Annotated in this window: 89 protein-coding genes and 1 pseudogene (1 of these 90 only partly in view); 46 read left to right on the top strand and 44 right to left on the bottom strand. The window is 69.3% G+C overall.

From position 1 onward, the window contains the following. Together AB0B91_RS57120 and AB0B91_RS57115 are read right to left on the bottom strand one after the other, a co-directional pair. Positions 1–46 carry the beginning of an alpha/beta hydrolase gene (locus tag AB0B91_RS57120; protein ID WP_358340268.1) on the bottom strand. Its footprint begins 740 nt before the window's first position, so 46 of the gene's 786 nt are visible here — the first part of the coding sequence; its start codon is at positions 44–46; its stop codon lies off the left edge, out of view. A gap of 795 nt (positions 47–841) precedes the next feature. Next, positions 842–2,011 (bottom strand): alpha/beta fold hydrolase, encoded by a 1,170-nt coding sequence (locus tag AB0B91_RS57115; RefSeq protein ID WP_358340266.1) that lies wholly within the window; start codon positions 2,009–2,011, stop codon positions 842–844. A 99-nt stretch (positions 2,012–2,110) separates the two neighbouring features. On the opposite strand from AB0B91_RS57115, the gene AB0B91_RS57110 reads away from it, so the two are divergent. The 6 genes from AB0B91_RS57110 (at position 2,111) to AB0B91_RS57085 (ending at position 7,521) form a co-directional block, all read left to right on the top strand. Beyond that, a complete protein-coding gene (locus tag AB0B91_RS57110) occupies positions 2,111–2,722 on the top strand; it encodes a TetR/AcrR family transcriptional regulator (protein WP_358340265.1) in 612 nt (203 codons plus the stop codon). 246 nt (positions 2,723–2,968) lie between these two features. Then, positions 2,969–3,406: a VOC family protein gene (locus AB0B91_RS57105; protein WP_358340263.1), complete on the top strand. Its 438-nt coding sequence runs from the start codon at positions 2,969–2,971 to the stop codon at positions 3,404–3,406. Positions 3,407–3,439: 33 nt separating this feature from the next. Beyond that, positions 3,440–3,598 (top strand): hypothetical protein, encoded by a 159-nt coding sequence (locus AB0B91_RS57100; protein ID WP_358340261.1) that lies wholly within the window; start codon positions 3,440–3,442, stop codon positions 3,596–3,598. Further along, positions 3,595–4,929, top strand: a complete 1,335-nt coding sequence (locus AB0B91_RS57095; RefSeq protein WP_358340259.1) for an NAD(P)/FAD-dependent oxidoreductase — start codon at positions 3,595–3,597, stop codon at positions 4,927–4,929. Before AB0B91_RS57100 ends, AB0B91_RS57095 begins: the two co-directional genes overlap by 4 nt. An 80-nt stretch (positions 4,930–5,009) precedes the next feature. After that, positions 5,010–6,473 (top strand): hypothetical protein, encoded by a 1,464-nt coding sequence (locus AB0B91_RS57090; protein ID WP_358340257.1) that lies wholly within the window; start codon positions 5,010–5,012, stop codon positions 6,471–6,473. Between the two features lie 151 nt (positions 6,474–6,624). After that, entirely contained in the window at positions 6,625–7,521 is an 897-nt protein-coding gene (locus AB0B91_RS57085) for a M23 family metallopeptidase (protein WP_358340278.1), read from the top strand. A gap of 9 nt (positions 7,522–7,530) precedes the next feature. On the opposite strand, the gene AB0B91_RS57080 is transcribed toward AB0B91_RS57085, so the two are convergent. The 3 genes from AB0B91_RS57080 to AB0B91_RS57070 all read right to left on the bottom strand — a co-directional run bounded on the left by AB0B91_RS57080 (position 7,531) and on the right by AB0B91_RS57070 (position 10,460). Next, complete coding sequence (locus tag AB0B91_RS57080; RefSeq protein ID WP_358340255.1) at positions 7,531–8,178, bottom strand: class I SAM-dependent methyltransferase; 648 nt, start codon at positions 8,176–8,178, stop codon at positions 7,531–7,533. Between the two features lie 592 nt (positions 8,179–8,770). Beyond that, the gene (locus tag AB0B91_RS57075; protein ID WP_358340253.1) at positions 8,771–9,247 is read right to left on the bottom strand and encodes a hypothetical protein; all 477 of its coding nucleotides are present in this window, start codon (positions 9,245–9,247) and stop codon (positions 8,771–8,773) included. Positions 9,248–9,476: 229 nt separating this feature from the next. Next, complete coding sequence (locus tag AB0B91_RS57070; RefSeq protein WP_358340252.1) at positions 9,477–10,460, bottom strand: alpha/beta hydrolase; 984 nt, start codon at positions 10,458–10,460, stop codon at positions 9,477–9,479. A gap of 69 nt (positions 10,461–10,529) precedes the next feature. Between AB0B91_RS57070 and AB0B91_RS57065 the strand changes: the two genes are divergently transcribed. Beyond that, the gene (locus AB0B91_RS57065; RefSeq protein ID WP_358340250.1) at positions 10,530–11,108 is read left to right on the top strand and encodes a TetR/AcrR family transcriptional regulator; all 579 of its coding nucleotides are present in this window, start codon (positions 10,530–10,532) and stop codon (positions 11,106–11,108) included. A gap of 108 nt (positions 11,109–11,216) precedes the next feature. On the opposite strand, the gene AB0B91_RS57060 is transcribed toward AB0B91_RS57065, so the two are convergent. The 8 genes from AB0B91_RS57060 to fxsT all read right to left on the bottom strand — a co-directional run bounded on the left by AB0B91_RS57060 (position 11,217) and on the right by fxsT (position 23,361). Further along, a complete protein-coding gene (locus tag AB0B91_RS57060; RefSeq protein WP_358340248.1) occupies positions 11,217–11,477 on the bottom strand; it encodes a hypothetical protein in 261 nt (86 codons plus the stop codon). Between the two features lie 257 nt (positions 11,478–11,734). Beyond that, positions 11,735–12,313: a DUF4240 domain-containing protein gene (locus AB0B91_RS57055; RefSeq protein ID WP_358340246.1), complete on the bottom strand. Its 579-nt coding sequence runs from the start codon at positions 12,311–12,313 to the stop codon at positions 11,735–11,737. Positions 12,314–12,990: 677 nt separating this feature from the next. After that, positions 12,991–14,007 (bottom strand): hypothetical protein, encoded by a 1,017-nt coding sequence (locus AB0B91_RS57050; protein WP_358340245.1) that lies wholly within the window; start codon positions 14,005–14,007, stop codon positions 12,991–12,993. 143 nt (positions 14,008–14,150) lie between these two features. Further along, on the bottom strand, positions 14,151–15,776 hold the full coding sequence (locus AB0B91_RS57045; RefSeq protein WP_358340243.1) for a serine/threonine-protein kinase: 1,626 nt from the start codon (positions 15,774–15,776) through the stop codon (positions 14,151–14,153). 136 nt (positions 15,777–15,912) lie between these two features. After that, positions 15,913–16,992, bottom strand: a complete 1,080-nt coding sequence (locus AB0B91_RS57040; RefSeq protein ID WP_358340241.1) for an FAD-dependent oxidoreductase — start codon at positions 16,990–16,992, stop codon at positions 15,913–15,915. Positions 16,993–17,084: 92 nt separating this feature from the next. Then, complete coding sequence (locus AB0B91_RS57035; protein ID WP_358340240.1) at positions 17,085–18,578, bottom strand: M28 family metallopeptidase; 1,494 nt, start codon at positions 18,576–18,578, stop codon at positions 17,085–17,087. Positions 18,579–18,766: 188 nt separating this feature from the next. Then, positions 18,767–20,233 carry a S8 family serine peptidase gene (locus tag AB0B91_RS57030; protein WP_358340239.1) on the bottom strand — a complete coding sequence of 489 codons (1,467 nt, stop codon included), beginning with the start codon at positions 20,231–20,233 and terminating at the stop codon, positions 18,767–18,769. Positions 20,234–20,319: 86 nt separating this feature from the next. Next, complete coding sequence (fxsT, locus tag AB0B91_RS57025) at positions 20,320–23,361, bottom strand: FxSxx-COOH system tetratricopeptide repeat protein (RefSeq protein ID WP_358340237.1); 3,042 nt, start codon at positions 23,359–23,361, stop codon at positions 20,320–20,322. A gap of 84 nt (positions 23,362–23,445) precedes the next feature. Between fxsT and AB0B91_RS57020 the strand changes: the two genes are divergently transcribed. Further along, positions 23,446–25,488 carry an alpha-amylase family glycosyl hydrolase gene (locus AB0B91_RS57020; protein WP_358340235.1) on the top strand — a complete coding sequence of 681 codons (2,043 nt, stop codon included), beginning with the start codon at positions 23,446–23,448 and terminating at the stop codon, positions 25,486–25,488. A 27-nt stretch (positions 25,489–25,515) separates the two neighbouring features. Here the strand turns inward: AB0B91_RS57020 and AB0B91_RS57015 are convergent, their stop codons facing one another. Then, the gene (locus tag AB0B91_RS57015; protein ID WP_358340233.1) at positions 25,516–27,321 is read right to left on the bottom strand and encodes a GMC oxidoreductase; all 1,806 of its coding nucleotides are present in this window, start codon (positions 27,319–27,321) and stop codon (positions 25,516–25,518) included. Positions 27,322–27,438: 117 nt separating this feature from the next. Between AB0B91_RS57015 and AB0B91_RS57010 the strand changes: the two genes are divergently transcribed. Together AB0B91_RS57010 and AB0B91_RS57005 are read left to right on the top strand one after the other, a co-directional pair. Then, entirely contained in the window at positions 27,439–30,465 is a 3,027-nt protein-coding gene (locus tag AB0B91_RS57010; RefSeq protein WP_358340231.1) for an AAA family ATPase, read from the top strand. Between the two features lie 698 nt (positions 30,466–31,163). After that, the gene (locus AB0B91_RS57005) at positions 31,164–31,838 is read left to right on the top strand and encodes a hypothetical protein (RefSeq protein ID WP_358340229.1); all 675 of its coding nucleotides are present in this window, start codon (positions 31,164–31,166) and stop codon (positions 31,836–31,838) included. A 19-nt stretch (positions 31,839–31,857) separates the two neighbouring features. Here AB0B91_RS57005 and AB0B91_RS57000 read toward each other — a convergent pair whose 3' ends face one another. Beyond that, positions 31,858–33,027, bottom strand: a complete 1,170-nt coding sequence (locus tag AB0B91_RS57000; protein ID WP_358340227.1) for a helix-turn-helix transcriptional regulator — start codon at positions 33,025–33,027, stop codon at positions 31,858–31,860. A 249-nt stretch (positions 33,028–33,276) separates the two neighbouring features. Here AB0B91_RS57000 and AB0B91_RS56995 point away from each other — a divergent pair, with 249 nt between their 5' ends. From AB0B91_RS56995 to AB0B91_RS56985, 3 genes are all read left to right on the top strand, one after another. After that, positions 33,277–33,813, top strand: a complete 537-nt coding sequence (locus AB0B91_RS56995; RefSeq protein WP_358340225.1) for an ATP-binding protein — start codon at positions 33,277–33,279, stop codon at positions 33,811–33,813. A gap of 179 nt (positions 33,814–33,992) precedes the next feature. Further along, positions 33,993–34,307: a hypothetical protein gene (locus tag AB0B91_RS56990; protein WP_358340223.1), complete on the top strand. Its 315-nt coding sequence runs from the start codon at positions 33,993–33,995 to the stop codon at positions 34,305–34,307. A gap of 14 nt (positions 34,308–34,321) precedes the next feature. Beyond that, positions 34,322–34,723 (top strand): hypothetical protein, encoded by a 402-nt coding sequence (locus tag AB0B91_RS56985; RefSeq protein WP_358340221.1) that lies wholly within the window; start codon positions 34,322–34,324, stop codon positions 34,721–34,723. A gap of 83 nt (positions 34,724–34,806) precedes the next feature. Here AB0B91_RS56985 and AB0B91_RS56980 read toward each other — a convergent pair whose 3' ends face one another. Further along, the gene (locus AB0B91_RS56980; RefSeq protein ID WP_358340219.1) at positions 34,807–35,619 is read right to left on the bottom strand and encodes an SAM-dependent methyltransferase; all 813 of its coding nucleotides are present in this window, start codon (positions 35,617–35,619) and stop codon (positions 34,807–34,809) included. A gap of 516 nt (positions 35,620–36,135) precedes the next feature. Here AB0B91_RS56980 and AB0B91_RS56975 point away from each other — a divergent pair. Beyond that, positions 36,136–36,477: a hypothetical protein gene (locus AB0B91_RS56975; protein WP_358340217.1), complete on the top strand. Its 342-nt coding sequence runs from the start codon at positions 36,136–36,138 to the stop codon at positions 36,475–36,477. Between the two features lie 77 nt (positions 36,478–36,554). Continuing rightward, on the top strand, positions 36,555–36,758 hold the full coding sequence (locus tag AB0B91_RS56970) for a cupin domain-containing protein (protein WP_358340215.1): 204 nt from the start codon (positions 36,555–36,557) through the stop codon (positions 36,756–36,758). Between the two features lie 285 nt (positions 36,759–37,043). Here AB0B91_RS56970 and AB0B91_RS56965 read toward each other — a convergent pair whose 3' ends face one another. After that, positions 37,044–38,174 (bottom strand): helix-turn-helix domain-containing protein, encoded by a 1,131-nt coding sequence (locus AB0B91_RS56965; RefSeq protein WP_358340214.1) that lies wholly within the window; start codon positions 38,172–38,174, stop codon positions 37,044–37,046. Between the two features lie 984 nt (positions 38,175–39,158). Here AB0B91_RS56965 and AB0B91_RS56960 point away from each other — a divergent pair. From AB0B91_RS56960 to AB0B91_RS56915, 10 genes are all read left to right on the top strand, one after another. Then, on the top strand, positions 39,159–39,494 hold the full coding sequence (locus AB0B91_RS56960; RefSeq protein ID WP_358340212.1) for a TraR/DksA C4-type zinc finger protein: 336 nt from the start codon (positions 39,159–39,161) through the stop codon (positions 39,492–39,494). Positions 39,495–39,563: 69 nt separating this feature from the next. Further along, positions 39,564–40,214, top strand: coding sequence for an STAS domain-containing protein (locus tag AB0B91_RS56955; RefSeq protein WP_358340211.1), 651 nt, complete (start codon positions 39,564–39,566; stop codon positions 40,212–40,214). A 208-nt stretch (positions 40,215–40,422) separates the two neighbouring features. Further along, positions 40,423–43,161, top strand: coding sequence for a universal stress protein (locus AB0B91_RS56950; protein WP_358340209.1), 2,739 nt, complete (start codon positions 40,423–40,425; stop codon positions 43,159–43,161). Between the two features lie 565 nt (positions 43,162–43,726). Next, positions 43,727–44,116: a VOC family protein gene (locus tag AB0B91_RS56945; RefSeq protein WP_358340207.1), complete on the top strand. Its 390-nt coding sequence runs from the start codon at positions 43,727–43,729 to the stop codon at positions 44,114–44,116. A gap of 662 nt (positions 44,117–44,778) precedes the next feature. Beyond that, positions 44,779–45,471, top strand: a complete 693-nt coding sequence (locus AB0B91_RS56940) for a GTP cyclohydrolase I (RefSeq protein WP_358340205.1) — start codon at positions 44,779–44,781, stop codon at positions 45,469–45,471. Between the two features lie 5 nt (positions 45,472–45,476). Further along, entirely contained in the window at positions 45,477–46,358 is an 882-nt protein-coding gene (locus AB0B91_RS56935; RefSeq protein WP_358340203.1) for a dihydrofolate reductase family protein, read from the top strand. Positions 46,359–46,484: 126 nt separating this feature from the next. After that, the gene (locus AB0B91_RS56930) at positions 46,485–47,468 is read left to right on the top strand and encodes a magnesium transporter (protein ID WP_358340201.1); all 984 of its coding nucleotides are present in this window, start codon (positions 46,485–46,487) and stop codon (positions 47,466–47,468) included. Positions 47,469–47,649: 181 nt separating this feature from the next. Then, positions 47,650–48,465 (top strand): trehalose-phosphatase, encoded by an 816-nt coding sequence (gene otsB, locus AB0B91_RS56925; protein WP_358340199.1) that lies wholly within the window; start codon positions 47,650–47,652, stop codon positions 48,463–48,465. Between the two features lie 38 nt (positions 48,466–48,503). Then, the gene (locus AB0B91_RS56920) at positions 48,504–50,960 is read left to right on the top strand and encodes a glycosyl hydrolase family 65 protein (RefSeq protein WP_358340198.1); all 2,457 of its coding nucleotides are present in this window, start codon (positions 48,504–48,506) and stop codon (positions 50,958–50,960) included. A 7-nt stretch (positions 50,961–50,967) separates the two neighbouring features. Then, positions 50,968–51,756 (top strand): HAD family phosphatase, encoded by a 789-nt coding sequence (locus AB0B91_RS56915; RefSeq protein ID WP_358340196.1) that lies wholly within the window; start codon positions 50,968–50,970, stop codon positions 51,754–51,756. A 245-nt stretch (positions 51,757–52,001) separates the two neighbouring features. On the opposite strand, the gene AB0B91_RS56910 is transcribed toward AB0B91_RS56915, so the two are convergent. The 10 genes from AB0B91_RS56910 to AB0B91_RS56865 all read right to left on the bottom strand — a co-directional run bounded on the left by AB0B91_RS56910 (position 52,002) and on the right by AB0B91_RS56865 (position 61,040). Beyond that, complete coding sequence (locus AB0B91_RS56910) at positions 52,002–52,529, bottom strand: polysaccharide pyruvyl transferase family protein (RefSeq protein WP_358340194.1); 528 nt, start codon at positions 52,527–52,529, stop codon at positions 52,002–52,004. Further along, positions 52,508–54,520, bottom strand: a complete 2,013-nt coding sequence (locus AB0B91_RS56905) for an aconitate hydratase (protein ID WP_358340192.1) — start codon at positions 54,518–54,520, stop codon at positions 52,508–52,510. Before AB0B91_RS56905 ends, AB0B91_RS56910 begins: the two co-directional genes overlap by 22 nt. 104 nt (positions 54,521–54,624) lie before the next feature. After that, complete coding sequence (locus AB0B91_RS56900) at positions 54,625–54,987, bottom strand: DUF488 family protein (protein WP_358340190.1); 363 nt, start codon at positions 54,985–54,987, stop codon at positions 54,625–54,627. Positions 54,988–55,050: 63 nt separating this feature from the next. Next, a complete protein-coding gene (locus tag AB0B91_RS56895) occupies positions 55,051–56,292 on the bottom strand; it encodes an FAD-dependent oxidoreductase (RefSeq protein WP_358340188.1) in 1,242 nt (413 codons plus the stop codon). Then, a complete protein-coding gene (gene tal, locus AB0B91_RS56890; RefSeq protein ID WP_358340187.1) occupies positions 56,282–57,409 on the bottom strand; it encodes a transaldolase in 1,128 nt (375 codons plus the stop codon). The genes AB0B91_RS56895 and tal overlap by 11 nt, the downstream gene beginning before the upstream one ends. A gap of 188 nt (positions 57,410–57,597) precedes the next feature. After that, positions 57,598–58,149, bottom strand: a complete 552-nt coding sequence (locus tag AB0B91_RS56885; RefSeq protein WP_358340186.1) for a hypothetical protein — start codon at positions 58,147–58,149, stop codon at positions 57,598–57,600. A 158-nt stretch (positions 58,150–58,307) separates the two neighbouring features. Then, positions 58,308–59,966 (bottom strand): SulP family inorganic anion transporter, encoded by a 1,659-nt coding sequence (locus tag AB0B91_RS56880; RefSeq protein WP_358340276.1) that lies wholly within the window; start codon positions 59,964–59,966, stop codon positions 58,308–58,310. Positions 59,967–60,034: 68 nt separating this feature from the next. Beyond that, entirely contained in the window at positions 60,035–60,376 is a 342-nt protein-coding gene (locus tag AB0B91_RS56875; RefSeq protein ID WP_357657552.1) for a metalloregulator ArsR/SmtB family transcription factor, read from the bottom strand. After that, a complete protein-coding gene (locus AB0B91_RS56870) occupies positions 60,376–60,639 on the bottom strand; it encodes a hypothetical protein (protein ID WP_358340185.1) in 264 nt (87 codons plus the stop codon). The genes AB0B91_RS56875 and AB0B91_RS56870 overlap by 1 nt, the downstream gene beginning before the upstream one ends. Before the next feature lie 122 nt (positions 60,640–60,761). After that, positions 60,762–61,040 carry a pyridoxamine 5'-phosphate oxidase family protein gene (locus AB0B91_RS56865; protein ID WP_358340183.1) on the bottom strand — a complete coding sequence of 93 codons (279 nt, stop codon included), beginning with the start codon at positions 61,038–61,040 and terminating at the stop codon, positions 60,762–60,764. Positions 61,041–61,180: 140 nt separating this feature from the next. Here AB0B91_RS56865 and AB0B91_RS56860 point away from each other — a divergent pair, with 140 nt between their 5' ends. The 3 genes from AB0B91_RS56860 (at position 61,181) to AB0B91_RS56850 (ending at position 62,416) form a co-directional block, all read left to right on the top strand. Further along, on the top strand, positions 61,181–61,414 hold the full coding sequence (locus tag AB0B91_RS56860; RefSeq protein ID WP_358340181.1) for a universal stress protein: 234 nt from the start codon (positions 61,181–61,183) through the stop codon (positions 61,412–61,414). A 67-nt stretch (positions 61,415–61,481) separates the two neighbouring features. Beyond that, entirely contained in the window at positions 61,482–61,688 is a 207-nt protein-coding gene (locus tag AB0B91_RS56855) for a hypothetical protein (RefSeq protein WP_358340179.1), read from the top strand. Between the two features lie 149 nt (positions 61,689–61,837). Further along, positions 61,838–62,416: a dihydrofolate reductase family protein gene (locus AB0B91_RS56850; RefSeq protein WP_358340177.1), complete on the top strand. Its 579-nt coding sequence runs from the start codon at positions 61,838–61,840 to the stop codon at positions 62,414–62,416. Here the strand turns inward: AB0B91_RS56850 and AB0B91_RS56845 are convergent. From AB0B91_RS56845 to AB0B91_RS56830, 4 genes are all read right to left on the bottom strand, one after another. Next, a complete protein-coding gene (locus AB0B91_RS56845; RefSeq protein ID WP_358340175.1) occupies positions 62,398–63,108 on the bottom strand; it encodes a helix-turn-helix domain-containing protein in 711 nt (236 codons plus the stop codon). The two genes, AB0B91_RS56850 and AB0B91_RS56845, sit on opposite strands and share 19 nt — an antisense overlap. Positions 63,109–63,295: 187 nt before the next feature. Beyond that, positions 63,296–64,495 (bottom strand): AI-2E family transporter, encoded by a 1,200-nt coding sequence (locus AB0B91_RS56840; RefSeq protein ID WP_358340173.1) that lies wholly within the window; start codon positions 64,493–64,495, stop codon positions 63,296–63,298. Positions 64,496–64,762: 267 nt separating this feature from the next. Then, positions 64,763–64,912, bottom strand: coding sequence for a GPGG-motif small membrane protein (locus AB0B91_RS56835; protein ID WP_358340171.1), 150 nt, complete (start codon positions 64,910–64,912; stop codon positions 64,763–64,765). Between the two features lie 241 nt (positions 64,913–65,153). Further along, positions 65,154–67,754, bottom strand: a complete 2,601-nt coding sequence (locus tag AB0B91_RS56830; RefSeq protein WP_358340169.1) for an AAA family ATPase — start codon at positions 67,752–67,754, stop codon at positions 65,154–65,156. Positions 67,755–67,865: 111 nt separating this feature from the next. Between AB0B91_RS56830 and AB0B91_RS56825 the strand changes: the two are divergent. The 5 genes and pseudogenes from AB0B91_RS56825 to AB0B91_RS56805 all read left to right on the top strand — a co-directional run. Next, positions 67,866–68,405: pseudogene (locus AB0B91_RS56825) on the top strand (recombinase family protein); the annotation flags it as partial. A gap of 832 nt (positions 68,406–69,237) precedes the next feature. Next, positions 69,238–71,145 (top strand): GAF domain-containing SpoIIE family protein phosphatase, encoded by a 1,908-nt coding sequence (locus AB0B91_RS56820; RefSeq protein WP_358340167.1) that lies wholly within the window; start codon positions 69,238–69,240, stop codon positions 71,143–71,145. Between the two features lie 656 nt (positions 71,146–71,801). Continuing rightward, entirely contained in the window at positions 71,802–72,269 is a 468-nt protein-coding gene (locus tag AB0B91_RS56815; RefSeq protein ID WP_358340165.1) for a hypothetical protein, read from the top strand. Positions 72,270–72,432: 163 nt separating this feature from the next. Beyond that, positions 72,433–72,798, top strand: coding sequence for a hypothetical protein (locus tag AB0B91_RS56810; RefSeq protein WP_358340163.1), 366 nt, complete (start codon positions 72,433–72,435; stop codon positions 72,796–72,798). Positions 72,799–73,313: 515 nt separating this feature from the next. Then, positions 73,314–73,889, top strand: a complete 576-nt coding sequence (locus AB0B91_RS56805; protein ID WP_358340161.1) for a dihydrofolate reductase family protein — start codon at positions 73,314–73,316, stop codon at positions 73,887–73,889. A gap of 188 nt (positions 73,890–74,077) precedes the next feature. Here AB0B91_RS56805 and AB0B91_RS56800 read toward each other — a convergent pair whose 3' ends face one another. Further along, positions 74,078–74,968, bottom strand: a complete 891-nt coding sequence (locus AB0B91_RS56800) for an SMP-30/gluconolactonase/LRE family protein (protein WP_358340160.1) — start codon at positions 74,966–74,968, stop codon at positions 74,078–74,080. Between the two features lie 39 nt (positions 74,969–75,007). After that, positions 75,008–75,787 carry an MBL fold metallo-hydrolase gene (locus tag AB0B91_RS56795; protein WP_358340158.1) on the bottom strand — a complete coding sequence of 260 codons (780 nt, stop codon included), beginning with the start codon at positions 75,785–75,787 and terminating at the stop codon, positions 75,008–75,010. Positions 75,788–75,814: 27 nt separating this feature from the next. Between AB0B91_RS56795 and AB0B91_RS56790 the strand changes: the two genes are divergently transcribed. Further along, the gene (locus tag AB0B91_RS56790) at positions 75,815–76,201 is read left to right on the top strand and encodes a MerR family transcriptional regulator (protein ID WP_358340156.1); all 387 of its coding nucleotides are present in this window, start codon (positions 75,815–75,817) and stop codon (positions 76,199–76,201) included. Between the two features lie 64 nt (positions 76,202–76,265). Here AB0B91_RS56790 and AB0B91_RS56785 read toward each other — a convergent pair whose 3' ends face one another. Further along, positions 76,266–76,904 (bottom strand): HNH endonuclease family protein, encoded by a 639-nt coding sequence (locus AB0B91_RS56785; protein ID WP_358340154.1) that lies wholly within the window; start codon positions 76,902–76,904, stop codon positions 76,266–76,268. Positions 76,905–77,018: 114 nt separating this feature from the next. Between AB0B91_RS56785 and AB0B91_RS56780 the strand changes: the two genes are divergently transcribed. From AB0B91_RS56780 to AB0B91_RS56770, 3 genes are read left to right on the top strand one after another with little or no spacing between them, the layout of a single operon-like run. Next, positions 77,019–77,642: a TetR/AcrR family transcriptional regulator gene (locus AB0B91_RS56780; RefSeq protein WP_358340152.1), complete on the top strand. Its 624-nt coding sequence runs from the start codon at positions 77,019–77,021 to the stop codon at positions 77,640–77,642. Then, positions 77,639–78,973, top strand: a complete 1,335-nt coding sequence (locus tag AB0B91_RS56775; protein WP_358340150.1) for an MFS transporter — start codon at positions 77,639–77,641, stop codon at positions 78,971–78,973. Before AB0B91_RS56780 ends, AB0B91_RS56775 begins: the two co-directional genes overlap by 4 nt. After that, a complete protein-coding gene (locus AB0B91_RS56770; protein WP_358340149.1) occupies positions 78,970–80,388 on the top strand; it encodes an aspartate aminotransferase family protein in 1,419 nt (472 codons plus the stop codon). The genes AB0B91_RS56775 and AB0B91_RS56770 overlap by 4 nt, the downstream gene beginning before the upstream one ends. Here AB0B91_RS56770 and AB0B91_RS56765 read toward each other — a convergent pair. Both AB0B91_RS56765 and AB0B91_RS56760 read right to left on the bottom strand, forming a co-directional pair. Continuing rightward, on the bottom strand, positions 80,371–86,010 hold the full coding sequence (locus tag AB0B91_RS56765) for an amino acid adenylation domain-containing protein (RefSeq protein WP_358340147.1): 5,640 nt from the start codon (positions 86,008–86,010) through the stop codon (positions 80,371–80,373). The genes AB0B91_RS56770 and AB0B91_RS56765 overlap by 18 nt on opposite strands. Further along, complete coding sequence (locus AB0B91_RS56760; RefSeq protein ID WP_358340145.1) at positions 86,007–88,493, bottom strand: AMP-binding protein; 2,487 nt, start codon at positions 88,491–88,493, stop codon at positions 86,007–86,009. Before AB0B91_RS56760 ends, AB0B91_RS56765 begins: the two co-directional genes overlap by 4 nt. A 164-nt stretch (positions 88,494–88,657) precedes the next feature. On the opposite strand from AB0B91_RS56760, the gene AB0B91_RS56755 reads away from it, so the two are divergent. Then, positions 88,658–89,797 carry a monooxygenase gene (locus AB0B91_RS56755; protein WP_358340143.1) on the top strand — a complete coding sequence of 380 codons (1,140 nt, stop codon included), beginning with the start codon at positions 88,658–88,660 and terminating at the stop codon, positions 89,795–89,797. A 325-nt stretch (positions 89,798–90,122) separates the two neighbouring features. On the opposite strand, the gene AB0B91_RS56750 is transcribed toward AB0B91_RS56755, so the two are convergent. The 5 genes from AB0B91_RS56750 to AB0B91_RS56730 form a co-directional block, all read right to left on the bottom strand. Further along, entirely contained in the window at positions 90,123–92,216 is a 2,094-nt protein-coding gene (locus tag AB0B91_RS56750; protein ID WP_358340141.1) for a carbohydrate-binding protein, read from the bottom strand. Between the two features lie 217 nt (positions 92,217–92,433). Further along, complete coding sequence (locus AB0B91_RS56745; protein ID WP_358340140.1) at positions 92,434–94,980, bottom strand: carbohydrate-binding protein; 2,547 nt, start codon at positions 94,978–94,980, stop codon at positions 92,434–92,436. Then, a complete protein-coding gene (locus AB0B91_RS56740) occupies positions 94,977–96,143 on the bottom strand; it encodes a CBM35 domain-containing protein (protein WP_358340138.1) in 1,167 nt (388 codons plus the stop codon). Before AB0B91_RS56740 ends, AB0B91_RS56745 begins: the two co-directional genes overlap by 4 nt. A gap of 6 nt (positions 96,144–96,149) precedes the next feature. Further along, the gene (locus tag AB0B91_RS56735; protein WP_358340274.1) at positions 96,150–99,221 is read right to left on the bottom strand and encodes a carbohydrate-binding protein; all 3,072 of its coding nucleotides are present in this window, start codon (positions 99,219–99,221) and stop codon (positions 96,150–96,152) included. A 77-nt stretch (positions 99,222–99,298) separates the two neighbouring features. Further along, positions 99,299–101,722: a PQQ-dependent sugar dehydrogenase gene (locus AB0B91_RS56730; protein ID WP_358340136.1), complete on the bottom strand. Its 2,424-nt coding sequence runs from the start codon at positions 101,720–101,722 to the stop codon at positions 99,299–99,301. A gap of 354 nt (positions 101,723–102,076) precedes the next feature. Here AB0B91_RS56730 and AB0B91_RS56725 point away from each other — a divergent pair, with 354 nt between their 5' ends. Then, positions 102,077–103,654: a glycoside hydrolase family 88 protein gene (locus AB0B91_RS56725; RefSeq protein ID WP_358340134.1), complete on the top strand. Its 1,578-nt coding sequence runs from the start codon at positions 102,077–102,079 to the stop codon at positions 103,652–103,654. A gap of 55 nt (positions 103,655–103,709) precedes the next feature. On the opposite strand, the gene AB0B91_RS56720 is transcribed toward AB0B91_RS56725, so the two are convergent. Beyond that, positions 103,710–104,294 carry a hemerythrin domain-containing protein gene (locus tag AB0B91_RS56720; protein ID WP_358340132.1) on the bottom strand — a complete coding sequence of 195 codons (585 nt, stop codon included), beginning with the start codon at positions 104,292–104,294 and terminating at the stop codon, positions 103,710–103,712. A 171-nt stretch (positions 104,295–104,465) separates the two neighbouring features. Here AB0B91_RS56720 and AB0B91_RS56715 point away from each other — a divergent pair, with 171 nt between their 5' ends. After that, positions 104,466–104,789: a sensory rhodopsin transducer gene (locus AB0B91_RS56715; protein WP_358340130.1), complete on the top strand. Its 324-nt coding sequence runs from the start codon at positions 104,466–104,468 to the stop codon at positions 104,787–104,789. A gap of 7 nt (positions 104,790–104,796) precedes the next feature. Here AB0B91_RS56715 and AB0B91_RS56710 read toward each other — a convergent pair whose 3' ends face one another. Beyond that, entirely contained in the window at positions 104,797–108,870 is a 4,074-nt protein-coding gene (locus AB0B91_RS56710; protein WP_358340128.1) for a hypothetical protein, read from the bottom strand. A gap of 136 nt (positions 108,871–109,006) precedes the next feature. On the opposite strand from AB0B91_RS56710, the gene AB0B91_RS56705 reads away from it, so the two are divergent. The 5 genes from AB0B91_RS56705 (at position 109,007) to AB0B91_RS56685 (ending at position 112,819) form a co-directional block, all read left to right on the top strand. After that, positions 109,007–109,924 carry a lytic transglycosylase domain-containing protein gene (locus AB0B91_RS56705; protein ID WP_358340126.1) on the top strand — a complete coding sequence of 306 codons (918 nt, stop codon included), beginning with the start codon at positions 109,007–109,009 and terminating at the stop codon, positions 109,922–109,924. A 146-nt stretch (positions 109,925–110,070) separates the two neighbouring features. Next, a complete protein-coding gene (locus tag AB0B91_RS56700) occupies positions 110,071–110,424 on the top strand; it encodes a PadR family transcriptional regulator (protein ID WP_358340124.1) in 354 nt (117 codons plus the stop codon). Beyond that, positions 110,421–110,984, top strand: a complete 564-nt coding sequence (locus AB0B91_RS56695; RefSeq protein ID WP_358340122.1) for a hypothetical protein — start codon at positions 110,421–110,423, stop codon at positions 110,982–110,984. The genes AB0B91_RS56700 and AB0B91_RS56695 overlap by 4 nt, the downstream gene beginning before the upstream one ends. A 369-nt stretch (positions 110,985–111,353) precedes the next feature. Beyond that, positions 111,354–112,127 carry a hypothetical protein gene (locus AB0B91_RS56690; RefSeq protein WP_358340120.1) on the top strand — a complete coding sequence of 258 codons (774 nt, stop codon included), beginning with the start codon at positions 111,354–111,356 and terminating at the stop codon, positions 112,125–112,127. A 14-nt stretch (positions 112,128–112,141) separates the two neighbouring features. Next, entirely contained in the window at positions 112,142–112,819 is a 678-nt protein-coding gene (locus AB0B91_RS56685) for a YdcF family protein (RefSeq protein WP_358340119.1), read from the top strand. Positions 112,820–112,828: 9 nt separating this feature from the next. Here the strand turns inward: AB0B91_RS56685 and AB0B91_RS56680 are convergent, their stop codons facing one another. After that, on the bottom strand, positions 112,829–113,614 hold the full coding sequence (locus AB0B91_RS56680) for a class I SAM-dependent methyltransferase (RefSeq protein WP_358340118.1): 786 nt from the start codon (positions 113,612–113,614) through the stop codon (positions 112,829–112,831). A gap of 452 nt (positions 113,615–114,066) precedes the next feature. On the opposite strand from AB0B91_RS56680, the gene AB0B91_RS56675 reads away from it, so the two are divergent. Continuing rightward, on the top strand, positions 114,067–115,343 hold a 1,277-nt coding region (locus AB0B91_RS56675), incomplete at its 3' end, for an FG-GAP-like repeat-containing protein (RefSeq protein ID WP_358340116.1).

Here is a 115,343-nt window from a genome sequence, read left to right as displayed (position 1 = left end):
CGTTACTTCTTCCGGGGTGGGCGTCCGGGGTCGTTGGGCGTGGCATCCGCACCTTCCACCTTCTCCCGCGGAGTCCCATCGCGCAAATGGCTCATATGTTGTTGATCGATAGAATCGTGCCACGTGTGGCGAACAGCCCACCGGGTCGCTGTCCCCGCGCCGCGCGAGATCTGCCCCTTTCGTTCCGGCATCCCCGCGCGCGTGCGGGGCGCGGCCCGCCGTTCGCCGAGTCGGTGTCGCACCTGCTGGGCTCACCTGTGCGGCGCGAGGGCCCAGCCACCCGCTCCGCCAAGCGCGCCATCGGATGTCTCGGCCACACCTGCCACGGGCCACCGAGCCCCTGGCCCTGCTCCGCGTCTATGGTCGGGCCCGCGAACCTCGCCCGACGGGCCGGACCGTGAAACCGGGCGGACCCAAAGCGGGCTGGGGCGGGTACGGAGCCGGGAGGAGTTGTGTCAGCGTGCGGGGACGGGCACGAGGCGGAGAACTCCCGCTCGCTGCGGGAGGTGATGTAGCGGGCGTGGGGCAAGGTGGGGATCCACTGGGCGTCCACCTCCTGAGTGTTTCGACGACCAACGCGAAGGTGTGGCTGTCGATGTGCAGGATGCCTTCGTAGTCGGCGAAGTGGGAGCGCAGCCAGCCCCGGGCAGGAGCCATGGTCCGGTCGCCGGCGGCAGGAGGGTCTCGCCGACGCGATGGACATTGACGTCGCCCACGACCCAGGAAGGAACGGGGGTAGCGGGAGGCGTCTGCCCCACCACGCAAGCGAGGACAAGAACGGTGCGGCAACTCGCATCTGCTCAGCAAGCCCTCGGCACAAGCTGCAGGCCGGCCGACGAGGTCAGCCGGCGAGCAGGGTGTCGAGCCAGTCGAAGGTGCGCTGGTGGAACAGGAACATCGCACCCTCGTGGCAGTGCTCGCCCGCGCCTTCGTCCTCACGGAAGGAGATCAGCTCCTTCTGACAGGTCAGCTCGTCGAACAGACGCTGCGGCTGCCCCTTGAAGAACTGGTCGTTCTCGGCTTCGAGCACGAGCGTCGGGCAGGTGACGCGGTCGGCGATACCCGCCATCGTGTACGCCTCGGTCGCCTTGACCAACTCGTCGAGGTCGGACACACCGAAGGTCCACCGGCCGTTGCGCACCACCCATCGCACCATGGTGTTCTGCGCCATCAACGCCTCCAAACCGCCGGGCATCGAAGCCGCACGGCCGGCGGTTGCGGCGATGACCGCGTGGAAGTCGTAGACGCCGTCGTACAGCACGCACGCGGCGACGCGGTGCTCGAAGGCGGCCGCCCTCGCGGCGAGGTAGCCGCCGAGACTCATGCCGATCAGCACCAGTCGCCCGGCGTCCACCTCGGGCACGGTGAGCGCGAAGTCGACGACCGGGGTGACCACGGCCTCCCAGTCCGGCCGGAAGCGCAGGCCCTGCTCGCGAACGGTGCTGCCCTGGCCGGGGCCGTCGAACGCGATGACGTTGTAGCCGCGCCGCAGCGCGCCTGCGGCCAGCGCCGGATAGTCCTCCTCCAGCGTGGAGTCGTACCCGCCGTGGAAGAGCACGGTCGGACGCGGGGTGCCCGAATCGTCGGCGAGGAACAGGTAGCCAGGAAGCGTGGTGTCCTCGTACGGGATGCGCAGGGCGCGGGCCGGAGGGTCGAGCAGGGCGGCCGCGTCGGCGAACGTCTGCTGGGAGGCCTTGGCCAGCCGCGCCGACTCGGTGTCGGCGGCGGGATTCTCGCGGCGGTAGAAGTCGGCGGTCCGGTAGTAGTTGGACGCGCGCAGCAGCGCCTCCCGGGCGCTGACCCGGTGACCGGAGGCCAGCGCGTCCCGGCCGATGCGCTCGATGCGCGCCGCCGTCGCGGCCCAGTTGGCCGACCAGGCCTCCTCGTCCCCCTCAGGGATCTGCCGGCAGGTGACCAGGACCTCGCCCAGATCGGCGCCGGCATAGGCGGCGTAGCCCGCGGCACGCAGTGCCTCGAAGGAGAAGGACTCGTCGTCGAAGAGGAATTTCATCATCGGCTCCTTTCTGTGAATGGAACGGAACGGCAGCGTTCCGTCATGCTCAAAGGTAACATATGGAACGAGACCGTTCCGTTCGCTATGCTCGGGAGCATGACAATGCAGCAGAAGGGCCGGCCGGCGACCGGCGGGGCGGTCCTGCGACAGCGGGTGACCGAGGCGATCACCGAGGCAGCCTTCGCCGAACTCGCCGAGGCCGGGTATGCGCGGATGTCGATGGAGTCAGTGGCCCGGCGCGCCGGCGTGGGGAAGGCCGCGCTCTACCGGCGTTGGCCCTCGAAGCAGCCGATGGTCACCGAGTTGATCCGTAGCAAGGTCGCCGACACGCTCCCGCCCACTCCGGCCACGGGCGCCCTGCGCACCGACCTTCGCGAGCTACTCGCCACCTTCCGCAGCCAACTGTCCAATCCGCTACTTGCCCGGATCGCGGCCGGGCTGCTCGCCGAGGCCAGTCACGACGGCGCTCTGGCGGAGGGGCTCTACACCGGAGTGACCGCACCGCGGCGGGCGGCGGCGCGCGCGATACTGCAGGGCGCGATCGACCGCGGCGAACTTCCCCCCGGGTTGGATCTGGAACTCGGCACCGACCTGCTGATCGCCCCGCTCGCATTCCGCATATTGGCCATGCAGGGCAGCAGTGACGATGAGTATCTGGAAACGCTGACCAACGCGATCGAGGCGGCGTTGAGAGCGGCCGTCCGCTGACCGACGGGCGAACGGCGGACTTCGACGGCGGGGGCGGTGCCTTTCGTAGGCGAGGTGGCCGCCATGAGCATCCGGCACGATGTCGAGGCATCACCGCCCGCCGCCACAAGACTTTCCCGAGCGATTTGATGCGGTTTGTGTACTTCGGCGATGCGTGAGGCGATGGTGGATGTCAGGACACAAGGGCCTGAGGCCTTGATACACGCCCAAATAGCATCAAAAGGAGATGGAGCCTACGCCGTGGACATGAAGCTCGAGGTTGTGGTGCTGCCCGTCGCCGATGTGGACCGGGCCAAGAACTTCTACAAGGCACTGGGCTGGCGAGAGGATGCCGACGTCACCACTGGGGAGGACTTCCGGGTGGTACAGCTGACACCTCCGGGGTCTGGCTGCTCGGTCATCTTCGGCACCGGTGTCACCTCGGCCGCGCCGGGCTCGGCGCAGGGCCACTATCTGATAGTGACCGACATCGAGGCGGCCCGGGCCGAGCTGGCCGACCGCGGTGCCGAGCTGAGCGAGGTGTTCCACGACTCGGGTGGCGTGTTCCACCACGCCGGGACCCGCGAACGGGTCTCCGGCCCGGATCCGAACCGGGCCAGCTACGGCTCGTTCGCGTCGTTCAGCGACCCGGACGGCAACGGCTGGTTCCTCCAGGAGATCACCACCCGCCTGCCGGGCCGGTGACCTGGCTCGACCCTGGCGAGGAGGAGTACTGGCATGCAGGCGACCTATGGTTCCGCGGCCGAGCTGGCCGCCGCGTTGCGCCGTGCGGAGGCCGCGCACGGCAAGCACGAAGAGGAGATCGGGCAGCCCGACCCGGACTGGCCGGACTGGTACGCGCAGTACATGGTGAATGAGCAGACGGGGCGCCCATGAGCGACTACGACGTCATCGTCGTAGGCGCCGGCTCGCCGGGTGAGCACTGCGCCGGCGAACTGGCCGATGGCGGCCTGCGCGTCGCGCTGGTCGAGCGCGATCTGGTCGGGGGCGAGTGCTCCTACCGGGCGTGCATCCCGTCCAAGACACTGCTGCGCCCAGGAGAGGCGGCGCACGACGCGCGCGAGGCGGCGGCCACCGCGCAGGTCGACGTCGGGGCGGCGCTGGCCTGGCGGGACTTCATGGTCTCGGACTACTCCGACGCCGGGCAGGAGCGCTGGCTGGCGAGCAAGGGCATCGCCTTGCTGCGCGGGACCGGCAAGCTCACCGGGATCGGCGAGGTCGAGGTCGATGGCGTACGCCACTCCGCCCGGCATGTCGTCGTGGCGACCGGCTCGGATCCGGTCATCCCGCCCATTTCCGGCCTGCGCGAACTCGACGGCGTGTGGACCAACCGCGAGGTGACCGGCATGAAGGCCGTCCCGCGCCGCCTGATCGTGCTGGGTGGCGGGCCGGTCGGCGTCGAGATGGCCCAGGCCGTACGGCGCCTGGGCGGAGAGGTGGCCCTCGCCGAGGCCGCCGCGCACCTGCTCGCCCACGAGCCCGCGCCACTGGGCGAGGCGCTCGGCGAGGTGCTGCGCGCCGACGGCATCGAGCTGTGGCTGGGCGTGCACGCGACCGCCGCGCGACGCGACGGTGAGGACTACGTCCTGGTCCTCGACAACGGCGGCGAGCTGCGCGGCGACCGCCTGCTCGTGGCCACCGGCCGGCGTCCGCGCGTGGCGGGGATCGGCCTGGAAACGGTCGGTGTGCAAGCCGATGGGCACGGGATCCCGGTCGACGCGCGGCTGCGGGCCGGCGAGCGGCTGTGGGCGATCGGCGACGTCACCGGCGTACGGCTGCTCACGCACGTAGGCAAATACCAGGGCGAAGTCGTGGCCGCCAACATCCTCGGCGAGCCCCGCGAGGCCAATTACGCGGCCATACCGGACGTTGTCTACACAGACCCGCAGGCAGCCGCGGTCGGTGCCGCCGAGGCCCGGTTCGCCGCCACCGTCCCGGTGTCCGAGGTGGCGAAAACGGCCACCTACACGCGCGCCTACGCCGATTCCAACGGATTCCTGACCCTGCTGTCCGATGGCGAGCGGCTGACCGGCGCCTACGCGCTCGGCCCTGAGGCGGGCGAGTGGCTGCAGCAGGCCACCCTGGCCATTCGCGCCGAGGTCCCGCTCGCCGTGCTGCGCGACACCATCCAGCCCTTCCCCACCTTCTCCGAGATCTACGTCTCCGCCCTCAAGGCGCTCCACAACGCCATCACCGCCGCGCCGTAGCTTCATGGGTGTGCATCCCTTCCGGCAAGTCTCGTCGCCTTGTCCGCCCTCCGGAGGCGAGCGGCGCTAAGAACAGGCAGGTGGGATCAACCAAATCGCTTCGTTCGTGGCTACCGGCCGATCCATGGCGCACGCTGCTGATTCTGGTCGCCGTCTGCTACGGGATCGTCCAGTTGGCCACCGTCACTCCCAAGATGGGAGTGGGATGGGACGAGGTCGTCTACGTCAGCCAGGTCGATCCGCGCGTGCCCGCCGCCGAGTTCATCGCGCCCCGCGCTCGGGGAATCACCCTGATCGTCGCCCCGGTGGTGCTGATCACCTCGTCGACGGACGCGCTGCGGATCTATCTGAGCCTGCTGTCGGCCGTGGCACTGTACGCGTCGTTCGGCACCTGGCTGCGGGTACGCTCCGGACCGACGGTGCCCCTCGCCGCCCTGCTGTTCGCGTCCCTGTGGCTGTCGTTGTTCTACGGCAGCGCGGCCATGCCGAACATGTGGGTGGCGTTCGGCGCGGTGGCCGCCGTCGGCTGCTTCGTGCGCTGCGTGCGGCCGGACAGCGGGCGGGGGCCGCTGATAGGGCTGGCGGTGAGCGTGGCCGCGGTGGCCCTGCTTCGCCCGCCGGACAGTGTCTGGCTCGTCCTCCCGCTCGCGGTGGCGCTCGCCAAGCCGGGATGGCGGCGGATCGGAGCCGGGGCCGCTCTGATCGTGGGCCTGGTGGCCGGCTGGGCCGACTGGATCATCGAGGCATTCGTCCGCTTCGGCGGGCTGGCCGCTCGATGGCAGGCCGCCGGCGCGGCGAACGAGACCGGCCTGCACTTCTCCCTCTATGAGCACGCCCGAGCGCTCAACGGACCACTGCTCTGCCGGCCTCCCGCGCACTGCGGGCCCGTCGTGCTGCCCTGGCTGCTCTGGTGGAGCGCGATCCCCGTCCTGGTCCTGCTCGGTCTGTACGCGGCGCGACGCCGTGGACGCCTGGCCGAGTGCGTGCTGCCGGCCCTCACCGGCCTGTCGCTGGCCGTGCCGTACATCTTCCTGGTCGGCTACGCGGCGCCCCGGTTCCTGCTGCCCACGTACGCGCTGCTGGTGTTCCCGATCGCGCACAGCGCCCTCTGGCCGCTGGAAGGGTCACGCGGGCGGGTGGCTCGCCGTGCCGGTGCGGCTCTCGTGGCCGCCGGCTTCCTCGCCCAGTTCACCCTGCAGGGCCTGACGCTCGACAAGGTCGTCTCGCCTCGCCTGTCCAAGCGGCAGGCCGACGTCGAGGTCGCCGGCGCGTTGGCCACGTTCTCCGTGCACCGGCCTTGCCTGGTGTACGGCGAGCACGCGGTGATGATCGCCTACCGGATGGGCTGCGAGGGGCACACCGTCTTGAGCTGGCCGCAGGACAGCGCGGTGCCGTCCGCCGTGCTCGGCGCCCAGGACGCGGGAAAGACCGTGGTCGCCGTCGACAAGGGCCGGTCGATCCCGGCGCCGTTCCTGCTGGCGTGGGAGAGGCGGCGGCTGCCAGGAGTGCGGCCCGGCACGTGGTACGCCTACGTTCCCCGCTGACCTGAGCGCCGCCTTCAGAGCTCGCCGCAAAATTTCATGTTGCAGAGATTGATGAAGAGAACTTTCAGAGTTATGTTCATGATCGACCCTCCCTCCCGAGGAACTGGGCGCCTAACACATCCCCCCAAACGCACCTGTTCGAGAGGTGAGCATGCCCACAACCGGCAGGCCGACCTGGCCGAAGACCCTCAGATTCGCGATCACCGCCCTGTTAGTCACTCTCGCGGCGGCGCTGGTCCCCCAGTCCGCCTCGGCGCAGGTCCTGGCCGTGTCCCACAAGAGCCCGTTCAACTGCGGGAAGACCTTCTACGCCAACAACTGGACCGGGACCCCCGCCCACAACCCATCGGGCTCCATCGACTGGCAGGACTACGGCAGCGACGACATCAACGGTGAGACCGTGCGGGCCACCGCCGCGGGCACCGCGTACTTCTACGACGCGGGAAGCACCAGCTACGGCAAGTGGGTGCAGATCAATCACAGTGACGGCACCAGTACCCGCTACGCCCACCTCGCCACCCAGGTGAAGTCGGCCGGCAGCTCCATGACCGTCGGCCAGGGCACCGCGATCGGGACCGTCGGCTCGACGGGCGGCGCGACCGCCGCGCACCTGCACTACGAACAGCGCACCTCCAGCGGTGCGATGGACACCAGCCCGACCGTGGACGGCGTGAACGTGCCCTTGGGCACGAAGAAGGCCGTGACGAGCACCAACGCCTGCGGCGGCAACCCCTACACCCCCGAGGAGGTCTGCGGCAGCGATTACTCGGTCATCGACTCGGCCGCCCTCACCGGTGGCCGCACCTATCTGCTCTACAACTCGGGCAACGGCTACAACTGCGTCGTGACGTTGAAGACGACGAGCCTCGGCACGGCGTCGGCGGTGTCGGCGTTCCTGGAGCCGCAAGGGGAGAGCAGGACGACCGACTCGGGCAGCTACGCCTACTATGCGGGGCCGGTCAAGCGGGACGCGGCCGGACAATGCGTCAAGTGGGGCGGCTCGGTCGGCAGCAGCTCATACACCAGCGGCTTCGAACACTGCGACTAGGAGCGTTGTTCATTCGGTGATCGGTCGCTGAAGGAGCCGTGGCAGGGTTCCTTCAGCGACTGGTTTTTTGCGCCAGATGATGCTGTAACGCAACAAGAGGTGACGGCGGTACTGGGAGCCGGGCAGGATCTCTGTCGCCAACGCCCGCATCTGCGGATACGTCACCGGCGGCGGCCACACCGTGGGGGACGGATGCTGCCAGAGGCCCTTCGCGGCGCGGTGGACGGTACCGACGACGATGCCGGCCAGGTCGCGCGGCAGGTCGTTGGGCATGGTGCTTCGGGCCAAGCCGACGATGGCCAGGACGCCACCGGGTCGCAGCAGGTCGCGCATGCGGGCCAACCCGGTGGCGGCGTCCATGTGATGCAGGGTGGCCACCGACGCGATGACGTCGAACGAGGCCGGCTCGAAGGGGTGGGTGAGGAAGTCGCCGAGGATGTAGTCGACGTCGTCCGGGTACTCGCGGGCTTGGCCGATGCCGGCCGCGTCAAGGTCGATGCCGGTGACCTGCGGCACGGCCTGCCGAAGCGCGCGGGCGAGCATGCCCTCGCCGCAGCCGATGTCGAGGGCGCGCTTGGCGCCGTCGGGGACCGCGCGCAGGATGCGGGGGTGGTAGTGGATGTTGTGGTTCCACCGCTTTCCGTCCTTCACTGCCATGTGATCATCCTGTCGAACATGAGCCCCGCTGGTCGGGTGGTCGGTGAAACCGGGCAGTCAGCTGGTGAGGAGGCCCCGGGCGCGCAGGCCGGAGATGACGTCGGACGGCAGCGCACGGCATTTCGGTGTACGCCACGTCGAGACGTTCCAGCCGCCACAACCCGGAGAACGGGGTGAGGCCGTAGATCTGCTCCAGACCTTGGAGGGTCAGCGTACGCAGTGCGGGCATGTGGGCGAGAGCGGAGAAGTCCCGCAGGTCCAGCGCGTAGCACAGGTGGACTTCGGCGATCGATGGATGCCCTTCGAGCCCGTCGAGCGAGGCCGGTCAGGGCGGGCAGTCGAGACAGCGGGCGCAGGTCCGGGATCGACGAGCTCGGCAGACCGAGTTTCGTGAGGTGGGGGTGGTGGCCGAGGCCGTCCAGGCTTGTCAGGTTCGTGCAGCCGCTGAGCCACAGCCTGCGCAGCCCGGGCATGGCGTCGATGCCGTCGTGGCTGGTCAGGCGGGCGCAGTGCATGGTCAGTTCGGTGATGGATTCGAGGCCGTACAGCCCGGCGATGGTGCTGATCTTGGTACCGGCCAGATCCAGCTCGGTCAGCGGCGTAGCCCGGACAGCGCACGTACGTCCTCGATGGATCGGCAGTTGTCGAGACTGAGGTACTCCAGGCCGGGGAAGGCGTCGCCGACTCCTTCGACGCTGCTCACCCCGCTACCGCGCAGGTCGAGTCGGCGGAAGCGACGCAGACCGAGCAGCGCTGAGATGTCGGATATCCCGCGACAGCTCAGGAGGCTGAGAGTCTCCAACGCGGCGAGCCCGGCGAGCGGCGCGAGGTCGGTGACGGCCGCGCAGCCGTCCAGCTCGAGCTCGATCAGCCCGGTCAGTGCGGCGAGCTCGGAAAGGTCTGTCAGGCTCGTGCAGTGGTCCAGGCGCAGTGTCCGCAGTGTCGTCAGGTGCCGCAGGCCGGTGAGGGAGCCACGCCTGCGAAGTGCCAGTTCGGTACGTCCTTCACCGGCGAAGGCAGGGGCGAGAAGGCACGCGGCGAAAGCATCCGGGTCTGGGGACTGCGACAAGCTGCCGGACAGTTTTCCAGGCGCGCGCGGGGGATGCGGACGTCAGCTTGGCGCGCAGGACAGTCAGGTCCGGCGATTCCGGGGAGGGAGTCATGACACGGCACCCTACGGAGCGACACGGACATTCGCCCACCGACTCGCTTTTTGACGACATGTGGCACGGTCTGCCGGGAGTGCGCGGGACAGCATGCCCTTGCCGCAGCCGATAACGGGGGCACGCCGGGACCCTTCACCGAGCGATGGTGCCCCGGAGGAACTCGACGATCTCCGCCCGCGCGGCCTTCGCCTGCGGCACCACGCCCGGCATGCTGAGGAACGCGTGCGTCGCCCCGGGATATTCGGTGAGCCGCGCGGGCGTCCCGGCCGCTCGCAGTCGCTCGGCGTAACAGCGACCGTGATCGGCCACCGGATCAATGGTGGGCACCAGCACGAGCGCTGGAGCCAGCCCGCTCAGGTCGTCGGCGTACAGCGGCGACACCGCACGAGGATCCGTCCCCGGCGGAACGGCGAACCGCTGGAACAGCCGCATCTGCGTCATGGTGAGCATCGGGCTGTGGGCGTACCGGCTCATCGAGGCGTGCTCGAACCCCGTCGGTGTCAGGTCGACAGGGGAATTGGCCAGCACCTGCGCCCGCAGGGGCAGGCCGGAGTCTCTGGCCCGGATCGCGGCCAGGGCGGTGACCATCGCGCCGGTGCTCTCACCGAAGACGGCGGTCCGCGCCGGGTCGACTCCCCACTGCGCCGCGTGCCGCACCACGTGCTGGAGCACGTCCCAGCCGTCGTCGACGGCCGCCGACAGCGAGGTCTCCGCGTCGAGGAGGCGGTGCTCGACCGAGACGACGACCGCGGGCAGCCGCGCGGCGAGGTGACTGTTCACCCAGTCGCTCTGCACCGCCGTGCCCACGAACCCACCTCCGTGCACGTGGAGCACGAGCGGCAGGCCGAGCCGGTCGGCGCCTTCGCGCCCGGGCGAGGGCCGGGACACCCGGACCTTGAGCCGACGGCCGGGCAGCGCCACTTCCTGCCACTCGATGGTGGCGCCGCAGTCCGGGAACCCGAGGATCAGCCGTGCCCGACGGGACGCCCGCTTGCGGTTCACCGTGTCGCGCAAAACGACCAGTTCCTCGGCCGTCATCGCCAACCAGTCCGGCTCCTTTCCCAGGGCACTCATCAATCGGATGCCCAGCGGCGGCCGCTCCGTTGTCTCGCTCACGTGTCCCTCTCAGGTTTCGCTACCTCAAGTATCGATACCGATGGTAGCGCAAGAGGTTATGGTGTGGGCATGACCCGAGCGACCACCTCCGCCAGGCCACCCGGTCGCCCGCGATCCGGCGTCCACGCCGTGGTCTTCGCCGCGACGCTGAGCACGGTCCAGGAGCTCGGCTACGCGCGTGCCACCGTTGACCGCATCGCGGCGGTGGCCGGCGTCGCGAAGACGACGATCTACCGGCGCTGGCCGTCGAAGGGGGCGCTGATCGTGGACTGCCTCCTTGACGCGTTCGGCCCGGTGCCGCTGGAGGGCGCCAGCCGAGCCGAGCTCATGACCTCGGCCATCCGCTGGATCGCGGCGAAGATCGGCGAACCCGGGGTGGGCGACGCGTTCGCAGGCGTGTTCAGCGACGCCGTCAGTGATCCGGCCCTGCGCGAGGTGCTGTCCTCACGGTTGCAGGACCCGTACCGGCTCGCGCTCCAGGAGGCGCTCGGCGAGCCGGAGAACCGGGTCCTGTTCTTCATCGACGTCGTCGTCGGAACCTTGCTCCACCGGATGGGCATGACCGGCGAGCCGATGGTCGACGCCGACATCGCCGCGCTGGTCGAGATGGTCCTGCCGCACTTCGGGGAGAGCGCCGATCCGACCTAGACCTGCTGCCGAACCGGCGATCGGCGTCGGCGACGACTCGGCCAGAGCTCGGGCACCACGGTTCTGGGATTCGCCCGCCGACCCCTTTCCGAGACGGACGGTGGCCGATCAGGCGGGCTCGGCGGCATCGTCCTGGGAGATCGAGGCCACCGGCAGGTCCAGTTGGCGGCCGATCACCTGGGCGATGTCGCGGATCAGCACACCCTGCTCAGCGACCCCGTGCAGGATGGTGCCCGCCGGGGCCTTCTCGAGCGCGAGCCGGAAGAGGCGGGCGGCATCCAGCCGGTGCACCGCCGGCCAGTGATTGACCCGGTCGCCGAGGTAGCCCGACATGCCCCGGCTGCGGGCTATGCCGATCAGGGCCGGCATGAAGCCGTGGTCTCCTTCGCCGTGCACGGTCGGGGACAGACGCACGACTGACGAACGCACTCCGCCGGCGGCCAGAGAGAGCGCCACCGTCTTCGACCAGCCCGACGCCGCCACCGTGCGCAGCCAGCACGCCTGGGTCGTGCAAACGCTGGAGGCCGGACACCCAGCCGCGGCCGAGCGCCTGGGAGTCAACCTCAGTGCCTGCGCCTGGACCACTCTGGACGACCAGTACGCCGTTTCAGTCGCCGAACTCGGCGCTAATCGTCACCGAGATAGCGGTACCCGGCCAGCCGAGGGAACCGCGATCGGGCGATCTGCTCATTCTCCACATCCACCGATTCGCCACTCGGCTCAGCGGTCGACAGCGCCACCCCAGCGTCGGTGCGTTCTTCGTAAACCTCATAGACCTGCGAAGCGTATTCCTCCGCGTGCCCGCCGCTCTCGCAGTTCCACTCGTCCAACAGATCAGCGAAATTATCTGGGTCGTCAACGACCCGCTCGAACGCCAGACGCCCCTGCCCGATGAGCCACGCACGGAAGTCCGCGAACGCATCGTCATTGAACCCCTTGTCGCCATACCGCTCAGGATCGAACCGCATGGCCCACGGGTCGACGTCGAAGTCCTCGGGGTTGCCAAAAACCAGGGCCGCAGCGTCCCAGACCGGCCAGGTGAAGGCGCGGTTATCCACCGTTTCCCAAAGGGCTGTGAAACTCGCCAGCTCATCCACCGTGAGGGCAAGCAGCCGTTCACGCTGCAACCACACCTGCTCCTCGAAGTCCCCGCCACTCGCGGCCCGACACGACTCAACGATCTCCCAGAAATCATCTTCAGTCACGCGGGAATCGTACTCATCCGCATCGCCAGTCCAAGCCCTCAAGCCGGTCGCCATGAGCGGAGGTGTATCCCTAAACCGCCGGCATTCCCTGAGAGCTTCCATCGCCTTGCGGACGGTCACGCGTGCAACGTCGAACTCCTCTTGCAGCCTCACCTCCGAGATGAGGGCGAGGGGCGCGTAAGTGCATACGGCGCTACGACTGGTCCACCTACCCCACCTCCGTCATGGAGGGCGAGCGAATGACCGACCACCGCGCCCAAGAGCTGTGGATGCGGATTTTGAGCGGAGAGGCGAGGTGATCAGCACCCGCAACGGGCCACAGGTCGGTTCCGTGGACTTGAAGGAGATCGCGATGGCCCACGTAGGGAGTGCCGGGGAGGCAGCAGTGGACTACATGCCCGCAACGACCCGACGCCCCAAGATCGCGCGCGAGCTCGCACCTGCCGTCCATTTATTGAAGGCCAAGGTCAACAAGGTCCTCGCAGGCGAAGCCTGCTTGGGGGAACGCCCGAGCGAAGCGAGGCCCTCCAGGAGTCGGGGCTTTGGCCCGACTGGAAGCAACGTCTGAGCCCCCAAAGCGCGAAGCGCCAGAAAGCGAAGCCCGCTGTGCGCCGAAGGCGCCCCAGAAGAACGCCCGGAGCGAAGCGGAGGCCCTTTTTGGCGGGGCGCCCACCGGCTCAGTACACCGAGATGTGTGGGTGGTCGTAGTGGTTGGCCGTGGTGCCGCCGCGGTCCGACATCGTGCGCCAGGTGCCGCGGCTGGCGTGCCAGATTCGCTGCCGGTAGATGATGTACATGATGCCCAGCCGCTTGGAGTTCTTGATCGCCCAGGCGGCGATCTCGTTGCCGCGGGCCACCTCGGCGGCCGTCGGCATCGAGCCGCCGCGGCTCAGCATGAAGTCGCAGGCCCGCCCGAGCGGGTGCTCGCCGCCGTCCTGGATCGCCCGGTAGCAGCCGATCCCGTTCGGTACGTCGAACCGCTCCTTCACCAAGGTCTTGACCAGGCGCATCCGGGGCGTGATGTTGTCGGAGCCCCCAGGTAGCTGCGGGACCCAGGTGCCGTCCGAACGCCGTACCCCCGGCGCCTTGAACAGCTTGTCGATCTTGTCCTTGATCTTCTTGATCAGGCTCTCGGCTTTGTCCTTGCGCTTGCCGAGGTCCGCGACCTGGGTGCCGAGTTCCTCGGCGCGGGCGGCCGCCTCCTCCTCGGCCTGCTTGCGGCCGTCCCTGACCTGGGCGAAGCCGCTCAGCCGGGCGTTCTGCCGGTCGATGAGGTGCTGGGAGAGCGCCAGGTTGCCCATGAGCGCCGACGGGTCCGCGGTCCCCGAGAGCATGGTGGCCGCGCTCGGGGGGCCGCCGTTGGTGTACTGGGCGATGGCCAACTGCCGGAGTTCGGCCGACTCGCGGTCGTAGATCTCCTGGGCCGCGGTCAGTTTCTCCTTGGCTGCCCGCTCCGCCTTCTCGGCCTTCTGGTGGGCGATGCGGCCGTTGTAGTACTCGGTGATCAGTTTGTCGGACTGCTTCTGCAGGGCGGCCAGTTCCTTCTTGAGCTGCTTGACCGTCGGCTTGGGGGCCGCGTGCGCCGGGGTGGCCGGTCCCGCTGTCAGGAGCACCGCTGTGAGCAGCGCGGAGAGCGCTTGGGTGAGGGTTCGGATGGGACGGCGCCGCCGGTCAGCGGGGGATGCAACCGCCACACTTCTCCTTCGCCCGAGCTGTGGGGCTCTGAAGTACGCCCCTGTCCGAGGCTAGATAGTAGGGGATTACACGTATCGGACGGCAAATTAGCAAATTTCGGTGTGACCGTCATGGTGGGTGCTTACCCGGCGCAGGTCACAGGTCAGTCGTCGGCGTCCGGAGGCCAGGACGGGCGATGAGGCCGGGCCCGCCTGGCTCTGCGGGCCGCCCAGTGGCGGCCGAGCAGGGCCGAGCCGGGGACCAGCACGAAGCCGAGCAGACCGCTCCCGAGTCCGAGATCGACGTCCGCGTCCAGCAGGCCGTCCTTGCCTTCGAGCAGCGGCACGCCGACCGACACCTTGACCGACACCGAGACCAGCGGCTGCGCGGCCGCGGTCGGGGCGGGAGCCTGGGTGGTCGCGGGGCGGGTGGTGGCCGGGCGTTCGGACGGCTTGGGCTCGCTGGTGGCGGGCTTCGTCGTGGCCGCCTGCTTGGTGGCCGGCCCGCCGGTCGGCCCGGCGGTCGGCCCGCCGGTCGGCCCGCCGGTCGGCCTGATGGTCGGTTGTGAGGTGGCGGGGTGAGTGGTCCGCGTCGGCTCCGGCTCACGGGTGGGCTCGTGCGAGCGGGCAGGCTCGCGCGATCCGGTGGGGTCGGCGTGCTCCCTGATGACGGCCGGATCCACAGCGTCGGTGGCGCTCGGGCCGGCGGTGGAGATGGACGGCTCCGCCGTACCCGATCGGCTGGGGATGACGGGCGCGGGCGTGCTGACGGGCGGGAGCGCGGCGACGCCGTCCGGCGGTGAATCGTTCCAGATCACGAACGCCGACACCACCGCGGCGGCGGTCGCGACCACCAGGCCGCTCGTCACCGCGAACTTGGTCACCGGCGCGAGCGCGCTCTCGAACAGGCTCCCCCGCTCCGGCAGCGGCTTCGACAGGGGAAGGAGCGCGGTGAGCGGCACGGTCAGCAGGCCGAGGCCGGCCCGGCCGCGTACCTCCCAGCCGGTGCCGTAGGCCACGTCGGCGACCTTCTCCAGCTCCTCCAGGAACGCCTCGGCCGACTCCGGCCGGTCGGCGGGGTCCTTGGCCAGGCCGTGCCCGACCAGCGCCCGCATCGGCTCCTCGATGTCCGCCAGCGGAGGTTCGGCGTGCTGGTGCTGGTAGGCGAGGGCGGCGTAGTTCTCACCGGTGAAGGGGCGGTGCCCGGTGAGGCACTCGAAGAACACCACGGCCGCCGCGTACACGTCCGACGCCGGCCCGGCCGGGGCGTCCGCCCACTGCTCGGGTGCCATGTAGGAGGGGGTCCCGGCGAGCGGGGCGTTCTCGCCGGAGTGCGCGGCGACGCCGAAGTCGACGAGCTTGCTCTGTCCGTCCGGCGAGACGATCACGTTCTCGGGCTTGAAGTCACGGTGTACGACGCCGCGCCGGTGCGCCTCGGCCAGCCCGAGCAGGGCGCCCTTCAGTACGGCCAGCGCCGCCTCGGGGCCGGTGGCGCCCGCGTGCCGCAGCAGGCGGCGCAGGGTGATGCCGTCCACCAGCTCCATCACGATGCAGACGTCGTCCTGGCCTTCGACGTAGTCCAGCAGGCGGGCCGTGTGCGGGCTGTCGAGCTCGCCGATCAGCCCGGCCTCCGCGCGGAACCGTTCGACGAACAGCTCGTCGTCGCGTAATCGCGCGGACAGGTGCTTGATCGCCACGGGCCTGCCGTCGGACGCCCGTAAAGCGAGCATGACCTGGCCGGTGGCGCCATGTCCAAGTTCCCGGACTTCGGTGTAGCCGGGAACGTCCATCGGGGGGACCTCCAAAGACGGATAAAGATCCTTATACATGGACGCTAACCCGTGGTAACGCCCCGTGTCGAGGGTTATTGCCCGCGTCACCGAACCCTTGCGGCAATCGGTATTTTTACTACGCCTTATAGTAGGTTCAGGCGGCTGGGGCCACGGCGAGGAGCCGGCGGATGTTCCCGGCGGCGGTCCGGCCCGCACGGTTGGCGCCGATCGTGCTCGCCGACGGGCCGTATCCGACAAGCTGCAGCAGCGGCTCGGCGATCACGGCGGTGCCGTCCACCCGGATCCCGCCCCCGGGCTCGCGCAGCCTCAGCGGGGCGAGGTGGTCGAGCGCCGAACGGAACCCGGTGGCCCAGATGATCGTGTCGGCTTCCTCGAACCGCCCGTCATCCCAGCTCACCCCGTCGGCGGTGATCCGGCCGAACATCGGCAGCCGCTCCAGCGCCCCCTTGGCCAGCGCCTCCCGGACGATCGGCGTGTACCCGAGCCCCGTCACGGCGACCACGCTCTGCGGCGGCAGCCCGGCGCGTACCCGCTCCTCGACCATGGCGACCGCGTCGCGGCGCGCGCCCTCGCCGAAGTCGTCCAGAGGGCGGAACACGGGCGGCCGGCGCGTGACCCACAAGGTGCTCGCGGCCACGCCGGCGATCTCGGAGAGCACGTGCGCGGCCGAGTTCCCGCCGCCCACGACGACCACCCGCCGCCCCGCGAACTCCTCCGGTCCCCGGTACGTCGCGTAGTGCAGCTGACGACCGCGGAAGGAGCGCGCGCCCGGATAATACGGCCAGTACGGGCGGGTCCAGGTGCCGGTCGCGTTGACGACGGCACGCGCCGCCCACTCCCCCGCGCCGGAGGTGACGACGAGCCGCCCGCCCTCGCCACGCGCCACCGCCGTCACCTTGACCGGCCGCAGCACGGCGAGCCCGAGCTCGCGTTCGTAGTCCGCGAAGTACGCGGGCACCACCACGGCGGCGGGCCGCCACCCATCAGCCTCACGCGGGCCGCCCACCGCCGGATCGGAGCGCCGCACGCCGGGCAGGTCGAAGAGGCCGTGCACCTTGTCCATGGTCAGCGACGGCGACCGGTGCCGCCACGCGCCACCCGGCCCGTCGTCCGCGTCCAGCACCAGCGGCTCGAAACCGAACCGGCGCAGGAAGTAAGCACTCGACAGCCCGGCCTGCCCGGCCCCGATCACCACGACGTCGATCTCGTCCACGTACGGATGCAACCGGCGCGACCCCACGCCTCTTCCCGGCCGGATCACACAAGACGGGCGGGCCGTGAAAGGCCCGCCCGTCGACCAGCAGGTCAGCTGATGGAACTGGTCACCGCGGCCCGCGCACCGGACGCGACCGCCGCCCGGCCGGGGATGGACCGGGTGTTGAACGCGTACCTGGCCATGGAGTCGGCGATCGCGTCGGCGTCCACGTCCAGCGCGGTCGCGTTGATGTTGGCGGTCGTGTCGCACGCCTGGTGGTAGCAGACGTCATACGCGACGCCCGCCGTGCCGCCGAACAGGGCCGCCTCCGCGGCGGTCTTGATCCCCTCGGCACCGGTGAAGATGCCGCCGGACGGGATGCCGACCGCGATGAACGGCCCGTAGTCGGAGCGACCGTCGAAGTCGGTGCCGTTGTGGCCCAGGCCGCGGCTGTCGTAGAAGGCTTCGAGCTGCTTCTCGATCTGCGCGGATCCGGGCGGGCCCGCGGGCGAGCCGACGGCGTCGGAGTTGTCGCCGTCGTAGAGCTTGTAGGCGTAGTTGGGCGAGGCGACCATGTCGAAGTTCAGGTACAGCCTGATGCGGTCCCGCTGTGCCTGGGTCAGCTTCTCGACGTACTGGTCGGAGCCGAGCAGACCGATCTCCTCGCCGGCCCAGAACGCGAACCGCACCTTGTTCTTGACCGGGAAGCCCGCCATCTCCTCGGCGACCTCCAGGATGGAGGCCGTGCCGGAGCCGTTGTCGTTGATGCCGGGCCCGGCGTGGACGGAGTCGAGGTGCGCTCCGGTCATGACGACGTTGCGCGGGTCGCCGCCGCGGCTCTCGGCGATCACGTTGTCGTTGGTGCCCAGGACGAGTGTGGAGTCGACCTTGAGGTGGACGCTCGCGCCCGGCGTGGCGGCCAGCGCGTTGCCGACGGCGAAGTCGGCGAAGACCATCGGGACGCCGGCCCGCCACTCGCCGATGTCCAGCGGGAACGCGTCGGTCCTGCCTGGCTGACCCTCGTTGAAGACGATGATGCCGGAGGCGCCCGCCGCTCCCGCGTTGCGGATCTTCAGCGCGAAGGCGCAGGTACCGCGCTGGATGAGCGCGATGTTGCCCGGCGTGAAGCCGGCGAAGTCCGCCGCCTCGCAGCCGCTGTTGGACGTCGGTGCAGGCGTCGGCGGCAGGGTGAGGTCCACGCCCTGTACCGGCGCGGTCACCTCGCCCGCCGGGGAGGGCTGGAAGGTGAAATAGTCCTCGTTCGGGACGTAGCCGTTGAGTACGGGCGGGCTGTTCTCGGTCCAGCTCTCGACGAAGTTGATCGGCTGGAGCGTGACCTTGTAACCGGCCTTGCGCAGCTTGCCGGCGACGTAGTCGCGGGAGGCGTTGTAGCCGGGCGTGCCCGCCGCCCGGGTGCCGCCGTTGGCGTCGGCTATCGCCTGCAACGCGTCGAGGTGCTTCTTGACGTTCACGCCTTTGACCTGCTTCACCAGCAGCTTGGCGAAGAGGTCGTCGAGCCCGCCGGCCTGCGCCGGGACGGCCATGGCCAGCGGCAAGGAGAGCGCCGTGATGAGGATGAGGACCGTTCTGCGGATAGTGCGCATGCGGATTCCCCCACTAGGGACGAGTCTGGAATCTCCCCCGACACGTACTGCACCGGAACGTAAACCGCTGGAAGCCCCCTGAGAAGGCCCAGCAGGGCCGCGGCGGCCGCCCCCGCGACACCGCCGCGACCCCCGCCGGTCTGACCTGCCCTTCGGGCGGGCCGGCCTACCGGCAGTCAGGTGGCCCGTCAGACGGGCGGTGGGACGGTGTGCAGGTTGCGTGGTGTGACCGAGCGCGCCAGCCGGTACGCCGCCGCCGCGTCGACGAGCCCCGCTCCGGTCGCCCCGTCGAAGCCCTCCCCCGCGAGCTCGCCCGTCCCGCTCTTGCCGTCGACGACGTCCCGCGCCGACGCCCGGAGCAACGCCTTCACCAGATCGGGCGACAGCCCCGGCTGGACCTGCTTGAGCAGCGCGCACACCCCGGCGATCTGCGGCGCCGCCGCGCTGGTGCCGCTGATCACGCTCCAGCCGTCGTCGGGCGCGGTGCCGTCCTTGACCGGGTAACCGGGCCCGGCCAGCGAGGAGTCGATGACGTCGCCGGGCTCGGTCGGCAGCATGATGTAGAGCGCCCTGGGCTGCCGTCCCACCAGCCCGCAGACGTCGGGCACGTGCCGCCCGGGATAGATGAGGCTGTCGAAGCTGCTCGCGTAGTCGGACGCCTCCATCTTGAACTCCCCGTTGACCTGTGTCTCGGCCACGTACACGCCGCCCGCGGCGATGACGTCGGGCATCATCGCCGGGAAGGAGATGTGGCCGTTGCCCGCCGAGAAGCAGACCGTGATGCCGCGCACCCGTACGGCCTCCAGCACGGCCAACTCCAGCGGCCGCAGATGGTTGGGCAGCCCGGTGAGCCCGTTGAGGTCGTAGCCCCAGCTGTTGGTCAGGACCGCCGGCGACAGGTCGGAGGCGGTCTTGAACGCGAGGGTGGCGTTGCCGCCCATCTTCACGCCGACGAAGTCCACGTCGCGCGCGCAGGCGAAGATGTTGGCCGCCTCGGCCGTGCCGTGGCCGTACTCGTCGTGGTCCACGCGGGCGGCGTCCGGCGCGAGGGTGGCGTTGTAGTTGTAGCCGTGATGCGGGTAGAAGGGATGTTTGTAGAAGCCCGTGTCGACCATGGCGACGAACACGCCCCGGCCGGTCACCCCCTGCTCGTGCGCATGGCAGGCGCGCAGGATGAGCCCGATGTCGTCCGGCACCCGCAGGTGGTGATACGCCACCCGGGGCGGCAGCGGCGAGCCGTAGAACTGCGGCGGCGCCTGCGGGTAGGCCCGCTCGACCAGCGGCTCCAGGTCGGCGGGCAAGGTGAACGGGACCCCGGACACGTGCGACAGATAGGAGACCTCGTCCTCCACGGTGGCGACCGGCGCGCCGCGCAGGCTGTGCGGCCTGACTTCCACGCGCGTGTTGAACGTCTCCTCCCAGAGCCGGCGCGGGCCCTCCGCGCTGATGGAGAACGTCCCGATGTGCCGGATGGTGAACCCCCTGCGCTGCAAGGCGAGCGCGGCCTGCGCGGCCCGGTCCGGCGGCGGTCTGAGGTCGTCAAGACGCGCCGCCTGTACGGCCGACGACTCGGCGAACATGGAGGCCCGGCCCGGCGGCCGCACCACCGCCTCGAAGTGGACGGTGGACTCGCGGCGTTCGGTGATCGTGGTCATGCTTCCCCCGGGACGCGTCCGTGAAATCCGGCATGTCCCCAGGGTCACGTTCCCGGGCGGATCCGGCCTCGGGGGCCGGCTGAGGGCTAACCCTGAATGGGGCTCCTGCCACGTGCCAGAATCCGCTCGGCCCTGGAGCGGCAGTCGTCGGCGGACTCCTGCTCCTCCAGCCGCTCGTACGCCTGCGCGAGGTCGAGCAGCGTGTACGCCACGTCGGGGTGACCGCTCCCCAGCACGCGCTCGGTGCCCGCGAGCGCGCTGCGCAGCAGGTCCCGCGCCTCGGCGGGCCGGCCGTCGGCCAGCAGTGCCTGGCCCAGCCGGCGGACGCCCAGGTGGACGTGCGCGTGGTCGTCGCCGTAGGCGTTCCTGAACACCTGGATCGCCCGCTCCTGGTGGTCCCTGGCCAGCTTCGGCTCGCCGGTGTCCAGGTCGACCAGGCCGAGGTTGGTCAGCGGCATGCCGACCTCGCCGTGGCCGGGGCCGTAGCAGAACTCCAGGATCGACAGCGCCCGCTCGTGGCTGATCCTGGCCTCCTCGAAGCGGCCCGTGAGGCGCAGCGCGTACCCGAGCTTGTCGAGCGTGTGGGCGACGTCGGGATGCTCGTCGCCGTACACGGCGGCGAGCATCGACGCCGCCTGCTCCTGCAGCTTGACGGCCCGCTGCGGGCGGCCGGTGTCCTGGACGACGAGGCCCAGCCCGGACAGGGTGTGCGCGACGTCCGGGTGGTCGGGGCCGAGGATCGTACGGGCCGTGGCCAGCGCCCTGGTCAGCCATTCCTGGGCGGCGCGCAGGTCGCCCGCCGTCCACGCGGCGAAGCCCAGGTCCCGGCTGACGCGGGCGATCTCCCTGCGGTCCGGCTCGTGCCAGGCCGTCAGGATGGCCAGGGCGCGTTCGAGGGTACGCCTGGCCTCGGGCAGGCGGCGCTGGCAGACGAGCACGGCGCCGAGTCGCTGCAGGACCCGCGCCACGTCGGGGTGGTCGCCGCCCATGGCCCGTTCGGCCAGCACCAGCGCCTGCTCCTGGGCGGCGCGGGCGCCGTTGATGTCCCCGGTGAGCTCCAGCAGGTTGCCGTGGTCGGACAGGACGGCCGCCAGGTCGCCGTCGGCGCCCGGCTGCCGTCTGACCAGCCGCAGCGCCAGCTCGAACAGCTCCTGCGCCCGCTCGAACGCCGCCCGGATCGTGAGGTAGTGGCCGGAGCCGCAGAGCATGCGGGGCAGGCCCGGCACGACGAGGCCCGCGCTGCCGGCCTCCTGGCCGAGGTGGATGACGTCGGGGATGACGCTGTCCCAGGTCCGCCAGGTGGTGGGGTTCTCGGCGTCGGCGGGCACGACCGAGCTCAGGATGCTGACGGCGCAGGTCACCCAGGCACGCCGCTCCTCGCCGGGCAGCCTGGCCCAGACCGCGGCCTTGACGAGCGGGTGCATGCGCAGCCGTCCCCGGTCCCGCTCGACGAGCGAGTGACGCAGCAGGTGGGCGATGGCGTCCTGCAGGGCCAGCTCGTCCTCGACCGCGTCCCTGAGCGCGGGCGGCAGCACGCCGGGCATGGAGTGCAGCAGGTCGAGCGCGACACCGCCGGGGCCCAGCGTCGCGCAGAGGTGCAGCAGCTCGATGGCGACGGGCGAGGCCTGCGCGACCCGCTCGAAGGCGAGCTGCCAGACCGTGGCGAACGCCTTGTCCCGGGTGAGCAGCTGGTCCGCGCGGCGCCGGAACAGGTCGCCGTACTCGTCGAGCTTCATGCCGGTCTGCTCGCTGTAGGCGGCGGCCTGCTCCAGCGCGAAGGGCAGGTCACCGAGCTGGTCGGCGAGCGCCCAGGCGCCGCTGGTCCTGGCCACGCGCTTGGACAGGAAGTCGACGGACTCCGGCCGCGAGAAGGGGCCCACGCGTATGCCCACGGCCAGCTGGCCCCAGGCGGGGTTGCGCGAGGTCACGATGACGTGCCCGGCCCGCAGCGACGACAGGAACGCCTCGATCAGCGTGCCGTCCTCGACGTCGTCGAGGATCAGCAGCCAGCGCTCCATTCCGGCCAGGCGCTCGCTCAGCGCGGCGAGGATCTCGCCGCGGTCGGCCTGCTGGCGTACGCCCAGGCGCAGCGCCAGCTCCGCCAGTACGCTCCAGAAGGCGACGGGTTCGACGGCCGATGCCTCCCAGACCACGTCGTAGTCGGCGGCGTGCCGGTGCGCGTACTCCACGGCGGCCTGCGTCTTGCCGGTGCCGCCGAGCCCGTGCAGCGCCACCACCCGGGGCGGCGGGCGGGTCGTCGGCTCGGTCAGCGCGGCCTCGATCTCCTCCAGGATCGTCTCGCGGCCGGAGAACACCTGGTTGCGCGAGGGCAGATTGACGATCCGGCGCGGCGGCGCGTCCTGGCGCGCCGGTGGGGCCGGGCTGCCGTCGAGTCCCGGATCGTGTCGCAGGATGGCCTGGTAGGTGGCCTGTAACGCCGGCGCGGGGTCCACGCCCAGCTCCTCGGCGAGTATCCGGCGGACCCGCTCGTACACGTTCAGCGCGTCGCCCTGCCGCCCGGACCGGTAGAGCGAGCGCATGAGCTGGGCGACGGACCGCTCGCGCAGCGGATGCTCGCTGACGCGCTGTTCCAGGCGCGGCAGCGCCTCGGCGTGACGTCCCAGGGCCAGCTCCGCGTCGGTCCGGCCCTCTTCCGCGCTGAAGCGCAGCTCCTCCAACCTGATGGCGTCGCACTGCGCCCACGGTTCGGTGGCGAACTCGGTCAGCGCCGGGCCGCGCCACAGGCCGAGCCCCTGGCTGTACAGCGCCACGGCCTCCGCCCAGTCCCGCTGGGACAGCGCCCGGCCGCCCTGCTCGACCAGCCGCTCGAAGCGGAAGGCGTCGACCGCGTCCGGCTCGACGACGACGCGGTAGCCCGAGCCGTGCGACTGCAGGATGTCGGCGCCGTTGAGCGCCTTGCGCAGCCGGGACACGTGGGCGTGCAGCGCGCTCAGCGCGCTCTTGGGCGGTGACCCGCCCCAGACGTGCTCGATGAGCTGGTCGGAGTTGAGAACCTCGCCTTGATGCAGGAGCAGAACAACCAGGATGGCCATCCGCTGCGGTCCGCCGAGCGCGACGGAGTCGCCATCGATCAGGACGTCGAACGTGCCCAGGATCCGGATGTCCACGCGTCTCCTCTCCTCTTGCCTGCGACTGTAACGCGGTTCAGATTGGGCAGACAGGGACGAATCACGGCCAAGGAGCCTGGCGCCATGGCGAACATCGACGAGATCATCGGCCAAGCCCCACCCCGGAGCATCTGGGAGGCCGTCTGGCCCCAGCGCGAGAGCTATCACCCCTCGCCGTCCGACTGGCGGGACGAGGTCATCTACTTCCTGCTGCCCGACAGGTTCAGCGACGGCCGTGAGGCCGAGCGCGACCCCGTCGACCGGGCCCACCCGGCGAACTCCCGCCCGGCCGGGTGGATGTGGAACCAGTGGGCGGCCTCCGGCCGGGACCGCTTCCAGGGCGGCACCCTGCGGGGGGTCATCTCCAAGCTCGACTACCTGCGCGACCTCGGCGTGAGCGCGCTGTGGATCGCTCCGGTGTGGAAGCAGCGGCCCGTCACGTCCGTGGACGGCGTCCCCGCGCCGGACGACCCCCACGGCTACTCCATCCAGCACTTCCTGGACATCGACCGCAGGTTCGGCACCCGCGAGGACCTGGTGGAGCTGGTACGGGAGGCCCATGAGCGCGGTATCCGCATCATCCTGGACATCCTCATCAACCACACCGGCGAGAACTGGGACTACGACCTCGGCACCCCCGGCCATCCGCAGTACGTGGTGCGCCCGCCGTACGCGGGCCCAGGCGGGCGGCTGCCGTTCGGCGCGTGGCGTGACGGCACGGGACAGCGCCTGCCGCACGGCACCGCGCCGACCGAGCCCGACCACGGCGTGTGGCCGAGCGAGCTGCACGACCCCGAGGCGTACACCAGGGCGGGCGGCGACGGAGGCGGCTGGGGCGCGGGCGGCGACGAGGAGCCGGACGCGCCCTACCGGCGGGCCGACTGGTTCAGCCGGGACCTGGACCAGTCCAGGGAGCTGCAGACGATCATCCGCATCTGGAGCTACTGGGTGGCGCTCACCGACATCGACGGCGTGCGCATCGACACGCTCAAGCACGTGCCGCCCCACGACGCGACGCTGTTCTGCGGGGCGCTCAAGGAGTTCGCGGACGGGCTGGGGAAGGCGAACTTCCTCATCGTGGGCGAGGTCGGCGGCGGCGACACGATCGAGGAGCGGTACCTGAGCCTGATCGGGCGCAATCTGAGCGCCGTCCTGGAGACCGGCGAGACGCGCCGCCTCATGCGCGAGGTGGCGCTCGGGCAGGAGGGTTTCCCCTTCCCCGACGCCGTCGAGGAGTTCTTCGGCAGGTTCGCCACGCATGGGGTGACTCATCGTTCTCTCGGCTCCGCCTATGTCTCGTCGCTGGACGATCACGACGACCTCTGGATCGATCCTCAGCTCCGGTTCGGCGCGCTGACGCCGCCGGGCCGGAGCGAGCCCGATCCCCGCCAGGTCACGGTCGGGGTCGCGCTGCTGCTGTACTCGCTGGGCATCCCGTGCCTCTACTACGGCACCGAACAGGGGCTCACCGGACCCGAGGAGAGCGAGCGCCGGTGGCTCAGGGGCAAGGACGAGGGCTGGGGGGTACGCGACCTGTCGGGTGACCGGTATCTGAGGGAGGCCATGTTCGGGCCGGAGCATCCGCGCAAGGCGGGAGCCGCCGGCCGGCCCACCGACGACGAGTCGCCGACCGCGGCGCACCTGTTCGACACCGAGCTGCCCGGCTTCGGTCCCTTCGGCACCGCGAACCACCACGTCTTCGACCAGGACAACGAGATCTACCAGCGGGTCAGGATGCTGCTGGCCACGCGGGCGGCGCACCGGGCGCTGCGCGCCGGCCGGCAGTACCTGCGCAGACTCGGCCGGGCCGACGGCGGCTACGCGCTCCCCCGGCCCGGCGAGGTGCTGTGCTGGTCGCGCGTGCTGGCCGGGACCGAGGTGGTCTGCGTGGTCAACCCGAGCCTGACCGAGACGCGCGGCGCCCTCGTCGAGATCGACGGCGCACTCAACGCCCGTACGCAGGCGCTCACCGTGGTGGCCAACACGGCCGAGGTCGGCGGGGTGACGAAGCACCCGCTCAAGTCGACCGCGACCGTGCTGCCCGGCCCGGGCGCATCGCGCCACATCGAACTGCAGGATCTGCCTCCCGCGTCCGTACTGGTGTTGACGAACGAGTTCGTCGATTAGACCGAGCCCTCAAGGAGAGTTGGCCCGTCAAAGAGAAAGGTGGTCAGCCAGCCGCATCGCCAGGGCCGTGAGCGTCAGCGAGGGGTTCGCGGCCGGCGATGTCGGGAAGACCGACAGGTCGCAGACGTAGAGGTTGTCATGCCCCCACACCTTCAGGTCGGGGTCGACCACGCCCATGCCGGGGTCCTCGCTCATCCGCAGCGTGCCGACCTCGTGGCCGACCGCGCCGAGATCGGCGTCGAACGGGTCCGAGGCGGCCGGGTCGCCGCCCATGATCCGGATGATCCGGCTGCCGAGCTCCCGCACCGCCGCGAAGTAGCCGGGGATCTCGACCGGCTTCATCGTGATCACCGGCCGGCCGTTGACCGGGTCCAGCTCGACGGTGTTGCCGTCGAGCAGCGGTACCGACGGGAAGAAGACGATCTCGCAGTCCATGCGGGAGACGTCCGCGACCGACGGGACGGCGTCCTCGTCCACCCGGTACTGGTTGAGCCCGATGCCCATCTCCACCACCACGTTGATCGGCATCGAACCGACCATGCCGCGCAGCAGGATCTTGACCGAGTCGTGCGCGGCGTATCCGGGCGCGTCGCTCGGCAGCGTGAACTTCCAGACATAGGTCGGGTGGTCGGTGATCCCCTTGCCGACCCACTCGTTGTCGAGCTGCGCGCGGCGGGCGAGCACGGCGCTGCCCACGGTGCCGGCCGCCATGATCACGCGTCCGCCGTCCGCCAGGCGGAACTCCCGGTCCTTCCCGGCGATCAGGTCGCGCGCCTGTACGGCCGCCACCCTGGGCTCGCCGCCCGACCGGTCCCATCGGAACGCGACGACCTCGTGGTTGAGGTTGACGTGCAGGTACTTGTTCCACCCGTCGCGCAGGCGGTCCTCCATGAGCAGCGCCGCCGTCGAGAAGATCCCCGAGGGGATGCCCAGCCGGTGCGCCACCGAGTTCTCGGCCGCCACCTGCACCTCGTGCTGGCGGAACCGCTTCAGCTGGGTGCGGAGCAGCTCCTTGACCGTCCTGCGGTAGTCGCTGAGCGCCGGGGGCGTGCCGTGCATCAGGTCGGTGGCCTCGTCGTACCACTGGGTACGCAGGTCGTCGCGGACACCGCGCGGCCACGACTCGAACTCCCGCCCGGCCATCGGCGGGATCAGCGCCCCCCAGAAGACCGACTTCCCGCCCAGGCAGAACGCCTCGGCGACCTGCATCCTGGCCGAGTTCGTCCGGTAACGCTCCGAACGGTACTGGTACCACAGGCCCCAGACGGTCCTGTTCGCCTCGGCGCCGGTGCTCTGCATCCTGGGCATGTTGCCGACATGGGTGGAGAACAGGTAGCCACCGGCCTCCAGCACGAGGACCTGCGGCATCCGCCCGCCCTTGGCCGCGGCCATCCTCGTCAGCTCGTGGGCCAGGACGCCGCCGCCCATGCCGCTGCCGACGATGATGTAGTCGTACACCGCTCCCTCGTCCAGCTTGGGGGCGAAGTGCCGGCGGGCGGGCAGCGGGTTGGTGACGATGATGTCGTCCCGGGTCGGGAACAGCTCCGACTGGCTGCCGGTCATCGTCTCGATCCGCTCGCCCGCCGCGATGTCCGCGGGCGAGGCGAGGCGGTTGCCGTTCAGTGCCTCCCAGGCCCCGTCACAGTGGAACTTGAACTCCACGGCCGTCCCCGCCGGTGGCCTGACGAGCTCCACCCGCCACTCGTCCGCACCTTCCACGTAGCGGCAGGGCACGCGGACCCGCCACCCGTCGAGGCTGCTGAACACCCCCAGCCGCGCGTCGGGACGGATCGCCCCGCCGCGCAGCACGATCGTGAACGTCTCCCCAGCCATGCAAGCCCCCTCGCATGTCTCGCTAAATCTCCCGATGCTGGTATATCTCGCTCCGCTTAACCTTCGCTTGCAGCCCGCGACAAGGTGAGTGCGAGGACACCAGAGCACTGTGTGCGCATGCGAGAACGAGAGCTGGAGTCGCTGGCGGGCCACTTCGAGCTGGCCCGTCGGGGTGAGCCCGGCCTGGTCCTGATCCATGGCCCGGCCGGCATCGGCAAGAGCACCCTGCTGCGCCGGTTCCTGGCCACCCTCGACGACCAGGCGCACGTACTCGCCACCGACGCCGTGGAGAGCGAGTCCGTTCTGCCGTACGGCGTGCTCACCAGGATCGCCGGGCTGCAGCCCGCGGACCCGTTCGAAGCGGGGGCGCGGCTCCGCGACCGGCTCGACGAACTCCAGGCGGCGCGGCCGGTGGTGATCGCCATCGACGACGCGCACTGGGCCGACTCCGTCTCGCTCACCGCGCTCGCGTTCGCCTGGCGCCGGCTGCGGCCCGCCCGCGTCCTGACCGTGCTGACCAGCCCCGACCCCTACCAGCCCGCCTCGCTCCAGCCGCTGCTGACTCGCGAGATGTCGGTACGCCTGGCGCTGACCGGCATCGGCGCCCGGCAGGTGCGCGCGCTGACCCACCTGCCCCTGACCGAGCAGGCGGCCGGACGGCTGTGCGAGCACACCGGCGGCAACCCGCGGCACATCCTGCAGGTCCTGGAGGAGACCGACCTCGACGAGCTGGCCGATCCGCAGATCCCGCTGCCGGTGCCGGGGCAGCACGCGCGCGACGCCCTGGCCCGGCTGGCCTGGTGCAGCGACTCCGCCCGGTCTCTGGTGGAGGCGGCGGCTGTCCTGGCCTGCGACATCGCCGTGGTCGGGGTTGTCGGGGTCGAGGGCGGCGGGGTCGGGGGCGGGGCTGCGGTCGGCCGGGTGGTGGGTGAACCGGCACCCGGCTCGGCCGCCGCCCGGCTGGAGGCGCAGCTCGGCGCGACCGCCGCGCCTTTCGACGACGGGCCGCTCAGTGCGCCTGCCAGGCTGTTCGGTGAAGGGTCGCTGAGCTCTCCCGCCAGGCTGTTCGGTGAAGGGTCGCTGAGCTCTCCCGCCAGGCTGTTCGGCGAGGGGCCCCTGAGCGCTTCCGCCAGGCTGTTCGGCGAGGGGCTGCTCAGTGCGCCCACCAAGCTGGCCGGCGAGGTCCCGCTCGGCGCGGCCGCCAAGCTGGCGGGCGTCCGCGCGCCGCTCTCGGCGCTGGAGGAGGCGCTGGGGGCCGGGCTGCTCGTGGAGCGGCCGACGGGTGCCGGGATTCTGATCCGCTTCTCGTACCCGCTGCTCAAGGGGGCGGTGTACCAGCACATGGGCCCCACCAAGCGGCTGCGCCTGCACGCCGCGGCGGCGACGCTCGCCCAGGACGAGACCACCCGGCTGGAGCACCTGCTACGAGCCGCCGAGCGTCCCGACCCACCGCTCGTCCAGGAGCTCGCCGCGGAAGGCCGTCGCAGGGCGGCGGCGGGCGACTGGGGGCCGGCGGCACGACTGCTCGCGCAGGCGGCCAGACTGGACCGGGAACCGGGCGCCGACGCCGTCGAGGCCCTCCTGTTCGACGGCCGCCCAGCCGAGGCCCACGCCCTGGCGGCACGGCTCGGCGCCCACGAGCCGACCCTCCTCAGGACCGTTTCCCCGCAGGCCCCACCCAAGAGTCCAGCCACGGCACCAGACCTCGGCGTGCACAACCCTGCTACGACCTCCCGGACGGCTTCGGACCTCGTCGTGCGCAAGACGGGCCCCGAAACGGCTTCAGAGGTCGGTGCGCACGAGACAGCTTTCGAAGCCGGTGCACACGAGACGGGAGCCGGGGCCGGTGCGCACGAGACGGGAGCCGGGACAGGCGCCGGGGCCGGTGCGCACGGGACAGGCGCCGGGGCCGGTGTGGCGGACGGGCGTTTCGCCCGGGGGGTGCTGGCGCACTACGCGGGCCGGGCCGAGGAGGCGGTGGTGGCGCTCGCCGAGGCGCGGGCTCTGTGCGTGCGGCCCGCCCTGCTGGCCAAGATCGACGCCTGGAACTGCCGCCCCGAGCCCGGCGACTATCTGCGCCTGATGCGTCACTCCGGCGGGCTGGGGGGCTCGCCACCGGCCAGGCTGCTCGCCGCCGCGATGAGCAGCCTGGCCGACTACCGGCAGGGGCGCTGGGACGACGCCGCGGCCCGGGGGCAGGTCGCCGCCGCGATCGCCGACGAACTCGGCCCCTGCTGGATGTCCGCGCACGCCCACGCGGTGGCATCACTCGTGCCCGCGGCCAGGGGCGACTGGCGGCGCGCCGGACAGCACGCCGACGCGGCCCGGCGACTGGCCAGGGACGCGACGGCGCCGGTCGCGGTCATCGGGCCCGCGTTCGCCGCAGCCCACCTGGCCGCGGCCCGGAACCGGCCAGACGAGGTGATCACCCTGCTGACACCGCTCCTCGACCTGTTCACCCGCCCTGAGCCCGCTCCCCCATCACCTGACCCGACCACGCACACCCAGCCGGCTCCCTCCTCGTCCGGCCTGATCGCGCCCGCCCAGCCCGCTCCGGTCGACGCGATGGCGTATGCCGAGCGCGGGTTGCTGCCCTGGGCCGATCTGCTGCTGGACGCGCTCATCACGGAGGGCGACCTGCGCAGGGCCGACGACGTACCGGCCGGCTCTCCCGGCGTCCGGGCTCGGCTGCTGGCGGCGGGGCATGAGACCGAGCTGGCCCGGGTGGCGTTCGAGGCGGCGTGCGCGGAGACCGAGGAGCCGTTCGAGCGGGCGCGGACCCTGCTGGCGTACGGCTCGTTCCTGCGCAGGCTCGGCCGCCGGGCCGCGGCGGCCGAACAGCTCAAGGAGGCGCTGCGGGAGCTGGAACGCCTGGAGGCGGTGCCGTACGCGCAACGCTGCGAGATCGAGCTGGCGGCGTGCGGGCAGCAGCACGCGGTGTCCGCCCTCGGCCTGACCCCGCAACAGGACGCCGTGGCCCAGCTTGTCGCCAACGGGTTGACCAACCGGCAGATCGCCCGCGAGCTGCTGCTGAGCGTCAAGACCGTGGAATATCACATCAGCCAGGTGTACGCCCGGCTGGGCGTGTCGTCCCGCGTCGCCCTGGCCAACGGCGTCCGAGCCCGCGCGGGCACGTCACTTTGAGGCGTCCAGCCGGAACGCGGCATGTCGAGGTTCGTTCGGGACGAAGAGGCCGTGGGTTCAAATCCCGCCACCCCGACAGGGTTTCCGAGGTAAGGGCCTGGCTCTCAAGATCGAGAGCCGGGCCCTTGATCGTTTGACCGTCTGTCTGAACGCCTCCAGAGGTCACTGACGGGTTCAAATGAGTTTTCCTGATCACCCTGATCGATCAGCCGCCGATCACGGATGGCACGCACGTTCAAATGACAAGCACGGCTCAAGCGCTGCTACGGTCACACCTCCAGTAGGCACAACATCAGTTCAGAGGCGAGAATCCCGGACGGACTAGGACCTCACGGTGTTCTCCTCGATGACAATCTGCAGACCCTCGTACGGGACGCACCCGTACCGCACTCCATGGATGCCTTGCCGATAACGGGCGTATGACGGTCGAGCACTTCGCGTCGTCCAGGGCGTCGACGGCCCCGGCGTGTGGCTGTCGGGCGCCGACCGCTCCGGCGCGCTGGAGTTTCGGTTCCTGATGAACGGGCTCGACCGCGACCGGAGACGGATGACTATGTCTTCCCTGGTCGGCGAAACCCCCGCCGATGTGCTACCAGCAGTGCGACTGGTGGCCGGCCTCCCGGCCGCCACCGGTCTGTTGCTGGCGGTGCGCGGCGCGCGGCCTCTCACCTCCCTGTGGCGGCCAGAAAGAACCTGAGGTGCGCGCCTCACCCCTGGTGAACATGGCCCGCTGGATGGTCACCTTTCTGCAGGCACTGCTCGCCGTGCAGGCCCATACCTTTCAGCGCGTGACCATTCCCGACCTGGAAGAGGTCACGCCCGAACAGATCAGCAATCTCATCCGGCTCGAAGGCCTGCTGCGCGGAGAGGAGATCCGAACCGCCTGGACCGGGATCACCCTGACCCGCGGCGCCTCCGCCCGGCCGACCCCCATGAGCTCGCCGCAGCCCAGCCGGGCGACACCGTTCGCCTCGTGCCGGGGTCCTCTGCCGAGGCGACGATCGCTGTGGTGCCCATCGGCGACCACTCGGGATGAATACCTCACCCGGGCGGCAGACAGCTCCGGGCAGGAACACCTCAATGTCGAGGTCGCCGAGTCGGGGATCTACGTCGGCACCCTGTCGATCGCCGCGTTCATCGGCGGCAGCGAGGCGGCAGAGGCGGCCGGCGCGTCAGAGTGGACGGTCGCGTTCCCGGTCGTAGGCCCGGACGACCTCGCCGCGCTCTACGGGGACATGTACACCAAGCGCGACCGCATCGAGGAGGTCCACCCCGACCTCAGGACCGCGACAGCCTGCTTGCCTGAAGGGCACTCCCACAGAGACTCAAACCGTCATGTGCGCGGCGAAGCAGCTCGTGACCACACAGAGTAAAGGTGGCCAGAGCAACGATCTACAACGTGCTGATGATCTGGCTAAGAATCGTCCGGGACTTGGCCGCAGACTGCGCGTGGACACCGAGCTGGTTCAGCAAATGCCGGTACGGGCGAACGTCGGATTCCTTGCTCAGGTATTGCGCGCTAGCGAGTTGTTCCAGATAGACCACATCGTCCAGTTCTTCTTGGACGAACCGAAGGAGGGTGACGGGGCCGACACCCCCGACGCGGCTGCCAGAGCTGAAGGGAAGAACCTGAATAGTGACGTGACGCAACGCGGCCATCTCCCGGAGATGTTCGAGTTGGGCGCGCATCGTCGCGCTGCTGCCGACCTGACGGCGAAGCGCCGCCTCATCCATCACCACCCAGAGCTTGCGCGACGTGGGTGGTATCAGGATCTGCTGGCGGCGCATCCGCACCGCGACCCGGCGCTCGATCTGCTCGGCAGAGGCGTTCTCGTGGCCGTCTGCGATAACCGTGCGGGCGTAGTCCTCGGTCTGCAACAGGCCCGGGATGTACTGGACCTCGTAGGTGCGAATGACGGCCGCGTCCTGCTCCAGCCCAAGGTAGGCGTCGAACCAGTCGGGGAGTACGTCTCGGTAGTCCTGCCACCAGCCGGGCGCGTTGGCTTGCTTGGCCATGATGAGCACAGTCTGGCGTTCGGCCTCGTCCACGTCGTACAGGGTGAGCAGGTCAGACACATCACGCAGCTTGAAACTGGTCCGCCCGCACTCCAAGCGGCTGATCTTGGAATGAGAACCCCGGATGACATATCCCGCGGCCTCGCGAGTGATCTCCCTTGCCTCGCGCAGCCGGCGCAGGTGCGCACCAACCAGCATCCGTAATGCCGTCGGCCCGGACTGCCGCAAATCCCCGACGGGGAGTTGCGGTAAATCGCCTATACCGCGCGCAGTTGGCATATGTGCTCCCAAATCGGCGAATTGCCCCAGTCTGACCGTCGATAATCCTGCCACGGCAGCTGGCTCAGACACCATATTCCACGCGATCTGCCGTTGCCTCTTCTTCTTCGAGCACCAAGCCTGGCGCGGGGCTACGGAAACTTCCCACGTGCGGCCGAGCCGACTCATCTCGAAAGCTGCTGACCAGCTGAAACGCCCAGTAGTGGGAATTCCCGGCCGCATATGACCACGCGACTTCTGACCGTTCTGCCCCAGGTTCCAGTTCACCAAGAAAACCACGCGCGGTGACTAAACCGATACGGCCATACTTTCGACACGATACCCTTCACGCGCTACACCGAGAGGACCTGACCTCAGTGATACCGATTTACCTGTCCGCGGCGCAGTCTCGCTGGCCCCCCAAGACCGAAGCAGATCTCCAGGCCGGCATCACCGAGGGACTCCTGGACGAGTCGCACCACCTCGACCTCAAGGCGATGCCTGCCACCAAGGGGGACAAAGGAGGCAGCGCGGGACATGGCCTCCTTCGCCATCGACTCAGGAACACTGATCTACGGGGTCGCCGAGGACAAGGTGAACAGAACCTTCACCCTCGCACCCCAACCCCTTAACGGGCTCGCGGAGAAGCTGGAGCAGATCGGCCGGTCCACCCTCATCGACCCGCCCTTGAACATCCTCACCGAAGAGATCCCCTCTGACGCGGATCCCACGCACGGGTACCTGGTCGTTCACATTCCGGCCAGCCCGGCCGCACCGCACATGGTGGACGGCCGCTACTACGGCCGCGGCGACAAGACCAAGTACGTTCTGTCCGACCCCGAGGTGGTTCGACTCCACGAAAGCCGCCGGTCCGCCGACCGCGACGCGCTGGCCCTGCTTCAGCATGAGATCGACAACGACCCAATCCCTGCTGATCAACGAACCCTCGCCCACCTCTTCCTCATCGCTCAACCCGTAGCTGGCCGCCGCGACATGCTCCTGGACATGATTGGCGGCGCCCGGTGGAACCATAACCTCGCGGCCTTCGTCGACCAGGCATACACACCTGACTGAACAAGATCCTTGAGGGGACCGACATCGAGCCGACCCTCAAGGCGGCCGGCAACGGCTTCAGGCGTGCCCGCGCGGTCGCACGCGCCACCTCCAACCTGGGAGAGGGCCGCATCTTCAGACCCACGTCAACGTATTCACCGGAAAGCGCTATTGAACTGCAGGTTCATGAGGACGGTGGCTTGCGGCTGTTCTTCAGCCGTCTCTCTGACCGGCTGAACGGCGACTTCGGGCGGCCGGATCAGCACGTGGTCTTCGATGCGGCGGCCGTCAATTGCACACGCCGGTTCCTGGCCCTCGTCGTGGACGCCGCTGAAAAGGGAGGCTACTTCGGCAACTGGGCTGTGGCTTTCGGCGCCACCGGGCTACGCGGCCTTCGCGGATACCAGGGCATGGGCATCACCAGCAGGGCACAGTACAACGAAGACAGCTACACCTACGCGCCCGCGCCGACGCGGGCAGCGGGTCCGCTGCCCGCTCGCTGGCCGGACTGCTGACTGAGCAGCAACGGGTGGAGGAGGCCATCGCCATCTTGCGTGCCCACGCCGATGCTGGAGACCCGAACGCCGCTCTGGCTCGGGCCGATGTGCTGTGCGAGTACGGGCGAGAGGAGGAACTGCGTGCCCTCGCCGAGGCCGGCGACCCGCCCGCCGCCTTGAGCTTGCCTAAGCTCCTACGCATACAGAAGCGAGCGGGGGAACTGCGTGCCCGCGCCGACTCCGGCGATCGGATCTCTGCCAGAGAACTGGCCCACTTGCTAGCCGACCAAGGGCAAGTGGCAGAGCTGCGCACCCGTGTCGAGGCGGGCGACGGCGAGGCCTCCATGTGCCTGGTTGACGCTCTGGAGCAGGCAGGTCATAGGGAGGAGGCGGAGCGTGTGCGCCAGTTCGGGCTGGTGCTGGAGGAGGATTGACGCCCGGGTCGGCCGGCGTCTCTGGCCATCTTGGTTGCCGGCCTCTTCTCCGGCCTCGGGGGCCAGCGGAGCAACCAAGGGCTTCAGGGCTTTCGGCCGACTCCACAAAAGCCTGCTACTTCGGCGGGTTCACCCCACGGGGTGGCCTCGACCCGCCACCGTGACATCGAGACCAGGCCGGGTTCCACCATCTGCAGGCCGTCGAAGAAGCGGCTGATGTCGGCGCGGGTGCGGGGGGTCATCGGGTCGGCCTTCTTATTCCATTCCTGCTGGGCCTCGGCCTGGGCGGTCGTCTCGCCGTCGAAATCGAGGGTGGCATGGGTGAGGGCCAGGCAACTGCCCGAGGGCACGGCGTCCAGCAGACGCATCACGCTCTGGTGCACCTGGGCGAAGTCCGGGACGAGATGCAAGATGCCCAGCAGCATGATCGCGACTGGCTCGTCGAAGTTCAGCGTCTGCGCAGCCCGTTCCAAGATCTTGTCTGGGTTGCGTAGGTCGGCATCGATGTAGTCGCAAACCCCCTCGTCGGAGCTTTTCAGCAACGCCTCGGCGTGCAGCAGGACCAGCGGATCGTTGTCGACGTAGACGATGCGGCACTCTGGGGCGACCCGCTGGGCGACCTCGTGGGTGTTGTCCATCGTTGGCAGGCCGGTTCCGATGTCCAGGAACTGGCGGATGCCTTCGCCGGTTAGGAACCGTACGGCCCGGCCGAGGAAGGCTCGGTCGGTGCGGGCGATGTCGACGATCCCGGGGAAGGTCTTTTTGTACTGGTCGGCGGCCTCGCGGTCGACGGGGTAGAAATCTTTGCCTCCGAGGAGGTAGTTCCACACCCGCGCTGAATGCGGTCTCGTGGTGTCGATCTTGGCTAAGAGCTCCTGGCCCGAAGTGTCAGTCATGGGGACCCCCTACGTCGTCTTGCCCTTATTGTCAGCTCTTAACGTAGTCGCATAAGGCGCTGCTGAACGGCCCCCCACTCCGCCGGGTAGCCCCGGTGCATTGCTGCACCGAGGCCCACCTCGGAACCGCGCGGGCCACTCCTCACGGCACACGGCTCAAGCAAGGACCGAAAGGCCGGTTCAGGTTCGCTGTGCTGGGCTCCTGCGACGCCGAGCGAGATAGCTCCGGTGGCGGGAAGCGTGAACAAGGCGGGTCTGGTCACCGTCCGGTGAGCCGAGTCCTTCATGATGCCCGAGATGGTCGGCTGCTATCGCGCGCCGGGCGACATGCTGCCACCAACGTGTCAATTGGTTGGGGGACTCGGGTGGCTGGTCGGCGGTCAGCAGGTGGTCTCTTCAGAGCGGGCAGTGTGCGTCCTGCCTAGTGAGTAGGCGCAGCGCATGCCGGTCCAGCGGAGATTTGACCCGCGTGCGCCGACGGGCCAGGGCGAACCACTGCTCGAAGCCGAAGGTGGCGTGGCCGTAGATGTCGCGGAGCTGCCGCTGGTGATCCCAGCACGCCTCCTTGTTCCCGTAGCCCTTCAGGTCGGCGGGATCCAGGCCGAGTTGCTCGGCCAGTCGACCACGACAGCCGGGGCGGCGGTCGGGTCGGCCAGGAAGGTGCCGAGGAAACGCACGGTCGCGATCGCTCCCATCAAGCCGCGCGGGTTCCGTACGATGGCCGAGACCATCTACGGACCGCACCCGGCCGAAGACCTGGCCGAGGCGGCGTTGTGGACGCCAGCCCTCGCCTCAGACGTGCTGAGCCGCCACGCCACTCGCTCACAGCTCTGGCCCGCCAACAAGCCGACCGGGTAGCCGCGGCCGGTGGCGGTCATGCTGCCGGCACCGTCTACGGCGGCCACGAGAAGGTGCTCCGGCAGACGGTCATCGGCATGAGCCAAGGCGCGAGCCTCGCCGAGCACGAGAACCCCGGCGAGGCCACGGTGCAGGTGCTCCACGGCCGTGTCCGCATGATCGCCGGTACGCAGTCGTGGGAGGCGCGCGCCGGAGACCTGCTCATCGTGCCCGACACCCGCCACAGTCTCGAGGCGTTGGAGGACTCCGCGGTCCTGTTGACCGTTGCCAAGCTGCTCTGATCCGATGGTGGCGCGGCCACCCAGCAGGCCGGGCGAAACGCCCCCGCACCGGTGCCGCAGCGTCGTGCGGGCTGAGGCGGGCCAGCTCAACCGCGGCCACCGCGCCCAGGTCATGTCCCGGTCATCGTAGGAGGCACCACGGCGTCTGCGTGATCATGGTCGTCGCGCCGATCAACGGCTGCGGCCGGGTGGTCGATGCCCGTCCGTGGCGGGCCTTGATCGACTTGTTGAGCGGCACGGGTCGCGTTCAACTGACTCCAGCCGTATGGGTTGCTCGCTGTGCAGCTAGGCCGACGTGGGCAAGGGTTGTTCCGGCCAGTTGAGAACCTTGGCGCCGAGCACCGCCGCTTGCAGGGTGAAGCGGTGAGCAGGGTCGGCCGGGTTGTAGCCGGTCAGTGTCTTGACCCGGTTCAGTCGGTAGGTGACGGTGCGCACCGACACGTGCAGCCGCTTGGCCGATTCGGTGGCCACTTCTCCGGTGTCGAAGTAGGCCTCCAGGGTGGTCAGTAGCGGCTGGGCACCACCGCGGGCCTGCAGCAGCGGGCTGAGCACGGCGTGTACCAGGTCGACGATGGCGGGTTGGTCGCGTAGCAGAACCCGGTAGATGAGCAGGTCGTGGGCGTTGACGACCGGGGTGTCGACATGCAACCGGCCGGCCATGGTGAGGGCTTCGCGGGCTTCTTCGTAGGAGCGGGCGATGCCGTACAGACCCGGATAGGCACGACCGACAGCGACCCGCCAAGGGCGCCCGCGCGGCAGGCGGCTGAGTTCGCGGTGCATGAGCCGCCCAAGGTCGTCTCCGGGATCGTCGGTGGGCGCCACCCGGCCGGCCAGGGCGGGGTCGGCGGGTGCCAGCACGACGAGGAGACCGTCCTTGGTAGCGACGAGCACGTCCCGGTCACCGAGCCGATCGAACACGACCGCCTCCAGGGCGCTGATCGCCGCGTCGGCATCGGGCAGCCGCCGGCTTGGCGCGGCGAGGGCGACCTGGTGGACGCGGGCGAGGTCGAGCCCGAACGGCTCAGCGCGTTCCACCAAGGCGCCCAGGTCGGAGTCGCCGCGCAGGAGGTCGTCGATCAGTTCGCGGCGCAGCGTCTCTTCCCGGCGGACCAGGTCGCGGCGCGCGTCCGCGTAGCCTTCGGCGAGCCTCGCGACCGCGACATCGACAACGTGCAGCACCGCGGTGGCGGCGGCGCGCACCGCCTCACGGTCGCGGGAGCGCACCGCCATCGGCAGGTCCTGCCACAGCCGCCGCGCCGCCGACAGGTACAGCTGAACCACCCGCCCGGCGGAGATGCCCTGTTCCGCGGCCCGCCGGCCGAGCAGACCCACCGCCTCCAGTTCGCCGCGCTTGGGCCGGCGTCCGTGGACGGCGGCGTCGGCCAGCAGCGGCAGGTACTCACCGAGCAGCTCCACCGGCACACCCCCAGCGTCCCTGCTGGCCCCCTCAGCGACCCCGATAAGCCACGCATCATCCGCCTCAGATTCCAACGGTGAGTCCTCGCTGCGCCCCCGAATGCTGTCGGCCATGCCCACCTCCGTACCCGCCTCGCCTACGGGGCGCCTGCTTCGCCAGCCGGTCCTTGCCGGGCGTCGGCAGTTTAGACCTGGCCGTGCCTATCCGCCTGGCACCTGCCCGGTACCGCGGGACGCAACCACCATGAATGCCGTGTCCGAGAAACCCACCACGGCCCATCTTTGAAAGCCTCACTCGTGCCGGCGGCCGGCGCCGCCGCTGCCCTGGCCGTCGCCCCTGTTCGTCATCCGCGGCGTCGTCGATGTCCATGTCCGGCACCGTCCCCACAGCCGCCGTCTTCCAACCTTGATCGGGCAGGCGGCATCAATCCCATGGTGAGTGGCCTGCCGGGCGAGCCCACGCCGCCACCGACCTGACGAAACGCCTGCGACAGCCCACCACGATAGACGGAGGCGACCAGCGTCGCCGCTGTCGACGTGACCAGACAGGGGCAGGTCGCGGTCGGCGTTGACCATATCGCCTACCGGGGCACGCAGCTGCCGGGCCGACCTGCTGGAACGATCGCTGATCACCGGTGTCTTCATCATGTCGACGGGCGCAGGCACGAGGCGTCCGGCGACGGCGTGCGGTCCTCGTTGGCCAGGTGAGCGCGGTGACGTTGTGATTGCCGACGGTCGGCAACCAGGCGCCTGGCATGTTGGCCGGTGGCAGCCCCTGCCTTCCACCTCATGACGACGTAGGTTGGCAGTAGAAGGTGATGCCGGATCCAGCGAGGAGGCAGGCCATGGCGGCCTGCCGGGATCCCGCCGCCGCGGCTGCCTGATCCCGTTGGCTCGCACCCGGCGCCAGCGCACCCATCGCGACCCGCGGCGTGGACATCTGCCGCGCCTGCCACCGCGAACCTTGAGAAAGGGGCCAGTTACGTGACCAGCACTGTGCACGATCCGACTGTGCACGATCCGATCGAGGAGCTGCGTACCACGTTGGAGGAGCAGTTCCAGCGGCACAGCGATCAGCTCGCACACCTTACCGTGTGCGGCCAACAGCCCGACCGCGGCGGCTTCGACGACGACATCCTCGAAGCGCTGATCGCCTCCTCCCGCCAGGTGGTGGCCGACACTGCGCAGGCGTTGCGGCGCATGGCCGACGGCAGCTACGGGATCTGCGAACGCTGCGCCACCGCCATCCCGCCGCAACGGCTGGAAATCCTGCCGCACGCCCGGTTTTGCGTGCCGTGCCAGCGCAAGCGGACCGGCTGACCGGGCGGCATCTGGCCCGGATGCACCGGCGCGAACTCGGCAACAAGCTGCACTGAACGGAGGCCACCGATGCGTTTCTCATCGACCCGATACTCGGTCGGCGACCGGGTCGTCGTCACGCTGACCCCTGTCGGCGAGATCGATCTGCTCACCGCCGGTGCGCTACGAGCCGCCATCGAGGACACACTAAATGCACCAGGCCCGGTCGACGTCCTCGTCGACCTGGCCAGGGTGACGTTCCTCGATTGTGCGGGAATCGGCGCCCTGGTGGCCGGCCATAACATCGCCATCCGGCGTGGACGCGGCTACACGGTGGTCAATCCGCAGCGGCGCGTGCGCCGGGTCCTGGAGCTTGCCGGTGTTTTGGAGGAGCTCACGCACCTCCCGCAGCCGGCACCGTCGACCAGTCGGCCGGCACGATCACCGCAGCTCGGGCGGCGCCGACTCGACCAGTGGGCAGAGCTGGCATCACCTGCAGCCGCGGAGCTGAGTCATGTTCGAGTAGCCGGCGCTCGCCGATGGCCTGCTGCGGCCGTGCGGCGATCGCCGCACGGCCGCAGCAGGCAAAACATCCACGGTGGACGCGGGCACCGCCTGTCGAACGCTGCACCTGCTGCGCGGTCAGACGAGGCTGGCCGGCGACGGCGCCACCTCATCCGGCTCAGCCGGAAAGCTGCTGATCGTGCTTGGCGCGTGGCACACGCCGCAGGCCGGGAATAACGCGGCCCCGCTCTCGACCGTCGCCAAGCCATCGCCGCTCAGCGATCCGGGCACGTAACTCCTCGCGCAGGTGCAGGCGCCGAGATCACCATCCACAGCCGGACCCGCAACGCTCGTACCTGAATCCGGCATCGACTGATCTGGCCGACGGCCAGATCACCCAGCTGCGGCAGCCGCCGTCGCTCACACTCGGAAGGGGACCGAGAGCATGACCATCAACCCGGCCGCTGTGATCGTCGTGGGAGTCGATGGCTCTCCACAGAGCCTGTCCGCGGTGGACTGGGCAGCCCGAGAAGCGGCCGCCCGGCAGTGTCGGCTGCGGATCGTGCACGCGTTCCTGTGGCCATTGATGGGCGTATCGCTGGAACCGCCGGTGATGGGCCCGCCCGATGCCGGGCTCCAGCAGGCAGCCGAACAACTCCTGCGCACCGCCGCCGACCGAGCCCGCCAGATCGCCTCCTCCCTGGACATCAGCACCGATCTTCCGGTGTGCGCCCCCGCCGCGGCGTTGATCGACGCCTCCCGCGACGCTGCCCTGGTGGTGGTCGGTCACCGCGGCCTGGGTGGGTTCACCGGGCTGCTCGTCGGGTCCGTCGGCGTCCAGACCGCCGCGCACGCCACCTGCCCCGTCGTCGTCGTGCGTGACAGCCCATCCGGCGCCCCCGATGAGGCCGGCCCGGCTACCGGTCAGGTGGTGGTCGGCGTGGACGGCTCGGACCTGTCGAATCTGGCCGTCGACTTCGCCTTCGCGTACGCGGCGCTGCACCGCCTGGGCGTCGTCGCCGTGCACGCCTACCAGTGGCGGATCGGGAGCTACTACACGGATTACCTGTACCAATGGCCTACCCGGCTGCTCGCCGAAGCCGTTGCCGAATGCCGCGAGAAGTACCCCGATGTTCCGGTACAGCAGAAGGCCGTCCAGGGTGAGTCCACCGATGTCCTGGTCGCCGAATCCGCGGGTGCCGCCCTGACCGTCGTAGGATCCCGTGGCCGCGGCGGCTTCACCGGCCTGCTGCTCGGCTCCACCAGCCAGCGCGTGCTGCACCACGCGACCGGCACAGTGGCCATCGTCCGTGCCCAAGCCACCCATGACGGCGACACGACACGACCTCGGCAGGGCGTGTCGGACGCCCCGGAACCTGCGCGCATAGCCGCCAGTCCCACCGCGCTGGCAGCGCCTCAACCAACCGTCGCCACGCAACCCGCAGCACGAGACCGGACCGGCGCCGACGCAGCGGACACGAGCGCACCGCCGGTGTCGTCATTCGCCAAGTCGCTGTTCACGGGCCGGCTGCCGGCCACGATGGTGATGCCCTATCCGCGGCTGACCCGTGACGAGCAGCGCCGCGTCGACAACCTGATCGGCGACGCCCGGGACTTCCTTGACGCGCACTACGACCCGATCAAGGTCGAGCAGGAACGGTGGGTGGGCGACGACATTGTGCGCGGGCTCGGCGAACGCGGCCTGCTCGGCCTGTACGTGGCGCCCGAGTACGGCGGGCAGGGCCTGTCGCAGACCGGCTACTGCCGGGTGATGGAGGAATTCGGCGGCTACGACGGCAGCCTGTCGGTGGTCATGGGGGTGCACCAGTCGATCGGGATGAAACCGATCCACCTGTTCGGATCCGACGAGCAAAAGGCCCGGTTCCTGCCCGATCTGGCCTCTGGCCGCAAGCTTGCCGGGTTCGCGTTGACCGAGCCCGGCGCCGGCTCCGACATGCGCGGCATCACCGCCTACGCCGAGCGGCAGGCAGACGGTTCCTACGTCCTCAACGGCGAGAAACGGTGGATCGGCAACGGCGGCAAAGACGTCGTGTGCGTCTTCGCCCGCGCTGAGACCGGTCACGTGGCTCTCATCGTGGAGAAGGGCATGCCGGGCTTCGACGCCCCGGACCGCTACGACACCCTGGGGCTGCGCGGCAACGACCTGCGCCGGCTCACTTTCCGCGATGTACGGGTGCCCAAGGAGAACGTCCTCGGCGAACCCGGCGACGGCCTGCGGGTCGCCATGCACACCCTCAACAACGGGCGCATGTCGCTGGGTACCGGCGTCGTCGGCGCCACCAAACGCCTCATCGACCTGGCCATCGACCACACCACCCGACGCGAGCAGTTCGGCCGGCCCTTGGCCGAGTTCGAACTGGTCGAAGACAAGATCAGCTGGATGGTGTCCTACCTGTACGGTTTCGAGTCGATGGCCTATTTGACCACCGGTCTCGTCGATGCCGGCGTGCCGGACTACTCTGTCGAGTCGGCCATGGCCAAGATCGCCGGTAGCGAGTTTCACTGGTACGCCGTCAACCGGGTCTTCCAACTCCTCGGCGGTCAGGCGTACATGGCCGACTCGTCGGCGGCCAAGGCGCTGCGCGACAGCCGCGTCTTTTCGATCTTCGAAGGCGCCAACGATGTGCTGCGCTCCTTCGTCGCGCTCGCCGGCCTCAAAACCGTCGCCGACGAGGTCGCCGACCTGCGCCACCTGAACCTCACCGACCCGATCGGCAGCATCGGCATCCTCGCCGACTACGCCGGTCAGCGTCTGCGGCGCCGGGTACGACCTGACCGGCTCGACACCGCCCACCCCACGCTTGGCCGCCACGCCGACCGGGTCGCCGGCCAGGTCGGTCAGCTTCGCGCCACTGCCGAGAAGCTGCTGCGCATCCATGGCCCCGACATCCAATTCCGGCAGCGCCAGCAGAAACGCCTTGCCCACGCCGCGATCGACATCTACGCGCAGATCGCCACCATCTCTCGTACCAGCGCCCTCTTTGATGAGCAGGGCGTCCAAGCGTCCGGGCAGGAACGCTACATCGCCACCACCTTCTGCGATCGCGCGGGCGGCCGGGTCGCCGAGCAGTTCGACCGCGTCGATGACAACGACGACGAACAGACCCACGCCATCGCCCGACTGGCCCACAATCGCGGCGGCTATACGCTCCGACTGCCGTGAAGGCCCACCCGAAGGCGACGTCAGACCCACCGCTCTGGCCGGTTTGCCTCCTGCGCAGTTCGGTCAGCCAGCAGGTCGCCACCCATGCGATCGGAACCGTCATCGTCGTCCGCGGCCTTCGCCGACGCCCTGGGCGCTCCGATCATGGTCGGCGTCGACCGCTGACCATCGGCGCAACGGGCGCTGGAGCTGGCATTCGAGCAGGAGGAGCGCGGCGATGCCCACTCACCGCGGTTCCCAGGTGCACCGAGCCGATCCCAGCGCACGGTGTCGACGTACCGGCGCTGCTGTATGGCCGCAACCCGTGCGCGATGCCGTAGCGGAGGGACTCGATGCGGCGCCGGCGCCGTGGTGACCCGAATGCTGGGCGTTGTAGCGTGGAAGGGATCCGTAGTCCAGAGCAAGCCTTTCGCGATTGCGAGGGAAGATCGGGGGCGGCATGCGACCGGGTTCTGCGTCCGGCTCTGACCGTTGGGAATCCGCCGCGGACAGCAGCCCTGTCCAGCCGGGAGATGCCCAGCGGGCCTCCCTTCCAGAGGCCGTCCCCCGAGTGCAGTTGGCATCGGTGGTGATGTTCGTCCGCGATTTGGACGTCAGCGTGGATTTCTACCGTGAGCTCCTGGGGATGGAGGTCACGGTCCGCAGTACCACTGCGGCCCTGCTGGTCAGCGCGGACAACCTCCAGGTTTACCTTCGCGCAATGGGTAGCGATGCCTCCCGCGCGCTGGGCACCATCGGCATTCAGTACGTGATCTGGACCGCGGCTGACGAGCAGGATCTGCGGCGCTGTGAGCAGTTCCTCAAAGACGCAAAAGCCCATGTCCACACGCGGACCGGTGACGGCTTCACGCTGGTTGAGGGCAGTGATCCGAGCGGTGTGCCGGTGATGGTGGCCTATCCTGGCCCCGACTTGGCGGTGCGGCGTGGGATCATGAACCGGATCTATGCCTGGTGAGGACATGCCTGTCTTTGCGTAGTCGCGCTGAGGGCCGGGCCGTCGTGCGATTCGGCCGCCCGCCCGCCGTGTTCGAACTGACGCTGGCCACGATCGCATCAGCCGCCACGGGACCCGCCGTGAAGCTGTTTCCGGCCAGTAGGCGGCTCAGGCGATCGCGGCGTTGTTCGACGCTCCGGCCGCTGCCCAGCCCCCCGGCGACAGACACCATGCGACAGTTTCCAGCGCGCACTATCGGTTAACAGGCTATCTGCTGGCGGCCCTGGCTGCCGCGATCACCGATGTATTCGTCGAGCGCCGCGCTGACGGACAGTCCGGGTGAAGGATCGGGGCCGTGCTGCCGAGGATGTGAATTGCTGGACGAATCATAGACCAGACAAGGTCGTACGGCCACTGAGCTGGGACATGTCGTACATGTAGCTGTTTACCTCAAGGACCTCATCGCTCGCCAGGCCACCATGTATGTCTGCAAACGGTAGGGCGGCCTAGAACAACCAACGGATTCTCATGATTGAAAAAGCACAGGCAATGCGCTGGCGGCGCCCACGCCACCCTTGCCCTGCACACGATGGGCAAAGCAGCGCCAGTTCAGTACTGATGAGCGCCGCAAGCCCTGCGGATGCGCGACCCGCGCGGATCAATGTTGTGAGGAGGCAGCACAGGTGAGCGACCATACCGAGCACGTGGGGGTGTCGTCGGATGTCACCGAGTTGCCGGTAACGGTCTCTGGGGCGTTTGCCGAGGAGTGGGAGGCCGTCTGCCCTAGGCAGATCGCTCCGGAGCAATGGCGGCGGTTCGAAGGCTACATGAAGGAGATTTTCACCGCGATGGGCCTGCCGGTCGGGTCATCGTCCACGGTAGACACGCCACGCCGTTTCCTGCGCGCGATCTTCGATGCGACCAGCGGGTTCGAGGGCGATGAAAAGCTGGTCACCGCGTTTCCGACCGAATGCCACGGCGGCCCGGACTGTCGTATCAGTCAGGTGGTGGAGGGACCGATTCCGTTTTTCTCCCTGTGTGAGCACCACAGCCTGCCGTTCTTCGGCAGGGCCTACATCGGCTACATCGCGCATGAGCACATCCTGGGTCTTTCCAAGTTGACCAGGCTGGTGCGACTGTTCGCGCGCCGGTTCTCCGTGCAGGAGCGGATCGGCCAGCAACTCGCGAACGCGCTGGAGCGCATCTTGGCCCCGCATGGTGTGGCGGTGCACCTGGAGGCGGTGCACCTATGCACGCAGATGCGCGGCGTGCGGGAGATCGAATCCAGTACTCGCACCACCTACTGGCGCGGTAACTACGACGCCGATGCGCAGTTGCGCGCCGAGTTCATCGGGCTGTGCGGTCCCCGAGGTTGACCGGTATGGCAACGCACAGCGCCGGACATCCCGCCGGCCAGGCATCGGTGGAGTCGCTGAACCTGCTGTATGAGCAGGCCGGGCTGCCGCCTGGAGGCCTGCCCGCGGCCCTCGCCACCGCCTACGGCGGGGACCTGGGATTCCCCGAGCCGTGCGTGTACGCCAACTTCGTCGCCTCACTGGATGGAGTGGTCGCTCTCGGCCCGCAGTACCCTTCTTCCGGTTCGGCGATCAGCGGCGGCGAACCGACGGACCGGTTCGTCATGGGGCTGCTGCGCGCCTTCGCCGACGTTGTGCTCATCGGTGCCGGAACCCTACGGGCCAGCGCGGGCCATCGGTGGACCCCTGAGCACGTCTACCCGGCGGCCGCCGCCGACTTCGCCGAGCTGCGAGGCAGCCGAGGGCGTACCGCCGGTCCTGAGCTGGCCGTGGTCACCGCCACCGGAGACGTGCCGACCGGGCATCCTGGGCTCGAAGCCGGTGCGCTCATCCTCACCACGAAGGTCGGGGCCCGGCTGCTTGACGAGCGTCTCCCGGCAACCTGCACCGTCGTCGTTCTGGGCGTAGGCCCGGTCCTGCGCATGGCGGATGTGCTGCGGTCCATCCGTGATCGCGGGCACACCATGGTGTTGAGTGAGGGCGGCCCGCGCCTTTTCGGGCACCTGGTCCGCGACCGCCTCGCCGATGAACTCTTCCTTACCCTTTCCCCGGTGATCGCCGGCCGCGCGGACACCTCGCGTCCCGGCCTGGTCACAGGGTTGGAGCTGCTCCCCAGCAGACGGGAGAGCGCCGAACTGGTCAGCCTCCGCCGGTGCGCGTCGTACCTGTTCCTCCGCTACCGGCTTCGCCGCGTCGGCCACCTGGGAGCAGACTATGACAGCGGATAACTCCGGCATATCCTGCTGCCGCACTGTTGGCGATGAAAGCTACGACATCGTCCGGCTCGAGCGGATCGACAGGCCGGCGAGGCTCCCCTACGGCGTTCGGCCGCCTAGAGCTCCAGGACACGCACCGTGACGGTCGGCCCGCTCACGGGCGGTGCGGACTTCACGGGCACGGCCGCCGAGCATGTCGTGACGGAGGTGCCAACCTTCAGGCCCGGGGTGAGCGTGGGAGATGCGCGCGCGCGGATGCTGGGTCGCCGCTTCGACTGCGCCTGCGACATCGTGGTGGTCGACGAGCAGGGCAGGCTCGACGGCCTGCTCAGCATCGAGCAGATGCTCGCCGCCGACGACGCTGTCACCGTAGGCGAACTCGCCGATCACAATCCGCCCACCGTGACCCCGGGTGTGGATCAGGAGATCGCCGCCTGGCAGGCCGTCCAACATGCAGAAAGCAGCCTCGCGATGGTCGGCCCCGACGGGCACTTCCACGGGCTGATCCCCCCGCGCCGGCTGCTCCGTGTCCTGCTCGAGGAACACGATGAGGACATGGCCAGACTCGGCGGCTACCTCAAGGGCTCCGCCACCGCCCGCACCGCCGCAGAAGAGCCGGTGCGTCGGCGATTCGCCCATCGGATTCCCTGGCTGCTGCTCGGACTTCTCGGCGCGATGCTGTCAGCCGGCATCGTCGGCTCGTTCGAGGAACAACTGGCCGCCAACGTCACCCTCGCCTTCTTCCTGCCCGGCGTCGTCTACATGGCCGACGCGGTGGGCACGCAAACCGAAGCGGTCGTAGTACGGGGACTCTCCGTCGGAGTCTCCATCCGCCGCCTTGTTCGCGGAGAGGCCATCACCGGCCTCCTCATCGGCGCCGCCATGGCCGTCGCCTTCCTTCCGTTCGCCCTCTTGTACGGCGACGCCCAGGTGGCCCTCACCGCCTCCATCTCCCTCTTCGCCGCCTGCTCAGTAGCTTCAGTGCTCGCCATGGCTCTGCCGTGGCTGCTCAACCGGCTCGGCCAGGATCCGGCGTTCGGCTCGGGACCGCTGGCCACGGTCGTACAGGACCTGGTGTCCATCGCGGTGTATCTGCTCACCTCTCTGATCATCGTCAGCTGACGTCTCCCACCTGGGCAGGGGAAGAATCATCCTGGCCTTGCCCCATCCGGCGGAACAGCCGATGGTGATTCGCCTTGGATTTACCCGGCATTGCGACGGCTTGCATCGGGCTGTGCCTCAGGGGCACCCTGGAGGGTACGGAGACGTTCCAGGCTCGGTGAAGCCACGGGGGTGACGTCGGATGGGTCCAGGGGCCGTTCGTGACCTGCCCAGCGCACTTCACGACGACGGGCGGCTGGCGACGCGGCTGGCAGGTCGTCGCCCTGCGGTGTTCCTCGACTACGACGGGGTGCTGACGCCCATCGTCGACCGGCCTGAAGACGCCGTGATCTCGGACGGCATGCGCGAGACCGTGCGGCATCTCGCCGCCAGGTGCCCGGTGTGCGTCGTCAGCGGCCGGGACCGGACGGTCGTGCAGCGGTTGATGGGCATCGACGACCTGGTGGTGGCGGGCAGCCATGGGTTCGACATCTGGAGCCCAGGCGAGGGTGTGATCGCACACGATCCGGCGCCTGGATCGGCGGATCTGATAGCCGCGGTCGCCGAACGGCTGCGGGCCCAGACGGGGTCGCTGGACGGTGTGATCGTGGAGCCGAAGCGGGCGTCGGTCGCTGTGCACTACCGGCTCGCGGCCGTGGAGGACCGTGACCGGGTCGCCGCCGTGGTGCGGTCGCTGCAGGCCCGACAGCCCGACGAGATCAAGATCATGCCGGGCAAGATGGTGTATGAGATCCAGCCGAAGGTCGACTGGGACAAGGGCAGGGCTGTGCTCTACCTGCTGGAGGTGTTCAACCTCGAGAGCGAGGTGTTCGTGCCGCTGTACCTGGGCGACGACGTCACCGACGAGGACGCCTTCCGCGTGCTGCGTGGTCGCGGGATCGGCATCATCGTCGGCCATCCTGATGACGCCGAGGTGGCCGGCCGGCGGACGGAGGCGGAGTTCGCGCTGGCCTCGCCGGGGGAGGTGGAGCGCTTCCTGATCACTTTGGGGTATTGACCGCGCTTTGACCGTGCTGGACGCGTTCGGGGGGCGCCATGCAAGGTTTCGTACTCAGCTACGACGGCTTCGACCCGGCGTCCGAGACGCTGCGGGAGGCGCTGACGTCGACGGGCAATGGCTATTTCTGCACGCGCGGCACCGCCGAGTGGGAGGACATGGGCTCGGTCCACTATCCGGGCACCTACGCTCACGGCGGCTATAACCGGGAGACCACGATCTTCGACGGTTTCCCAGTGTTGAACGAGGACCTGGTCAACCTGCCCAACTGGCTGGTGCTGAAGCTCAGGATCGAGGGCGAGGCCGCCGTCAGGTTCGGCAGCGTGGAGTTGCTCGACTACCGGCACACCTACGACATCAGGTTCGCGCTGGTCCGGCGCGATCTGCGTTTCCGTGACCACGCGGGCCGCGTGACGACTCTGACCAGCCGCCGGTTCGTGAGCATGGCCTACAGTCACCAGGCAGGGATCGAGTGGACGCTGGTCCCGGAGAACTGGTCAGGGCGCGTCGAGGTCGTGACCGCGCTCGACGGCCGGATGACCAACCATATGGTCGCCCGCTACCGCGAGTTGGAGGGGCGCCATCTCGACCCCGTGTCGCCGCGCACGTTCGGGCCCGAGATCATCGCGCTCAAGGTACAGACGCGTCAGTCGAACATCTACGTCGCCGAAGCCGCGCGAACGCAGGTGTTCCTGGGCGAGCGGCTTCACCTTGACGGCCCCGTTGGCGTGGAGCGGAGCCTGCACCAGATGGAGGACTACATCCAGCAGGTGCTCGCCTTCGATGTGGAGCAGGGCAAGCCGGCCCGCGTGGAGAAGATGGTCGCGCTGTTCACCTCCCGCGACAACGCGATCACCGAGCCTCTGACCGCCGCCGGCCGGCACGTGCTGCGATACCCGCGCTTCGACGACGCATTGGACGAACATCAATCGGCGTGGACCGAACTGTGGGACAGCTGCGACATCCAGTTGCCCCGCGAGCCCCGCGCCCAGCTGCTGCTGCGCCTGCACATCGCCCACGTGCTGCAGGTGTGCTCCCGCCACACCGCCCGGCACGACGCCGGCGTGCCGGCCCGCGGCCTCAACGGGGAGGCCTACCGCGGGCATGTTTTCTGGGACGAGTTGTACGTCTACCCGTACCTCAACCTGCGTCTGCCGGAGATCACGCGGGCGCTGCTGCTGTATCGCTACCGGCGGCTGGCCGAGGCGCGCGCCGCCGCTTGCGAGGCGGGCTACCGGGGAGCCATGTTCCCCTGGCAGAGCGGCAGCGACGGTACCGAGGAGACCCAGCAGGTTCATCTCAACCCGCTGTCCGGCCAATGGGACCCCGATCTCAGCCACAACCAGCGCCACGTCAGCGCGGCGATCTTCTACAACGTATGGCGGTACTACCAGGCAACCGACGATCTGGAGTTTCTGCGCGACTACGGAGCCGAGCTGATGCTGGAGATCACGCGTTTTTGGGCGTCGATCGCTCACTACAACCCCGGCAGGCAGCGGTATGAGATCCACGGGGTGATGGGCCCCGACGAGTTCCACGAGCGCTACCCCGGCGCCGAGCAGGCGGGGCTGCGCAACAATGCCTACACCAACGCGATGGCGGCCTGGATCTCCGCGACCATGCCGCAGGTGCTCGACCTGCTCCCTGCCAGCCGGTCCGCCATGCTGCGCAGATACCTGCACGTGACCGATGAGGAGCTACGCGTCTGGGAGGACATGAGCCGCCGGATGTACCTCCCCTTCCACGATGGCGTCATCAGCCAGTTCGAGGGCTATGCCGATTTGGAGGAACTCGACTGGGACCATTACCGGGCCGCCTATCCCAACATCCAGCGCATGGACCGCATCCTCAAGGCCGAGGGCAAGGACCCCAATTGCTTCAAGGTGGCCAAGCAGGCCGACGCGGTGATGATGTTCTTCCTGTTCGATCACGACGAGCTGCGGGCGGTCTTCGAGCGGCTCGGATACGGCTACGACCGGGATCTGGCGCGGCGCACCATCGAGTACTACGACCGCCGCACCTCCCACGGCTCCACGCTCAGCTTCGTCACGTTCGCCGGCGTGCTGGCCGGCCTTGACCCGGCGAGCTCCTGGGACCGATTCCTGGTGGCGCTGGAAAGCGACGTCAGCGACGTGCAGGGCGGCACCACCAAGGAAGGCATCCACATGGGCGTCATGTCCGGCACGTTGGACCTGCTGCAGCGCAGTTTCATGGGCAGCAGCATCGGCGACGACGGCGTGCTGCGCCTGCAGCCGCGCCTGCTCGACCGGCTCGACGGCGTGGCGCTGTGCATGCGCTTTCGTGGCACCTCGCTGCGGGTGAGTGTCAAGGGCGGGGAGCTCATCGTGTTCGCCCAGGCCGAAGGGTTCCGCTGGCCCTTGCGCGTCGGTGTCGGCCCTGACATCCACGAACTGAGCCCAGGCGGCACGTGCGTGTTCAAGCTGCCTGCCGAGGCGTCCTCCCCGCCTCCACGTGACGCGGGCGGCAGGAGGTGAGCCCGCCATGGTGACCGGCGGATTCGACGGAGCGATCTTCGATGTGGACGGCGTCCTCGTCGACTCACCGCACCAGCGCGCCTGGAAGGACGCGCTGCGCGAGCTCATGGAGGGGGACTGGGCCGACATTCGCGAGCACACCACCTGGTCGGAGGATGCCTTCACCCCGCAGGTCTACCAGCGCGTCATCTCCGGCAAACCGCGCACGGCCGGGGCGCTCGCGGCCCTCGAACACTTTCAAATCCCCGACGCCCAAGCCCGGACGCAGACCTACGCCGCCCGCAAGCAGGCGTTCATCGTCCGGCTCATCGAGGCCAGGCAGTTCACGGCCTATCCCGACGCGCTGCGGTTCGTCATGGCCGTCCGCGACCTTGGCATCCCGGCGGCAGCGGCCTCGTCGTCGAAGAACGCCGACCGCTTCCTCAAGCACATCCACCTCGACACCTTCGCCCACCAGGAAGGCCTGATCTACGACTTCGTCCACCCCGGGCTGACCCTGCTCGACTTCTTCGACGCCGACCTGTCCGGGCGCGACCTAGCGCGGGGCAAACCGGACCCGGAGATCTTCCTGACCGCGGCGGCCGAGCTCAAAGCCGCACCCGAGCACTGCTTCGTCGTCGAGGACGCGGTCAGCGGGATCCGGGCCGCCAAAGCCGGCAAGATGGCCGCGCTGGGCGTCGCCCGCGCCGATGACCAGCAGTTGCTGACCGCCGCGCACGCCGACCTCGTGGTCACCACCCTGGACGAGGTCGACGTGCGCGGCCTCGCCTCCCACCAGCTGAGGACGACACGGTAGAAACAGGTCGTGTACGACCGGCAGCCCGCCACAGGTGCCGGCCACAGCAGGCACGTCGATGCGGAACGACTGGACCGCATCGACCGCAGAGCGAACTCGCAGCCGCTACTGCGCACACCGGCGTGGCTACGTCCTGGTCCGACCAAGTACCGATCGGTCGGCTGCTCCCACACTTCCACCTCAGCTCGGCGGCTCTTTGCGCGCGAAATCTGAAAGAAGTGCGTTCGTTTGATTGGCTCGGTGTATCAGCGACGGAAGGCGGTTTTCGATTTTCGCCTTAATCTGCTTGCGAGTGTCCCACGAGCGGTCGACATGCGCGATGAGCTGCCCGATTTCGCCAGCGGCGGTGAATCTATCTTCAAGTCCTCGAGGAGGCCGACCACCTTCGATGCGTACGGAAGTGCCGAGAAGGCGGTGCCTTGCAACGCCGCAAAGATCAGGAAGTGAAGCCGCATGCCGACCGCGAATTCGAACCGTCTCATCAGATCGAGAACCTGGCCCGGCGAGTACCTGCGCCTCAGAATCTCGGCGCTCTCCGCGTTCTGCATGTGGGCGACCACAGCATGGCTGTGCTGGACGTCGGTCTTCTCCATCGGGACGAACACGACTTCGGCGTCGTAGCGTTCGACGACATAGTCGGCCGCGTTGGCGAGCAGCGCATAGTAATCTTCGGGATCGATGTCCGGTGCGGCCGGACCTGGCTCCCGCACCGAGAAGCCGACCAGGTTGCGCTCCTGTTGGACGCCTTCGGCTACGAGGGCGTCGATCGGCATCTGGCGTCGTGCGAGGCGGGCGGCTGGGGTGATCGGCTGCTCTTTCGCTCGCGGAGCCAGGGAATCAGCCCACCGGCCAGCAGCATCGCGATCTGCCGGTCGGACAGTCGGTGCCGGGTGGAGTACAACTGGTCTCGGCTGGTGTTGCGCACCGTGATCTCGGTGCCGTCGGAGCCGATCGCGTGCCTTAGCCCGTCCAGCACGAGAACGTCGCCCTGCTCGACGCGGTGGTAGTCGTCGGGGTCGGCGAACTCCAGCGCGAGCACGCCGAAGTTGGCCAGGTTCTGCCAGTGGATGCGCGCGAAGGACACCGCCAGCACCACGCGCAGGCCGAGATAGCGGGGGGCGATGACGGCGTGTTCGCGCGAGGAGCCCTGTCCGTAGTTGGCGCCGCCGACCACGATGTGCCCGCTGCCGCGGCAGGCGTGTGCCCGGCCGACGTAGTCCTCATCGATCTGTGCGAAGGTGAACTCGGCCAGCTTGGGGATGTTGCTGCGGTAGGGCAACACCCGGGCCCCGGCGGGCAGGATCTCATCGGTGGACACATCATCGCCGACCTTGAGCGCGACCGGCGCCTCCATGTGGTCGGGCAACGGCGGGAAGTCGGGCAGCGAGGAGATGTTCGCGCCCTTGACCAGTTCGGCCTGATCGGCGTGCGCCGAGGGCGGCGGTTCGAGCATGGCGGTGTTCACGCTGGACTCGGCGGGCAACTCCAGGTGCGGATAGTCGATGCCGAGCAGGTGCGGCAAGTCGCGAGGGTCGGTGATCTGGCCGGTGAGAGCGGCCGCGGCGGCGGTCTCGGGCGAGCAGAGAAAGACCGAGTCCTCACGGGTTCCGGACCGGCCGGGGAAGTTGCGCGGGACGGTGCGCAGGCTGTTGCGCCCGTTGGCCGGCGCCTGGCCCATGCCGATGCAGCCCATGCAGCCGGACTGGTGCAGGCGCGCACCGGCCGAGATCAGCGTGAACGTGGCACCCATCTTCGTGAGGTCCTGCAGGATCTGCCGCGAGCTCGGGTTGATGTCCAACGACACCCTTGGATGCGCCTGCCGCCCGGAAACGATGGCGGCGACGACGGCGAAATCGCGTAGTCCTGGGTTGGCTGACGAGCCGACCACCACCTGGTCCACCTGCCGACCGGCTACCTCGCGCACCGTGACCACGTTCCCCGGTGAGCTGGGCACCGCGATCAGCGGCTCCAGACTCGACAGGTCGATCTCGTCGGTGACGTCGTAGGTGGCATCCGCATCGGCGAGCAGTTCGACGAAGTCGTGCTCGCGCCGCTCCGCTCGCAGGAAATCCCGGACCTGATCGTCGGCCGGGAACACCGTGGTGGTCGCGCCGAGTTCGGCCCCCATGTTCGCGATCACATGCCGGTCCATGGCCGTCAGATGCGCCAGCCCAGGACCGTGGTACTCGATGATCCGGTTCACGCCGCCTTTGACACCGTGCCGGCGCAGCATTTCGAGGATGACGTCCTTGGCGCTCACCCAGGCCGGCAGTTCGCCGGTCAGCCGTACCCCCCAGATCTCGGGCATCCGGAGGTACACCGGTTCACCGGCGATCGCCATCGCCACTTCGAGGCCGCCCAGGCCGATCGCGAGCATCCCCAGCGAGCCCGCCGCCGGCGTGTGGCTGTCGGAGCCGGCCAGCGTCTTGCCGGGGATGCCGAAGCGCTGCATGTGGGTCGGGTGGGAGACACCGTTGCCCGGCTTGGAGTACCACAGTCCGAATCGGTGGCAGGCCGAGCGTAGAAAGGTGTGGTCTTCGGCGTTCTTGCTGTCGGTCTGCAACAGGTTGTGGTCGACGTACTGTACCGACACCTCGGTGTGGGCCCGGTCCAGGTCGAGTGCTTCCAGTTCGAGCATCACCAGGGTGCCGGTCGCGTCCTGGGTGAGGGTCTGGTCGATCCGCAGGGCGATCTCCTGCCCGGCGGTCATGTCGCCGGACACGAGGTGGGTGGCGATCAGTTTCTGTGCGACGTTGTGCCCCATGCTGCGCCTCCCGGCTTACCTCAAGAGTTTGTCGCGGAGGTCCAGAGCCTGCGCCTGCGCGTAGCGGCCTCTTCGATTACGCGTTTCCTTGCCGATTGCCGTGGTCAGTGCTGGAGCAGTTCGGCGAGCACGGCTGCCTCGCTGATCTCGGGCTGTTTGGTCGCGGTGAGGAGCGTCAGCATGCCGTCTTGGGCGAGCTTGCGCAGGTGCGTCACCGCGTCCGCCCGTTCGGGGGCTTGGAGTTCGCTGCGGTAGCGGCGGCCAAACTCGGCGAAGAGTTCGGGGTCGTGGTGATACCAGGTGCGCAACTCTGTCGAGGGGGCGACCTGTTTGCACCATTCGTCGAGGCCGGCCTTGGCTTTGGTCAGCCCTCGCGGCCAGATCCGGTCGACCAGCACCCTGGTGCCGTCGTCCGCCGCCGGTTCTTCATAGACCCGACGCACCTGAATCTTGCCCTTGCCTGCCATCGTTTTGCCTCCCCGCGTTCGTGCGAGTTCCTGGATGGTTCAACGTCTTGACCAGCCGTTGGTTCAGGGCGAAGCGCCGACCAGCGAGCCCAGCGGTGTCCTGGGATCGCCCAGCGCGCGGGTGTCCACCTGTTCGCCCGCGCGCACGAGATCCTGGATGGCGTCGTTGACGTCCCAGATATTGACGTTCATACCGGCCAGCACCCGCCCGCCGCACAGCCAGAACGCGACGAACTGGCGCGCCTCGACGTCACCGCGGAAGATCACCTCGTCATATCCGTCAGGTTCGACGTAGCCGGAATACTCCATTCCGAGGTCGTATTGGTCGGTGAAGAAGTACGGCAGCCGGTCGTAGTGGACGTCCTGGCCGAGCATGGTCTTGGCCGCGACCTGCGGTTGGTGCAGCGCGTTGGCCCAGTGCTCGACGCGGATGTGCTTGCCCAGCAGAGGGTGGAAGGCGTTGGCCACGTCGCCGGCGGCGTAGATGTCCAGGTCGGAGGTGCGTAGTCGCGCGGTGACCCGGACGCCGTTGTCCACCTCCAGCCCCGCGGAGGACGCGAGCCCGGTGTTGGGGGTGATGCCGATTCCGACGATGACGGCGTCGGCGTCGATCTGGCTGCCGTCGGCCAGCCGTACGCCCACGGCCCGGCCGCCACGGCCGACGATCTCGGCGACCCGCACGCCGCAGCGCAGATCGACCCCGTGCTCGCGGTGCAGCCCGGCGAAGACCTCGGCGACCTCGCGGCCGAGCACCCGCAACAGCGGCAACTCCGCGCTCTCCAGGACGGTCACCTCGGCTCCGGCGGCGCGGGCGGCGGCCGCGGTCTCCAGCCCGATCCAGCCGGCGCCAATGATCGCGACCCGGGACGCGGTTGGGAAGACCGCCTTGAGCCGGTCGCTGTCTTCGACCCGGCGCAGGTAGAGCACACCATCCAGGTCGGCGCCCGGAATCGGTAGCCGCCGCGGGGAGGAGCCGGCGGCCAGCAGCAGCTTGGCGTAGCCGATCCGGCTGCCGTCGGACAGGCTCACCTCGTGCCCGGCGGGGTCGATGCCGGTGACCGCCGTACCGAGGAGCAGATCGACGTCGTGCTCGCCGTACCACGGTTGCGGGTGGACGTAGATCTCCTCCCGCTCGGTTCTGCCCAGCAGGTAGCCCTTCGACAGCGGCGGCCGCTCGTAGGGGCGTTCGCTCTCCTCACCGACGAGCACGATCCGTCCCTGGAAGCCCTCCTCGCGCAGGGCCTGGGCGGCCTTGGCCCCCGCCAGACCTGCTCCGGCGATCAGGTACGTCATGTCAACGGCCATGTCCAGCACCTCTGCCGGTTGCTCGTAGGGTGGTGGCCAGTTGCTCGCGCAGCCGGTCCCAGCTCGCCTCGAACGCGGCCACGCCATCGTCTTCGAGCCTTTGCACGACGTCGTCGTAGTCGATGCCCAGCCGTTGCAGCCGCTCGAGTACCTGCTGGGCGTGCTGGTAGTGCTCGTGTACCGAGTCGGGCGGCACCTGGCCGTGGTCGGCGACCGCGCGCAAGGTGGCCTCGGGCATGGTGTTGACCACACCGGGCGCGACCAGATCGACCACGTAGCGCGTGTCGAGGTAGGCCGGGTCCTTGGTCGAGGTCGACGCCCACAGCGGACGCTGCGGGCGCGCGCCCGCGGCCTCCAACGCCGTCCAGCGTGGCGAGGCGAGCACCTGCTCGTAGCGTTGATAGGCGAGCCGGGCGTTGGCCAGGGCGGCCTGGCCGCGCAGTCCGGCGGCCTCGGCGGTCCCGATCTTGTCCAATCGCGCGTCGACCTCGGTGTCCAGCCGGGAGACGAAGAATGAGGCCACCGAGGCGAGCGCTGACACATCCCGTCCGGCCTGCAGGGCGGCTTCCATCCCGTCGAGGAAGGCGTTCATCACCGCTTCGTAGCGGGACAGGGAGAAGATCAGCGTGACGTTGACGCTGATTCCGTCGGCCAGGCACGCGGCGATCGCCGGCAGCCCCTGACGCGCGGCCGGGATCTTGATGAACAGGTTGGGCCGGTCCACCAGCCACCACAGTGCCCGTGCCTCGGCGATCGTCGCCTCGGCGTTGTGGGCGAGTCGGGGGTCGACCTCGATCGACACCCGGCCGTCCACCCCGTCGCTGGCGTCATAGACCGGCCGCAGGACATCGCAGGCGGCACGGACGTCGAACGTGGTCAGCGCGCGCAGGGCCTCCGCGGCCTCGACGCCACGCGCCGCCAGGTCGCTCATCTGTGCGTTGTAGGCATCGCCGCCGGATATGGCTTTCGCGAAGATGGTGGGATTGGTGGTAACCCCCACCACGTGGTCTCGCGCGACCAGGTCCGCCAAACTGCCTGAAACCAGCCGTTCCCGGCTCAGGTCGTCCAGCCAGATCGACACCCCGCGGGCAGTAAGTTCAGCTAGTGGATCGGCCATAGCATGGCTTCCTTTCCTATTCGTGCGGTGATGTACATCCACGGACGTACATCCGCTTTCGTTTAGGACTCCACCAGGGCCGCCATCCCTCTCATGACACCGACGCTACGCCGGTGGACGTCAAGCCGAGTTCAGGTGGCTTCCATGACGGTGGAGGCCTTCGTCCACCTCCCGGGAGGCACGGAGGCCTACCGGTCAGCCAGCACCCCATTGGACGCGACAGGGTCAAGGTGTTGGCTGTCCTGCAGAGGTCGGTCGACCGGTAGGGATAGCTCCTCCGGTCGCGTGGCGATGAACGGCGGGGTCGAGGTGCCATTGGTGGCTGTCGCGGGGGCGGCCTCGGGCGGCGTCGCGCGTTCCAGGAAGCGGAGCAACTCGACGGGGAAGGGCAGGACGAGAGTGGAGTTCTTCTCGGCGGCGACTTCGACGACGGTCTGAAGCAGCCGCGACTGCAGCGCTGCGGGGTGCTCGGTCATCGTCTCGGCGGCCTGGGCCAGCTTCTCCGAGGCTTGGAGTTCGCCCTCTGCGGTGATGACGCGTGAGCGCCGTTCCTCGCCCGGATCGGCATCCGCTCGCTCATCGTCGGCCTGCTCGTCTTCGCTGCGGTCGAGACCGCGCGGCGGCTCCGCTGGGACGACGCCCAGGTAAAGACGCAGGCCGTCCGTCGCCAGGGCGCGCCGGTGGGCATTCGAGCACGGGTGGTGGCGCGGCCGTCCGGTGCTCGTCGCGGTCGTGGCCACGGCCCTCTGCAGTGTTTGGTCACGCTGGTGCCACCGCTTGGGACTCTGCTCACCCTGGTTCCCATCCCATCCCATCGCTGGGCTGGCTGATGGCGTTCGGCGCCGCTCTGCTCACCCCGGTGCTGTGCGATCTGCTCAGCCCGAGAGTGGTCGGGTCTTCAGCGGGGGGTGATGGCGGGGTCGGGGACCGTGTTGGCGTGGCTGGAGGCGGGCAGGACACCGGTTCGCTGAAGCCGGTCGCGGGCTGCGGCGATGGCTTGGGGGGTGGTGGCGAAGACGTGGCCGGCTTGGTCGAGATGGGCGATGACGCCGAGGGCGTGCAGGGGCTGGTGGTGGCCGTCGCGGATGCCGGAGATGTAGACGGTGATGCCACGCCGCTGTAGCCGTTGGATGGCGTCGCCGAGGACCAGGGCGCCGCTGGCGTCGAGGGTGGTGACGCGGGACATGCGCAAGATCACCACGGAGACGGTGGCGACTTCGGACAGCTCCAGCAGGAAGCGATGGGCCGCGGCGAAGAACAGCGGTCCGTCCAGGCGGTAGGCGACGATGTGCTCGGCAAGCAGGGCGTGTTCCTGTTCGGTGTGGTCGCCGGGCAGGTCAGGGTGAATCGGCATCGCGTCCAGGCGAACATCGCGGGCGATGGCGCGCAACGCCAGCGCGCCGGCCACGATCAAGCCGAGGATGACGGCCTGGACCAAGTCGAGGGCGAGGGTGGCGAGCGCGGTCAGGGCCAGCACGACGGCGTCGCCGCGGGTGGAGCGGATCATGGCCTTGACCGAGCCGACTTCCACCATCCGCACCGAGGTGGCCAGCAGCACGCCGGCCAGCGCGGCCAGCGGGATCCGGGCGACCAGGCCGGCAGCGCTGAACACGATCACCGCCAGGATGCCCGCGTGCGCCAGGGCGGCCAGCCGCGATTGGGCGCCCGAACGGACGTTGACCGCGGTCCGGGCGATCGCCCCGGTGGCCGGGACGCCGCCGAACAGCGGCGTCAGGAGGTTGGCCAGACCCTGCCCGAACAGCTCCCGGTCGGGGTCGTGCTTGTGGTTGACGCTCATGCCGTCGGCGACCGCGGCTGAAAGCAGCGACTCCAGCGCGGCCAGGGCGGCGACCGCGACCGCCGGGGCCAGTAGTGAGCTCAGCGCGGCCGGGTCCAGGAAGGCCAGGGAGGGGGCGGGCAGTCCGGCGGGCAACTCCCCGATCCGGGCCACCGGCAGATCGGCCAGTTCAGTGGCGAGGGTGGCGGCGGCGACGGCCAGCAGGGAGAACGGCAGTGTGGGCCGCCAGCGTGCGCCCACCAGCATCAGCGCGGCCACGGTCAGAGCGATGCCCAGGGGCCACCAGCGCGGCTGGGCGAGGAAGTCCTGGACGGCGTGCCAGGCTACGGCGGTGACCTTGTCCCCCGCGGGAGTCGCCACCCCCAGGGCGGCAGGGATCTGCTGCAGACCGATCACACAGGCGATGCCGATGGTGAAGCCCTCCACCACCGGGGCCGGGACCAGGGCCATGTACTTGCCGGCGCGGCCCAGCGCCAGGGCGATCAGCAGCAGCCCGGCCAGCACACCGACCATCAGCACGCCGGAGGCGCCATGAGCGTGCATGATCGGCACGAGTACCACCGTCATCGCCCCGGTCGGGCCGGACACCTGCAGGCCCGAGCCGCCGAACAACGCCGCCAGCGTCCCGGCGACCACCGCGGTGGCCAGCCCGGCTTCGGCGCCCATGCCGGAGGAGATGCCGAACCCCAGCGCCAGCGGCAGCGCCACGATCGCCACGGTGAGCCCGGCCAGCAGGTCACGGCGCGGGCGGCGGCCCATCGCGGCCAGCTCCCCGCGTTCGGGCAGCACATCGCGGATACGGGCCCAGCCCGAGGAGAACAAGAGGGTCACGAGGCGCCGGTCTCCGCCTTGAGCAACTCGCTCAGCAGCTCATGCTGACCGGTGAGCTTGTGCGTCAACAGCGTGCGCGCCGCGCGCAGCAGTTCGGCCACATCCCCGCCGGACAGGGCATAGGTCACGGTCGAGCCATCACGGTGCGCGGTGACCATGGCCGAGCGGCGCAGCACGGCCAAATGCTGCGACAGCCCCGTCGCCTCCACCTCGATGGCGGCCAACAGGTCCCGCACCGGCATCGGCCCGTCCTGCAAGAGCTCCAGCACCCGGATCCGGACCGGATGGCCCAGCAGTTTGAACAGCTCCGCCTTGGCCTCATACAGCGGCATCGACATCACTGGGCCGCCGCCTGGCCTGTTGTGGAGCCGCCCGAATCGGTAGTGCCCGCGTCGACATCCAGACGCACCCCGTGTGAGCGGGCCAGGTGCGTCACGTCCTCCCACTCCGCTTCGGCCAACATCAGCGCGTCGACGTCATCCTCGGCGCGGGCTGCCCGCAACGCCGCGTCCGCCAGACGTAGTCGTTGCCTGACTGCGGCGGCAAAAGACCCGCTCACATCACGTCCCTGATTCTCGATCACCGACAAAGCCAGCTCCATGCTGTACTAAATTGCGAAAATGCGCAATTTATGGATCTGCTGGTCGGATAGCAAGGACAACAGAAGCCTGCCTGATGACGCAGCGGCACCACGTGATCTCAATGCGGAGAGTTCGCGAAAGGTCAGAGGTTGTGTATGCGGCGGCCGATGACCCGGTGTGGGGTGATGCGGATGTAGAGGTGACGCTCGCCGCCCGCCCACGGGGTGACGCACGCGTCGGTGAGCTGCGGCAGTTCGTCGGCGGAGATGTGGTGGGCGGGGCCCTGGATGAGGACGCTCCATCCCTCGTGCTGGGCCTCGTCGATCCGGTCCACCTCGAAGCCGACCTGGATCTCCACGCCTTCCAGGCCGGTACGCAGGTCCTGGTCCCATGGGGCCGCCCAACGCTGTGCGGAAGACAATGGAGCCGTGGTGCGGTTTCCCCGGGGTGGCGAGCTCGTTGCTCCGAGGCCCTTCTCAGGGCCGCACGTCCTTCATCTGAGGGACCTTCGGCGCCAGGCCGCCGCGACAGTCGGTGGAGTCCTGGAAGGAAGGAGCCGTCATGATCGTGGTCGGAGTCGACGGCTTGCGTGCCGGGTTTGAGGCCGTCGGGTGGGCAGCCGTGGAGGCGGCATTGCGCGAGTCGCCGCTGACCGTGGCACACGTGCTGCCGAGGTGGGTGTGCGAGACAGAACGCGGGGCGTCCGGCCGCTGCAAGTGCTGGCGGCCGAACGCCTCTATGCGGGCGCCCCCCTTCGAACGCAGCGCCACATCACTCCTCCATATCAGTAGCTAACCGATCGCACTACGTGAAATCGGAATCAGGCACTCCGCCAGACAGCGGAGAGCCAGGGGAAGATCTCGTGGAGAGAACCCTGGCCTGGCTCACGGCGCACCGCCGGCCGGCCCGCCACTACGAACGACACCCCGAGACCTCGGAAGCCGTCATCCGCTGGGCCGCCATCAACGGCATCCTCTGTCGGATCACCCGCGGACAACCTGCCCGCCGGCAGCCCCGCCGCACCTTCACCTGGACCTTCACCTGGACCTGGACCTGGACCTGGACCTGATCAACATCTCACACTCGCCAAGGACGAGCTGGTCGCGGCGGTGTTCAGATACGCGTTTTGGACCCGCTGTCGTTTCCGTCCAAGACAGCTACCGCGGCCTTGATCTAGCGTGGACCCGGCAGCTCGCCCGAGCATGAGGAGACGGCACAGTGCGTAACTTGGTCTACACCGGTTTCATGTCGCTCGACGGCATCGTGGACTCGCCTGGCGGCGGGCTGGGAGAAGAACACCGCAGCGGCGGGTGGGTGGTCAAGGACCTCGAGTTCGTCCCCGAAGCCTGGTCGCTAAAGGGTGAGGAGCTCACCGACACGACGGCGCTGATGTTCGGCCGTCGCAGTTACGAGGCGTTCGCGGCGGTCTGGCCCGGCTCGGAGGACCACGCCGACTACAAGGAACTGCCCAAGTATGTGGTGTCGACCACGCTGTCCGACGACGCCATCGTCGACGGATGGGGGCCGACCACGATCCTGCGCTCGACCGAGGACGTCGCGGCGCTCAAGGAGGGTGAGGGCGGTGCGATCTTCATCCACGGGAGCGCGGAGCTGGCCCGGCGGCTGTCGGACGCGGGGCTGATCGACCAGTACAACCTGCTTGTCTTTCCCGTGCTGCTCGGTGCCGGGAAGAGCCTGTTCGGCCGGGCCGACCGGGACAAGCACATGCTGACCCTGCGGGAATCGGAGAGCTACTCGAACGGGATCCTGAAGCTGGTCTACGACGTCAGGCGCTGATCCAGGTCGAGGGCGATCGCGCCGCCGGCGCCTTCGCGCAGCTGCCTGACGGTGCGTCCGACGTAGGAGCGCAAGGCGCGGGCCAGGTGCGGCTCGTCGCAGTAGCCGAGCTTGGCGACGACGTCGGTGGCCGGGTCGCCGGCCGCCAGCAGCTGCGCCGCCGTGCGGGCGCGCTCGATCTGCCGGACGGTGCCCTGCGTCAGTCCGGTCGCGGCGCGGAACCGGCGTTCGACCGTGCGCCCCGAGACGGATGGGCGGTGACCCCGCAGTACCTCGACGCAGAGCAGGTCACGGACCACGATCCCGGCCCGGACGAGACGTTCGACCAGAGCCTCGGCGTCGTCGGGGCCGGGCGTCTCCCAGCGCGTGCCGTCCAGCCGGAACGTCCGGCGCGTGGTGTCGGGCAGCCCGATGCCGCCGTCGACCAGCGCCGGCGTGGGCACGGCCCGCAACGAGGTGCCCACAGCGAACTCGATGCCGGTAAAGGTCGCGCCCTCCGGCACCGGCGCCGTGCCGGTCCGGGTCTCGGGACCGGTGATGCCCGTGTACGCCCGGCCAGCGTGTTCCCAGAACACCAGGCCCCAACGCACCCCTGCGACGGACGTCATTGCAGTGACCTGCTCGCTCGTGCATGTCCACACGGTGTCGACCCACGCCGAGTCCGACTCGCGCGTCTTGAACCGCAGTCCCACGGGCGAAGAATACGTCACTTCGCGTTCTCGGTGGCTTGCCCGGCTATGCGGCTTTGCGCTACGGCAAGCTGCGCGGGCTGCGCTGAACCGAGCTTCGACCTCGACCGCGCGATCTAACCAAGCGAACGCGATCTCGGGCCGATTCGGCCGTAGTTCGCCCAGGTCGAACATCATCACGTCAGACGGGTCAGTGCTGTTCCTGGCGGGGCAGGATGACCTCGCTGACGATCAGTTGGATGGCGGCGGCGACGGGGATGGCCAGCAGGGCGCCCACGATGCCGAGGAGGGCTCCGCCGATCAGGGCGGCGACGATCGTGGTGACGGCGGGCACGTCGACGGAGGTTTTCATCACCTTCGGGGCGATCAGGTAGTTCTCGATCTGCTGGTAGATGATGAAGAACGCCAGCGTGGCGATAGCCACGGGAAGCGAGACGAACAGGGCGACGAGGGTGGCGATGGCGGCGCCGATGCCCGCGCCGATGAGCGGGATCAGGTCGGTGACGGCGACGATGATCGCCAAGGCGAGAGCGTAGGGCACGCCCACGATCGACAGGAAGATGAACGTGGTCACGCCCGCGATGAGGGAGATGATCAGGTTGCCGGCGACATAGCCGCCCACCCGATTGAAGATCTCATCGCCGAGTAGTTGCACACGGGTGCGGCGGCTCTTGGGGATCAGCCGGTATCCGGTGCGGGTGATGGTGCGCAGCGCGGCCAGGAAGTACAGGGTGAGGATGAGCACGGTCAGTGTGGAGAAGACGGCGCTGACCACGATGCCGGCCGCGCCGAGCAGCCCGCCGAACACCTGCTGGCCGAGGTCTCCGTTGGTCAGGTAGGACTGCAGTCGTTCTAACAGGCCGAACCGCTGGTCCAGCTCGCGTACTTGAGGGTTGTTCTGGAGTTGCTGGATGTAGGTGGGCAGCTGCTTGGCGAACTGGCCGGCCTGTTGCGACAGTGCGGGGATGGCTGCGAGGCCGAACCCGGCGAAGAAGGCGATCACGGCGGCGAACACTGCCGCGATGGCGGCCCAGCGCGGTAAGCCGCGCTGTTGCAGCCAGCGTACGGCGGGATCCAGGCCGACCGCCAAGAACAGCGACACGGTGATCAGGATGAGGATCGAGGCGGTGACGGTCAGCGCCTGGACCAGCAGCCAGGCGGTCAGCACGCCGAGCGCGGCGGTGAATCCGAAGGTAAAGGGTGTGCTGCCGAACGGTCGCCCGGGTTTGCCGAAGGGCAGTTCCCCTGACGCGCCGACTCGAGGGCCGGGGCCGTCCGGGTGGGCGTTCCGGTCAGTGGCAGGTGCTGCGGCTGACTCGCTGGCGCCATGTTCACCGGGATCTGGGTGGGGGCCGTCCGGGACGGCGGAAGAGGGGTTGTCACGAGACATTGGCGTGCTCCTGAACCGTTGGGAACCCCTGCTCCTGCCCATGCGGGTCGGCGCTTATCTGGCCACCGTCGACTGGTGGCGTACCGTGCGTCGGAGTCGGCCTCGGTCGGTGGCCTGTCGGGCTCGTTGGCCTGGCCGGGTGTTGAGCGGGTGCGGTTGAGTGCCGGTTGCAAGGCACCAGCGTCTCTTTATGGCCTTGGCGAAACAGCACGCGGTGCTGGTTGCCGCTTCGCCGGTTGTGCCCCGCATCCCGGGCGCGGCTGGGCCTTAGACGTGGAAGATGCTCACCCCGCCGGGGCCGACCAGCAGCCCGATCACGATGAGCACAATGCCCCACAGAATGTCGCGGCGGGCAAGCAGCACATAGATGCCGGAGATGACGAGGATGACGGCGATGATCCACAGAAGGGTAGCCATGACTCCCCGACTGCCCTGGCCCTCAAGCGGCAAACGAGCGGCTGCCGCCACCAGGGCCGATCCCCTGTCGATGCCCGCGCGAATCTCCCTCTACGTCCCCCTCCCTGGCCTGGGGCTTCTCGGGTTTGCCGGATGGATCACGGTCACCTGAAGTAGCTCGCTCTCCGTGAAGCACCTGTCACTGGAGTGACGGAGCGAAATCGGGAGGCGCGGGTTGACGCTGGCCGTCGTACGGGGCCGTTCAGGTCTTGGGCGGCACGCAGGCCAACTCGGCCAGCCTGTGCATGCCCTCGTCCGCCCGGCCAGGGAGCAGAAGCAGGGTGCAGGCGCGTTCGAAGCGAGCGTCGATCCGTTCCCAGATCGCCAGGGCGATGCGGAATTGGCCGTGGTCCTCGTACAGGCGGCCCCTGGCGCGGGCGAGGCAGGCGGCGGCCCAGTCGTTCTCGTCCGCGCTCGTGGCAGCCAATCGGTCGGCCGCTGCCGGCAGATCGGCGACTACCGCCAACTCCGCCACGATCGCCGCCCGGTACGGTGCCGTCGCCGCTGTCGGGTTGCCGACCAGGGCGGAGTCGATGAGCTCGGCCACCTTTTCGAAGCGTCCGTGGTGCAGTGCCAGCCTGGCGTCGGCGAAGGCCGTGAAGCGGGCGTACTGTTGCCGGTCAGGTGGGTTGAGCGCGCGCGAGCGCCAGAGTTGCGCGGCGTCGCTGTCGCCGCGCAGGCCGTGGGCGAGAGCGAGGGCGCCGACCGCAGGACCGAGCTGTGGGCCGAACGGCCGGCCCTCCCGTTGCCAGCCTTCCCACACCATTGTCTCCAGGCTCAGGGCCTCGTCGAACCGGCCGGTGAGGACCAGCGGCGTGATCAGATGAGCGGCTGCCAGGTAGGAGCCGCCCACCAGGTCGTCGTCCACGGCCTGACGAGCGACGGTCAAGGCGGCGGGCAGATCGCCCACGCCGAGAAAGCCGTAAAACGCCATCCTGAAGGTGTCCACGATTTCGGGGCAGGCGGCGGGGGCGTGCCGTGGCAGGCTCTCCAGCAGAGACAGACGCCGGCCGGTGATGCGACAGGCGTGGCGCCGCCTTTCACTCTGGAGGGAGGCGAGGGTCGCGATGTCCAGTGCCGCGCTGACGAGCACGGGGTCCCCGGTTGCTCGCGCCGCCTCCACCGCTGCCGCGACCGGCGCCGGATCCGCCCAGTCGCCGTCGCCGCCCACGGCCGTCGCTGCCGTTCTGGGCGCCTGGGCATGAGTGGAGGGCGGGGCCTCGGTCGCCATCCAGGCTGCCGCGGCCGCCAGGTGCGCCGCCACCGTCGGGTTCGCCGTACCGCCGACGGCCCGTGCCTGTGCCAGGAGCCCGGTCTTGCTCTCGTGCGGCACCTCCTCCTCGAACTCGACCTGCTGGCGGCAGGCGGCGCTGACTGCGCAGGCCAACGTAATGGCCGTCAGGTCGCCGTCACCCGTCTCGCGCGCCCGGTCGACGGCCTTGAGCAGCAGGTCGAACGGCTGCCGTCCGGTATCACCGACCGCGAACGTGCAGTCGGCCGCCGCGCGCAGGTCGGCCACCGCCTCCCGTGGAGTCGGTGCCTGCCGCGCCGCCGTCTCGTAGTGGCCGAGCGCCTCCTCGAGGAACCGTCGTGCGTACGTCAGGTGACCGAGCGCCCGGGCCAGCCGGTGCGGCAGGTGTCCGGGCCCATCTGGTGCCCAGGCCAGGGCGCTGCGCAGGTTGTCGGCGACGGCGTCGAAGTCGTCCCGCCACGAGTCGGCGGTCCGGCCATCCGCTGCCGTCTCCAAGCTCTCTTCCAGGGCCGTCGCCACCCCCGCGGCCCACTCGAGGTGCAGCTGCCTGACCGTTTCCGTCTCGCCCGCCTTTTCGAGCCGCTCTGCGGCGTAGGCCCGTACGGTCTCCAGCAGTCCCCATCTGGCCGCGCCGGAGTGGCGGCGCACGATGAGCAGGTTCTTGCCCGCCAGGCGACCGAGCATGTGGGCAGCCGCGCTCTGCGTCATGCCGGGGATGACGGCCACGACGGATTCCAGGTTGAACGGGCCGGCGAAGACGGCAAGCCGCCGAAACAGCGCACGCTCCTGGTCATCCAGCAGCTCGTGGCTCCATCCGATGACCGCGCGCAGCGACTGGTGCCGCTCGTCGGCGCCCCGGCCGCCGACCAGCAAGCGCAGGTGGTCGTCCAGACCGACCAGGAGGGCATCGACCCCCAGGGTGGCCACCCTGGCCGCGGCCAGTTCGATGGCCAGCGGCATCCCGTCGAGCCGCGTGCACAGCAGCGCGAGCGTGGCGGGGTCGGTGGTGAAGCCCGGATCCGCCGCGGTGGCCCGGTCGAGGAAGAGCAGCTCGGCGTGGGAAGTGAGCGGCACCGGAGCCACCGTGGCCGACGTCAGGGGGAAGGGCAACAGGGAGAGGCAGCGTTCGCCGGGCACGCCGAGGCGTTCCCTGCTGGTGGCCAGAATCCGGACGCGGGGGCAGCGGCTGAGCGTCTGCTTGGCGAACCGGGCGACGGCGTCGATCACATGCTCGCAGTTGTCGAGGATCAACAGCGCCTCGCCCTCACCGAGCCGTTCGGCGATGGCCTCGTGCAGGTGCAGGTCCGGACGTTCAGTGACGCCCAGTGCGGCGGCCACCGCCTGGGCGACGTACGCCTCGCTCACGGGCACCAGGTCGACGAACACCCCTCCCGAAGAGAAGGAGCCCTGCGCGGCACCGGCCACCTCGATCGCCAGCCGCGTCTTGCCGACGCCGCCCGGACCCACCAGCGTCACCAACCGGGCGACCCTCAGCGCCTCCAGCAGCCGCTCGCGCTCGGCGCCGCGGCCGATGAACGTGGTCAGCGGCACCGGCAGGCCGGCGATGCCGCGAGACTCGCCCGATCCCCGCCTGGCCAGCCGGGAGTCCGGTAGTTGATCAGCGTTGCGCGGACGCTCGTTCGCCGCGGTCGGCCGCGTCTCGTGCGGCGCGTTCGGTCGCGAGGACGTCGAGGTGGACCATCGCTCGACAGCCGGCCCGCAAGGCGTCGTATCCCTCGTCGCGTAGGGCCCGAAGCGCCGGGTCGACCATGGCGCGGGAGGCCGACTCGGGTGGGCTACGCCCGCTGCAGCACTGCCCAGCAGGAGTTGCAGAGCCAGCTAGACGCCCTGCGCGCGGCGGCGTGCGACCCGGTCTTATCGGAGAAGATCAGCAGCCGAATCAAGGTACGGCCGGAGTTCGTCAAGGCGATGGACTACGTTCTCACCATCAAAACGGCGGTCCCGCACCAGCGGGTGATCTTTGTCGTCCATGAGATGAAGCGCCTGGGACGCGGTGCCGCCGAATTGCTCACCATCGCCGAGGACCTTCGCCGGGCCGATATTGAGCTCGAATTGCTCACGGGTCCGCTACGGGGCATTTACCACCCCAGCGGGCACGGCACGGCGTTGTTCGCGTTCTTCGCCGGGATGGCCGGGTCCGAACGCGAGTACGTGCGCGAGAAGTTCCTGGAGGGTCAGGCCTCGGCTCGCCAAGATCACTCCCGGACAGCACACTGTCCCCGGACTACGGCGCAGCGAGGTCGCCGCACTGGCCGGGATGAGCGTGGAGTACTACGGCGGCTGGGCACTGAGTGGCAGTCTGCTCACCGACGCCGACCGAATCCTGGCCCTCCTCGCCCACGGACAGGACGCCCCTCCGGCGAAGGCCACGTGAGACACCAGCCGGCATGGTCGTTTTCGAGGTGCCGGAGTCGGCGAAGCTGGTCAAACTCCAGTTCGCGCTGAACAGCGGTTTCGCTGATCAAAAGGGCGAATGGACACTCAATTGATGCAGTAGCCGCAGTTCCCACCGCGATACGGCGGTTAGACACCCGGCATCAAGATCTCCCGCACCCAGCGGGCGGCCAACGGAGCGATCGGCCTGCTCGCGCTCAAGATTGCTCATGTAGAGGGCGCACCGCTGCCTGATGAGCTGGGCGGCAGCCTCTTGCCCCGGAACCTCTCGCAAACACATTTCTCACTACCAACCGAAACAAAACATATTCTTTAGGCCCTCAATGAACCTCTGCACGTACTTTGGGCCGCATGGGCTGGATCGAACGCTTGTCAGACTTCTGGTTCGGCAACCGGGGACGCTGTGGCAGGACCGCAGGGTAGCCGCTCGATCCCGGGCGCGGCGGTGGAGTCGTCTCGCCTGGACGATCTGCTGATTGAAGCCGTGTACAGCGCCGGGGCCCATTTCGGCATCGTGTATGTCCTGGACGCAAGCTGTCAGCTCCTGCAGATGGAGACGACGATCGGGCTTCCTGCCGCTATCGCCCGAACCTGGTCCAGGATCAGGACCAACGATTGCGTGCCCGTTGCGGTCTCGGTGCGTGAGCGGCGGCTGACCTGGCTCAGCGACCGGGTGGCCCTGGCCCGCGAGTTCCCGGCGGCGGCACTGTCGCTCCCGTATCACTTCGCGATGGCCGCCTCTCCGGTGTGCTCCGGTGGTGCCATCTGGGGTGGGTTCGTCCTGGGGTGGCCTACGGGAGGCGAGTCCGGGCTCACCCGGTGTCAGCTCGATGTCATCGACGACACCTGCGCCAGAATGGGCGACCTGCTTCGCCGGGCGAGTGAGCGGGGCCGGCCGATCGTCCCCAAGCCCTTGCCCCGGATCTTGGACCCGATCCAGGCTCACCGGCCGGGGCCGTACGCCGGGCTGACAGCACTGGCGTGTCTCAACTGCTTGCCCGAGGGCTACTGTCACCTGGACACGCACGCGCGCGTGACCCTCATCACGGCGCCGGCCGCGGAGTTGCTGGCTGCGAAGGCGTCCGAGATGGTCGGCCAACGCCTGGGCACGGCGCTGCCGTGGCTGGACGATCCCCTCTATGAAGACCGCTGCCGGACCGCGATCGTCAGCCACCGGGCCACCCAGTTCGCCGCCCGCCGCCCCGACGGGCGGCGGCTGTTGTTCCAGTGCTATCCGAGCCTGCCCGGTATCACCATGCGGATCACGCCCATCACCACGTCCGAGGCTCCCGTCGAGGATGCCGACCGGCGTCCGCGGGTGATCGGGCTACACGGCATGTTGCATCTGGCGGTCTCCCTGGCACGGGCGATGACCGCGCAGGATGTGGTGGACCTGGTGGCCGACCACGTCATGCCGGTGTGCGGCGCCCAGGCGATGGCCATCCTCACCTGGGACAGCGGCCGCATGCGCGTGGTCGCCTCACGCGGCTACAGCCGCCAGGGCCTGGAGGGGTTCAACGGCCGTCCGGTGGTTCATCCGGTCCGCTGGGCGCGCGGTTATGACGAGGGCAGAGCGGCGTTCTACGCCACCTGGGAGGAGTTCCGCCAGACCTACCCCGACGCCATCCGCATCGACGACATGGGCGCTTGGGCGCTGCTGCCACTGGTCGCTCACGGGCGGTCCATCGGCACCTGCGTTATCGCCTACGACCGTCCCCATCAGTTCAGCGACAGCGAGCAGGCCACGTTGACCGCGCTCGGCGGGCTGATCACCCAGGCGTTCGAACGTGCCTGGCTCTACGACAACAAGCACCAGTTCGCCCAGTGCCTGCAGGCGAGCCTGCTGCCGCACGCGTTGCCCCGGATCCCCGGCCTGGACGTGGCCGCCCGGTATGTGGCCGCCACCCCGGGCATGGATATCGGTGGCGACTTCTACGACCTGATCCGCCTCAGCGACAGTATGGCCGCGGCCGTCATCGGCGACGTACAAGGCCACGACATGACCGCCGCCGCACTCATGGGCCAGGTCCGCACCGCCATCCGCGCCCACGCCACCGCCGGCGCCGCCCCGGGCGAGGTGCTCGCGCACACCAACCGGCTGCTCACTGAGCTGGCCACCGACCGCTTCACCAGCTGCCTGTACGTCAGCTTCGACCCGCGCCGGCGGACCGTCGGCCTGGCCAGCGCGGGGCACCCGCCGCCGGTGCTCGGCCTGCTCGGCGCCCCGGCCGAGGTCATCGACACCTCCCCCGGCCTGCTCCTCGGCATCGACCCCGACGCCGAATACGTCACCACGGACGTGAACATGCCACCCGGCGCGGTCATGGCCCTCTACACCGACGGCCTCATCGAACAGCCCGGCCGCGACATCGGCGAGTCCATCGCCCAACTAGCTGCCCGTTTCACCCCCGCGCCCGGCCAGGCCCTGGATGACCTGGCGGAGTTGCTCATCGGTCCGATCACGAACGAGCAGCGTATCGACGACACCGCCCTTCTCCTCCTGCGGAACACCCCGGCCCCCCGATGACCGCCGGCGGGGGTATCTCTCTAGGGTGTGAAAACGATCATCGCGACTCCACCGAAGCCCCCGAGGGATCCTCACAGAAACCGACTGGTCCCAAAAGCCGCCCACAGCCGCCATGCTGAGCTGTAAGTTCCGGTGCTTTGCGGCCGAGAAAGTCCGACGCTATCCGGCTGGGCCGCCGGTGCCCATGAGCTTTGCCGCGGCGCCTCAGTCGTCGACTGGAGCTGAGGATTCTGATCACCGGTGGAGACGTGGGGCGCGGGCCCCACGCGTTCGCCTGGTCATCGAGAAAACGAAACCTGGCGCCGCGGACAGCCCGTCGGTCTCGGCGATGGCGATCGGCCCGGCTCGCGTCATGTACGCGAACGGGTGATCCGGACTCCCTGGGCGGGGATGCCGCGCAAACATATCTCTGGCCGAGGAGCATGCCGCCGACATGGGGTCAGGACCGGCATCGTGGAGTGATTTCTCCGGCGTTATCGCCTCGGAGGTCTCGGCCTCGTCCGGCGCGGCCGTCCCTCGTTGGGTGTGGAACTGAATGGAACGCCCTTGGAGTGAGCACGACGACCCGCTCGTGCCGATGACCGGCCCGGGACCGAGGGCCGACTCCACAGAATCGAGGAAGATCCATGATGACCCGGATTTCGCGTCGTCGCAAAATGGTCGCCGCGGTGGCCGCCTGCGGTGTGACCGCGGCAATCACAGCGTTCGCGCTGGCCCAGCCGGCCTCCGCCCTTCCCTTCAGCCAGGCGATGTGCGATCCCCGCGGTTTTCCGCTCACCGCGAGTTCGGCCGTGTACGTGGGGCTCCTCGATAATCCGGTCTTCGTCGACGTTCCGGCGGCGACGACGGTGAAGGTGGAGGTCACTGCGGACGTTTCCGTCCAGGCGGGCTCCGAGCTGCGGCTCACCTACAGCCTGAACGACTCCCTCAAGCAGGAAGGGACTTTCGGACCCGCCAACTTCGCCAATCACCAGGAGTTCGCCGAGACTCGGTCGACCTTCGCCCTGATCCCCGTGGGTCCTGGAAGGACCAACATCAGGCCGGTGATCAGGCTCAACGGTCCCGCTGGCAAGACGGGCGTGGTGCTGCACCGCTGTGTTTCGGTGGAGGCCTCGACCAGCTGAGCGCCGGTCCCCGCCCGATTACGGCGAACCCGCCGAGGGTGAGGCCGGGGGCTGTCCTATGCCTTGGTCTGCGAGTTAGGAGATCGGGCCGCTGGCTGGCTGTCGTCGCGCTCCGATTGTCCCGGCTTCGTACGGTGGCGGAGGTGAAGGTCTGCCGGACCGCGTGGTGGAACAGGCTGATGAACCGGGACAGTTCACCGGTGGTGATGGCGTGCCAGCTATCGGCGAAACTCGTCAGGCCGAGGTGCTCTCCAGTCGCGTCATCGTCAGTGGCGCCCCTCTGCCCAGGGCCATGGCGGTCGACGGATGTCGCAACATAGCGCGGCGTACGACGGCGTCGGTGGTCATCAGGAAGGCGAGGTGCCGAATCGCGTGGCTGACCACCTTTGCCACCTCGATCCGCGAGGGGGGTGGGTGCGGCCGAATCCACGTCCGCGTCGAATTGCACCACCAAGCCGCGGCCTCGGTCCGAGGGTCGGCCAACCGGCTCGCCGCAGCCGACGATCTGGACGTTACCGTGGTCGAGTGAGCATCCACGACCGCAACCACGATTACGGATATCTTTCACCACGGTCAAAGAAAAGGGCTGCGGGCGCTGATTCCACTTTCTTTTCACCAATTATGAAGTACGCACTCATACGCTGCGGACGTGAGTGACGAGGCGCGTCGACGCGCTCGGCGGCATCATCACCGAACCCGCCTGGCGCGCCAAGCCCAGCTGGTACCTGGTCGCGACCGAGGACCGGATGATCCCGCCATCAGCTCAGCGGGCCATGTCCGAGTGCGGGCGCCACCGTGGTGGAAGCCGTCGGCAGCCATGCCATCTACATCTCCCATCCGGAGGCCGTCGCCGCACCGATCAGGAAGACTGCTGCCGGCGGCTGAGCGAACGGCCCGCAGATCCGGTGGACACCCCCGCCCGTGTCCACCAGCACGTCGGGACGGCCAGGCCCAGAAGGAACCGCCTTGGCTCAGGAGATCCGCGATGAGTTTTGCGGCGTCCGGCGGTCGTACTGTCGAACCCGGCACCGAGAAGGACTTCTGATGCGCAGCGTGACCTATTCGATGGGCGTCTCACTTGACGGCTACATCGTCGGGCCGGACGGCGGCTTCAACTGGACGGCGCCCGACGAGGAGGTCTTTCGCTCCTGGATCGACGAGATACGAGAGGTCGGCGTCCACCTGTTGGGACGACGGCTGTACGAGACGATGCTGTACTGGGAGACCGCCGACCAGGATCCATCACTCGACGACTCGATGCTCGAGTGGACCGCGCTCTGGAAACCGCTCCCCAAGGTGGTGTTCTCCACCACGCTGTCGGCGGTGCAGGGCAACGCCCGCCTGGCCTCCGGCGGCCTGGCGGAGGAGATCGAGCGGTTGCGCGCCGAGCCGGGAAAGGGTGACATCGCGATCGGCGGCGCGACTCTCGCCGCCGAGGCGGCCGCGTCGGGTCTGATCGACGAGTACCGGGCCAGGGTCTACCCGGTGCTGGTCGGCGGTGGCATTCCGTTCTTTCCCCAGCGCGAGCGCCGGGTGGATCTCGAACTCGTCGAGACCCGCACCTTCAGCTCGAAAGTCATCTACCTCCGCTACCGCGTGGCGCGCCAGGGGCGTGGCTGAGCGAACGATCCCGGCTCGGTCTCCGCGAGGATGCCCTGGTTGACCAGGCGTTTGAGCATGGCGCGGATGTTCTCGGTGTTCTTGCGCACGATGGCAGGTCCAGCGCTCGCAGCGGGCGGCCGAGATCGGCGAGGGAAGCAGGGGCTTACGGGTGATCCGCAGATCCTCGCGTCGATGCCGGCACCCGGTCAGAGCGCGCACGGCAGGACGGGGCGGCCGCGTACGCCGGGGTCGGCCGCGAAGAGTGCGCCCGCGTCCGGTTGTTCCGTCCGGTCGACGTCGAGGGCCGAGGTGGTGATGAACAGCCGATCGAGGTTCTCGCCGCCGAAGGTGACCGCGGTGACCTTGCGCACCGGAAGCCGGATGACGGCGTCGAGACCGCCCTCCGGGCTGTAGCGGTGCACCGCGGCGCCTCTCCACAGAGCCACCCACACGCCGCCCTCGGCATCGACCGTGAGCCCGTCGGGAGCGCCGTCGGCCGGGTCCACGGACACGAACGGCCGCCGCCCGGTCAGCCCATGCTCGCGGTCGTAGTCCAGGACGTCGATCCGGCGGGTGGTCGTGTCGGCGTAGTAGGCGAGGTCACCGCCGGGGCTGAAGTCCAGGCCGTTGGAGATCGTGACCTCCGGCAGCACCACGCGCAGCCCGCCGCCGGGCTCGGCCACGTACAGCGAGCCGCGGCCGGGGGTTTCGTCGTAGGCCATGCTGCCGATGTAGAAGCGGCCGTCGGGGTCGCAGCCGCCGTCGTTCATCCGTACCGACGGATCGCTCCACGCCTCGCCCAGCGAGCGCAGCGGGGCGTCCAGCTCGTCGGAGTCGGACAGCAGCAGCTCCCGCTCGGCCGCGACCACGTAGCCTTCGCACACGTAATCCCCGGACACGGAGCCCGCGGCGCGCGGGCGGATGGCCGCCGCGACCGCGCCGACGTGGCGGCGGCGGACCGTGCCGTCCGGGTCGAGCGCCAGCACGTCACCGGCCAGCATGTCGACGAACCGGAGCCCGCCCCAGCTTTCGCACCATACGGGGCCCTCCCCGTGCTCGGCGACGGGTGCGGTCACGGTGTACGCGGCGATGGTCATGCCGTTCTCCTCACTGGGCTCGGACCTCCCCATTGTCGATCACGAGCGGCTGACCCCCGGGTAGGTCCACCGGTGTCCCGTCGGCAGGTTCACCACCTCGGGCCCCTCCTCGCGGGCGTCCGCCAGGGACTTGGCCTCGATTCCGGTGCCGTTGCGGCGGATGACGCGGGCGAGCAGGTCGTCGTCGCCGTGGGCGTCGTGCACGGGGACGAGCACGCGGGCGCCCAGGGCGCTGCTCCCGGCGACGGCCTGCTCGGGACCCATGACGATCGGCGGCCCGGCGAACACCCGCAGCCCGTTGACCGGCAGCAGCGCCAGGTCGACCGGCGGGTGTTCGGCGCGGTACCGCTCCAGGAGCGACACGTCGCGGATTTCGCCGCCGAAGAAGACCCGGATCCCGCCGGCGCTGAGCACGTACGCGTTGTGGCGCCACAGGAGGGTGCGCCCCGCGGGGGTCGCCTCGATCGAGAGCTCCTGGGTGGGGTGGCCGGTCTGTCCCCATTCGAGGTGTTCCACCCGACGGAAGCCGAGGTCCCGCGCCTGGCGGGCCATCCGGGGGCTGCTCACGAAGACGGGGGTGGCGTCCTTGCGGGGGAACGTCCGCAGCGCGCGCAGGTCCCAGTGGTTGGGGTAGGAGTGGCTGGCGACGATGGCATCCAGCCGGGGCAGCTCGCCGACGGTCATGCCGAGCGGTTCGCCCCGGTGCAGATGCCAGCGTTCGGTGAAGAACGGGTCGGTGAGTACGGCATGGCCGTTGATCTCCAGGAGTACGCACGAGTTGGCCACGCGTGTCACGGCCAGGGTGGCTTGGTTGCTCATGCGGCCACGATGAAGGTTAATGTGCGCATGAAGTCAAGCATGACCATCGGCGAGCTGGCCGCCCGGTTCGAGCTGCCCACGCACGTCCTGCGGCACTGGGAGAGCGCCGGGCTGCTGGCTCCGGCCAGGCATGAGAACGGCCACCGCCGCTATGGCCCGGCCGACCTGCGGCGGGTGGCCATGATCTTGATGGGCAAGGAGGCCGGACTGGGGCTCCGCGCGTTGCGCGAGGTGCTCGCCGGGCCCGATCCGATGAACCATGCCGACCTCCTCAGGGAACATGTGGCCGTGCTCGAGCAGCGCATCGCGCGGGCGCGGGCGGCGAAGGAGCTGGTCGAGCACGCGCTGGAGTGCCCGCTGAGCTTCGACGAATGCCCGCACGCCCGCGAGCAGATCGAGTCCCGCATCCCGTAACCCGCTACGAGACGGCTGCCAGCTCCAGGCAGAAACATCGCCCGACGCCATCAGAACCGCATGGTCAATCCCGGCAGGTGTCGAGCATCTCGATCAGCGCGGCCTTCTCCTCCTTCGTGATGCGCAGGGTGTAGTGGTGCTTGACGGTGATCCACGAGCGGGCGTACGTGCACCAGTAGCCGGTGACCGGCGGCCGCCAGGTGACCGGGGTCCGGCCGCCCTTGGCGATGTTGGTGGTGGCGCTGACGGTGATCAGTTCGGGGCGGATCAGGTCGTTGGCGAAGGCCTGGCGGCGGGCGTCGCTCCAGGTGTTCGCCCCCGAACGCCAGGCGTTGGCCAGGGGGACGAGGTGGTCGACGTCGATCTGGGCCTCGCTGGTGAGCATCTTGCCGTCGTACTGGCTGTACCAGGTGCCGGCGACGACCCGGCAGGACGCGTCCCGCTCGACGGCCTCGCCATCACGCTTCAGGACGATCTCTCGAGTGTCGCACATGCCCCACTTCGGGGCCCATTCGGGCATGAAGCGGTCGTGGCTGTAGCCGTCGAGCGTGCCCCGCTCGGCGACGGTCAGCCAGTCGAGTGCCGTACGGGCGCCGTCTTCCGACATCGGGTGGGGCAGCGCGCTCGCGGAGGCGCTGAACGACGGGACAAGCAGGAGAAGCGTGAGAAGTGGGACCACGAACCGCCCTGAGAAGATGGTCATGGATCAGCAGTAACAGCCATCGCCGATCATGTCACGAGAAGTAATTGAGATGGCACCGAAAGTGACTCCATCAAGTGATTGACGGAGCGGCTCAGCCGAACTAGGTTCGCTCACATGACAGAGAACGGCCAGGTCGCCGTGATCTTGAAGGTCGCGACGCAGCTCTTCGCGGCGCTCGGTTACGACGGCACCTCCACCAGGCAGATCGCCGACGCGGCAGGCCTGAACATCGCCACGGTCAACTACCACGTGGGCGGCAAGCGGGAGCTCTACCTCGCCGTGATGGAGCGCGCCCACCAGGCCGAACGCGCGGCCCTGGAAGGGGCGCTGGCCCGCCTGCCGGGCGACGACCCGGTCACCGGGATCCACCGGCTGCTCGACGACTACGTCGACTTCTGCGTGTGTCATCCCGAGGTGCCGGCGCTGTGGATGCACCGCTGGCTCTCCGACGCCAGCGACCTCACCGAGCTGGAGCGCCAGTACGTCCAGCCACTGGTGGCCATGGTGACCGATGCTCTGCGTCCCGCGGTCGCGGCCGGGGTGATCGACGACGCGATCGACCTGGAGTACACCATGTGGTCGGTCATCTGGTGCGTGCACGGGTTCGCCAAGGGCGGCGTGCTGGACGAGGAGGGCCACCGCAGGGGCGGCAGCGACCAGGTGGCGCTGCGGCGCTTCCGCGCCCACCTGCACCTGACCCTGCACCGCGCGCTCGCGTTCCCCGGCGACGTCCCGTGACCACCGCGCCGGCGGGTGAGCGGCTCGCCCGGAGCCGGTTACTCGGCTACGGCGCGGGCTCCGTGGGCACCGGGGTGTTCTCGGCCGTTCCCGGGCTGCTGCTGCTCTACTACCTGACCGACACGCTGGGCGTGCCGGCCGCCGCCGCGGGTGCCGTGCTGGTCGCGCCGAAGATCTGGGACGTGCTGCTCAATCCGCTCGTCGGCGCCGCCAGTGACCGCGAGGCCGTGCGGACCGGCCGGCGGACGCGGCTGCTGCTGACGGGGGCGGCCGCGCTGCCCGTGGCGTTCGCGTCGATGTTCGCCGTACCGGACGCCGCGCCCGGCGCGCTCTGGGCGGGGGCGGCGTTCCTGGTGGCCGCGACCGCGTTCGCCTGCTTCCAGGTGCCGTACGTGGCGCTGCCCGCCGAGATGTCGGCGAGCCGGGCCGAGCGGACCAGGGTCATGTCGTGGCGGGTCGTCTGCCTGACCGTCGGCATCCTGGTCGCGGGCGGGCTGGCCCCCGCCGTGGTGGACCTGGCCGGTGGCGGCCGGCCCGGCTACGCGGTCATGGGCGTCACGATCGGCGCGGTCATGGCCGCCGCGCTGGTCACCGCGGCGCTGGCCACCCGCTGGGTGACCTCGCGGCCGGGTCCACGGCAGCTCGGCCCGGTGGCCGCGTTCCGCATGGCGCGGGGCAACACGCCGTTCTTCGCGCTGCTGGCGGCGTTCGTCACGCAGGCGCTGGGGGTCGCGGTGATGCTGGCGGGCGCGCCGTACGTGGCCTCCTACCGGCTCGGCGACTACGGCCTGACCTCGGTGATGTTCGTCTGCCTTGTCGCCCCGAGCATGCCTGCCGTACCCCTGTGGGCGCGGCTGGCCCGTACCCACGGGCCCGTGCGCTGCTACCTGGCCGCGACGCTGGGCTTCGGGCTCGCGGCGCTGGCGCTCGTCCCGACGATCGCCGGGCGGTCTTTGGTGGCGACGCTGGCGCTGACCGCGCTGGCCGGGGCCTGTTACGCGGGGCTGCAACTGCTGCCGCTGTCGCTGCTGCCCGACACCGTGCACGCCGACACGGCCCGGACCGGGCACGCGCAGGTGGGCGCGTTCACCGGGCTGTGGACGGCGGGCGAGACGGCCGGGCTGGCGCTCGGTCCCGGCCTGTTCGCGCTGGTGCTGGCGGTGTCGGGGTTCGTGTCCGCGCCGGTCGAGGCGCCGGTCGCGCAGCCGCCCGCCGCCCTGACCGGACTGCTGTTGGGCTTCACCGCGCTGCCCGCCGCGCTCATGCTGATCAGTCTGCCGTTCGTCGTCCGGTACGGCAGGGCCGCAATGAATCACGAGGAGCACGCGTGAACCTGCCCGACACCGGGAGGACCACCGAGGATCTGCTGGCCGAGCTGGCCAGGCTCAAGGAGCACGACCTGCCGGTCAGGGGCGGCCAGGTGACCGCCTACGTCTACGACACCGGGCGCGACGAGGTGCACGAGGCGGCGGCCCGCGCCTACGCGGAGATGCTGGAGGTCAACAGCCTCGACCCGACGGCGTTCCCCAGCGTGGTGGAGATGGAGAAGCAGGTCGTCGGCGCCGTCGCCGACCTGCTGGGCGGCGGCCACGGCATCTTCACCAGCGGCGGCACCGAGTCGATCATGCTGGCGGTGAAGGCCGCCCGTGACGCGGCCGGGCGGGCCCGGCCCAATCTGGTGCTTCCCGTCACCGCCCATCCGGCCTTCCACAAGGCGGCGCACTACCTCGGTCTGGAGGTCCGGCCGGTGCCGGTCGATCCGGCCACGTTCAAGGCCGATGCGCGGACCGTGGCGGCGGCCATGGACGATGACACCGTCCTGGTCGTCGCCTCGGCGCCGTCGTACCCGCAGGGCGTGATCGACCCGATCGGGGAGATCGCCGCCGTGGCGGCCGCGGCGGGCGTCTGCTGCCATGTGGACGCGTGCGTGGGCGGGTGGCTGCTGCCGTGGCTGCGGGCGGCGGGCGCGGCGATCCCGGCGTTCGACCTGTCGGTGCCGGGGGTCACGTCGCTCTCGTGTGACCTGCACAAGTTCGGCTACGCGCCGAAGGGCGCCTCGGTCGTGCTGTTCGCCGACCCGGCGATGCGCCGCGGGGCGTACTTCGCCTCGGCCGCCTGGCCCGGCTACACGATCATCAACGCCACCGTGCAGAGCTCCAGGTCGGCGGGGTCGCTCGGCGGCGCGTGGGCCACGCTCCAGGCCCTGGGCCGGGACGGCTACCTGGCGCTGGGCCGGGCCACGCTGGAGGCGACGGCCAGATTACGCGCGGGCATCGCGGCGGTCCCGGGCCTGCGGGTGCTGGGCGACCCGGAGAGCGCGCTGGTGGCGTTCACGTCGTCGGAACTCGACGTGTTCGTCCTGGCCGACGAGGCCCGGCGGCGCGGCTGGTTCCTCCAGCCGCAACTGTCGTACGCGGGCATCCCGGCCAACCTGCACATCACGGTCACCGGGGTGACGCTCTCGGGGATCGAGGCGCTGCTGAAGGTCATCGGAGAGTCGGCGGCGGCCGCGCGGGTGCGCGGCCCCGCCGTACTCCCCGACGGGCTGGTCGACCTGGTCGTGAACCTGGATCTGACGGAACTGGACGACGCGGCCTTCGCCGAGCTGGCCGCGGCGGTCGGGGTGGACCTGCGGCCCGGCGCGGGCCAGCCGGAGATGGCGCTGGTCAACGCGGTCCTCGACGCGTTGCCCGCGGCCACGCGGGAGGCGGTGCTGGTGCGCTTCCTGTCAGTGATCTACAGCTGAAGCGCGGCGAGCGTGCCGTTCCGTGTCGAGCAGCAGGTCCGCCTCCCGTTGCAACGCGTCGCGGTCCCAGGTGACGACCGCTCCGGGGACGGCGTCCGGCAGGACGTCCTCCATGTAGCGCAGCTTGCGCCACCGCAGGCCGTACACCGCCAGTGCGATCTGGGCGACGCCCAGGACGACGATCATGAGCGCCATGCCCCGGCCGGGCCCGGTGCCCAGTACGGCGCCCGCGGTCCCGCTCAGCCAGCCGCCCTCGCGCATCGCCGGTTCGAAGAACGCGTCGGCGAGCCGGCCGGCGCAGAGGTAGCCGAGCGGTTCCGTGAGGTTCGCGATCATGCGGTTGCTGGCCAGGATCCGGCCCTGGAGCTCCATCCCGACCTTCGTCTGGATCATGGTCTGCCAGTGGCCGTTGAGCAGCGCGAGGGAGGCGGCGACGGCGGCCAGTCCCACGGCCAGGAACAGCGCCGAGGGCAGCAGCCCCATCAGGATCATGCCGGCACCCGTCAGCAGGGTGAACCCGACCATCCCCGTCGCCCGCCGCTCGAATCCGCCCCAGAACGCCATGGCCACTCCCCCGGCGATCCCGCCCACGGCACCGACCACGGAGGCGACGGTCAGCGTGGCGGGTGAGGCGAACGACAGCACCAGCGGCGGGGTGAGGGCGATGGCGAAACCGAGCATGAGGTTGAACGCCAGGAAGAAGGCGATCATCGCCACGAAGCTGGGGCGCCGGGCGATGTAGCGGACGCCGTTGGAGATCTCCTTCCAGATCGTCTCCTCCCGCCTGCGGAACAGCGTGTCGGGGAACCGGACGACGAACAGCGTGAGCAGCGAGACGAACACCGTCGCCAGATCCACCACGAGCACGCCGCCGAGCCCGATCAGCACGATCAGCGCGCCGCCGAGCAGCGGTCCCCCGGCCTGGCTCAGCGCGACCAGGGCCTGGGTGACGCCGTTGGTCCGGCCGAGGTACTGCTTGGGGACCAGTTGCGTGGTCGCCGCCAGGTAGGCCGGCTGCTGGAAGGACCCCGCGATCGAGCTGAGACCCGTGGCGATGTAGAGATGCCATACCTCCAGCGACCCCGTGGCGTACATGACCAGGCAGAACCCGGTCCCGCAGACGGCCACCAGATCACCGGCGATCATCACCAGGCGGCGGTTCCATCGGTCCGCCGCCGCGCCCGCGAACGGCAGCACCAGCAGTGCGGGCAGCAGCCCGCAGACCAGGATGACGGAGAACTGCGTCGCGCTGCCCGTCTCCAGATACACCCACACCCCGAGGCCGAACGCCAGGGCCCTGGTGCCGAGCATGGACACGAGCTGGCCGAGCGTGACGAGCAGGAATCCCCACAGACCCGAGGCGGCCGGCGGGACAATCGGTTTCTCCTGTGCGGGCTCCCGCTGTCGCCGCTCGAACCAGCGGGTGAGGATGGCGGCGAGCTCGGCGGCCTGGTGCTTGAGGAAGAAGTGACCGGCGTCCGGGATCACCTCCAGCTCGGTGTCGGCGCAGAGCAGGTCCCACTCGCGGTGCCGTTCCTCGTGGAACTCGGTGAGCCGGTCCCGCTCGCCGACCACGCTCAGCGCGTGCAGCGTGCGGGGACGGTCCTTCGCGTGGCAGTGCTCGGTGTAGAACTGTTCGGCCTGCCGGGAGTCGTGCCGCAGGGCGCGCAGGATGAACGCCTGCTCCTCCGGGTCCAGGCTGTCGGTGAGCCCGCCGATGCCGCGCAGCGTGTCGCGATACAGGCGGTCGGATCGCCAGCGGTCGCTGGGCATGAGCCTGGCCCACAGGTCGAAGAGCCGTCCCGGCAGGCGCGGCGCCGGGAACGCGCCCCCGAACACCACGCCGACGACGTCCCCGCCCCCGGCCTCCACACGCTGGGCGATGTCGAAGGCCAGCGCGGCGCCGAGGCAGTGGCCGTACACGATGACGGGGCCCTGGACGGTCGCGCGGATCTCGGCCACGCACCGGGCCGCCAGCGTGTCGAGCGGCTCCATCGGGGCCGACGGGTCGCCGAAGTCGTGTCCCGGCAGGTCGACGGCGAGCAGCGGGAACTCGGGCGGCAGGGCGCGGGCGAGTTCGCCGTAGGCGGCCGCGTTCCCGCCGCCGAAGGGCACCGCGACCACGGTGGCCGCCGTTGCCCTCGCCTGGGTCGCCGGCGCGCCTGGCAGCCGTACGAGGAGTCCGCCTCCGGGGTCGCTGCCTTTGAGCAGGTCGGCCAGCTCGCGGATGGTCGGGTGCTGGAAGATCGCCGCGACCCGCAGCCCGTCCCCGATCTGCCGGGCCAGCCGCATGGCCGAGAAGGAGTCGCCGCCGAGCGCGAAGAAGTCGTCGTCGATCCCCACCTCCGCCAGCCCGAGCACCTCGCGCCAGATCCCGGCGAGGCGCTCGTCGGCCCCGTCGCGCGGAGGCGCCGACGGCCGGTCGCCCGCGATGCCGGGTCCCGGCTCGGGGAGCGCGCGCCAGTCGAGCTTGCCGTTCGGGGTGATCGGCAGCCGGTCCATCTCCACGAAGGCCGCGGGCACCATGTACGGCGGCAGCTTCGCGCGGGCGTACTCGTGCGGCGCCGGGCCTTCCCCGCGGGCGTACTCGTGTGGCCGCGCGCCGTCCCCGCGCATGACGTAGTACGCCACCAGCCGGGCCCGCCCCTCCTCGTCGTGCCGGACCACGACGGCGGCGTCACCGATGCCCGGATGCCCTCGCAGCACGGCCTCGACGTAACCCGGCTCGACCCGGTACCCGCGGATCTTCACCTGCCGGTCCAGCCGCCCGAGGAACTCGAACACCCCGCCGGGCAGCAGCCGCCCCCGATCACCCGACCGGTACGCCAGGGCACCCGCGTCGAACGGATCCCGGATGAACCCGTCCCCCTCGGACAGGTACCCGCGGGCGACGCCCGCGCCGCTGATCAGCAGCTCCCCCGCCGCCCCCACGGGCACCGGGCGCAGCCGCGCGTCCACCACGCGCACCCGCACGTTGTCGAGCGGACTCCCCAGAGGGACGACCGGCCCGCCACGATGGCCGCGCCCGGCAGCCGGAACGCGGTGGGCGAGCACCGCGACCGTGGTCTCCGATGGCCCGTAGTTGTTCCAGATCGAACACTCCGGCCGGACCTCGCGGACGGCGTCCACGAGCTCCCACGGGCACGCCTCCCCCGCGAGGACGAGGTAGCGCGCCGGGACGACCGCCGCCAGCAGCCCCGCGTCGCGGACGGCCTGGAGGTGGCTCGGCACGAGCTTCATGAAGTCGATCGGGTGCCGCCGGAAATAGCCGGCCAGCTGCTCGGGATCGACCGCCCACTCGTACGGCACCACGTGCACGGTCCCGCCGGTGGCCAGCGCCCCGTACAGGTTCGTCAGCCCGAGGTCGGCGGCGAGCGTGGACACGAGCGCGAAGTGCAGCTTCTCCGGCACGTCGAGGCGGGTGAGGATCGCGGTGAGGTAGTTGGTGAAGCTGCCGTGCTCGACCACGACCCCCTTCGGCCGCCCGGTGGATCCCGAGGTGAACACCACGTACATGGCCTCATCCCGGGCGATCGGCCGCCCCAGGTCCACCCCGGGATAACCGGCCAGGATCGCGCCGATCTCCTCCAGCACCATGACCCGGACCGGTCTCGTCTGGATAGGCGCGTGGTCGACTTCGGCGTGAGTCAGCAGCACCTTCGCGCGTGACTCGGCGAGGACCGCCGTGAGATGGCTCGCGGGCGCCGCCGGGTCGAGCGGCACGTACGCCGCCCCCGCCTTCTGCGCGGCCAGCATCGCGACGACATGGTCCACGGAGCGCTCGAACAGCAGGGCCACCAGGTCACCGGGCTGTACGCCCTCGGCCACCAGGTGCCTGGCCAGCCGGTTCGCCCGTTCGTTCAGCTCGCCGTAGCCGGCCACGTCGTCGCGGCACCGGACCGCGTCCCGTCCGGGCTCGAGCGCCGCGTACGCCTCGAACCGGGCCAGCAGGGTCGCGGCCTCGTCGAAGTGCGGCAGTACGGCCGGCGCCGGCCGTACCGTATCCAAGTCGTCGGCTGGGACGGCGGGCAGCGCGCCCGGCCGTACCAGCTCCAGATCGACGGCCGGGACGGCGGGCAGTGCGGCCAACGGCGCGTCCAGCCCGGTCAGGGGCGGACCGGTGAGCAGGGCGTCGACGACCTCGGCGAAGTGGCCGCCGAGACGCTCCACCAGCTCGTGCGACAGCAGCTCCGCCGCGTACGTCAGCGTGACCCGCAGCTCCCCCTCCGTCTCGACCACGGCGCAGGACAGGTCGAACCGGGCCCGCGCGTTCCCCGCCCGCAACGAGGTCACCTTGAGGCCGGGCAGGTTCTCACCGAGGTCGGTCGCGGTGTGGTAGTTGAACATCACTTGGACGAGCTGACCCGCGCCGAGGTCCCGCTCGGGCGCCAGCTCCGCCACCAGCCGCTCGAACGGCAGCTCCTGATGGTCGTAGGCGTCCAGCGCCCGCTCACCGACCCGCCGCACGAGATCGCGGCAGGTCGGCGCCGGGCCCAGGTCGAGCCGGAGCGGCAGGGTGTTGATGAAGCAGCCCACCAGGTCCTCGGCCTCGGGGCGGTCCCGGCCGGAGACGGGCACGCCGACCACGACGTCCTCCGTGGCGCAGTGCCGGTGCAGGACGTACCCGAAGGCGGTCAGCAGGAGCACGAACGGCGTCACGGACGCTTCCCGCGCCACCTCGCGCAGGCGGCGGCAGGTCCGGCGGTCGAGCGTGAGGTCGAGCTCGGCGCCCCGGTCGGAGCGGATCGCGGGGCGTGGCCGGTCCAGCGGGAGTTCCAGGATGGGCGGCATGTCGGCCAACCGCTCACGCCAGTGGTGGAGGTGGTCGCGTACGACGTCGTCGGTCAGGCGTTCGCGCTGCCAGGCGGCCACGTCGGCGTACTGGACCGGAAGCGGGGCGAGCTCGTGGCCGGCGTAGGCGTCGAAGAGATCGCGGACGAGTCGCCGCGACGACCACGCGTCGGTCGCGATGTGGTGCGTGACGAGCAGCAACGCGTGATCGTCGGCGGCCAGCCGGACGAGCGTGGCCCGCAGCGGGAACTCGCTGTCAAGACGAAAGGGGCACTCCGCCTGCGCGGCGAACACCTCCCGCACGGCGCCGGGCAACTCGGCCCGGCCCCCGTCGTACGGCTCCACCCGTCCCCCGTCAGACGGCTCCACCCGAGCCGCGTCGGACGGCTCCGCCTGGGCCGCGTAGGACGGCCCCGCCTGGGCCGCGTCAGGCCGGTCGGCGGCTGTCAGGTCGATGACGTCGAGGGACGGGCCGTGGCCGGGTGGGGCCAGGACCAGTTCGGGTTCCGCGCCGGCGGATGAGCAGGTGGTGCGCAGGACCTCGTGACGGTCCACCACGGTCGCCAGGGCTTCGCGCAGGGCCCCGGCATCCAGCGGACCGGTCAGCCGCATGGCCTGGACGACGTTGTAGGCGGGGCTGGCCGGGTCAAGGTTCTGCAGGAAGTACAGGCGCCGCTGCGCGAACGACATGGGCAACCGGCCGGTGGTCCGGTCCAGGCGCGGGATGGGGGCGGGCACGGCGGCGGTACGAGAGGCCGCCAGACGGCTCAGCCTGGCCCGCTGTTCGGGTGAGAGGCGTGAGAGCCGTTCGGCCAGCGCGGCGGGCGTCATGCCGCACCCCTCTCGCATCCGTCGGTCAGGCTTCCCCGCCTATCCGGCATACCGGACACGTCCTGCTCACTCACGTCGGAGACGTCCTGAACGACCGCACCGCAACGACCCTGCCGGGCCGCGCCGGAGACGTTCTGCCCGACCACGCCAGAGAAGTCCCGCCCGGCCGCGCCGGAGGGGGCGTCCATGACGGCGTCCGAGGCGTCCTGCTCGACGGTCTCCAGCATGGCCAGCAGCTCGTCGGCGTCCATCGCCAGCAGCCGTCGGTCGGCTATCTCCCGGGCGATGGCGGTGACGGTGACCGCCGCGAAGATGTCGCGCACCGACAGCGTGACGCCGAGGTCGCGCCGGATGCGGGAGACGAGCTGCATCGCCGAGATGGAGTCGCCGCCGAGCGCGAAGAAGTCGTCCCCTGCGGAGACCCCGCTGGTCTCGAACAGCTCGGCCCACCGATCGGCCAGCCACCGCTCCACGTCACCATCCGGCGCGACGTGCGCTCCGACCTCCACAGACCTCCCCCGGATCGCAGCGGGTTCCGAGTCCTCTGAACTCCCCCGCGCAGTGACAGATCGCGGGTCCGGGAGGCTCTCCGCCTCTACGGGCCGCTGGTCCCATGGGCCCTCCGTCTCAACAGACCACCAGGCCTGCGGGCCCTCCGTCTCAACAGACCGCCGGTCCTGCGGGCTCTCCGTCCTGACAGACCGCCAGGCCCGCGGGCCCTCCGCCCCAACAGACCGCCGGTCCTGCGCCCCAGCAGACCGCTGGTGCTGCGGGCTCTCCGCTGTGACGGGTCGCCGGTCGGGGTCCGGCGCCGTGATGGGTCGCGTGGCCGGCTCCGTCGTGGGGGTTCCCGGGGACGCGCCCGGCTGGGCGAGCAGGCGCAGGGCCGTACGGTCGATCTTGCCGTTGGGGAGGGACGGGAGCTCGGCCAGTTCGACCAGCGCGGTGGGGATCATGGCCACGGGAAGTGTCGTGGTCAGGTCGCGCCGCAACGCGAGCAGGTCGAGGGCCCGGCCCTTCGCGGGGACGATGTACGCCGTCAGGCGGGCCCGCCCGGCCGACCGCTCCGCCGTCACGTGGACGTCGTTGACCGGGCCGCAGGCGCGGATCGCGGCGGCCACCTCGGCGGGGTGGATCCGTACACCGTTGACCTTCAGCTCGTCGTCGGCCCGGCCGAGGACGACGAGTTCCCCGCCGTCGGACACGCGGCCGAGATCACCTGTGCGGTAGGCGGTGACGCCGCCGAGGTCGGCGAAGCGGGCCGCCGTCTCCTCAGGCATCCCCACGTAGCCGTGACCGGTGTGCGGGCTCACCAGGACGACCTCGCCCTCGGCTGCCGGGTTCCGCAGCGCCGCACGGACGAGAGCGGCGTCGAACGGCCCGGCCGGGTCGATGAGGCAGAAGCGCGTCTGGGGGACGGGCCCGCCCGCCGGGAGAGCGCCTGTGAACCGCTCGGAGACGGGCAGCCGCTTCCAGATCTTGGGCAGCGTGGTCTCGGTGGTGCCGTACAGGTTGATGCGGGTGCGGGTGCCGGGGAACACGAGCTGCCACTCCTCCAGCAGGGACGCCTCCAGCGGCTCCCCGGCGAAGAACACCGTCCGCATGGACTCGCACCGGGTACGGCAGTGCCGAAGCCAGCCGCGGGCCACCGACGGCACCACGTTGACGACGCTGACGCGGGAGTGCCGCAGCCAGGCCACGGTCGCCTCCGGCGAGTCGGCCTCGCGCAGGGCCGGGATGACCAGCGTCGCGCCGGCCCACAGCGGCAGGAAGACGTCGCGGACCGCCACGTCGAAGCTCAGCGCGGTCAGGAACGCGACCCGGTCCCCCGGCTCGACGCCGAACTCGGCGCACTGCCAGGCGAGGAACGAGGTCAGCGCGGCGGCTGAGCCCAGCACCGGCTTCGGCCGCCCGGTGGAGCCGGAGGTGAAGAACACGTACGCCCCATCGGCGACCGCGGTCGTGCCGGGCTCGCCGAGGCCGGACGGCCCCGCCGCACCACGAGACACCACCCCGGAGATCGCCGCCCCGTCAGGCAGCACGACACCGGACGGCTCCGCCGCGTCACGAGACACCAACCCAGGCATCGTCGCCCCGTCACGTGACATCACACCGAGGATCGCCGCTCCGTCACGCAGTACGACGCCGGGTCTGATCAGGCCGAGCAGGGTCTCCTTGCGGCGGGCGGGCAGGTCCGGGTCGAGGGGGACGGGGACGCCGTCGAGCGCCAGGACCGCCAGGAAGTCCACCACGAACTCGATGGACCTGCGCCGTTCGATCACCGTGAACCTGCCCGGCCCCACCGAACCGGACAGCGTTCCGACTCGTTCGTCCATTTTCCCGGCGAGGGCCGCGTAGGTGAGTGATCGCGTGCCGCATTCCAGTGCGACCTGCGTGGGCCTGGTTATCGCGTGCAGGTATATCCGATCGACAAGCCGGCGCTTCTCGATCGAGGGCGTGTATGCCCTGGTGTGCTCCTTCACCGCTCTCCTCAGGTGTCACGAGATACCTGGCCGCGCCATCGCGACCTCACCTGACAAGGCGTTCCAGGGTGTTCCAAGGCGGAGAGGGTCTGTCATACCAGGGGAGGACGAAGAACATACCGGGGGTGGATGTCCGCCGACGGCATTCGCGAGACGGTAGGGCCATGATTCGACTAGCCCGGACTGCCGCCGCGTTCGCCGTGGTCGCCCTGCTCGCCTCGTGTGGGACGGCCACGACGGCCACCCCGGCGACCCACACGAGTCACGCCGGTGGCCACGCGGCCAAGGCCACACCGGTGGCCGCCCCGTTACGGGCCGGCGAGCGGTTCGAATCCCTGACCATGGCCGAGGCCTACACGCCGAGCGGCCCCAACGGCGGCACCGACGACTACCGATGCTTCGTGATCGACCCCAAGCTGACCAGCCAGGCGTTCCTGACCGGGGCCCAGTTCCAGCCGCAGAATGCCGACATCGTGCACCACGCGATCTTCTTCAGGCTCGGACCCAAGCAGGTCGCGCAGGCGAAGGCGCTCGATGACAGCACTCCCGGCCAGGGCTGGACGTGCTTCGGCGACTCGGGCGTGGACGAAGCCTCCTGGGTGGCGCACTGGGCGCCGGGCACCAACGAGACGCTGCTGAATCCGCGCTACGGCTACGCGCTGCCGCCCGGCAGCAAGCTCGTCATGCAGATCCACTACAACACCCTCAACGCCAACGGCCACCCCGGCTCCGACCAGTCGAGCATCCGGCTGCGGCTCACCGACAAGACCCTGGAGCCGCTGGAGACCGCGCTGTTCCCGGCACCGATCGAGCTGCCGTGCACGCCGCAGGAGACCGGCCCCCTGTGTGACCGGGCCGCCGCCGTCAAGGACGTGGTGCGCAGGTTCGGTCCCGGGGCCGACGGGGAGGCGAATGGGCTGGCCAAGCAGTGCGGGCCGCTCAAGCCGGGGCCGACGCAGCACTGCGACATCCCCATCCCGGGCAGCGTGACGCTGCACGCGCTGGCCGGGCACATGCACCTGCTCGGACGCTCCATCAAGGTCGAGCTCAATCCCGGCACGCCCAAGGCGCAGACGCTCCTGGACGTCCCGAAGTACGACTTCGACGACCAGGCGCTGCGGCTGCTCACCAAGCCCGTCACGGTCAAGAAGGGCGATGTGGTGCGGGTGACCTGCACGCATGACGCCGCATTGCGCTCGCAACTACCGCAGTTGCAGAAGCTGCAGCCGCGCTACGTGGTCTGGGGAGCGGGGACCAGCGACGAGATGTGCCTGGGCATCGCCATCTGGTCAAAGGCCGCATAAGGCGTCAAGGACCGCGCAGAGCGGGCCGCAAGAGAGGGCCTCGTAAGGCTCGAGGACCGCATACGGAGTGCAGGGCGCACGCATACCGCCAGGTCGGTGTACGTGCGCCCTTGATCGGGGTCGGAGCCGGGATCGGGGTCCAGATCCGAGGTCCGGGTCCGAGGTCCGGGCACGGATCCGAAGTCCGGGACCGGATCCGGGGACCGAGGTCCGGGACCGAAGTCCAGGCCCGGGGTCCGGGGTTCAGGTCCGGAGTCCGGAGTCCGGAGTCCGGGCATGGGGTCCGAGGTCCAGGTCCAAGGTCCGGACTCGGGTTGGGGTTGGGTTAGCCGAGTGTGATGCGGTCCACGTTGGGGCCGCCGCCTGCGGTGGTGGCGGTGAGGCGGATCGTGTTGGCGCCGGCCTGGAGGTTCACCGCGACCGTGCCGTTCACCCAGGTGTCCCAGTTTGCCGTGGCTGGGAACGACTGGGTGGTCACCGCCGTGCCGTTCGCCGCGACCTCCATCGGCCGGTCCACCGCTGTGCCGTTGGCGTAGCGGATGGTCAGGGTCGCGGCGCCCGCGGTGGCGGCGTTGACGGCGAACTCGACGTACGAGCCCACGAGGTTGTCGTAGTTGACGAAGCCGGTCCCGGTGAAGCCGGTGTGGTTGGACTCGGCCACGCCCTGCGAGATCGTCGCGTCCTCGGCTTGATACTCGGTGCCGACCGGGGTGGGGGCCGACACGTCGACGTAGTCCGCGTTCGGGCCGCCGTTGGCGGTGGTGGCCGTCATGCGGATGGTGTTGGCCCCGGCGACCAGCGGCAGGGTGAACGTGGCCGTCGCCCAGGTGTCCCAGTTGCCGGTGCCGGGGAAGTCACGGGTCAGCGTGGTGCCGTTCGCGGTGATGGTCATCGGGCGGTTCACCGTGGTGCCATTGGCGTACCTCAGGGTGATGTTGGCGTTGCCCGCGGCGGTGGCGTTGACGCCGAACTCGACGTACGAGCCGACGACGTTGTCGTAGTTGACGAAGCCGGAGCCCGAGTAGCCCGCGTGGTTGGACTCGACCACGCCCTGCGAGATCGTCGCGTCCTCCGCCTCGTAGTGGGGGCTCGCTGTGGTGGGCCGGGCGCGGATGAGGCGGGTCTCGCCGGGGCGCAGGGTGGCGCTGTAGGAGGAGGCGACGGTGCCTTCGGAGCCGCCGGACCACAGGTTCGTGACCTCGGCCGGGCCGGTGAAGCCCACTTGCGACCAGGTGACGCTGACCGTGGAGTTGCCGGACGTACCGGTGTTGTAGAGGGCGACGATGTAGTCGCCGTTCGACTCCCGTTTACGCCATACCTGGTTGACACCACTGTTCACAATGCGCTGGGCGGCGACGCCGTCCTGGTCGACGGCGATGAGCCGGTCGTTGGTCAGCATGGCCAGGTCGGTCGAGGTGAGCGCGGTCAGGTCGGTGCCGAGCAGCAGCGGGCTGGAGATCATCGCCCAGTGCGTCATGTGCGTGCGCCGCTGGTCGGCGGTCAGGCCGACCTGGTCGCCGTTGCCGACCTCCAGCGAGTCGTAGTCGTTCCAGCCGCCGGGCCCGGCGTACTGCTGCCAGGAGGCCGCCGAGGCGAACCGGCTGGACACGTGCGACCAGTCGGTGAGCGGGAACCCGCTCCCGTTCGCCCCGGGACCGCAGTAGCACTCGACGTCGCCCTGGGTGCGCCAGCTGTTGGCCAGCCGCTTCCAGGTGGTGGCCTGGGCGATGGGCAGGTTGTTGGACAGCGCGAAGTTGATCGGCCGGCCGGTCTGGCGCAGCGCCTTGTCCCAGGCTTCGACGTCGGCGACGGTCGTCGCGTCCACGCCGTCGATCTTCAGGTAGTCGACGCCCCAGGAGGCCATCTGGTTCGCCCACGAATTGATGAACAGCTGCGCGCCGGGGTGGGAGTAGTCGAGCCGGTACATGTTCTTGCAGTTGTAGTTCTTGTGCGTCTGCGAGGTGTCGGCGATGTCCTGCGCGTGGTACGAGGTGCCCTCGATGGGTTTGTTGGCGGTGACGGCGTTCTTGGCGATACCGGGCGTGACGTAGAAGCCGAACTTCAGGCCCTTGGCGTGCACGTAGTCGGCCAGCGCCTTGATCCCGCTGGGGAACTTGGCGGTGTCGACGGCCCACCGCCCGAAGCCGTCGACCTGGAAGCCGTTGGAGTCGCACTTCTGGAAGAAGTCGTCGAGGTTGATGTAGACGTAGCCGTGCGCGGCGAGGCCGCTGCTGACCAGCGCGTCGGCCTGGGCCTTCATCTTCGTCTCGTCGGGCCAGCGCCGCACGAAGCTCCAGCTGCTCCATCCCATGGCGGGCCTGATCGACAGGCCGTTGTCGGACGCGACCGCGGGCTGGACGCTCACGAACAAGCCCGCTAAGAGCACGGCCACCGCCGCGACTATCCCTCTCCGTCTCACGGGATTTCCTCCTTATGTTTTACGGCCGGCCCGGTGGGCGCCAAGCGCCGTGCGGGGCCGGGGTCTGTCCAGGGGAACGCTCCTCCGGTGGAGCCGGCGCGCCACCGTTACGTGCGCCTTCTTGACCGTGGCTTCCGTCGGTGGCTTCCGTTGGTGCGGCCGTGCCGTTGGTGCCGGCCGCCGTGCGGGCGGTGCGCGTCCGCACGGCGGCCGGGGTTCAACCGATCGTGATCCGATCGAGGTTCGGGCCGCCGCCGGCCGTCGTGGCGGTGGCGCGGATGGTGTTGGCGCCCGCGTTCAGCGGCACCGTGATCGACTTGGTGACCCAGGTGTCCCAGTTGGTCGTCGCGTCGAAGGCGAGTTCGTCCGAGACGAGCGCGCCGTTGACCGTGATGTCCATCGGGCGGTTGGCCGTGGTGCCGTTGGCGAACCTCAGCGTCAGCGCGGCATCCCCCGCCGACTCGGCGTTCACCGCGAACTCGACGTAGGAGCCGACCAGGTTGTCGTAGTTCACGAAGCCGGTGCCGGTGAAGCCGGTGTGGTTGGACTCGGCCACACCCTGCGAGATCGTGGCGTCCTCGGCCTGGTAGTCGGTGGTGCCGCCACCGCCACCAGGTGTCACGTCCACGTCGATGTAGTCGAGGTTCGGGTTGCCGTTGGCGGTGGTGGCGGTGGCCCGCAGCGTGTTGGCGCCCGCGGTGACCGGCACGGTGAAGGTGTCGACGGCCCAGGTGTCCCAGGTGCCGGTGCTGCCGTAGTCACGGCTCGCGAACACCGTCGTGCCGTTGACCGCGATCGCCGACGGGCGGTTCGTCGTCGTCCCGTTGGCGTACCCCAGCTTGATCGTCGCCGTGCCCGCGGCGGCGGCGGTGAACGACCACTGCAGATAGGAGCCGGCGGCGTTGTCGCCGTTGACATAGCCGGTGCCGCTGTAGCCCGGGTGCGAGTTCTCGAAGATGCCCTGCGAGATCGTCGCGTCCTCCGCCTCGTAGCGGCCGGGGGGTGGCGTCGTGCCGCCGCCGCCCGCGTACTCGCCGCCGACCCAGGCCTCGTCCACCCGCCACCGCGAGATGCCGTGGTGGCCGGTCTTGGTGAGCCGTACGTACCGGTGGGTCGAGGCGGTCAGGTCGATGACCTGCACGCCGCGCGCGTTCGGCACCGTGCCGGTCTTGACCGCGCTGCCCCAGCTCGTCCCGTTGTCGCTGACGTACACCTGATAACCGGAGATCCGCGCGGACCCGGACGACGGGTAGACCGTCGAGTCCTCCCGCTGGTTGAACGCCAGGTACTGGATCCGCTTGGCCGAGCCGAGGTCGAAGGTCAGCGACGCGGGTTCGGCGGCGTTGCTGTCCCAGTAGGTGAGGTAGTCGCCGTCACCGGCGGCCGAGGCGGCGTGGCCGCTGGTGGAAGAGGTGGCTGACAGGGTGACGCCGCTGTAGATCCCCTCCCGGCCGCTGGAGATGACCTTGAAGACCGTGTCGTACTGGTCCCACGAGGAGATGCCGCTCAGCGTCAGCGTGCCGCCCGCCTGTGTGAAGGTGACGGGGGCACCGGTGCGCAGGTTCGTCACCGAGCTGATCCGGTAGCCGTTGTCGCGCAGCGACAGCGTGCTGCCGGACGGCGGCGTGACGACGTGGATGTAGTGCCGGTTGGGATCGTTCTTGGCGATCGTGGTCACGCCGTGGGCGCCGTTGTTCCAGAAGCCCGGTTTGAGCCCGCCGAACATGTAGCCGCCGCCCTCGGTGCCGCCGAGCGACTCCCAGATCTCCCCCAGGTAGGTGTCGGCGAAGTTGTTGAAGCTCACCTGCTGGGCGGGGAACTTGCCGTTGACCATCGCGGTCTCGGCCATCAGCGCCTTCACCGACGATCCGGCGTTGGTGATGAGCCGGCCCAGCGTGAGCTTGCGGTCCACCGCCTGGTCCGACCCGCCGTACCACCAGGGGCCGCCGGTCGGCAGCTTGAAGTCCGCCTCGATCAGCCTCGGCAGCGCCGTGTAGACCGCCTGCGGGTAGTCGTACGACGGCGTCATGCCGGTCTTCTGCTCGTTGCTGATCATGTCCATGATCGCGGTGTCTTCGTTGTTGTTCGAGATCGTCATGTCGGGACGCTGCTGGTAGATCTTGGCGTAGAGGTTGTTGCTCTCCCAGTAGGCGTTGTCGTTGTCGATCCAGAACCCGGCCAGCTTCGGATAACGCTGCATCTGCTCGAAGAACTGCAGGTAGCTGAACTCGCCGAACCCGTCACGCGTGGTCAGGTCCACGTTGTGGCCGACGTAGCTGGAGAAGGCCGAGGAGTTGAGCCAGTCGCCGGAGCTGAGCCCCTCGTTGTGCCACTGCGGGTCGTCGGTCATGTAGTTGATGACCTTCAGCCCCTGCGCGTCGGCCGCGTCGATCAGCTCGCCGAGGAAGTCGCGCGTCGTGCGGCACGAACCGGGGATCGACGACGGGTACGGCCTGGCGTAGCCGAGCCGGCTGTGGAAGGTGGCCAGGACGATGTACTGGGCGTGCAGCTTCTTGGCCTCGTTCACCCAGTAGGAGGCGCTCCAGCCGCCGTTGGTGACGTCGGCCTCCCAGCCGCTGCAGCTGGTGTGCTGCGGCGAGGTGCGCTCGCCCCAGTGCAGGAAGACTCCGGAGATCGAGTTGCGCAGGAACGCCTGCCGCGGGTGCTGCAGGTCGGCCTGGGCGGGCAGAGCGGTGGGCAAGGCCGTGAGCAGGCCGAGCAGGAGGGCGAGTACGGCGAGCACCGCCGTACGCGACAGCTTCATACCAGGACCTCCAGGTAGTCGAGGTTGGGGCAGCCGTTCGCGGTGGCGCCGGTGACCCTGACGGTGTTCGCGCCCGCGACCAGCGTGGCGTTGACGCTCTTGCTCGCCCACGTGGTCCAGGCGCCGGTGCCGCCGAAGCTCAGCCCCGAGGCGACGACCACGCCGTTGACCGTGACGTTCATGGGGCGGTCGACGGTGGTGCCGTTGGCGTACCGGATCGTGAGGGTCGCGGGGCCGGCGGCGGACGCGTTGTGCGTCCACTGGACGTAACACCCGGCGGCGTTGTCGGTGTTGACGAAGCCGGTGCCGGAGAAGCCCGCGTGGTTGGACTCGACCACGCCCTGCGAGATCGTCGCGTTCTCCGCCTCCAGGCGGGTCGCGACGGCCGCCACCTGCTTGTACGCCCGCATGTTGGTGAGCAGCAGGTAGCAGTTCTGCAGCGAGCCCGAGGTGTCGCCGAGCGAGCGGTAGATGCCCCACTTGGGACGGACCCGGTCGCCGAGGAACGTGTCGCCGGTCTTGGTCGCGTCCACCAGCGTGGTGGCCCCGTCACGCAGCACCCAGCGGACCGAGCCCGCGCTGCCGTCGTCGATCCTGATCTCGTACTCGGCGTCGATCCACTTGTTCTGCAGCGGCTCCAGGTTGGTCCGTCCGACCAGGGTGTCCGACTGGAAGATCTTGTGCTCGATGGTCTGCACCCCGTCCACCCGGCGCAGCGACGTGACGGTGATCGGGTTGGTGCCGGTGCCCGGCATCTTGGTCTGGCTGATGTGGGTGAAGGTCGTGGTGGCCTTCAGCGAGCTCGGGATGAACATCGAGTACGTGACCCGCCACGTCTCGCCCTTCAGCCACTGCAGGTAGCCGCTCGGGTTACGGGTGCCGGTCACCTCCTGCCGCTGCCGGTCGGTCATCGAGTCGCGGTCTACCGTGTGCATGTTGAAGCGGAAGTTGTTGCCTTCGGCGAAGATGTGCGGCTGACCGGCGGGGTGCGAGTCGGCGCGGTCGTCCTCGATCGTCTCGAACGCGCCGAGCCCGACGGACGACGCTTCCGGGGCCCACATGAGCTGCCAGGCGGTCGCCGCCGAGGCCGGGCGGGCAGGCAGGTACGGGGTGAGAAGCGCGGCGCCCACGAGGGTTCCCAGCTGGCGTCGGGTGATTTCCATGACTCCCTATCCAATGGTGATCTTGTCGAGGTTGGGTCCCCCGTTGGCCGTCGTGGCGGTCGTCCTGATCGTGTTGGCCCCCGCGGTGAGCTGGACGGTGAGCGTGGCGGTCTGCCAGGTGTCCCAGTCGCCGGTGCCGGTGAAGTCGCGGGTCACGCCGGCGCCGTTGACCGCGATGGTCATCGGCCGGTTGACCGTGGTGCCGTTGGCGTAGCGGAGCGTCAGCGTGGCGCTGCCCGCCTGCGCGGCGGTCACGGCGAACTCCACGTACGAACCGGCGACGTTGTCGAAGTTGACGAAGCCGGTGCCGGTGAAGCCGGTGTGGTTCGACTCCACGACGCCCTGCGAGATCGTGGCGTCCTCGGCCTGGTAGTCGGTGCCGCCCCCCTTGACGGTCGCCACGTCGATGTAGTCGATGTTCGGGTTGCCGTTCGCGGTCGTGGAGGTGGCCCGGAGCGTGTTGGTCCCGGCGTTGACCGGGACCGTGAAGGTGTCGGTGGCCCAGGTGTCCCATGTGCCGGTGCTCGCGTAGTCACGGCCGGCGAATACCGTGGTGCCGTTGACCGCGATCGCCGACGGCCGGTTGACCGTGGTGCCGTTGGCGTACCGCAGCTTGATCGTCGCCGTGCCCGCCGTCGTGATCGGGAAGGCCCACTCCACGTACGAACCGGACACGTTGTCGCCGTTGACGTAGCCCGTACCGCTGTAGCCGGTGTGGGAGTTCTCGAAGATGCCCTGCGAGATCGTCGCGTCCTCCGCCTCGTAGCGGCCCGGCGGCGGTGGCGTGTCCGCGCCCGGCAGGCCCCAGGCGGCGCCCGGTTTGGCGATCGGCACCGGCGCGATGACCAGGTCGGGGACGGCGCCCGCGTAGACGAGCACCTCGCGGTCCTTGGGCAGGGCGATGCCCAGCACGCCGCCGCCCAGGTCCTGGACCGTGGCGGGAGTGCCGTCGTCGAGCACGGCGGTGACCGTACCGGTCAGTCCGTGGTCGAGCTTGAGCGGCTCACCGGCCAGGCTCCTGACCCGGATGAAGCGGGTCGTGCCCGCCTGCCGTACCGCGGAGACGAGGAACGCGCCCTGCGTGCGGAAGTCGTGCAGCGTGACGTCCGGCCACGACCCCGGGACGGCGGGGAAGACGCGGACGACGCCGCCCCAGCTCTGGCAGAGCAGGTCGTGGATCGACTGCGAGGCCGACAGCGGCGTCTCGATGACCGGCCCGGCCTCGGTGTAGTGGGTGTTGGCCCGGCACGGGTAGGAGGTCGAAGGGTCGAAGAACTTCAGCAGATAGGACAGCGCCGTGTCGCCACGCCGCATCATGGCGTACATGGAGGCGGCGCCGGTGTAGCTGTAACCGCGGTGGGCGCCGGTCAGGGCGTGCCAGCGCACGATCGACTTCTCGATCAGCGCGCGGTTCCCCGTCTGATCCCAGTTGACCAGGTAGAGGGGATAAATCATCAAAAGGTGGGAGTAGTGGCGGTGGGACTGCGCGTACGGCGTGCTGCCGCCGATCATGTAGCCGTTCGTGTCCGTCGGGTACGCCACCAGCGTGCTGAGCACCTGCTGCCACCTGGTCTTCAGCGGGTCGTCGATGCCCAGGCGGCTCGCCGAGTCGAGCAGCGTCTGGCAGCCCCACCTGATGAGGGCCAGGTCGTAGTTGGTGTCCTGCGGCGGGACCACGGGGTACTCGGGCGACAGCGTGCTCGGCAGGTGCAGCTTGCCGTCACTGCCACTGGCCAGGAAGCGCAGGTAGTAGTTGATCGCCCGGCGCAGCAGCGGGAACAGCGTGTCCCGCAGCAGCGCGTCGTCCATCGTGTGCCGGTAGGACAGCCACACGTTGTGCAGCGCCCACGTCAGGTCGCCGACCTCGGCACCGCTGCCCGGCGTGCCGACACTCCGGTTGGCGAACATGTCGGAGCTGCGCCCCACGCCCGAGGAGTCGCTCCGGTACGCGCTGGCCACGTTGGCGGTGAGCTGGGCCCGATTCTGGTCGAGCGTGCTGGTGACCGAGTCGAGCTCCAGGTGGTTGGAGCCGTGGATGAGCCAGTACTCCAGCTGCACGTTGAGGTTCCACCACACGCCGGGCCACGGGGTGGGCTCCAGCCACGGCCCGGTCGTCGCCATCACCGGCGCGCCCGCGCGGGTGGCGGAGGCCACCTTGTAGAGCTGGATCCAGTGGAAGCTCTGCAGCCGCTGGTCCGGGATGGACACGAAGCTCTTGCGGTAGAAGGCGTGCCACCAGGTCCGGTGCGCCGCCCGCAGCGTGTCGTACGTGCCCGCGTTCTGGACCTTGCCGAGCGAGGCCGGCTCCGCCGCCGTGTTGGACGGGAAGCTGTGGGCGACCGACAGCAGCAGCAGGTTGCCGCTCTGCCGGTAGGCGGTGGCGGTCTGCCCTCCCCCGGCCAGCGCCTGGAGCACCTGCTTGACGTCGCCGGTGGTCTTGGTCGTCGAGGCCGGGTTGTGCGTGTAGCCGGACGGCGGGTCCTCCGACGCCTGCCTGGGGCTGTCGGCCACCTCCGGGTGGAACGTCCATCGCACCTGCTCGCTGCCCGTGACCGAGGCGCTGGCCACGAACAGCTCGTCGTGGATGAACGCGGTGAACGTGATCTTCCCGGAGGAGGTGGTGACGGTGCCGGTCAGCTCGGCGTCCCACAGGCTCAGCCGCCAGTCGACGGCGGTGATCGTACCGACGGGGTCGAGCGTGAGATGGCCGACCGGCAGCCTGCACGTGCCGAACCCGCTGCCGAACTCCGGCCGGTGATCCTGGACGCGGCCGTGCTGGGTGGTGAAGCGGATCTTGTTGGCGTCCGGCTCCTTGTAGATCATGCTGCCGAGCAGGCCGTCGCCCAGGAACGGGCCCTCGTGCCAGAGCGTGGGCAGCTTGGCCCACCGCAGGTCCTGCTCCCGCAGGAACGCGGCCCACTGGGCGTCCGTGGACATCCGGACGTCGAGCGTCCAGGGCGCCTCGGCATGAGCGGGGGCGGCCAGTGGGCCGGTCAGCGCCGCCGCGGCCAGGGTGCCGAACGCGCCGCCCAGCACCGCCCGGCGCGTCGGCCCGCTCTCACCGCCGTCAGGTTCCATCACGCGAAATCTCCAGTTGACTCGGGGGGTGACAGGCGGCCGCGCCGAAGCGCGGCCGCCTGGTGAGGGGGCGTGCGTCACTGGATGTTGGAGCGCCTGATCACGTCGGCACTACCGTCGCCGTTGTTGTCGGAGTTGGTGGAGCCGAACCAGATGGCGCTGGCGTTCGGCACCTTCTCCACCGCGCGGAGCCGGCCGTACGTCCCGTTGAAGTAGGAGTTGACCGTCGAGACGTTCTCGCCGTTGAGCACGATCCGCCACAGCCGCTGGCCGCGCAGCGCCGCCATGAACACGGTGTTGTTCACGATGGCGATGCCGCTCGGCGACGCCTCCGAGACGCTCCACGTGTACTTGGGGTTGGTCATGCCGGAGGTGCTGCAGGTGCCCTCGCAGGTGGGCCAGCCGTAGTTCTTGCCCGGCTGGATCAGGTTGAGCTCGTCCCTGGAGGAGTTGCCCAGCTCCGACTCCCACAGCCGCCCGGCCGAGTCCCACGCCAGGCCCTGCGGGTTGCGGTGGCCGTAGCTGTAGACGCGGGTGTTGAACGGGTTGCCCGGCGCGGCCGCGCCCGTCTTGGTGATGCGCAGGATCTTGCCGTTGAGCGAGCTGAGGTCCTGCGCGTTGCTGCTGGCCTGCGCGTCGCCCGCGGTGACGTACAGGTAGCCGTCGGGGCCGAACCTGATGCGGCCGCCGTTGTGGTAGCGGTTCTTGTCGATCATGCCCTGCAGGATCGCGCTGTAGCCGCTGAGCGTGGTGCCGTTGAAGTTCATCTTCGCGACACGGTTGCCCTCGGAGGCGGTGTGCATGAAGAACACCTCCTGGTCGGTCGTGCCGTTCCAGGTGGGCGAGAAGTCGAGGCCCATCAGGCCGCCCTCGCCGTCGGTGGTCACGGCGTTGGGCACGGTGCCGACCTGCGTCTTGGTGCCCGACGGGGTGATCTTGAACACCTTGAACGAGTCCCGCTCGGTGACCAGCGCGTACGAGCCGTCGGGCGCCCAGGAGATGTCCCAGGGGATGTCCCAGCCGCCGGCGATCGTGGTCGGCGTCTGCGGCACGGTGCCACAGCTACCGGTCGTGAACGACGCCGACGCCGTGCTCGGGGTGGAGAGCTGGTTGGCCGTGTCCCGCGCGACGACGTCGAGCTGGTAGGTGTGCGCGCACTCCAGCGGCACGCTGGTGCTGGTCGCGGGCGGCGTGCCGGTGACCGTCTGCAGCACGGTGCCGGTGGCGTGGTCGCGGACCAGGTAGGCGCGTACGCCGTTGTCGTCGGTCGAGGCGGTCCAGGTCGCGGTCGCTGAGGTGGGCTGCACGGCGGTCACCGTGGGCTGGCCGGGCTGCGACGGCGGGTCGTCCGCGGGCGCGGGCAGCGTGCGGCAGTTGGCCTCAGGGCTGCTCAGCGACACGTTCCCGGAGGCGTCACGGGCGAACACCGAGATCTGGTACGGGAAGTCGGAGTTCAGCCCCGTCACCGTGTACGGCGGAGCGGGCGCGGTGGCGATCTGCGTGCCCTGGTGGAAGATGTCGTACGCCACGACGCCGACGTTGTCGGTCGAGGTCGGCCAGTCCAGCCGGATGCTGTTGTAGGTGATGTCACTGCAGACCGGCTGCCCCGGGGCGGTCGGCTTCTCGGTGTCGCCAGGGCCGCTGACGCGCAGCCGGTCGAGGTTCGGCCCGCCGTTCGCGGTGGTCCCGGTGGCTCTGATCGTGTTGCCGCCGGCGGTCAGCGTGGCGTTGACGCTGATCTCCTGCCAGGTGGTCCACGCCCCGGTGCCGGGGAAGGACTGACTGGCCACGACGGCCGTGCCGTTGACCGAGATGCTCATCGGCCGGTCGGTGGTCGTGCCGTTGGCGAAGCGGAACGTCAGGGTCTGCGGCCCGGCACTGGCGGCGCTCACCGCGAACTCGACGTAGGAGCCGGCCACGTTGTCGTAGTTCACGAAGCCGGAGCCGGTGTACCCGGCGTGGTTGGACTCCACGACGCCCTGGGAGATCGTCGCGCTCTCCGCCTGGTAGTCGGTGAAGTTCGTGGAGGCGACCTCGGCCTCCAGGTAGTCCCAGTTCGGGTTCCCGCCCGCGCCGGCGGCGGTGGCCTTGATCGTGTTGTTGCCCGCGACGACCGGCGCGGTCAGCGTGACCGTCGCCCAGGTGTCCCAGTTCGTGGTGGCGTTGAACGCCCGGGCCGCGGCGACGACGGTGCCGTTGACCGAGATGTCGCTCGGCCGGTTGGCGCTGGTGCCGTTGGCATAGCGGAAGGCCAGCGTGGCGGTGCCCGCGCTGGGCGCGTTGATCGTCCATTCGACCGAGGATCCGGCGACGTTGTCGCCGTTGACGAAACCGGTGCCGGAATAGCCGGTGTGGTTGGACTCCACGACACCTTGCGTGATCGTGGCGTTCTCCGCCTCGTATCGGGTGGGCGCCGCGGCGGCCGGAGGGGCCACAACCGTCAGCGCCCCGGCGAAGAGCGCGAGGACACCGGCGAGGACGCGGTACCTGCGTAAGTTCATCGATTCTCTCCTGCGGGGGGTGGTATCTCGGGCGAGAGATTGGAGCTTTTCATCGTGTTCCCACAAATAGTCACAACCGTCAACAGATTCTTGATCTTGGAACGATCCAATCTTTAGGAAACTTTCCTAACGCCACTCTTCTTTTGATCGAGCAAAGATCGGATGTCATACAGCCTGGACAGCTGGATATTCCGGATGTTTGGCTATGGATCAGGCGAAAGGTTGGATCTGTCGCTCGACCTATTCGGCGGTATTCCCCGCCTTGGGAGTGGTCAGGCGATATCACAGGTCAGAAGCACACAGGTGAGACATAGGATGTCTTACCTGTGCGCTCACCAGCGTCAGGAGAGTCGCGTGCCCCTCAGAAACCGACATCGAGTCATCGCCATAGTGGCCCTCGGTGCCCTGCTGGTCCAGCCCGTGCCCGCGGCCGTCGCCGCGGCCACCCTCCACGAAGCCGAGAACGCCACCATCTCGCAGGGCGTCGTGGAGTCCAACCATGCCGGGTTCACCGGCACCGGTTTCGTCAACTATGACAACGTGGCCGGCTCGGCGGTCGAATGGACGACCGACTCGCCCCAGGCCCGCCAGGTGCGACTGGTCCTCCGGTACGCCAACGGCACCACCGCCGACCGGCCCATGAGCATCACGCTCAACGGCACGACCATCGCGGCGAACCTGTCCTTCCCGGGCACCGGCGCGTGGACCACCTGGCGGACGGTGACGCTGCAGGCCTCACTGGCCGCCGGCCCGAACACCGTCAAGGCCACCGCCACGACCGCCAACGGCGGCCCGAACGTCGACTCGCTCACCGTCGACGACGGCACCTCGACCGGGACCGACTGGTCCAAGGCCGTCATCGACTCCACGATGGCCCGCTTCACCCCCAGCTCACTGGGTGGCTGGGGCTACACGCAGGGGTTGTACCTGTGGGGGCAGTATCTGGTCTGGCAGCGCACCGGCGACGCCCGCTACCTCCAGTACATCAAGGACTGGGCCGACCGGTTCGTCGACAGCTCCGGCAACATCTCCAACAGCTTCGGCAACCTCGACAGCATGCAGTCGGGCAACGTCCTGCTCGCCCTGTACAAGGAGACGGGCCAGGCACGCTACCGTACGGCCGCCACCAAGATCAGGACCCGGCTGAACACCTACCCGCGCACCTCAGACGGCGGCTGGTGGCACTCCACCTCCGACTCCCGGCAGGGCCAGCTCTGGGGCGACGGCGTCTACATGGTGGATCCGTTCCTGGCCCGCTACGGCGCCTGGGTCGCGGCCGACACCTTCACCCGCACCGAGCCCGCCAAGCAGATCGAGGTCTACCACAGCCACCTGCGCCGCTCCTCGGGCACGGCCGCCGGGCTGCTGTACCACGCCTACGACGAGCCCGGCGGCCTGACCGCCTCCTGGGTGAAGCCGGCGCTGGGCAACACGAACGGGATCTCCTGGTGCCGGGCGATGGGCTGGTTCGGCATGGCCACCATCGACATCCTGGACCTCCTCCCGGCCGACCACCCGCAGCGGGCCGCGCTGATCGACATCCTGCGCGATCTGGTGCCCGCCTACGCCCGCTGGCAGGACCCGGCGACCGGCCGATGGTTCCAGGTGGTCACCGAGACGTCGAACTCCGCCAACTGGACCGAGACGTCATGCTCGGCCATGTACACGTACACGATCTCGCGCGCCGTCGAACTCGGCTACGTCGACGCCTCGTACCGCGCCAACGCCGACCGGGGCTACCAGGGAGTGCTGAACAAGGTGTCCCTCGGCCAGGACGGACGGACGAACATCGTGGACATCAGCGAGGGCACCAACGCGAGCGACTCGCTGAGCTACTACTTCAACCGGGGACGCCCGGTGAACGACTTCCACGGCCTGGGCGCCTTCTTGATCATGAACGAGCAGATGATGCGAGTCGGCCCCGGCAACTGACCCGCGCGGCTCCCCCTGGGACCGGCGCAGCGCATGCGTCGGCCCCAGGGACCGGTCAGGCCTTGCCGCTCCGCTGAAGCGCCTTGGTGAGCTCTTCCTTGGTCATGGATGAGCGGCCCGGGACCTTGGCTTCCTGGGCTCGGTGGTACAGCTCCTCCTTGCTCAGCCCTCTGCGTCTGTTGCCGCGCCCCGCCGGAAGGCCGTGCTGGATCTCTTGCGCCTTGCGCTCGCTGAAGGCCCGGCCGAGCTCCTCCAGGCGCTCGCGGGGAACCGCCTTCTTGAGCGCTGGAAGGATCTCGCCCTCCTCCTCCTGAACGTGGTGAGTGACCGCCTGAACGAGCTCGGCCAGCTGGGTGTCGAACCGCTCCGTGTCGGGCTGGACGTCCAGAAGTTCGAGCAGCATCCGCTCGGCCGCGTGGTGTTCCTCCTCTCCCTCTCTGACCTGGTTCTTCTCACTGGGGACGGTCTTGGCGATCTCCGGGTAGATGAGTTCCTCCTCCCCCCTGGAGTGGGCGACGAATTTGGCGGCGAGTTCGGCCAGGAGTGCGGGACGATCCTCGGTGTCCTTCTTGAGGCGGTCGAAAAGCCGCTCCACGTCGCGATGATCTGCCTTGATCATGCTGATGGCATCCAATGTCATGGCTGCCCCCCTCTCTGGCGCCCCCGGTACCCGGCGAGGACGGCCGTACGCGGAGTTGAAGGACAACGGAACAGCTGTTTGCGTTTCTTGGGTACTAGCGACGGGGTGTCTGATAGATCCCGCCTTGTCGGGGTAGCGGGATGACTGCCGAGCAGTAGACGGGAGTCGCACATGAGCACAATGGTGGGAAACTGGAAGATGGCGATCGCCGACGGGTGCCTGCCCGGCGACCAGCTCTACCTGTTCAACATCAGTCCCGGCAACGCCCACGTCGAGCTCACGTTCTGCGCGGAGGGCGGGCAGCCGCTGGGTCCGTTCCGCCTGCGCGTCCCCGCACACCGTACGCAGGCTCTGGCCCTGGAGGACCTGGTCGATCCGCACGACCTGCCACCGGGCCAGTCGTACTCCGTCGTGGTGGTCTCGGACATGCCGGTACTCGTACAGCCTGAGCCGGCGCGTCCGGACGTGCCGAAGCCTCGGCGAACAGCGGCCTGACAGATCGTCAAAGGCACGGCGGCGGGTACTGTTCGAACTCCAGGGGGACCACGGCCAGCGCTCCCCCCGATTCGCGGCAGATCTGGCCGACCGGATCAGCGGCGATCCCCGTACGCCACACAAGCGCATGGTTCCCGGGATGGATGCTACCGACCAGCAGCGCACCGTCGGCGCTGAATGACAGCTCCGACGCACGGGACGCGGTCATCGACTCGCCGATCTGGCGCCCGGTGCGGGTGTTCCAGAACCGGACAGTCTCGTCGCCTCCGGAGCTGGCGATGGTCCGGCCGTCGGGGGCGAAGGCCAGCGCGATGATGTCGGCCCGGTGCCCGACCATCGGCGTTCCTTTCGGTGTTGCCGTGCGCACGTCCCACAGCCGGATCGTCCCGTCGGAACCTCCGCTGGCCAGGGTGGCGCCGTCCGGGCTGAAAGCGAGGGTAGCCACCAGGCCGGTGTGGCCGTGCAAGAGATCGGGCAGAGGCGCGCGGGCTCCGGCGGGCCAGAGCCGGATGCCCAAGGGCGTCGCCATGGCGATGGTCGTGGCGTCCGCGTTGACCGCCATGGCCGTCACGTTCTGTCCCAGAGGGTAGCCGGTCGAGCGGCCGGAGCGCAGGTCCAGCACCCGCACACCTTGCGAGTCCGTGGTGACATAGGCGAAGAAGCTTCCATCGGAGGTGAAAGCGGCCGGTACGGTCGGCAGGGTGTAGTCCACATGATGCTCGGCGAGCACCTGGTGAGTGGCGGCATCCCAGAGGCGGACCTTCGCGTCCGCCGACGCCGTGGCCAAGCGCCGACCGTCGGCGGACAGCCACACGCGAGCGGCGTACTTCCCCCTGATGTGCGAGCCGATTCGCTTGCCGCTGCGCATGTCCCACAGCTGCGCTCCCAGGGAGGAAGTCGCCGCGGTGAGCAGGCGGCTCCCGTCACCGCTCAGGGCGGCCAGATCAACGCCGAAGCCGTCGATCACGGGTGGGATCACCGTCTGCCGTACGGTGAGATCCCAGCGGCGCAGGGTGCCATCGAGGCTGGAACTGAGCAGCGTCCGTCCGTCCGGGCTGAAGGTCATGGCGCTGACGCCGGCGGTGTGGCCGGTGAGTGGCTGCCCGAGTTGCTCGGCCGACACGGGATCCCACAGCCGGATGACACCTTGCAGGTCCCCGACGGCGAGGATCGTCCCGTCGCGGCTGAAGGCCAGGCTCGACGCCTGCGCGTCCTCGCGGGTGTAGGAGAGCTGGAATCGCCTGGTGGCGACGTCCCAGCTACGGACCTGGCCACTGGTCGTCGTGGTGAACAGGTACCGGCCGTCCGGGGTGAAGGTCAAGGCGTCGACCGTGGCCAGCGCCCCTTCGGTCTTGATCGGAGAGCCGCGCGGGCGCCCGGTCCGGGCGTCGAGGAATCGGATGTCGCCGTTTCGCCCGCCTGCCGCGATCGTCTCGCCGTCCGGGCTGACGCCGATCGCCGTGACCTCGATCATCCCGGCCTTGATGGCCGAACCGATCTTCTGGCCGGTACGGGCGTCCCAGCGCTGGATCCGATCGTCGGAGCTCCCGGTCACCAAGAGGTCGCCGTCGCGGCTGAGGTCGGCGGCAGTGAAGCCGAAATAGGGGATGGTGACATCGGGCGCGGTGCCGCGCCAGAGCTGGACCCGATAGCGTCCCATTCCCGCGACCAGCCGGCCGTCGCCGCTGATGGCGATCTTGTCGACGCTGTCCTGGCTGCGCAGCGTCTTGATCCGGGCGAGCGTGCCCGCGTCGCGGATCTCCACTCCGTCGCTCACCCCGGCGAGCACCGTACGGCCGTCGGGTGCGTAGAGCATGGAGGAGGGGGACGACTCGACGTGCACGCTCGCCCGGCCGGGTCTGGAGACCGCGGCCCGCAGGGCGTGCTCGGCCTCGGCCGTGTTCGCGATCCGCCTCGCCATCACCGCCAGGCGTCGCGATCGCTCCGGATCGGCGTCCGCGATCCGTTCGCTGTCGGCCGCCCACTGCTTCGACAGCGCCAGATTCCGCTCGCTGGTCGCCCGGCCGGCCGACACGAACGCGACGCCGGCCGCCACCACGGAGATCACCGCCAGCATGGCGAGCGCGACCACGACCCGGCGCCGTACCCGAGCCCGTCTGGACTCCCCCCGCAGCGACGCCTCGAGGAACTCCCGGGCGATGCCGGAGGCGGGCGGGTGGCGGCCCGGGTCGGCCGACCAGCCCTGGCTGGCCGCTCGCACGGTCGCCAGCTTGGTTCCCTGGTACAGCAGCGAGCTGTCCCGCTCGTACCGCTCCCACTCCTCGGCGCTCCTGGTGAGCTCGCCGAGCAGGATCCGGCTCGCGATGTCGTCCTCCAGCCACGACCGCAGGCGCGGCCAGGCGTGCAACAGGACATCGTGCGAGAGCTCTAGGTCGTCCTCGGTGAGCACGAGCAGGCGTTTGCCGGTGAAGGCGGCCAGCACCGGCGCCAGGTCCGTGCCCACCTCCGAGCGGCGCACCCTGCGCCTCGACAGCCTGCCGTCCGGCTGGACGGCGACCGCGCGCCTGACCAGAGCGCGGGCGAGGACCTGCTGGTCGGGCGACAGCGCCCCGTAGACGGCCTCCGCACTCGACTCGACCGCCGCCAGCACGCCGCCGCTCGTACCGTAGCCGCGAATGGTCAGCCGCTCGCCCTCGCGCGCCTCCCAGGCCAGCAGCATCGCCTGTGACAACAAGGGCAGCGTGCCCACCTCGTAGGCGCCCGTCGCCGACGGGGTGCCGAGATCCTGCAACAGCAGATCGACCAGACCCGGCTCGATGTCCAGCCCCGCCGCGACCGCGGGCGCCGTGACGGCCCGGCGGAGCTCGGACTCGCGCATCGGACCGACGATGAACTGGGCGTCCGCCAGGATCTCCGCCAGCTCGGGATAGGCGGCGCAGTGCCCCCAGTAGTCGCCGCGCACACCGAGGACGACCAGCACCTGCGGATCGGGATCGGTGACCGCAGCCAGGAGCGCCGTGACGAACGCCCGCCCCTGCTCGACGTCGCCGGTGAAGATCTCCTCGAACTGGTCGACCACCAGCACCAGCCGCGAGCCCGGCAGTCCGTACTCGCGCCGGTGAGCCAGCACCACCTGCCGGAAGGTCAGGCGGGGCGAGCTCCGCAGACCTTCGCGGACGGCCGAGGAGTCACCACGGCCCAGCGCCGCCAGGTGGACGGCCAGCTCGTCCAGGGGCGTCGGCGTCGGCGTCAACATGAGCTGCGGCCACTCGTGTGAGCCCCGCACCGGCAGCAGCCCCCGGTCGATCGCCGGCAGCAGCCCGGCGCGCAGCAGCGATGACTTGCCCGCCCCCGAAGCCCCCGTCACCGCCAGCAGCGCCACTCCGGACAGCCGCTCGGCCAGCTTGGCCACCAGCGCCATGGTCATCCGCTCGCGGCCATAGAAGATGTCGGCGTGCTCCTGCTGGAAGGGCCACAGCCCCCGGTAGGGGCAGCCACCGCTCCACCTCCCCGGCCTGCGAGGGGCGGGATCGGCGTCGGCCAACCGGGCCAGGTCCTCCCGGATCCGCAGCAGCTGGACCGCCTGGCGGCGCAGCCGCTCGCGATCGTCGCGCTGCTCGATGCCCAGCTCGTGCAGCGTCCGATGGATCTGCGAGGCGCGATCGCTCACCTTCTCCAGTAGCGACCGGAATCCGGCGAAGTCCGCCCCCAACTCGGCGAACGCGTGCGCCAGATGCCGTTGCAACCGCTCGTCGCCGGCGTCCACGGCCGCTTCGAGTGCCGTACCGGCCGTGTCGAGGCGCTCCAGCACGCGGGCCAGCTCCGCCTTGAGCTCCGCCGCGCCGGGCCCGGAGGCCAGTGCGTCGGCGAGGCGTTCGGCGAGCTCGGCCTCTATCTCGTCCTCGCTGGGCGACCGACCGCCATTGCGGCGGCGCAGCGCCTCCACGGCTCTGGTGATGACCTCGCTGAGGACGTTCGTACCGACACCGGCGACGACTCCCACCGCGGCGCCGCTCAGCGGGACCAGCGGGGCCAGCGCGCACGCCGACAGCGCGGCCAGCAGCGCGTACGGCGACAGCCTGACCAGCGTGCTGCCCGCACCGGCGACCCGCGCCCGCACCCGCCCACCACCCGCCACATCCGGATATCGCCAAAAGAAGGACCTTCGTTCCCACAGCCCTCAGCCGCACCTGGGTGTGGTGGGCCGCGTGTGGGAGTTCTTCTTACGGGTGATCCTGGCGATACGGTTGAGCATCATGAGATCGGTCAACGTCATGATCGCGGCATCCCTCGTAGCCGTCCTCTCGGGATGTGCCGGTGAGGCGGACGGCTCGGCGACGCCGGAGCGCCCCGTCCAGACCACCACCCCGACTGCCACCCAGACCCCCTCCCCGCAGGCGGCGGCCATGGGGGTGCCCGCGCCTGATGTCCGCATCCCCACCGACCCCGTCAAGCTGGCCGACGCTCTGAAGGAGACCTCCACCGCGCTGAACGAGGCGATCGACGGCTGGACCAAGGGCTCGCAGGAGCAGCCGCCGCAGGACGTCGTACTGCTCTCCCTCCATCAGCAGCGCATCTACCGCGCGATGGCCCGGAACACGACGCTGACCCAGGGCGTCGTGAAGCGGCTGCCCAAGGGGCTGGCCGCTGAGGCACGCGACAACACCACGGCCATCGCGAAGCTGCTGTCCATGGCCCACCCGATCAGCGCGGCGCAGCGCAAGCGGATGCGCCTGGCGGAGCCGCCGCCCGCCGAGCCCCTGCGCGGCTACATGACGCGGGCCGAGAAGCGGTTCGGGGTCGAGTGGGAGGTTCTCGCTGCGATCATGCTCGTCGAGACGAAGTTCGGCCGGGTCAGATCAGCGAGCTCCACCGGGGCGCAAGGGCCGATGCAGTTCATGCCGGGCACGTGGCGGCAGTACGGCCTGGGTGGGGATGTCCACAACGCGCGTGACGCGGTGTTCGCCGCGGCCAACTATCTCAAGGCGTCGGGGGCGCCGCGAGACTACCGGCGTGCGGTGTTCGCCTACAACCATGACGCCCGGTACGTGGATGCCGTCCTCGCGCACGCCCGCCAGATCAAGCGCGACTCGCGCAGCTTCTACGCGTACTACAACTGGCAGGTCTTCGTCCTGTCCACGCAGGGCGACGTCCGCCTCACCGGCCCCCGCTGACGAGTCCGCGTCGCCGCTGGACCTGGCCGGGTTGGTGGATGCCACCCAACTGCGGCAGTAATCGGCGCCACTGCCTGCCGACAGCTTGTAGCGCTTATTTCACCTATGTACGATAGGAACGTGGCAGCCCAGAAGGGGGACATGGCTTGGGGGGCCTCGAAAGGATCACGCAACCTACGCTGGACGTACTCGAAGCTCTCGTCCGCGCTCACGACGCCGACGAGCAGATCCACGGGTGGGCGATCATGAAGGCGACCCACCGCGCGGGCCCCACCGTGTACAAGGTGCTCGACCGCCTCGAAGACGCCGGATGGATCACCGGCGCATGGGAGGAGCTCGAACCGGACGCGAGCCGCCCCAGGCGCCGGTTCTACCGACTCACCGGCGAAGGAGTGCCTGCCGCTTGGGCGCTGTTGGCGGAGCGACGTCCCGCCGCCGTCAAGACGCGCCCTGCGTTTGGTTTCACGGCGCTTCGCGTCCTGCGGACGGGTGACCAATGACCACCGAGATCGTGATGCTCATCGTCGGTGTACTCATCGCCGAATGCACCGAGATAGCGCCATGGCTGGCCAAGCGGCTCGTACGCTGGTCCACCCACCTACGCTACGCCGATCAGATCCGGGCCGAAGTTCGCGCCGAGGAACTCGAAGCTGTCATCGATGCCCGGCCCGGCAAACTCTTCAAACTGATCACCGCATCCGTCTTCGTATTCCAGGCAGCCATGGCATGGGCATTCCGCCGTACCCAACACACCTGGTCTCGTGCGCTGCACGCCCGCAACCAGCGTCTGGCGACGAAGATACGGATCGAGCGCCAGCTGGAGATGACAGGCGACATCATCACGCTCGCCAAGCGGTTCGGAGGCTCAGCGAACGGCCTGCCAGGACTCGACGATGGGCTGGCAGTGACTATCCACGAGACCGAGGCACTGAACTGCGGCTTATCGTTAAAGGCCGCAGATCCGGCCGTCACGAGAGTGTTGGTCAGGAGGGCGAAGCGGGACAAAGACCAATATGTCGTGCAATGGGTTCGGGACTCGCCAATCACATCTACCGATTGACCCACACTGGCCCAACCGCGTGCCGCCGCTCACCCGAGTCGTGGCCGCAGCACCATTCATTGGTCCGCGACCGACTTTCACCAGTGGATCCAGCGGCTTACGCTCGTCCATTTCGGCAGGTCAGCTGCGGTTATTCGGATGGCGGGCCGCTGATCGGCCGCGCCGACACCGTCATATGGGGCGCGTGGGGTGTCGTTGACGAGCGTCCGGTGCCGGCCACTGGTGATTATGACGGCACGGTGTGGTTGGAGGATCCGGTCGCACGTAAGTCTTTCAACGCCCCGCTGACCACCACGTCGGAGGTTAGGATCCAAGTGACAAGGCCCTTGATGGGTGGGCGCGCGCAGTCGCCCGCGAACGGAGGCCACAATGGGATGGGACCTCGCCATCAACCTGGCCGCGTCATTCATCGCGTTCCTGGCCGGATGGTTCTTCCGCACGAGCGTGAAGCGGCGCAGGGAACTCCGACCGGCCTCACGTGTCTGGAAGCTCAATCCATCGCTGCCGACCAGCATCGTCACGGGGGACGGCCCGGTCATTGATGTCACCGATTACATGACCCAGACGGTCTGGCCGGCCGAATATGCCGCGGCAACCGAAGTTTCGCTTTATCTGGCGCGGGTCTTCGGCTGCCGAATGGACCGGATCTGCACGGCCGAGCGTTTTCCGAAGGATAAGGCGCTCGAGGGGAATCTGATCGTCATCGGCGGACCTGTCAGGAATGAGGTGTTCCGTGCGCTGGCCGAGAGGATTCGGCTGCCATACTCATTCTCCGGGTTCGACCTCATCCGCGCCGATGACAAGCACACGTTCTCCGCCAGGATCTCCAACGGCAAAGTGGACCGGGACATAGGTCTGGTCGTCTTGGCCCAGAATCCCTTCAATCAGAAGGCACGCCTGGTGATGCTGGCAGGATGCCGGGTCTTTGGTTCACTCGCCGCCGCCCGCAGTGTGGTCGACCCGCTTATTGAAGAGACGTGCGCTCGGCTCACCGGAGGAGACTCCGCGTGTTTGGTGGTGGAAGTGGATGTCATCGATCAATATATCGCCCGCCCAAGGGTGGTCGACTGCATCCCTCTATCCCGTTCACTTCATATGGAGCGCCTCGATCCACCCGGCTCCGGGGATGCTCTACCATTGTAGTTCGGTGTCTCGAGATGGTGGTGAAACCGGTGGATCTTCATCAGTTGCCGACGGTGGAAGCTGCGGTCATTCTGGGAGGAGGTCTGGACAAAAACGGGAAATTGACGAAGCTCGGCACGGACCGGCTCGATAAAGGTGCCGAGCTGTGGAGATCTCGGCCCACCACCCGACTGATCGTGATGGGCGGCCATTACTGGTGGTGGAGTCCACGGGCGGAGCGTTCGGAGCAGCTCACCTCACAGCTACGCGCCGAATATCTCCTGAGTGCGGGGGTGCCGGAAGACGCGATAGTCCAGGCCGATGGCGAGGCCAGGGACACCATCAGCGAAGCCTTCGTCGCGTCGGTCGCGATCGCCGAACTGAGCGTCGGGGGCGTGGCGCTGGTGACTTCGGACAAACACATGTATCGAGCTTTCTATGTGTTCACCCGAGTGTTGGGGCCAGAAATCCCCTTGATTCCCGTTGAGGTGCCCTGCGGAGACCTGCTGAATGACGAAGAAGAAGCGGCTTACCTGAGTGCGACGAGGCGGGAGATCGAACCCTTGGGCAGTCCGGTTGCGGTTCCGCCGAGTTGGGAGGAATGGTACCGGAAACACGAGGAGATGTACGAGGAGTTCGCGCGCATCAGAGAGCACTTCGCCGCACAGGAGGGGGCGGCCAGCCAGGCCTACGGCTCGAACGGCAGCACCTGAGGATCCACGCTAGTGAAACACCAGCATATCCATGCTATCGACTATCGGAGCGGTTCCCGCGTCCGACTTCGCATCGTGAATCAACGCCCGCAACCCTTTGGCGAACTGGTCGTCGTCGAGGGGAGCAAGGCTGGAGTCCGCCCGGACTCGCACCCGCTTCAGGAACACCCGCATATCGGGGGCGGTAATCTGACGGACGGATTGCAGGGAGTGCAACTCGAAACCGGCCTTGGTGAATGCCGAACAGGCGGCTTCGAGAGAGGGTGACGACGACTCCACGACCTGGCGGGCGCCGGGAAAATAGTGGAACAACGTGATCCCACCGGTTCTCCCAGGGAGAATGTTGCGAATCACGACCGGTTGTCCCTCTCGCACCACTCTGCGCAGCTCCATGGCACAGCGTGCGAGGTCCGTCAGATGGTGCAGAACATGGGAAAGCCATGCTGCGGCGCACGATGCGTCCTCGAGGGGTATCTGCTCGCCACGACCACCCACATAAACGATTCCACCGCGCTTACGAGTCTTGGCGGCGACTTCCCGCATTTTCGATGACGGCTCCACTCCGACGACTCGGGTTTCGAACCATTCCGCGATGGCGGCCGAGAAGAGCCCGGTCCCCGACCCCAGGTCAAGCAGGCATTGACCGCTGAGACCGCCGAAGTGCTCAACTAAGCGCAGCCTCCACTCTGAGAATCCGTCCACCTGCGGCAGCGCCCTGCCAAGATCGTAGACCTCGGCCACATCGTTGAAGTCTAATTTCTTCACTCTGCTCGTTTTGCACCCCTTGTGGAGCATGCGGGAAATCCTTCGACGTCGCGATCGTAGCCCAAGAGAAGCAGCGCGGCTCGTACTGCCGCACATACATCGCCTCACGGCCGACTCCTCGCGAACCTTTCCCCCTTAGCCTCGCCGTTTCGGTCGAGATGCGGCCGGAAGCGGGGAGGAAATACGAAAGTGCCTTCTGAGCTGGGGCGATGAACCTTGTCGAGGGATCTTGCCGATGCCACCGGTCTGACCACCGAGAAGACATAGTCAGTCCGCACCACGTCTTCCCTATCTCCTCTGGGCTCATCGAGGCCTAGCTAGCCCGCCCACGCCCTCAGTCACCGGAATCAGGCCCGGCGACCGGCCTCTATAGAGCGCGCCGCGCCTCTATAGAAGGTGCTGGAGCACGATTCGAGAGTACTTGGAGCGCCCCGGCCGAGCCTTTCTCACAGAGGTCAGCACCTCTGGAGAAAGGACCCGACATGAGCGAGCAGAACCACCCGGCACCGACGTCCAAGAACGTCACCGGACTCCTTTTACGGCTGGGCGCGGGAGCCACGGCCACGGCGTTCCTGGCTTCGGCGCTGGTCGCCGCGACGACCGCGCCCGCCGCGGCCGTGACGCGCGGCAACATCGTCGCCGTCGCGCAGAGCCAGTTCGCCAACGCCTCCCGCAACCACGAAGAGCCGATGGGCAGTGGTTGCAACTACTACACCGGGTACTTCCGGTCCTGGAAGCCGGCGGGCGGCTGCCCGGCCACGGACGGCGTGCAGTGGCGGGACAGCGACTGGTGCGCGGACTTCTCCAAGTACGTGTGGAAGAACGCGGGAGTGCCCGAAGCCGACGTCGCCGAGACCAATGGCGGCGTGCTCACCGGCTGGGCCAGCTCCTTCAAGGACTACGGCACCAAGCACGGGACCTGGCACGCGCGTTCCACCGGTTACGCCCCCCAGCCCGGCGACGCGGTCGTCTTCGACTGGGACCAGAGCGGCGACATCGACCATGTCGGGATCGTCAAGTCCTCGAACGCCACCACCGTCTACACCATCGAGGGCAACAGCGGCGACCGCATCAAGGAGAACAGCTACTCGCGCACGAACGTCGACATAGTCGGCTATTCCGCGCCGGTGGGCGCCGAGGACGGTCCGCCCGCCACTCCCGCCACCGACGCGAGCGGCACCAGTGACGTTCGGGCCGACTTCAACGGTGACGGGCTGGACGACGTGGCCGCGTTCTACGACTACCCAGGGGCCCGGACGGTCCTGTTCGTCTGGTCGGCCAAGGCCGGAGGCGGCTTCAACCCGCCCGTCAGCATGTGGGACTCGGGAGCGGGCAACTTCGAACAACCGCGCGCCAAGGCCATCGCGGGTGACTTCAACGGCGACGGACTCGCAGACGTCGGCACCTTCTACGACTACCCCGGCGCCCGCACCGGCCTATGGATCTGGACCGCCAAGACCGGCGGCGGCTTCAACTCCCCCGTCATGTCCTGGGATTCGGGAGCGGGCAACTTCGAACAACCCCGCGCCAAGGCCGTCACCGGCGACTTCAACGGCGACGGACTCGCAGACATCGGTACGTTCTATGACTACCCCGGCGCCCGCACCGGCTTGTGGATCTGGACCGCCAAGGCAGGCGGCTTCAACGCGCCCACGATGACCTGGGATTCGGGAGCGGGCAACTTCGAACAGCCGCGTGCCAAGGCCATCGCGGGTGACTTCAACGGCGACGGACTCGCAGACGTCGGCACCTTCTACGA

This window comes from Nonomuraea sp. NPDC049141, assembly GCF_040648415.1.
Lineage (GTDB): Bacteria > Actinomycetota > Actinomycetes > Streptosporangiales > Streptosporangiaceae > Nonomuraea.
The sequence above is the reverse complement of the archived record's forward strand: the minus strand, read 5'-3'. Positions and strand labels throughout refer to the sequence as shown.

Excerpts from the sequence above, each read along its gene's own strand:
- AB0B91_RS56970 (WP_358340215.1), top strand. The coding sequence starts at position 36,555 with ATGAGCCAAGGCGCGAGCCTCGCCGAGCACGAGAACCCCGGCGAGGCC.
- AB0B91_RS56800 (WP_358340160.1), bottom strand. The coding sequence starts at position 74,968 with ATGACCATCGCCGCGTACACCGTGACCGCACCCGTCGCCGAGCACGGG.
- AB0B91_RS56695 (WP_358340122.1), top strand. The coding sequence starts at position 110,421 with ATGACCACCGAGATCGTGATGCTCATCGTCGGTGTACTCATCGCCGAA.
- AB0B91_RS56780 (WP_358340152.1), top strand. The coding sequence starts at position 77,019 with ATGACAGAGAACGGCCAGGTCGCCGTGATCTTGAAGGTCGCGACGCAG.
- AB0B91_RS56840 (WP_358340173.1), bottom strand. The coding sequence starts at position 64,495 with ATGTCTCGTGACAACCCCTCTTCCGCCGTCCCGGACGGCCCCCACCCA.
- AB0B91_RS57060 (WP_358340248.1), bottom strand. The coding sequence starts at position 11,477 with ATGCCGGCCCTGATCGGCATAGCCCGCAGCCGGGGCATGTCGGGCTAC.
- AB0B91_RS56680 (WP_358340118.1), bottom strand. The coding sequence starts at position 113,614 with ATGCTCCACAAGGGGTGCAAAACGAGCAGAGTGAAGAAATTAGACTTC.
- AB0B91_RS57035 (WP_358340240.1), bottom strand. The coding sequence starts at position 18,578 with ATGCGCACTATCCGCAGAACGGTCCTCATCCTCATCACGGCGCTCTCC.
- AB0B91_RS57080 (WP_358340255.1), bottom strand. The coding sequence starts at position 8,178 with ATGGCAGTGAAGGACGGAAAGCGGTGGAACCACAACATCCACTACCAC.
- AB0B91_RS56805 (WP_358340161.1), top strand. The coding sequence starts at position 73,314 with ATGCGCAGCGTGACCTATTCGATGGGCGTCTCACTTGACGGCTACATC.
- AB0B91_RS57105 (WP_358340263.1), top strand. The coding sequence starts at position 2,969 with ATGAAGCTCGAGGTTGTGGTGCTGCCCGTCGCCGATGTGGACCGGGCC.
- AB0B91_RS57045 (WP_358340243.1), bottom strand. The coding sequence starts at position 15,776 with ATGGACGTTCCCGGCTACACCGAAGTCCGGGAACTTGGACATGGCGCC.
- AB0B91_RS56880 (WP_358340276.1), bottom strand. The coding sequence starts at position 59,966 with ATGGGCCGCCGCCCGCGCCGTGACCTGCTGGCCGGGCTCACCGTGGCG.
- AB0B91_RS56790 (WP_358340156.1), top strand. The coding sequence starts at position 75,815 with ATGAAGTCAAGCATGACCATCGGCGAGCTGGCCGCCCGGTTCGAGCTG.
- AB0B91_RS56905 (WP_358340192.1), bottom strand. The coding sequence starts at position 54,520 with ATGGGGCACAACGTCGCACAGAAACTGATCGCCACCCACCTCGTGTCC.
- otsB (WP_358340199.1), top strand. The coding sequence starts at position 47,650 with ATGGGTCCAGGGGCCGTTCGTGACCTGCCCAGCGCACTTCACGACGAC.
- AB0B91_RS57065 (WP_358340250.1), top strand. The coding sequence starts at position 10,530 with ATGACCCGAGCGACCACCTCCGCCAGGCCACCCGGTCGCCCGCGATCC.
- AB0B91_RS57015 (WP_358340233.1), bottom strand. The coding sequence starts at position 27,321 with ATGGCTGGGGAGACGTTCACGATCGTGCTGCGCGGCGGGGCGATCCGT.
- AB0B91_RS56815 (WP_358340165.1), top strand. The coding sequence starts at position 71,802 with ATGGTCGCCGCGGTGGCCGCCTGCGGTGTGACCGCGGCAATCACAGCG.
- AB0B91_RS56920 (WP_358340198.1), top strand. The coding sequence starts at position 48,504 with ATGCAAGGTTTCGTACTCAGCTACGACGGCTTCGACCCGGCGTCCGAG.
- AB0B91_RS56910 (WP_358340194.1), bottom strand. The coding sequence starts at position 52,529 with ATGCCGATCGACGCCCTCGTAGCCGAAGGCGTCCAACAGGAGCGCAAC.
- AB0B91_RS56955 (WP_358340211.1), top strand. The coding sequence starts at position 39,564 with ATGCGTTTCTCATCGACCCGATACTCGGTCGGCGACCGGGTCGTCGTC.
- AB0B91_RS56690 (WP_358340120.1), top strand. The coding sequence starts at position 111,354 with ATGGGATGGGACCTCGCCATCAACCTGGCCGCGTCATTCATCGCGTTC.
- AB0B91_RS57030 (WP_358340239.1), bottom strand. The coding sequence starts at position 20,233 with ATGACCACGATCACCGAACGCCGCGAGTCCACCGTCCACTTCGAGGCG.
- AB0B91_RS56730 (WP_358340136.1), bottom strand. The coding sequence starts at position 101,722 with ATGAACTTACGCAGGTACCGCGTCCTCGCCGGTGTCCTCGCGCTCTTC.
- AB0B91_RS57085 (WP_358340278.1), top strand. The coding sequence starts at position 6,625 with ATGCCCACAACCGGCAGGCCGACCTGGCCGAAGACCCTCAGATTCGCG.
- AB0B91_RS56735 (WP_358340274.1), bottom strand. The coding sequence starts at position 99,221 with ATGGAACCTGACGGCGGTGAGAGCGGGCCGACGCGCCGGGCGGTGCTG.
- AB0B91_RS56785 (WP_358340154.1), bottom strand. The coding sequence starts at position 76,904 with ATGACCATCTTCTCAGGGCGGTTCGTGGTCCCACTTCTCACGCTTCTC.
- AB0B91_RS56870 (WP_358340185.1), bottom strand. The coding sequence starts at position 60,639 with ATGGAGCTGGCTTTGTCGGTGATCGAGAATCAGGGACGTGATGTGAGC.
- AB0B91_RS56705 (WP_358340126.1), top strand. The coding sequence starts at position 109,007 with ATGAGATCGGTCAACGTCATGATCGCGGCATCCCTCGTAGCCGTCCTC.
- AB0B91_RS56995 (WP_358340225.1), top strand. The coding sequence starts at position 33,277 with ATGGCCTCCTTCGCCATCGACTCAGGAACACTGATCTACGGGGTCGCC.
- AB0B91_RS56720 (WP_358340132.1), bottom strand. The coding sequence starts at position 104,294 with ATGACATTGGATGCCATCAGCATGATCAAGGCAGATCATCGCGACGTG.
- AB0B91_RS57115 (WP_358340266.1), bottom strand. The coding sequence starts at position 2,011 with ATGAAATTCCTCTTCGACGACGAGTCCTTCTCCTTCGAGGCACTGCGT.
- AB0B91_RS56755 (WP_358340143.1), top strand. The coding sequence starts at position 88,658 with ATGATTCGACTAGCCCGGACTGCCGCCGCGTTCGCCGTGGTCGCCCTG.
- AB0B91_RS56685 (WP_358340119.1), top strand. The coding sequence starts at position 112,142 with ATGGTGGTGAAACCGGTGGATCTTCATCAGTTGCCGACGGTGGAAGCT.
- AB0B91_RS56935 (WP_358340203.1), top strand. The coding sequence starts at position 45,477 with ATGGCAACGCACAGCGCCGGACATCCCGCCGGCCAGGCATCGGTGGAG.
- AB0B91_RS56740 (WP_358340138.1), bottom strand. The coding sequence starts at position 96,143 with ATGGAAATCACCCGACGCCAGCTGGGAACCCTCGTGGGCGCCGCGCTT.
- AB0B91_RS56765 (WP_358340147.1), bottom strand. The coding sequence starts at position 86,010 with ATGACGCCCGCCGCGCTGGCCGAACGGCTCTCACGCCTCTCACCCGAA.
- AB0B91_RS57020 (WP_358340235.1), top strand. The coding sequence starts at position 23,446 with ATGGCGAACATCGACGAGATCATCGGCCAAGCCCCACCCCGGAGCATC.
- AB0B91_RS56900 (WP_358340190.1), bottom strand. The coding sequence starts at position 54,987 with ATGGCAGGCAAGGGCAAGATTCAGGTGCGTCGGGTCTATGAAGAACCG.
- AB0B91_RS56950 (WP_358340209.1), top strand. The coding sequence starts at position 40,423 with ATGACCATCAACCCGGCCGCTGTGATCGTCGTGGGAGTCGATGGCTCT.
- AB0B91_RS57110 (WP_358340265.1), top strand. The coding sequence starts at position 2,111 with ATGACAATGCAGCAGAAGGGCCGGCCGGCGACCGGCGGGGCGGTCCTG.
- AB0B91_RS56915 (WP_358340196.1), top strand. The coding sequence starts at position 50,968 with ATGGTGACCGGCGGATTCGACGGAGCGATCTTCGATGTGGACGGCGTC.
- AB0B91_RS57010 (WP_358340231.1), top strand. The coding sequence starts at position 27,439 with ATGCGAGAACGAGAGCTGGAGTCGCTGGCGGGCCACTTCGAGCTGGCC.
- AB0B91_RS56875 (WP_357657552.1), bottom strand. The coding sequence starts at position 60,376 with ATGTCGATGCCGCTGTATGAGGCCAAGGCGGAGCTGTTCAAACTGCTG.
- AB0B91_RS56745 (WP_358340140.1), bottom strand. The coding sequence starts at position 94,980 with ATGAAGCTGTCGCGTACGGCGGTGCTCGCCGTACTCGCCCTCCTGCTC.
- AB0B91_RS56835 (WP_358340171.1), bottom strand. The coding sequence starts at position 64,912 with ATGGCTACCCTTCTGTGGATCATCGCCGTCATCCTCGTCATCTCCGGC.
- AB0B91_RS56980 (WP_358340219.1), bottom strand. The coding sequence starts at position 35,619 with ATGACTGACACTTCGGGCCAGGAGCTCTTAGCCAAGATCGACACCACG.
- tal (WP_358340187.1), bottom strand. The coding sequence starts at position 57,409 with ATGGCCGATCCACTAGCTGAACTTACTGCCCGCGGGGTGTCGATCTGG.
- AB0B91_RS57100 (WP_358340261.1), top strand. The coding sequence starts at position 3,440 with ATGCAGGCGACCTATGGTTCCGCGGCCGAGCTGGCCGCCGCGTTGCGC.
- AB0B91_RS57095 (WP_358340259.1), top strand. The coding sequence starts at position 3,595 with ATGAGCGACTACGACGTCATCGTCGTAGGCGCCGGCTCGCCGGGTGAG.
- AB0B91_RS56860 (WP_358340181.1), top strand. The coding sequence starts at position 61,181 with ATGATCGTGGTCGGAGTCGACGGCTTGCGTGCCGGGTTTGAGGCCGTC.
- AB0B91_RS56795 (WP_358340158.1), bottom strand. The coding sequence starts at position 75,787 with ATGAGCAACCAAGCCACCCTGGCCGTGACACGCGTGGCCAACTCGTGC.
- AB0B91_RS56895 (WP_358340188.1), bottom strand. The coding sequence starts at position 56,292 with ATGGCCGTTGACATGACGTACCTGATCGCCGGAGCAGGTCTGGCGGGG.
- AB0B91_RS56715 (WP_358340130.1), top strand. The coding sequence starts at position 104,466 with ATGAGCACAATGGTGGGAAACTGGAAGATGGCGATCGCCGACGGGTGC.